The sequence below is a fragment of the Rathayibacter sp. PhB179 genome, from assembly GCF_004345345.1.
Lineage (GTDB): Bacteria > Actinomycetota > Actinomycetes > Actinomycetales > Microbacteriaceae > Rathayibacter > Rathayibacter festucae.
On the sequence record NZ_SLVD01000007.1, the window covers coordinates 56,959 to 170,715 of the forward strand.

The window sequence follows — 113,757 nt, forward strand, 5'->3', positions numbered from 1 at the left end:
CGCGCTCTGCTGGCCGGGCGGCCGAGTCTCCACGCAGACCCTGCCGCGCGCCTCCGCCCGCGCGCTCGGCGTGGACACCTCGCTCGGGCAGCTGATCGAGCTCGGCCGCGCGGAGCTGGAAGCCTCCGCCGACGCGCTCGGCGAGGCTCCCGCGGCCGACGCGACCGCCGCGATCCTCTTCACCTCCGGATCGACCGGACCCGCGAAGGGCGTCGTCTATACGCACCGCCAGCTCGCCGGCGTCCGCGACGCCCTGGCCCGCCAGTACGGCATCGGACCGGGGACCGGACTCGTCGCCGGCTTCGCGCCGTTCGCCCTCCTCGGCCCGGCGCTCGGCACCCGCTCCGCGACGCCGGACATGGACGTCACCTCGCCGCGGACGCTCACCGCGCGGGCAGTGGCCGCCGCGGCGTCGCGCGTCGACGCCACCGTCCTCTTCCTCTCGCCCGCCGCGCTCGCCAACGTGGTCGCCACCGCGGGCGACCTCGACGCCGACGACCACCGCGCGCTCGCCGGCGTCCGCACCTTCCTCTCGGCCGGCGCGCCCGTCGCCGAGGGCCTGCTGGCGCAGGCGCAGGCGCTGATGCCGAACGCCTCGGCCCGCACGCCCTACGGGATGACGGAGGGCCTGCTGCTGACCGACGCGTCGCTCGAGGGCATCCGCGCGGCCGCCGCCGACGACGATCCGCGCGGGGGAGTCTGCGTCGGGGTCCCGGCCGCGGGTGTCCGCCTCCGGATCGCGCCGCTCGACGACGACGGACAGGCGGCCGCCGAGCCGGCCGAGCTCGTCGGTGTCACCGGCGAGATCGTCGTCTCCGCCGGGCACGTCGAGGACCACTACGAGCGGCTCTGGCTGACCGACCGCGCCGCGCGCCGCGGCGCCGTCCCGGGCGAGCGCTGGCACCGCACGGGCGACGTCGGGCGGATCGACGCCGACGGCCGGCTCTGGGTCGAGGGCCGGCTGCCGCACGTGATCGTCACGGCCGACGGCGTCGTCACGCCCGTCGGGCCGGAGCAGCGGATCGAGGCGCGCGTCGCCGCCGTCTCCCGCGCCGCGATCGTCGGCGTCGGGCCCCGCGGAGTCGCGCAGCTCGTCGCCGTCGTCGAGCGGCACGAGGGTGCCCGCCGCACGCAGCTCGCGTCCGAGGAGCTCGCCGCCGAGGTCCGCGCGGCCGTCGGCGCACCGGTCGCAGCCGTGCTCGTCGTGCCGGCGCTGCCCACCGACATCCGGCACAACTCCAAGATCGACCGGGCCGCGCTCGCGCGCTGGGCGGAATCGATCCTCGCCGGCGGCCGGATGGTCGCGCCGTGAGGGTCCTCGTCACCGGCGCCAGCGGGCTGCTCGGCGGCGCCGTCGCGGCGGGGCTCGTCGCGGAGGGGCACGAGGTCCGCACGTTCCAGCGCCGTCCCTCGGGAGTGAGCGGGGTGGAGGACGTCCGCGGCTCGCTGGCCGACGCGGGCGCCGTCGAAGCCGCGGTCGAGGGCTGCGAGGGCGTGGTGCACCTCGCGGCGAAGGTCTCGCTCGCCGGGGATCCCGCCGACTTCGTCCGGGTGAACGTCGACGGCACGCGGGGGCTGCTGACTGCCGCCGCGCAGGCGGGTGTCCAGAGCTTCGTCCAGGTGTCGTCGCCGTCCGTCGCGCACTCCGGCGCCTCGATCATCGGCGATGGCGCCGAGCCCGCCGATCCCGAGCGCGCCCGCGGCGACTACGCCCGCACGAAGGCGCGGGCCGAGCTGCTCGCGCTGGCGGCGGACGCGCCGGGCCTCGCCGTGGTCGCGGTCCGCCCGCACCTGGTCTGGGGGCCGGGCGACACGCAGCTCGTGGCCCGCATCGTCGAGCGCGCCCGCACGGGCCGGCTGCCGCTGCTCGGCGACGGCCAGGCGCTCATCGACTCCACCTACATCGACAACGCCGCCTCGGCGATCGTCGCCGCCCTCGGCCGGGCGGAGGCGGTGCACGGCCGGGCGTACGTGGTCACCAACGGCGAGCCGCGGCCGGTGGCCGAGCTGCTCGCCGGGATCTGCCGCGCCGCCGGCGTGCAGCCGCCGAGCTGGTCGGTGCCCGCGGGCGTCGCGCGCGCCGCCGGCTCGCTCGTCGAGCGCGTCTGGGCGGTGCGCCCGGGGGAGGACGAGCCGCCGATGACCCGCTTCCTCGCCGAGCAGCTCTCGACCGCGCACTGGTTCGACCAGCGCGCGACCCGCGCCGACCTGCACTGGACGCCCGCGGTGACCCTCGACGAGGGCCTCGCCCGCCTGGCCGCCTCCTACCGCTGACACGCCGAACGCCCCCCGCGCGAGTGCGCGAGGGGCGTCCATCGGAATGCGGTGGCCTTCTCCCTGCTGATCGAGTAGCCCGCGCAGCGGGCGTATCGAGATCCACCACCGCTAGAAGTCGAGTCTGCAGACCCGCCCTTCTGACAACGCCGGGTCTCGATACGCCCCTGCGGGGCTGCTCGACCACCATGAGGCGGGACTGCTCGATCAGCATGAGGCAGGGCCGCTCGACCGGCACGCCGGCGGCCGAGCCTCGTCAGTCCGCGAGGATCAGGTACAGCGCGCGGCGGGTCTCGTCGAGCTTCGCGGAGGCGGCGGCGCGCTGCGCCTCCGAGGCCCCGCGGAACTGCTGAACGACGCCCATCAGCTTGCCGATGTTCTCGACGAACTCGCGGTCCGCGTCGCTCGCTCCGGGAGTGGCCTCCCAGGCGGCGGCGAGCTCGTCGGCGTGCTCGCGCACGTAGGTGCCGCCCGCGTCGGTGAGCTGGTACTCGGTGCCGCGGCCCTCGCCGACGGCCGTGATGAGGCCCTCGTCGACGAGCTGCTGGAGCGTGGGGTAGACCGAGCCGGGGCTGGGGCGCCACGAGCCGTTGGTCTTCTCGGCGATCGCCTTGATCAGGCCGTAGCCGTTCGAGGACTTCTCGGCGAGGAGGGAGAGCAGGGCGGCGCGGACGTCACCGCGACGAGCCCGGCCTCCGCCGCGGCCGAAGCCGGGGCCGCCGAAGCCGGGGCCGAAGCCGCCGAAGCCCGGGCCGAAGCCGAAGCCGGGACCGAAGCCGCGGCCGTGTCCGCCGGGGCCGCGGCGCTCGCGGCGGCCGGGCTGGTCGTGGCCGCCGTGGCCGTGGCCGTGGTCGTGGTCGCCGTGCGAGCGGTCGAAGCGGTCGCTGTGGTCGTGGAAGGAGTTCCTGGTGTTCATGGTGTCTCTTCTCGTGTCAGGGGATTCCTCTCGAAATCCGTCTCGCCCGTCGGAGCGAGTGCTCACGATCTGTCGGCGATGTAGTAACGATATATCGGCGACTGTCACTCGTCAAGCACGAGTTTCGAACTACGCTCGAGGGACCCCCACCGGAAGGCCCCTCCGCATGCCGCTGTCCGCCGCCGCGCTCGCCGCGATCCTCGACGAGTCGCTCCTCACCGGCGCCGTCCTCACCGGCCGCGCGAGCAACCTCGGCAACCTCCGCCGCCTGGCCGCCCGCGAGCCCGCCCACCTCTACGGTGTCGACGTCGCCGAGCACTGGGACGTCGAGAGCCTGCTCGCCCTGATGGGGGAGCGGGTCGGCATCAGCACCGACCCCGCGTTCGAGCACGGCCAGGACCGCATCGACGCCGCCCTCACCGTCGCCGCGCTCGACGCCTATCGCGACCGCTTCGCCCGCGCCGTCCGCGAGGGCGCGCTGATCCTCTTCGCCACCGCGCACCCCGCGACCCTGCTGGACGTCTACCGCCGGCTCGCCGCGGCCGCGACGGCGGCGGGCGCCCGCGTGATCGACGTGAACGCCCTCCCGTTCGCCCGCCCCGACGGCATCCGGGTCAGCTTGGCCGACGAGCACCAGCGGCTCTGGTGCACGGGCGGCGTCACCTGCGCCTACCGCGGCGGCAGCCTCCAGCACACCCACTCGGCCGAGCCGATGAACGCCCTCCTCGACGAGCTCGAGGCGCTCGGCATCCGCCCCGACCTCGTCGTCGCCGACCACGGCTGGGCGGGCGCCTCCGGGCGGCGCGGCCTCCCGACGATCGCGATCGCCGACTGCAACGACCCCGCCGTCTTCGTCGCCGAGGCGCAGGGCTCGATCGAGGTGGTCGTCCCGATCGACGACGGCCTCGCCGTGCACCTCTACGAGCCGGTGATCGCCTACCTCCTGGACGGCCTCGACGCCACCTCCGAGCCCGCTCGGACCTCCGGCTCGTAGACTCGTCCAATGCTCGTCGGGATCCTGTGATCCGGCGAGCCGTGCGCGTTCCCGCGAGCCCGAGGTCAGCCCTCGCCACCACTTCCCAGACGGAGCATCCGTGACCCAGCCCCAGGACGGCCTCCTCCCGCGCTTCGCCGTCGGCGTCGACATCGGCGGCACCTCGATCAAGGCCTCCCTCGTCGACGTGACCACCGGCGAGCGCGCCGCCCGCCGCTTCGCCGTCGCGAACCCCGTCGGCAAGGAGCCCGAGGACTTCGCCGCGGCCATCGCCGGCATCGTCCGCGACGTCTCGCCGATCGCCGGCACGCCCGTCGGCGTCGGCTTCCCCGGCATCGTCCGCGGCGGCATCGTGCGGCAGACCACCCACGTCTCGCAGCGCTGGGTCGGGATCGACGCGCAGGCCCTGCTGTCCGAGGCGACCGGTGTCGACGTCGTCGTCGTCAACGACGCGGACGCCGCAGGGGTCGCCGAGCGCGAGTTCGGCGCGATGCGCGACCGCGAGGGCCTCTGCCTGCTCACCACGCTCGGCACCGGGATCGGCACCGCGCTGGTCTACGAGGGCGAGGTCATCCCCAACTCCGAGCTCGGCCACGTGCACATCGACGGCCCCGACTTCGAGCCGCGCGTCGGCTTCTCCGCTGTCCGCCGCGAGGGCATCACCCTCGAGGAGTGGGCGGGCCGCCTCAACGTCTACTACCGGCACCTCGAGATGCTGCTCTCACCGCAGCTGTTCGTGATCGGCGGAGCGGCCGCGCACGTCTTCGACGAGTTCGCCCGCTTCCTCGACCTCGGCACCGAGATCGTCTCCGCCCGCTTCGGCAACGACGCCGGCTTCACCGGCGCCGCCATGGTCGCCGTCTCGCCCGACCGCCTCGCCCCCTGGTACCGCTCCACCCGCGGCGCCCACTTCGACCCGGGCACCCCGGCCATCGCCGACTGACCGCCTGCGGAGGAGCCGCGCAGCGGCGCCCCTATGGTGGTCGAGTAGCCGCATCGCGGCGTATCGAGACCCGCGCACCGGACGACGGTGGATCTCGATACGCCCTCTGCGAGGGCTGCTCGATCCGCGTGTCGGCGTCAGCGTGTTCGCAGCAGCCCGCGGTAGAGCGCGTCCAGGCGCGCCGCCGCGGCCGCCCAGGTGTGGGCCGCCGCCCACTGCACGCCGCCGCGGCCGAGACGCGCGCGCTCGGCGTCGTCGGCGAGCAGCCGGCGGATCTCCGCCGCCCACACCGCCGGGTCGCCGGAGTCGATGAGCACGCCGCTCTCGCCGTCGCGCACCGCGTCGACCAGCCCGGTCGTCCGCCGCGCGAGCACCGGCGTCGCACTCGCCGCCGCCTCGAGCGCGATCAGCCCGAACGTCTCCGCCGCCGACGGCACCAGCGCGAGCCGCGCCCCGCGCAGCAGCGCCGCCGCCGTCTCCCGGTCTGCCACGCCCTCGAAGCGCACCCACTCGTCCACGCCGAGCTCCTGCGCCGCCGCGCGCACCTCCTCCAGGTACCCCTCGCGTCCCGGCGCCGGCCCGCCCGCCAGCCGCAGCAGCGGCCGCTCGCCGACCGGGATGCGCGCCAGCGCCTGCACCGCCAGCAGCTGCCCCTTCAGCGGCTGCACCCGGCCGAGCAGCACGATCTCCCGCGCGCGCTCGCCGGCCCCCGGCGAGAACTGGGCATCGACCCCCGGCGGCACGACCAGCACGCGCGCCGGATCCACCCCGTAGCCGTCCACGACGTCCGACCGCTCCGACGCCCCCGCGACCACCACCGCGTCCGCCGAGCTCAGCACCGAGCGCTCGGCGCGGATCCGCTCCTCCGGCTCCCGCACGTCGCCCGGCACCAGCCGCACGTTCTTCGCCAGCGAGTTCGAGTGCATCGAGTGCACGTGCGGAGCGCCGGTCAGCGCCCCCGCCAGCCCCGACACCCAGTAGTGCGAGTGCACGACGTCCGCACCCTCGGCGGCCTCGGCGAACGCCGGCGCGGAGGCGGCCAGCGCGTACTTGTCGGCCGCCTCGACCGGCACGCCGACGACCGAGACCCCCGGCGCGAGCCGCCGCACGCCCTCGCCGCGGGTGAGCACGGTGACCTCCCAGCCGAGCGCCGCGAGCTCGGGCAGCACCCCGGCAAGGTACACGTTCATCCCGCCGGCGTCGCCGGTCGAGGGCTGCTCGAGGGGCGAGGTGTGCGCCGAGACGATCGACAGGCGGGGCATCCGTCCATCGTAGGAGCGGGCGCGGAGGGCGCGGATCCCGCCCCGCGGCTCCCGGCGCCTCCGGAATCGGGTTGAATGGACGGATGCGCTCCGGTCGGTGCGCGGAGAGCGTGAGGTCCATGGCCCGCCAGAGTCCCCCCGAAGAGGTGCTGCCCCCCTCGGCCGCGCCCGGGGCCGAGGGCCGCGAACCCTTCAGCGAGCAGGACATCCGGGGACTCGTCGGCACCGCCGCCCTCGACAAGGGCGTCGCCTACGCCGACGAGGGCCGCGTCGCCGAGCTGCAGTGGTTCGGCGGGCGCACCCGGCTCTTCGGCCAGGTCCGCGGCTCCGGCCGCTCGCCCTACGCCGTGAGCGTGCAGCTGCGCGACGAGGGCGACCACTCGATCCTCCTCGGCGGCGCCTGCAGCTGCCCGGTCAAGCACGAGTGCAAGCACGTCGCCGCCGTCCTGATCGAGGCGCTGCGCCGCGAGCGCGAGGGCGCCCTGAGCGGCCCGTTCCCCGGCGAGGCCGCCGTCGACGCGGTCCCGGAGTGGCGCAGCGCCCTGGCGCCGCTGCTCGCGGGCGCCGAGCGCTCGCACTCCGGCATCCCGCTCGGCCTCCAGTTCGAGCTCCTCCCCGGCGAGCCCGTGCGCCGCCCGCCCGGCCGCTACAACAGCTACCGTCCGCCGCCCGAGCCGCGCCCGCGCCTCGGCGTCCGCCCGGTCCGGATGGGCGACCGCGACCGCTGGGTGCGCACCGGCACCAGCTGGCGCGACCTCGGCTACCTGCACTACAGCCACGATTACGACGAGCGCCAGATCGACGTCGTCCGCGAGATGCAGGGCCTGCTCTCCGGGCACAGCGCCTCCAGCTACTACTCGCCCGACACCTGGCTCTACCTCGACCAGTGCCGGAGCGAGGCGATCTGGGCGGCCCTGCACGGCGCCGTCCGCGCCGGCATCGGCCTGGTCATGGGCGATCGCGACCAGACCCCGCTGAAGATCCTCGACACCACCGCGACGGCGTCCATCGACGTCACCCGCACCCCGGCCGGCCTCGAGCTGCGCTCGCTCGTCGCGATCGGCGACCACCCGGCGCCCGAGCACTTCGGCTTCATCGGCGACCCCGCCGTCGGCCTCTACACCTGGGACGAGGGCGACGAGCTGCGCGGCAAGGCCGTCACGCTCGTGCCGTTCGCGGCGCCGCTGGTCTCCTCCGCGCGCACGTTCCTCTGGAGCAACGAGCCGATCCGCATCCCGGAGCAGGAGGAGTCGGCGTTCCTCACCGAGCACTACCAGCGCCTGCACCGCCTCTTCGACATCGTCTCGCGCGACGGCTCCTTCGAGGCACCGCCCGTCCCCGAGCCGCGGCTCGGCCTCACCCTCGAGCACACCGAGGGCGCGGGACTCCGTGGCTCCTGGTGGTGGCGCTACGGCATCGAGGGCGGCCGCGGCACCGAGGCCGAGCGCCTCCCGCTGCGCCTGGACGACGAGTCCGGCTACCGCGACGCCGAGGCCGAGCAGCGGATCCTCGACTCGCTCGGCGGCGCCGGCATCGACCCGGAGTCGACCCCCGCCCTGGTCTCCCCGTCGAGCCGCCGCCTCCGCCCCACCTTCGACCTGCGCGGCATGCAGACCGTCGGCTTCCTCACCGGCGAGGTCGAGCGCCTGCGCGAGCTCGGCACCGTCGAGATCGAGGAGATCGGCCAGCGCGTCGAGTACCGCGAGGCGGAGACCGCCCCGGTCGTCGCCGTGCAGACGGTCGCCCAGCCGGACAGCCGCGACTGGTTCAACCTCGAGATCTCGGTCACGGTCAACGACCAGGCGGTCCCACTCGCCGAGATCTTCCTCGCCCTGGCCCGCGGCGACGAGTACATGGTGCTGCCGAGCGGCGTCTACTTCGCGCTGGACGACGAGCGCTTCGGCCGCCTCCGCGAGCTGATCGCCGAGGCGCGCGAGCTCTCGGACGACCCGAGTGAGACGCTGCGGATCAGCCGCTTCCAGTCCTCGCTCTGGGACGAGCTGGTCGAGCTCGGCGTCGTCGAGGCGCAGGCCGCGGCCTGGCGCCGCTCGGTCGAGGGCCTCTCCGGCTTCACCGCGACCGGCGCCCTCGAGTCGCGCGCCCTGCCCGAGGGCTTCGCCGTCGAGCTGCGGCCGTACCAGCAGCTCGGCTACGACTGGCTGTCCTTCCTCTACGACAACCAGCTCGGCGGCGTCCTCGCCGACGACATGGGCCTCGGCAAGACCGTGCAGTCGCTCGCGCTGGTCACCCGGGTGATGCAGGAGCAGCGCGCGGCCGCCGCGAGCGCCGGCACCTCGCCCCGCCCGTTCCTCGTCGTCGCCCCGACGAGCGTCGTGCCCAACTGGGTCGGCGAGGCCAAGCGCTTCGCCCCCGACCTGCGCGTGGTCGGCATCGACGAGACCTCGAAGAAGAAGCGCAAGGCGCTGTCGACGATGATCGGCGAGGCCGAGCTGGTCGTCACCTCCTACGCCCTCTTCCGCCTCGACTACGAGTCCTACGCCGGGATCCAGTGGTCCGGCTTCCTGCTCGACGAGGCGCAGTTCGTCAAGAACCGCCAGTCGGCCACCCACCAGCTCGCCCGGCGCCTCGACGTGCCGTTCAAGCTCGCCATCACGGGCACGCCGATGGAGAACAACGTGATGGAGCTCTGGTCGCTGCTGTCGATCGTCGCTCCGGGCCTCTTCCCCTCGCCGGCCGGCTTCGCCGAGTACTACCAGAAGCCGATCGAGCGCGACGCCGACACCGAGCGGCTCAGCCAGCTGCGCCGCCGCATCCGCCCGCTGATGCTCCGCCGCACCAAGGAGCTCGTCGCCACGGAGCTGCCGCCCAAGCAGGAGCAGACCATCGAGGTCGAGCTCGGCACCCGCCAGCGCAAGGTCTACGACACCTACCTCGCCCGCGAGCGGCAGCGGGTGCTCGGCCTGATCGGCGACTTCGAGAAGAACCGCTTCGCGATCTTCCGCGCCCTCACTGTGCTCCGCCAGGTCGCGCTCGACGCGGCCCTGGTCGACGAGGCGCACGCCACGGTGCCGTCGACCAAGCTCGACCTGCTCGACGAGCTCCTCGCCGACGCGCTCGCCGAGGGGCACCGGGTGCTGGTCTTCAGCCAGTTCACCCGCTTCCTCGGCCGGGTGCGCGGCCGGCTCGACGCGGCCGGCGTCGAGTACGCCTACCTCGACGGCGCGACCAAGAAGCGCGACGAGGTGATCGACCGCTTCCGCTCCGGCGAGGCGGGCGTCTTCCTCATCTCGCTGAAGGCGGGCGGCTTCGGTCTCAACCTCACCGAGGCCGACTACTGCATCCTGCTCGACCCGTGGTGGAACCCGGCGACGGAGTCGCAGGCCGTCGACCGCGCGCACCGCATCGGCCAGACCCGCTCGGTGATGGTCTACCGGCTCGTCGCGAAGGACACCATCGAGGAGAAGGTGATGGCGCTCAAGGAGGCGAAGGCCGCCCTGTTCGCGGCCGTCATGTCCGACGACGGCGCGGCGGCGACCGGCGGCATCACCGCGGAGGACGTGCGCGAGCTGCTCGGCTGAGCGGCCCGGGTCGGTGCGGGTCCGGTCAGCAGGCCGGGTCCGCGAGCGCCTTCACGAACGCCCCGGTCTGGTAGACGTACTCGTAGGCCCAGTCGCCGAGCGTGTACGGCTCGCCGGAGGACACCATCGACAGCTCGCCGTCGAAGCAGCGGCCGAGCAGCAGGCGCGCCCGGGCGATGTGGGGGGTCTGCGTGATGACGACGACGCTGTCCCAGTGGTCCGCCCGCGCGTCGTCGGCCAGGGCGCGCGCCTCGCCCTGGGTGGTCCCGGGCTCGGCGGTGAAGCAGATCACGTCCATGTCCGGCTCGTCGCAGGCCACGACGTCGTTCTCGCCCGGAGCCGCGGCCAGATCCGAGGCCCAGACCGAGATCACCAGGGTGTCGGCCACTCCCGCCTCGACGAGGTCGCGGCCGAGCTCGGTGCGCGCGCGGGTGGGCGGCCCGAGGACGAGCACCGCGTCGGCGTGCTCCGGCACCGGATCGATCGCGGGCAGCACGTAGACGGGGATCCCGGCGCCGACCACCAGCACGAGCGCGGCGAGGGCGCCGACGCCGAGGCGCCGTGCCAGCCGTCCTGCCCTGTGCATGCGTCTCCTCGCGAACCCCGGCGGTCACCGTACCCCAGGGAGGTGACACGAGTGTTTCGGCGGATCGGGACTCCGGCGTCACGGGGACCGCGTCCCGCTGCGCCCGCAAGCCCCCGATCGCAGCCGGCAGTGCGCGGACCGAACTCTGACATCCTGTGTCTTCGGAGCACGGGACGGTGACTCCTGGCGCTCCCGCGACGCCGTGGCGGCCGCTCCTCCTCGACAGAAGGACAGGCGATGGCTGAACCGACACTGGTGGACGTCGCGCGCATCGCGGGGGTGTCCCGCGCGACCGCCGCGCGCGTGCTCGCGGGCCGGACCAACGTCGACGCCGGCATGACCGCCGCCGTGGAGCGCGCCGCGAAGCAGCTGGGCTATGAGGCGAACGGCGCCGCGCGCATGCTGCGCGGGGGACGCGCGGGCTCGATCGCGCTGATCGTCGCCTTCGAGGATCTCGACCGCCTGCCCGGGACGATCCTCACGGCGGTCCTGAAGGGCGCCGCGGCGAGCCTGCACGCGCAGGGGGTCCAGCCGGTCCTGCTGCCCGCGGACTACGACGACAGGGGCCGCGTCGCCCGGCTTCTCCGCACGCGCGCGGTCGACGGGGCCATCGTGATCCTGCAGAACGAGATGACCCAGGTGACCCAGGAGCTGGCCGACTCTCCCGCGCCGATCGCCTGGGTGGGACGGCCGCGGGTCGCCCTCGCGGACGACGCGCTCGTGATCGATGCGGACAACTACGGGGGAGGGAGGCTCGCCGCACGAGTGCTGGCCGAGTCCGGCCGTCGGCGACTCGGCATCATCACGGGCCCCCACGACATGAAGCCCGCCCGTGAGCGGCTGCGCGGCTGGCGCGACGAGCTGGAGCACCTGGGCATCGACTACGCGCCCCTCGCGCACGGTGCGTTCACGGTCGAGAGCGGCGTGACCGCGATGGTGCGCCTCCTGCAGCGCTACCCCGATCTCGACGGGATCTTCGCCTCCTCCGACCTGATGGCGCACGGCGCGATCCACGTCCTCCGGGCCGCGGGGCGGCGCGTGCCGACGGACGTCTCGGTCGTGGGCTTCGACGACGTCGTCATCGCGACCACGACGGACCCGCCGATCACGACGATCCGCCAGCCCCTCGCGGAGATGGGCCGCATCGCCGCCGAGACCGTCGTCGCCGTCCTGCAGGGACGCGAGGTCGACCGGCAGCGGATCCTGCCCGTGAGCCTCGTCCAGCGGGAATCCGCCTAGAGCGGAGGGCGTCCTCGGGCAGCGCGGCTCTCAGGGTCGCCACCCGCTCAGTCCGCGACCAGCGACCGCAGCTCCCGCACTCCCGCGACCACATCGGCCCCGACGCGCCCCGCCTGCACCGCCGCGCGCAGCGGCAGCGTCCGATGCGGCCGCAGCAGTCGCCGTGCTGCCGTGCAGGGCAGCGCGTAGAGCGCGACGACGCCCGCGTCGATCCCGTCGAGTCCGCCGTCGTCGCGGCCGAAGACCAGCTCGCGTCCCTCGCGGGCCAGCTCCTCGGGCAGCGCCGCCTCGCCGACCGGCAGCCGCACGGCGGCGAGCACGGCGGCGGCGACGATCCGGCGGCGCAGCGGCCGGCCGATCGTGTCCGCCGCGAGCTCGCCGAAGAAGTCGGCGTGCCGCTCGAGGATCGCGGCGACGGTCTCGGCGAGGCGCTCCATCTCGGGGTGCAGCGACAGCCGCGCGAGGCGGCGGTAGGCGTGCAGGGCGATCTGCGCGTCGACCGCCAGCGCGAGGGCGATGGGCCCTGCGAGCAGCCGGGACGAGCGGTCGCGCAGCACCCGGCTCCTGACCACGGGCTCGGCCGGGCCGGTCTCGACGCCGCGGATCCGCGGCGAGGCCGCCAGCACCTCGCCGAGCGCATCGGCGATCCGGTGCCGCTCGGCGGCCCAGGTCGTCGCGAACGACCGCACCCGCGGATCGGGGTGCGCCCGCGCAAGCGGCAGCACCCGCACGACGGCCGCGTGCTCGAGAGCGCGGAGGTAGGCGGACGCGACGATCGCCTCGCGATCCAGCGGCGCCTCCTCGAACTCGCGGATCGAGAAGTGGTCGCGGAGGCTGCCGTGCGCGCTGCGACGGTAGCTCTCCACGTCGAACGGTTCCGCGATGCCCATGCTCCACCCGCCTTCGCTTCGACCGTACCGCCATCCTGGGCCCGGAACCTGAACGGCGGAAGGTCCGCCGCTGCCAGACTGGAGCCCGCGCGCCGCCCGGCCGCGGGACGGGGCGGAGATGGGGTCTCGCGGGTCCGCGGTCGCCGCGATCCTCCTCGCCGCGGTCTGCTTCGGCACCACCGGCACTGCGCAGTCGCTCGGCGCCGAGGGCGTCGATCCGCTGCTGCTCGGCGCCGCCCGGATCGTGCTCGGCGGGGCGCTGCTGGCCGTCCTGCTCGGCGTCGAGACGGCGCGCGCTCCCCGCCGCGCCGCCCGGAGGCCGCGCGTCTCGACGGTGCTGCTCGTCCTCCTCGGTGCGGCCGGCGTCGCCGCGTACCAGCCCGCCTTCTTCACCGGCACCGCCGAGAACGGCGTCGCGGTCGGCACGATCGTCGCGCTCGGCTCCGCCCCCGCCTTCACCGGACTGCTCGAGTGGCTCCTGCTGCGCTCCGCCCCGAGCCCGCGCTGGTTCGTCTCGACGGCGCTCGCCGCGGTCGGCGTCGTGCTGCTCGCCGGCCTGCTGACCGGTGGCGCCGCGGGCGGAGTCTCCGTGCTCGGTCTCGCCGGCTCGGCCGGGGCCGGCGCCGCCTACGCGCTCTACGCCGTCTGCGGCAAGCTGCTGCTCGAGCGCGGCTTCAGCCCGGCCGCCGCGATGGGCGCCCAGTTCGGCACCGCCGCGCTGCTCGCGCTGCCGGTCCTGCTGGCCGGCGACCCCGGACGCCTCGCCGGCTCCCTCCCCGCCGTGCTCTGGCTCGGCGTGGTGACCGTCGCGGTCGCCTACACCTTCTTCGCGCGGGGCTTGCGCCTCCTGCCCGCCGCCACGGTCTCGACGCTCACCCTCGTCGAGCCCGCGACGGCGACCCTCCTCGGCGTCGCCCTGCTCGGCGAGCGGCTGACGCCCGACGCGGTCGCCGGCATCGTCGTGCTCGTGCTCGCCGTGCTGCTCCTGGCTCTGCCCCCGCGCCGGGGGAGGGCGCGCCGCAGGAGGCCCGAGGTCGTCGCCCCTGAGGCGCCGTCGAGCCTCGCGGAGTAGCCTCTGCCCTGCCGCGGCGCCCGAGCGCCTCACCGATCGACGACGAGGGGGCGGATCCGATGACCAACCCCTGGCTCGCCCTGCCCGGCAGCGGTCGCCGCCGCCCGCTGGTCGAGGCGTCCTGGGAGCGCGCGCGCCGCCACCGCCTCGACCCCGAGCGCCTCACCGCCCCGCTGTCCTTCTCGAGCGACGAGCTGCGCGACTACCGGATGGGCCACCCGCTCGCCTCGGTGCTGCCCGTCATCCGGCGCCTCCTCGTCCGCGACGCCGACGAGGACAGCGGCGTGCTCGTCGCGGTCGGCGACGCCCTGGGGCGGCTGCTCTGGATCGACGGCGACCAGGCGCTGAAGAGCTCCGCCGAGCGGATGCTCTTCGTCGAGGGCGCGGCCTGGGCCGAGCCCGACGTCGGCACCTCCGCCCCCGGCACCGCCCTCGTCCTCGACCACGGCGTGCAGATCCACGGCGCCGAGCACTTCGCCTCCCTCGTCCACCCGTGGAGCTGCACCGCGGTGCCGATCCACGACCCCGAGACCCACGAGATCCTCGGGGTGATCGACATCACCGGCGGCGCCGAGGTCGTCGCCCCGCAGACCCTCCCGCTGATGGAGGCGACCGCGGCGGCCGTCGAGAGCCAGCTGATGGTGCAGCGGCTGCAGCGCCCGCGCCGCGCGCAACCCCGCCGCTCGCCACCTCGGCCCGCGGCGGCCCGCGCGCCGAGCCTGCGCGTCCTCGGCCGCGAGACCGGCGTCGTCAGCGCCGACGGCGTCGAGCTCGAGCTCTCCACCCGGCACGCCGAGATCCTCACCCTCCTCGCCTGGCACCGAGCGGGACTGTCCGCCGAGGCGCTCGCCCAGCTGCTCTACGGGCGGGAGGACGCGGTGGTCACCGTGCGCGCCGAGATGGTGCGCCTGCGCCGGATCCTCGAGCCGCGCCTCCCGAGGCTGGTGCCGCTCTCGCGCCCGTACCGCCTGGCCAGTCCGGTCGACCTCGACGCGCGCCAGGTCGTCGGCCTGCTCGATCGCGGCGCGCACCGGCTCGCCCTCGACGCCTACGCCGGCGCCCCGCTGCCCGGCTCCGAGGCCCCGGGCATCCGCGCGATCGCCGACGAGCTGCGCGCCCGCGTCCGTGCCACCGTGCTCACCAGCGCTGCCGCCGAGACGCTGCTCGCCTACGCGCACGGGCCCGACGGCCACGACGACGCGGAGGTCTGGGCCGAGCTGCTGCGGATCCTGCCGCGCCGCTCGCCCCGCCGCGCCGGCATCGTCGCGCACCTCGAGGAGCTCGAGGCCGAGCAGCGCTGACCCGCGCTCGGCCGCCGCCTCCGTCGCCGCGCGGCCGTGCAACGGCGTGCAACCTCCCGCGACGTACGGTCGGACCGAGCGCGACACCCCGCACTCACCCGACAACGACGTCGATGGAGGTCCACATGACGCTGTACGCCGACCCGGTAGCCGACCAGGCACCGAAGGAACCGGAGTCCACGGTCTACGCCAACCCGGGCACGGAGGGATCCGTCGCCTCGTTCCGCTCCCGGTACGACCACTTCATCGGAGGCGAGTACGTCGCCCCCGCGAAGGGCCAGTACTTCGAGAACATCACCCCGATCACCGGGAAGCCCTTCTGCGAGATCGCCCGCGGCACCGCCGAGGACATCGACCGCGCGGTCGAGGCCGGCTGGAAGGCGTTCCCGAGCTGGGGCAAGACCAGCCCCGCCGAGCGCGCGAACGTCCTGCTGCGCATCGCCGACCGGATGGAGGCGAACCTCGAGCTGCTCGCGGTCGCCGAGACCTGGGAGAACGGCAAGCCGGTGCGCGAGACCCTCGCCGCCGACATCCCCCTCGCGATCGACCACTTCCGCTACTTCGCCGGCGCCCTGCGCGCCCAGGAGGGCGGCGTCTCCGAGATCGACCACGACACCATCGCGTACCACTTCCACGAGCCGCTCGGCGTGGTCGGCCAGATCATCCCCTGGAACTTCCCGATCCTGATGGCCGTATGGAAGCTCGCTCCGGCGCTCGCCGCCGGCAACTGCATCGTGCTCAAGCCGGCCGAGCAGACCCCCGCGTCGATCCACGTCCTGATGGACCTGATCCACGACCTGCTGCCCGCCGGCGTCCTCAACATCGTCAACGGCTTCGGGATCGAGGCCGGCGCCCCGCTCGCCTCGCACCCGCGGATCCGCAAGATCGCCTTCACCGGCGAGACGACCACCGGCCGCCTGATCATGCAGTACGCGAGCGAGAACCTCATCCCGGTCACCCTCGAGCTCGGCGGCAAGAGCCCCAACGTGTTCTTCGCCGACGTGGCCGCCGAGCGCGACTCCTTCTACGAGAAGGCGCTCGAGGGCTTCTCGTTCTTCGCCCTCAACCAGGGCGAGGTCTGCACCTGCCCCTCCCGCGCCCTCGTGCAGAAGTCCATCTACGACGACTTCGTCGGCGACGGACTCGAGCGCGTCGGCCGGATCAAGCAGGGCAACCCGCTCGACGTCTCGACGATGATCGGTGCCCAGGCCTCCAACGACCAGCTGGAGAAGATCCTCTCCTACATGGACATCGGCAAGCAGGAGGGCGCGAAGCTGCTCATCGGCGGCGACCGCGCCGACCTCGGCGGCGAGCTCAGCGGCGGCTACTACGTCAACCCGACGGTCTTCGAGGGGCGCAACTCCATGCGCATCTTCCAGGAGGAGATCTTCGGCCCCGTCCTCGCCCTCACCTCGTTCGAGGACTTCGACGACGGCATCGCCATCGCCAACGACACCCTCTACGGCCTCGGCGCCGGAGTCTGGAGCCGCAACGGCGCCCAGCTCTACCGCGCCGGCCGCGCCATCGAGGCCGGCCGCGTCTGGTCGAACACCTACCACCAGTACCCCGCCCACGCGGCCTTCGGCGGCTACAAGCAGTCCGGCATCGGCCGCGAGAACCACAAGATGATGCTCGACCACTACCAGCAGACGAAGAACCTCCTCGTCAGCTACGCGGAAGGGCCCATGGGCTTTTTTTGAGCCGTCTTGCGGCGATTCCTCGCTCCGCTCGTCATCACCGCCGCGGTCGGCTTTCCGGGGTGGTCGCGCTGAGTGGAGCGGGGAGCGTCGCGCTCCGCGAATCCGCTGGCACGCGCCGTGCTCTCCTGCGGCGATTCCTCGCTCCGCTCGTCATCACCGCCGCGGTCGGCTGACCGAGGTGGTTGCGCTGAGTGGAGCGGGGAGCGTCGCGCTCCGCGAATCCGCTGGCACGCGGATTCGCGCTCCGCGCTCTCCCTTGCCGGAAATGCTGGTCGAGTAGCCCGCGCAGCGGGCGTATCGAGACCCACGTGACCAGAAGGTGCGGGAGCTCGGCCTCCTCGCTCCGCTTCGCACCCAGGATCCGCGTCGCGCTTCCCGCGGTTGCGGGCCCTTCCATGCTGGTCGAGTAGCCCGCGCAGCGGGCGTATCGAGACCCACCCCGCCAGACACCACCACCGAGAGGACACCGCCCATGGACAGCACGCGAGTCGACGTGACCGAGGCGGCAGCCGGCATGCTGCGGAGGATGAGCGAGCTGCACGGCCCGCTGATGTTCCACCAGTCCGGCGGGTGCTGCGACGGCAGCTCGCCGATGTGCTTCCCGGTCGGGATGTTCCGCACGGGGGCGTCCGACGTGCTCGTCGAGACGCTGCACGTGGACGGCCTCGAGCCGATCGAGTTCTACATGTCGCGGACGCAGTTCGAGTACTGGAAGCACACCCACCTCACCGTCGACCTGGTCGACGGGCGGGGGAGCGGCTTCAGCGTCGAGGCGCCCGAGGGCAAGCGCTTCATGATCCGCAGCCGCCTCCTCACCGACGCCGAGCTGGTCGAGTTCGGCCTCCTGCCGGCCGCCGCCGTCCAGCTCTGACCCTTCCCGGTCGCGCGGAATCACTCGACTCGGGAATATACCCCCCGGGGGTATGTTGCACCACGGTGACCGACCACGAGGGAGCACCGATGACCGACGCCGCGCACGATTACAGCACGCACACGTCCTCCGCCACGACGTCCTGGCGGACCGCCGCGACGGCCACCCTGCACTGTCTCACCGGCTGCGCCATCGGCGAGGTCCTCGGCATGGTGCTCGGCACCGCACTCGGGCTGCACACCCTCGGCACCGTCGTCCTCTCCATCGTGCTCGCCTTCGCCTTCGGCTACGCCCTGACGATGCGCGGCGTGCTCCGCGCGGGGGTCTCCTGGCGCGCCGCCGTCGGCATCGCCCTCGCGGCGGACACCGTCTCGATCGCGGTGATGGAGGTCATCGACAACACGGCGATGCTGGCGATCCCCGGCGCGATGGACGCGGGTCTCGCGACGGGGCTCTTCTGGGGCTCCCTCGCCGGCTCGCTCGTCCTGGCCTTCGTGGTCACCACCCCGGTCAACCGCTGGCTGATCGGCCGCGGCAGGGGCCACGCGGTCGTGCACCGCTTCCACCACTGACGGCGGAACGCGCTGGGGCTCAGACCGACGGCTGCGGCGGGCTCGTCGCGGTCGAGCCGGTGCTGATCCGCACGCCGATCTCCGTGCCGCGGATCACCGAGGTCCCCGCCGAGGGATCCGTCCCGGCGACCTGGCCCTCGGGCACCGACGAGTCGACCTGGCTCATCCCGCCGACGACGAACCCCGCGGCCTTGAGCGCGCTGACGGCCGCGTCGACGCTCTTCCCGGTCACGTCCGGGATCGTCACCATCGGCGCCTTCACCAGCGACTGGTCGGGCTTCGCGAAGGCGGAGCCGCCGTACTCGCGGTCGAAGGCCGTCATCACCGGGTTCCAGATCCGGTGCCGCGCGAGGATCGCCGAGCCGCTGTCGAAGTCGATCGAGTCGAGCGCCATCCGCTTGCCGGCGTCGTTCAGCGCCGAGATGCTGCCGACCCAGACTGCGAGGGCGACCTCGGAGGAGGCGCCGAGCGTCCAGCCGTCGGCCGCGCCGTCGGTGGTGCCGGTCTTGGTGATGTGCTCGATGCCGTCGCCGGGGCTCGCCGCCTGACCGGTGCCCTGCGAGGTGACCTCGAGCAGCGCGTACTGCGTGGCGCGGGCGACGGCCGTCGTCGTCGACTGCGTGCAGGTCGAGGCGGGCGCCTCGATGTCCTGCCCCTCGGGCCCGACGATCGAGTCGATGGCCACCGCGCTGCAGGTCCGGCCGTCGTTCGCGACGCCCGCGTAGGCGACCGCCATGGTCAGCGGGGCGATCTCGTTCGTGCCGAGCACCGTCGCCGGGGATTCGAGCAGCGGGGTCGCATCCGCGCGATGCACGCCGAAGGCCTCCGCGGTCTTGCGGATGTCGCAGAGGTCGAGCAGGTGTGCCATGCCGATGAAGCCGGTGTTGATGGAGTCGATCGTGGACTCCAGTGCGTTCAGCGAGGCAGGGAAGATCTGCCCGCCGTTGTTGTTCGGATTGAACACCCCGTAGTCCTGCGGGCCCTCGCAGCTGTCCTGGAAGCCGGTCCAGTTCTTGTTCTTCGCGTCGAACTGCTCGAGCAGGGTGTGGCCGTCCTGCAGCCACTCCATCAGCGTGAAGACCTTGTAGGTGGAGCCCGGCTGGAAGCCGTTGCCGCCCCCGTAGGCCGCGTCGACCGAGAGGTTGATCGCGGAGTACTCGGCGCCGTCGGCCGAGGCGATCTGCTCCGGGTCCTGGCTGTACTTCTTGTTCTGCACCATGCTCAGGATCCGCCCGGTCCCGGTCTCCACGCCGACGGCCGCGGCCCCGACGTCGAAGCGCGGGTCGGTCGCGGGCACCTGGTCGGTCATGACCTGCGCCGAGGTGTCCTGCATGGCGAGGTCGATCGTCGTGTAGACCTTGAGCCCGCCGCGCTTGAGCGCCGCGTAGCGCTCGTCGGCGGTGGCGCCGAGGGCCGGGTCGTTGCGCAGCACGTGCGAGACGTAGTCGCAGAAGTAGGCGGCGCTGCCCGCGGTCTGGCAGCCGGTCGACGGGGGAGTGATGACCGGCTCGATCGGCGCGGCCTTCGCGGCGTCGCGGGTCGCGGCGTCGATCTTCCCGTACTCGAGCATCCGGTCGAGGATGTAGTCGCGCCGGCTCGTGGTCAGCGCGTAGCCGTTCGCCTCGCCGTTGTCGGGGTCGTCGGGGCGGTCGAAGCGGAACTTCTCCGGGTTGTTGACGATCGCCAGCAGCGCGGCCGACTGCCCGACCGAGAGGTCGGCCGCATCGATGCCGTAGTAGTACTCGGCCGCGGCCTCGATGCCGTAGACGGTGCCGCCGAAGAGGGCGATGTTGAGGTAGCCGAGGAGGATCTCGTCCTTCGAGTACTCCTTCTCCACCCCGATCGCGAGACGCATCTCCTTGAGCTTGCGCTCGGGAGTGGTCGCGGTCGCCTCCGCGTAGGCCGCGGCGCGCTCGGTCTCGTCGCTGATCGACTCGGCCTTCTGCACGAGGACGTTCTTGACGTACTGCTGCGTGATCGACGAGCCGCCCTGCGGCGCCGCGTCGAGGAGGTAGGTGCTGGCGACGGCGCGCAGGGTGCCCTGCAGGTCGATGCCGCCGTGCTCGTAGTAGCGCGGGTCCTCGCTCGAGACGAGGGCGTCGAAGACCGGCGCCGCGATCTGGTCGGCGGCGACCTCGATGCGGTTCTGGTCGTAGAAGGAGGCGAGGAGCGTCGGGTCCTCGGGGTCGCCCGCGTAGACGTCCGTCTTCTGCATCAGCTCGCCGACCTCGAGGTAGCTCGGCAGCGACTGGAACGCCGAGATCGTCCCCGAGGTGGCCGCCCCGGTGAGCGCGACCGCCGGCGCCACGACGATCGTCGCGAGCAGCCCGGCCAGCACGCTGACGATCACGAATCCGAACAGCGCGCCGAGGGCCCCGTGGACGGTGCGACGGGGCTGGAAGACGGGAACGTTCGGACGCTTCAGGATGGATCCTCTCGGTGCACCAGCACCCTAGGCGACGCTCCCGGCATCCCCGCCCAGGCGCGCCCGCGCATCACACGCAACAGCTACTCCGGGCCGGCTGATCAGTCGCACGACGTCCTGGTTCCTCCGCGCGAGGACCACAGGACCGTGAAGTGGTGCGGGCTCGTGAAGTCACCCGGGGTGTCCTGTGTGAAGACCAGGTTGCCGTCGTCCTGCATGGTCAGAGTCTTGCCCTTTTCAGTGCTGCAGGAGCGCCGTGGATTCGACGACCAGAGGACGACTGAATTGCGGTAGATGACGATGTTGCTGTCTCCCTGGAACTTGATGTTCGTCGCTCCACGCCCGGCCGTACCGCTCGACCAGATCGCATTGTCACCGTCGTAGACCACCCAGTTGCCGTCGGCTTGGAAGGTCGAGCGGTACCGTCCGTTGAGCGAGCGCGAATCAATCTTCGAGTAGCCCGGCGGGTAGGAGCAGGACGAGTCCGACCACCAGAATGCATTCTCCGGTCCGACGCACGATTCGTTTTGATATCTGTAGGACGTCTCGTTGCCGAACTGATCGGTGGCCTGCGCGGCCGGCGCGACGACCGTAGCCGTCAGGATCGACGAGGCCACCGCGACCGCGGCCAGCGATCTCCGCCAGGGCCGTCGGCCGCTCGCCGTCGCGGTGAGTGCGTCACTCCGACTTTTTGTTCCGCGTCTCTCGGTCCACTGCATGGCTGACTCCTTCGTCACCGGGTACGGCGGCGATCGTCGTCCCCAGCGGAGACGCTAGTCAGGCCGAGTCACTCGACTCATCGATGGCACGAGACGCACGCTGGGATGGCGCGCGCCGTCAGGCGCGGCCTGCTCACCGGCGTCCCTAATCGAGCAGGTCTCCATTGCGATCGGCGATGTCGTTGACGTTCTTCGGCGCCTCGCCGGTGCTGACCTGCAGCGGGATGACGGCTCCGCGGAGAACCGTCTCGTCCGCGCTGGGCGTGGTCGAGACGACGGAGCCCGCGGGGATGCTCGCCACTTGGACGGGCTCGCTCTTGCCCACGGTGAAGCCCGCGGCGGTGAGCGTGGCGGTGGCCGCAGCGACCGTCAGTCCGGTCACATCCGGCACCTCGGTGAGCGTGGCGGTGCGCGGAGAGGACGCGAGCATCGAGGCGGGCGGGGCGATGAAGTCGTCACCGCCGTACTTCTGATCGAGCGCCGTCATGATCGGCTTCCAGATCGCGTGACGCGCGTCAGCGGCACGGATCGTCCCCTCCTCGCCGGTGAGCCGCGTGGTGCGGAGGTTCTGCTTCGAACCGTCGTCGAAGCCCTTGATGCTGCCGACCCAGACAGCGAGTGACGCGGAGCGGCTGGCGCCGGCGGTCCAGACGTCCGCCGCCTCATCGGTCGTGCCCGTCTTGCCGATGTGCTCGATGCCGTCGCGCGGGTCCGAGGCGGTGGCGGTACCCGACGTGATGACGCGCTGCATCGCGTACTGCATGCCCCGCGCGACCTCGGGGGTGACGGAGGGCGCGCAGGATGAGGCGGGCGGCGCGACCGCCGCACCGGTGCTGTCCGTGATCCGGTCGATGACGATCGTGTCGCACGTCGCCCCATCGTTCGCGATGCCGGCATAGGCGTTGGCGAGGGTGAGCGGCGCGATCGGGTTGGTGCCGAGAACTGAAGCAGGTCTGCTCTCCAGCTCCTTGGCGTCGGCGCGGTGGATGCCGAACGACTCCGCCGTGGTGCGGATGTCGCAGACGTCGAGCTGATTGGCCATGCCCATGAAGCCGGTGTTGATCGAGTTCGCCGTGGCCTGGACCGCAGTCATGGAGGAGGCGTCCTCGGAGGAGTTGTCGTTCTTCGGAGTGAACCGCTCGGTGAAGAGCCCATCATTCGCGACATTGCACTTCTGCGGGTACGAGCGGAACCCCGAGGTCGGCGACGGGAACGACTCGTTGAGCGTGTGCCCCGCCTGCAGCCACTGCGCGAGGGTGAAGACCTTGTACGTCGAGCCGGTCTGCACGCCGGAGGTGCCGCCCATCCCGACGTCGACGTTGAGGTTGATCGCGCTGAAGCCGGGGTTGGCGGCGAGGAACTCCTCGTCCTGGCTGTACTTCGTGTTCTGCACCATCGACAGCACGCGGCCGGTGCCGGCCTCGACCGACGCGGCGGTCGCGCCGACCTGGAAGCGGGGGTCGTAGGACGGGATGTAGGCGTTGATCGCCGCCTGCGAGACCTGCTGGATGTCGAGGTCGAGCGTCGTGACGATGTCGAAGCCGCCCTGGCGGATCCGCTGGTAGCGCTCGTCGTCGTCGGCGCCGAACGCCTCGTCGTTGCGCAGCACGTTCAGCACGTACTCGCAGAAGTACGCCGCGTTGCCCGCGGTGGCGCAGCCGGTGGAGGGCTCGGTGATGTTCGGCGTGATCGGCTCGGCGATCGCCGCGTCGTAGACCTCCTGGCTGATCTTCGAGTACTTCAGCTCCTCGGCCAGGATGTAGTCGCGACGCTCCTTGGTCGCGGCGTAGCCGTTCGCGGCGCCGTTCGCCTCGTCCGTCGGGTCGTCGAAGCGGAACTTCGACGGGTTGTTGACGATCGCCAGAAGCGACGCCGCCTGCGAGGTCGAGAGCTGACTGGCGGGGATGCCGTAGTAGTAGTTGGCCGCGGCCTCGATGCCGTAGACCGTGCCGCCGAAGAGCGCGATGTTGAGGTAGCCGAGCAGGATGTCGTCCTTCGACGTCTCCTTCTCGAGGCCGATCGCGAGGCGCATCTCCTTGAGCTTGCGCTCGGGGGTCGGGTCGGTGGCGAGCTTGTAGGCGGCGTCGCGCTCCGCCTCGTCGGTGATCGACTCGGCCTTCTGCACGAGGACGTTCTTGACGTACTGCTGCGTGATCGACGAGCCGCCCTGCAGGTCGTCGCCGGTCAGCGTGACCGCGAGCGCGCGGAGCGTGCCCTGCAGGTCGATGCCGCCGTGCTCGTAGAAGCGCGGGTCCTCACCGGCGACCGCGGCGTCCTTGGCGGTCTGCGCGACCTCGTCCCAGCCGACCTCGACGCGGTTCTGGTTGTAGACGGAGGCGAGGAGGGTGGTGCCGTCGCCCGCGTAGATGTTGGTGCGCTGCATCAGCTGGCCGGCGTCGAGGTAGCCGGGCAGGTTCTGGAACATGCCGATGGTGTTGCTGGTCGCGAGGCCCGTCAGCGCGAGCGCCGGAGTGACGCCGACGGTGATCAGCACGCCCGCCACGGCACTCATCCCGATGAAGCCCAGCACTGCCCGCAACGACATCCCGAGCGGTCGAGCGGAGCTGCGGGATGCGGTGGGGAGAGCCATGGAGCGGGAGGTCCTTCCGGCGCGGTGGTGCCGCGCGAATGCAGGGTGGCGGGTCGTCGCGCCGGTCGTGCGAATCCCCTCGGTCATGGTACGCGACGCGCCCGGGAGGAGGGGGTCCTCCGAGAGGACGAGATGCACCTGTGACGAGGCGTCCGCGACCTCGGAATCGGACGGCGACCCGGAGGTGGGAATCCGGCGCGCATGACCGTCGGAAGGCGCCCCCGGGCACGCCGCTTCCGTATCGTGGAGGGTGCGTCCCCGCGAGGGGAGCGTCGGCATCACCGCACCACCAGTCGCCCCGGGGCCCCGGGGCGGTCGGCCCCGGCAGAAAGCACACACCATGGCACGCATCCACGACGACGTGACGCAGCTCGTCGGCAGGACCCCGCTCGTCCGCATCAACCGCCTCGACGGAGCGGACAGCGCCGTCGTCCTGGCCAAGCTCGAGTTCTACAACCCCGCGAACAGCGTAAAGGACCGCATCGGCGTCGCGATCGTCGACGCCGCCGAGGCGTCGGGGGAGCTGCCGCCCGGTGGCACGATCGTCGAGGGCACGAGCGGCAACACCGGCATCGCGCTGGCCATGGTCGGCGCGGCCCGCGGCTACAAGGTGATCCTGACGATGCCCGAGACGATGTCGACCGAGCGCCGGGTCCTGCTGCGCGCCTACGGCGCCGAGATCGTGCTGACCCCCGGCTCCGAGGGCATGCGCGGCGCGGTCGAGAGGGCGCAGGCCATCGTCGCCGAGACCCCGGGCGCCGTGCTCGCCCGTCAGTTCGAGAACGCCGCCAACCCCGAGGTGCACCGCCGCACGACGGCAGAGGAGATCTGGGAGGACACCGACGGCGAGGTCGACGTCTTCGTCGCCGGCATCGGCACGGGCGGCACCATCACCGGCGTCGGCCAGGTCCTCAAGGAGCGCAAGCCCGGCGTGCAGATCATCGGCGTCGAGCCGATCGACTCGCCGCTCCTCACGCAGGGCACGGCCGGCCCGCACAAGATCCAGGGGATCGGCGCCAACTTCGTGCCCGCCAACCTCGACCGCGACGTCTACGACGAGATCATCGACGTCACCCTCGACGACTCGGTCCGCGTGGCACGCGCGATGGCGGCGCAGGAGGGCATCCTCGGCGGCATCTCCTCCGGCTCGATCATGTGGGCGGCCCTCGAGGTCGCGAAGCGCCCCGAGAACGCGGGCAGGACGATCGTCGCGATCGTCTGCGACTTCGGCGAGCGGTACATCTCGACGGTCCTCTACGAGGACCTCCGCAGCTGAGCACCGCCGGACCCCGTCGCGGCGCGGCCGGACGACCCACCGCCCTCGCACGCCTCCGCGAGGACGTGGCGACCGCGCGCCTGCGCGATCCTGCGGCCCGCAGCGCGGCGGAGGTGGTGCTCGCCTACCCGGGGCTGCACGCGGTCTGGGTGCACCGCCTCGCCCACCGGTGGTGGCGGCGCGGCGCGCGCCTGCCGGCCCGGCTGCTCGCGCAGGCGGCCCGCGCGGCGACCGGAGTGGAGATCCACCCCGGCGCGACGATCGGCCGCCGGCTCTTCATCGACCACGGCATGGGCGTCGTGATCGGCGAGACGGCGCGGATCGGCGACGACTGCATGCTCTACCACTCCGTCACACTGGGCGGGAAGTCGGCGAAGCGCGAGCGGCGCCACCCGACGCTCGGCGACCGCGTGGTCGTCGGCGCGGGGGCCGTGATCCTCGGGCCGATCGTGCTCGGCTCGGACGTGAGCGTCGGCGCGAACGCGGTAGTGGTGAAGGACGCCCCGGACGGGGCCGTGCTGGTCGGGATCCCCGCCCGCGACCTGCGCGCGCTGGGCCGCGCCGACGACGCGCTCGCGGACCCGGCCTTCTGGATCGACCCCGCCATGTACATCTAGGGCCGAGCGGTCGAAGGCCGGCCCGTTCACGGCCGAGGCGGGGTCTCAGTCGTCGTCGTCGCGGCGCGAGATGTCGCGCTTCGCGCTCTTGATCACCGCGAACGCGTCCAGGGCGTGCACCCGCGTCTCCTTGAGGTCGAGGATCGGCGCGGGGTAGCCGTCCGCCTCCGGCGTCAGCGTGTCGCCGAGCGTCCACGGCTCGTGGATCACGGTGCGGTCGAGCTCGGCCAGCTCCGGGACGTACTCGCGCAGGTAGCCGCCCTCCGGGTCGAACTTCTTCGACTGCGTGACGGGGTTGAACACGCGGAAGAACGGCGACGCGTCGGCGCCGGACCCCGCGACCCACTGCCAGTTGGCGGCGTTGCTCGCCGGGTCGGCGTCCACGAGCGTGTCCCAGAACCAGTCCTCGCCCACCCGCCAGTCGACCAGCAGGTTCTTGATCAGGAACGACGCGGTGACCATCCGGACGCGGTTGTGCATGTAGCCGGTCTTCCAGAGCTCGCGCATCCCCGCGTCGACGAGCGGGAAGCCGGTGCGGCCCTGGTGCCAGGCATCGATCTTGTCCTCGCCCGGGTGGCCCCAGGGGAAGGAGTCGAAGCGGGAGTCGAAGTTGGCGGTCGCGAGGTCGGGCCAGTGGAAGAGCAGGTGGTAGCAGAACTCGCGCCAGAGCACCTCGGCGAGGAAGCGGTCGCTGCCCTCACCGCGGTGCTGCCCCTTCGCGTGCGCCTCCTCGAGCGCATGCCAGACCTGGAACGGGCTGATCTCGCCCCAGCGCAGGTGCGGCGACAGGTTCGAGGTGGCATCGCGCGCCGGCAGGTTCCGGTCGTCGGCGTAGTCGTCGAGCTGCTCCGCGAGGAACGCACGCAGCCGCTTCGCCGCCGCCTTCTCGCCCGGCACCCAGCGCTCGCGGAGCCCGCCCGCCCAGTCGGGGCTGGTCGGCAGCAGCTGCCAGTCGTCGAGGTCGTCGGACGCCGCCTTCGTCTCGATCCCGTCGATCTCGCGCGGCCGCGGCACGGGAGCGCGCGGGGTGTCCCGGTTGCGGCAGGCGCGCGCGAACGGCGTGTAGACGGAGTAGGGGGTGCCGCCGCCGGTCTGCACGGTCCACGGCTCGAAGAGCAGCGAGCCCTGGTGGCTCTCCGCCTCGACGTCCCGGTCGCGCAGCGCCTCCTTGATCGCGGCGTCGACGGTCCGCTCCGCCTTGCCGTAGCGGCGGTTCCAGTGCACCGCGCCCGCGCCCAGCTCCTCGGCGAGCTGCAGGACGACGGCCTCGGCCGGTCCGCGGCGCAGGATCAGGGACGCTCCGGCCTCGTCGAGGTCGCTCGCGAGCGCGAGCAGGCTCCCGTGCAGCCACCAGCGGGCCGCGCCGCCGAGCGGTCGGATGCCGTCGGACTCCTCGTCGAGCACGTAGCAGACGGCGACGGGGCCGCCGCGGTCGATCGCGGCCCGGAGTGCCGGATTGTCGGCGAGACGCAGGTCGTCGCGGAGCCAGACGAGGGTGGGGGAGGAGCTGCTCATGGTCCCTCCATGATCCGCGAGCGCGGCGCCCCTGCGAAGTGCTGGCCGCGCGGCGGCGGGGCGTGCTAGCGGAGGGCGGGGTCGCTCAGGCCGAGGCGACGCGCTCGCGCAGCTTGTCGCAGAGGGCGGTCAGCTGGTCGAGCTCGTCGTCGTCGAGGGCCGCTCCGACGTGGTCCGAGATCGTCTGCATGTGCGTCATCGCCACCCGCCGGAAGAGCGCGTAGCCGTCGTCCGTGATCTGGATGACCGTGCCGCGGGCGTCGGTCGGGTCCTCGCTCTTGGTCACGCAGCCGCGTGCGACCAGGCGGTCGATCAGGCGGCTGACGCTCGGCTGCGTCAGGAGGACGTGCTTGTTCAGGTCCCGGAGCCGGGCCCGGCGCTCGGGCTGCAGCGTGAGGTTGAAGAGGACGTCGTACTCGTTGAGCGAGATCTCCTTCGACGGGAAGTCGGTGCTCAGCGCCCGCATCACGTGCACCTGCGCTCGGAACAGCGACTCCCACGCGGCGACCGCACGTCTCGAGCTCACGCATCCTCCTTGTGTTCCGTTCAGGATACGGCGTCTCGACAGCCCTGCGGCGCCCGGGGCGCGGGGTCGTCCGGAGGGTGTCGCGCGGAGGCGGAGCTCAGTCCGGGAACGACAGAAGGCCGGCCGCTGAGGCGAGCGGCCGGCCTTCATTCCCTTGCACCAAGAGTGTCCTGCAATCACTTCTTGCGCTTCCCGCCACAGCAAACGGTCGACGCACTTGAACTATATAACGGATCGATAACGCCGCAAGGTCCGATTTCCTGAAGTTTCCCTGTGACCCCGCGTCGCCCCGGAGGCCGGGTCTCGATACGCCGCGTCCCGCGCCTACTCGACCAGCATGATGGCGCGGCCTCCGTCGACCGAGCGCGGGACCCGCAGGCACGCGGAGCGCTGCCGCTTGCAGACGCGCGAAGCGCCGCTGTCCCTTTCATGCTGATCGAGTAGCCCGCTCCGCGGGCGTATCGAGATCCACGCTCCGTACGGGGGCGGGTCTCGATACGCCGCGTCCCGCGGCTACTCGACCAGCATGAGCTGCCGCCGACCCCTCGTCCGACTCGGGCCGAACGACCAGCGGCCGCCCGCGAGGCGTCAGGTGGAAAACGCGTGTCAGCGTTTTCCACGAGCCGTACGCAGGACGCTGTATGGAACGCGGCCACCCGCGGAGCCGACCGCGGCGGAGCGAGCGCTCGCGCTCGCGCAGCAATCGAGCACTGAGGAGTGGGCGCGAGCGCCCACTCCTCAGAACAGATCGGGGCTAGGGGTGGACGCGTAGCGGATGGCGACGTCCGCGTGGCGGTCGAAGCGGTAGCCGACGCCGCGGACGGTGCGGACGATGTCCTCGTAGCGGCCGAGCTTGGCGCGGAGGCGGCGGACGTGCACGTCGATGGTGCGCTCGTTCGGGGCGTCGTCGTCGGCGGCTCCCCAGAGCGAGGAGATCAGCTCGGCGCGCTCGATGGTGCGGCCCTCGCGGAGGACGAGGTACTGCAGCAGCTCGAACTCCTTGTAGGTGAGGGCGGTGGTCTCGTCGTCCAGGATGACGCGCTTGCGCGAGATGTCGATGACGACGCCGCCGGGAGCCCGGTCGAGGTCGGGCTCGGTCTCGGAGCGGCGGCGGGCGACGGCGGCCGGGTCCTGGAGGGCGAGGCGGACGACGTCGACGTCGCGGCCGCCGGCGCCCTGCGGGGCGAGGGCGACGGAGGCGTAGGTCTCGGCGTCGGGAGCGAACTCGGCGGTGACGCGCTTGAGCTCCTCGACCAGGCGGCCGAGGTCGATGCCGGCGGCGCGGGCCTTGGCCTCGTCGATGCCGACGTAGAGGGCGAAGCCGCGGGCCTCGGTGCCCTGCGGCACGGCGCGGAGCCGGGGAGCGGCGGGCGCCGCCTCGGGGGCGGCCTGCAGGCGGGGGGCGGCGACGGGAGCGGAGACGGGACGGGCGTGGAGGAGGGACATGACGAATCCTTGGGCTGGTCGGATCCGGGACGAGTGTCGGGGAGCGGATCCGGGTGTGCGCGCGAGAGCCGGTGCACGAGGTGCGGGCCGGCAGGAGCGGATGCGGGGCATCCAGGGGTTCACCGAGCCTGCGACGCCCGGCCGATCAGAGGATCGGCTCGATCGGGGGCGGAGGCTGTGCGGAGAACCGGCGAGGGTGATTCCTCAGGCGCACATTCGACAGCGCAGGACGAGGCCGCCGGCCATCATCATGCCGGCATCCCCGATGGCCTCAAGGGAGGTCAGGGCGTGCGCGTTGTCAGTCATGGTCGAAAGTAAAGCGGATGGTGGCGGACCCCGTCAACAGATCCGCGCACACTGGCGCGCACACTGGCGCGCTCCGGGCGCCGCGGCGGGCGCCCGGAGCGGCTCAGCCGGCGAGCCCGTAGAGGCGGTCGCCCGCGTCGCCGAGGCCGGGGACGATGTAGCCCAGCTCGTTGAGCTTCTCGTCGAGCGAGCCGAGGACGATGGTCACGTCCTTGCCGACGAACGCCTTCTCCACGGCCGCGAGGCCCTCGGGGGCGGCGAGCAGGCAGACGGCGGTGACGTCCTCGGCGCCACGGTCGAAGAGGAACTGGATGGCCGCGATCAGCGAGCCGCCGGTGGCGAGCATCGGGTCGAGCACGAAGCACTGGCGGTTGGACAGGTCGTCGGGCAGGCGCTCGGCGTAGGTGGTCGGCTCGAGGGTCTCCTCGTTGCGTGCCATGCCCAGGAAGCCCACCTCGGCGGTGGGGATGAGCTTGACCATGCCCTCGAGCATCCCGAGGCCCGCGCGCAGGATCGGCACGACCAGCGGCTGCGGGTCGCTCAGCGCGAGACCGGTGGTCGTGGTGACCGGCGTCTCGATGGTGACGGTGCGGGTGCGGACGCCGCGGGTCGCCTCGTAAGCGAGCAGGGTCATCAGCTCCTCGGCGAGCTGCCGGAAGGTGGGGGAGGGGGTGCGCTTGTCGCGCAGCACGGTGAGCTTGTGCGTGATCAGCGGGTGGTCGGCTACATGGACGCGCATAAGCTCAATCTACTTGCCGGTCGGAGTCGGCCGGAGCCGGACGAGGGGGCGCGATGCGCGAGAGCGACCTCCCCCTCCCTCCCGACGCGGACGCCTGGATGCGGCTCGCGCTCGACGAGGCCCGCCGGGCCGCCGAGTGGGGCGACGTGCCGGTCGGTGCGGTGGTCGTGGACGCCGAGGGCGCGGTGATCGGGCGCGGCCGGAACGAGCGCGAGCTGCGCACGGATCCGACGGCGCACGCCGAGGTGGTCGCACTGCGGGAGGCCGCGGCGGCCCGCGGAGACTGGCAGCTCGCGGGCTGCACCCTCGTGGTCACGCTCGAGCCGTGCGCGATGTGCGCCGGCGCGATCCTCGCCTCCCGGCTCGAGCGCGTCGTCTTCGGGGCGTGGGACGAGAAGGCGGGCGCGGCCGGCTCGGTGCACGACCTCCTCCGCGATCGACGGCTGCACCACGTGGTCGAGGTGTACCCGGGGCTGCGCGCCGACGAGGGCGCCCGGCTGCTGCTCGACTTCTTCGCGGCGAAGCGCTGAGCGGGCCGGAGCGCGGTCAGCCCTGCGCGCCGACCCACTCGGTCAGCGCCGCCTCCGTCGCCGTCCGCATCCGCTCGAAGCGGCCCTCGCGCACGTCGTCCTCGAGCTGCTCGTGCCCGTAGCCCGCTCCCGCGGCGTACTCGGCGTCGCCCTCGAGCCAGCGCGCGGCCAGCTCGCCGGTGAGCTCCGGGTGGAACTGCACGCCGAGCAGCCAGTCGTCGATCGCGAACGCCTCGACGGCATAGGAGGGCGAGGAGGCGAGCAGGGTCGTCCCCGTCGGCAGCTCGAAGGTGTCGCTGTGCCACTGCATCACCGGGACGTCGGCGAGGTGGCGCAGCGGCGAGCGGATCCCCGCCTCGGTCGCGACGATGCCGCGGAAGCCGACCTCGCGGGTCGGGCCCGGCCGAACCTCCTCGCCGAGCGCGGCGGCGATCAGCTGCGCGCCGAAGCAGACGCCGAGGGTCGGCCGGCGGTGGTGCAGCCGGTCCTGCAGCAGGGCGATCTCGGGCGAGATGAAGGGGTGCCGGGCGGTCTCGTAGACGCCGGCGCTCGAGCCGAGGGTGACGACGAGATCGGGCGCGAGGATGTCGACCGAGTCGAGGTCGGTGCCGGCGACCGCGTCGACCGCGAAGCCCCGGTCGCGCAGCATCGGCTCGAGGGCGCCGAGTCCGGCGCCGCGCTCGTTGACGATCGCGAGGACCCGGCGCATCAGCCGGCGCTCCCGCTGGTGGCGGCCGGCTCCGCGGGCGGCGTCGCCCCGCGGTCGACGTCGGGTTCGAGGTAGATGACGCGGGCGGCCGGGACCGCGTCGCGGATCCGCTTCTCCGTCGCGTCGATCCCCGCGGCCAGCTCGGCCATGGTCTCGGCGGCGGGGAAGGCGAGCTTGGCGGCGACGAGGATCTCGTCCGGACCGAGGTAGAGGGTCTTCATGTGGATGACGCGCTCGACGTCCGGACCGGCCTCGATGGCCGCGCGGATCGCCGCGGCGTCGGCCGGGGTCGCGCCCTCGCCGACCAGCAGGCTCTTGGTCTCGACGCCGAGGACGATCGCGACGACGACCAGCAGGGTGCCGATCATGATGGTGCCGATCGCGTCGAAGACCGTGTTCCCGGTGATCACCGAGAGGCCGACGCCGAGCAGCGCGAAGACGAGACCGGTGAGCGCGGCGACGTCCTCGAGCAGCACGACCGGCAGTTCCGGCGCCTTCGCCCGGCGGATGAACTGCAGCCAGGACTGCTGCCCGCGGACCTTGTTCGACTCCTTGACCCCGGTGCGCAGCGAGTAGCCCTCGAGGCAGATCGAGACGACGAGGACCAGGATCGGCAGCCAGGCGTTCTCGAGCTCGTGCGGCTCGGCGATCTTCTCGACACCCTCGTAGATCGAGAAGACACCGCCGACCGAGAAGAGGATGATCGCGACGACGAAGGCGTAGACGTAGCGCTCGCGGCCGTAGCCGAACGGGTGCTCCTCGTCGGCGGCCTTCCGCGACTTGCGGCCGCCGAGCAGCAGCAGCAGCTGATTGCCGGAGTCGGCGAGCGAGTGCACGCCCTCGGCCAGCATCGAGGCCGAGCCGGAGAAGAACCAGGCGACGAGCTTGGTCAGCGCGATGCCGAGGTTCGCGGCCAGCGCCGCGATGATGGCGGAACCGCCTCCGGATGCGCTCACGGGGTCTCCTCGGGGTGACTCGTCGGGGTGCTGGTGCTCGGGGGTGGTCGGCCCATCCTAGGAGGCGGGCGCCGGGCAGCAGGCTCCCGCGGTCGACCGAGTCGTGCCCCTTGCGCGGAGATCGCCTTCGTACGATGGGCGGATGACCGACGCACCCGTGCAGCTCCCGTCCATCGCCGTCCTCGGGCTCGGCTCGATGGGGGGCGCGATCCTCAGCGGACTGCTCGCCCCCGACGTGGAGGTGCAGGGCGGTGTCCGCGTGACCAACCGCGACGCGGAGAAGGCGGCGCGCTGGAGCGGCCACCCGGTGGTGACCGCGTTCGCGACCGCCGACGACCCGGAGGCGAACCGGCGCGCGGTCGACGGCGCCGCCGTGGTGCTGGTGGCCGTGAAGCCGCACATGGTGCCCGCGCTGCTCGACGAGATCGCCGACGCGCTCGCCCCCGGGACGATCGTGGTCAGCGTCGCGGCGGGAGTGACCGTCGCGACGTTCGAGGCGCACCTGCCCGCCTCGGTGGCCGTGCTCCGCTCGATGCCGAACACCCCGGCCGTCGTGGGCCGTGCGGTCACCGGCCTGAGCGCCGGCACCCGCTCGAGCGAGGACGACCTGGCGCTGGTGCGCCGGCTGTTCGAGACCGTCGGCGAGGTGGTGGAGGTGCCGGAGTCGCAGCTCGACGCGCTCTCGACGATCTCGGGATCGGGGCCGGCCTACGTCTTCCTCCTGGTCGAGGAGCTGACCGCCGCGGCGCTCGCCAAGGGCTTCACGCCCGAGCAGGCCGCGACCATGGTGACCGGCACCTTCCGCGGCGCCGCCGAGCTGCTCGTGCACTCCGGCGAGGAGCCGGCCGAGCTGCGCCGCCGGGTCACCAGCCCGAACGGCACGACCGAGCGCGCGATCGCCGTGCTGCAGGAGGCCGACCTCGCCGCCCTCTTCACCCGCGCCACCGACGCGGCCCTGGCCCGCGCCCGCGAGCTCGCCGCCTCCTGACGCCCCCCGCTCCTCCGCGAGATGCCACTTATGAGCCCGACACGCCGTGACGGGAGCTCATAAGTGGCATCTCGCGGAGGGGGTCAGGAGCCGAGGGCCGCGAAGCGCTCGATGTCGGTGGGGGTGCCGCTGACGACGATGAGGTCGTGGTTGGAGACGACGGTCTGCTCGGTCGCGTAGGTGAAGGGCTTGCCTGGGCTCTTCACGCCGACGACGGTGACGCGGTGCTTGCGGCGCACGCCCGACTCGGTGAGGGTCAGGCCGCGGATCGGCTTCGGCGGGTACATCTTGGCCAGCACGAAGTCGTCGTCGAACTCGATGAAGTCGAGCATCCGGCCCGAGACCAGGTGCGCGACGCGCTCGCCCGCCTCGGCCTCAGGGTAGATCACGTGGTTCGCGCCGATCCGCTCGAGGATCTTGCCGTGCGAGCGCGAGATCGCCTTGGCCCAGATCTGCGGGATCTTGAGGTCGACGAGGTTCGCGGTGATCAGCACCGACGCCTCGATCGAGGAGCCGACGGCGACGACGGCGACCTGGAAGTCCTGCGCGCCGATCTGGGCGAGGGCGTCGAGCGAGCGGGCATCGGCCTGGACCGCGTGGGTGACCCGCTCCGACCACTTCTGCACGAGCCCGGCGTCGGCGTCGATCGCGAGCACCTCGCGGTCGAGCCGGTCGAGCTGGCCGGCCGTCGCGGCGCCGAAGCGACCGAGGCCGATCACCAGCACCGGGGCGTCGTACCTGATGCGGTCAACCAACGATGGGCCTCTCTTCCGGTCGTCTGAACAACTGCCTGCGCTGGCTCGCGGCGAGCGCGGCAGCGAGAGTCACGGTACCAACGCGGCCCATGAACATCGTCAGCGCCAGCACGTAGACGCCGGAGGTCGGCAGCTCGGCGGTGAGCCCCGTCGACAGACCGGAGGTCGCGAACGCCGAGATCACGTCGAAGAGCACATGGTCGAGCGGCGCCTTGGTGATGTGCAGGATCAGGACCGACGAGACGGCGACGGTGGTGGCTCCCCAGAGCACGACGGAGACCGCGAGGCGCAGCACGTCGTTGGGGATCCGGCGGCCGAACGCCTCCATGTCGTTGTTGCCGCGCGCCTCGGCGAACGCCGCGAGGAAGAGGATCGCGAGCGTCGTCACCTTGATGCCGCCCGCGGTCGAGGCGGAGCCGCCGCCGATGAACATCAGCATGTCCGTGACGAGCAGGCTGGAGCCGTTGAGATCGGGGATCGAGATGGTCGAGAACCCGCCCGAGCGCGTCATGGTCGACAGGAAGAAGGACTGGAAGACGGTGTCGCCGGCGTCGAGGGTGCCGAAGGTCGTCGGATTGTCGAACTCGAGCACGATGTAGAGCACCGCTCCCGCGACGAGCAGGATCAGCGAGGTGACCAGCGTGAGCTTCACGTGCACCGACCACTTGCGCGGGCGCCGCCAGCCGCGCGAGAAGGCGTAGATCACCGGGAAGCCGATCGAGCCGAGGAAGACGCCGATCATCAGGATGCCGAGGAACCAGTAGTCGTCCTCGAACGGCGTCAGGCCGGCGGCGTTGGGCGCGAAGCCGGTGTTCGTGAAGGCCATCGCGGAGTAGTAGAAGGAGTGCCAGATCGCCTCGCCGATCGGGATCCCGTCGATCAGCATCCGCGGGAAGAGGAGCAGGGCGACCACGATCTCGATCACCGCCGCGCTGATGGCGACCGTCGCGAGCAGACCGCCGATCTCGCCGAGCCGCACGGCCTGGCCCTCGGCGACGGGACCGGAGTGGATGCGGAGCGGGTTCGAGTCGCTCGCGGCCATCAGCTTCGCGCGGAGCCCGAGGCGGCGCGAGATGGCGAGACCCATGATCGACGCGAGCGTCAGCACGCCGAGGGCGCCGATGTTCACGCCGATGAAGACGATCGAGTGCCCGAACGCGGACCAGTGCGTGGCCATGTCGACCGTGGCGAGGCCGGTGACGCAGATCACCGACATCGCAGTGAAGAAGGCGTCGTGCAGCGGAGTGACGGTGCCGGTCGTGCTCGACACCGGCAGCGAGAAGAGCAGGGTGAAGACGAGGATCAGGCCCGAGAAGATCATGATCGCGAAGCGCGACGGCGAGCGGCCGGCGAAGTCGTCGACGAGGTCGCGGGCCCGGGCGAAGCTCGACCACGGCGAGGCCGGCGAGACGCCCACGGGGCTGCGGAACTGCTGCCGAACCACCACGGCGGGCCCTCCACTCGATCGCGGCCATGCTACCCGCTCGCCGGTCAGCGCCCGGGGCGCCGGGACGCCATGCGCCGCGGGGCATACGCACGGGCGACACCCCGCCCGCGGCGGAGGGCGCTGACTACCCTGGGGGGATGGCTGACATCTTCGCGGTGATCGCGGACGGCACCCGCCGCGACATCCTCTCGCTCCTCCTGGAGCAGCGGGTCGAGGGTTCCGGGGGCGCCGGCGGCATGAGCGTCTCGCGCATCGTGGCGAAGCTCGAGCTCAGCCAGCCGACGGTGTCCAAGCACCTCAAGGTGCTGCGCGAGGCGGGGCTCGTCACCGTCCGCGAGAGCGGGCAGCACCGCATCTACGCACTGCAGTACGGGCCGCTCGTCGCCGTCGAGGACTGGCTGCTGCCGTTCGGCGCGGCGGACGAGGCCGACGAGGGCGCCGCCGTGCTCGACGCGGCCGCCGCCGCCCGGGCCGAGTCGCTCGGGCGGGCGCTCGCGGAGCGCACCCACCAGGTGACCGCGGTCGTGCAGGACATCCAGCGCGGCGTGAGCGAGGGAGCGACGAAGGTCGCGGGGGCGCTGCGCATCCGGAAGTGAGGCCGCGTCGGTCGCCGCCAGGGGTGGTGCGACGGCGCGGATTCTCGTCGGTGTCCGCGTCGTGTAAGCTCGCGGGAGCCAGTTTTTCGTAAGCGGCCGTCCGTCGGGCGGTCGACCCCCTGAACGTTGTGAGGTCTTCGTGGGTTCTGTCATCAAGAAGCGTCGCAAGCGTATGGCGAAGAAGAAGCACCGCAAGCTGCTTCGCAAGACTCGTCACCAGCGTCGCAACAAGAAGTAGGCTCGCGCCTCTTCACCCTTCGAGCGTCCGCCCCTCTGGGGTCGGGCGCTCGTCTGCGTCTCCGGGGTCGATCCGTCCCGGGTTCCGCGCGGTGGCCGCGGCTACAGTGGTCACGTGGATGTGGCACTGACTCTCGTGGGCAAGCCCGGCTGCCACCTCTGCGACGACGCCCGCGCCGTCGTCCAGCAGGTCCTCGCTGAGCTCGCGGACGTGCCCGGCGCTCCGAGCGTCTCGCTCGCCGAGGCCTCGATCCTCGACGACGCGGAGCTGCACGAGCGTTTCGTCGAGGAGATCCCGGTCGTCCTCCTCGACGGGCGCGTGCACACCTACTGGCGCGTCGAGCCGGATCGCCTGCGCCGAGCACTGCTCGAGCGCGCCTGACGGCAGCGCGCTGGCGGGACTCCGCCGTGATGCGAATGTTGTAGAAGGCCCCTCGGATGGGGGACCGGAGTGCCTGCGAGTGCTCGCGGTTCGCGCATAGTCTCTTCACGGGGAGGCTCGCTCCCCACGTTCGGGGTGCGTTCGGCGTCTCGCGGGGGAGGAACTTCCATGACTCGACAGCGTCTGCTGAAGCAGCGTCGCCGCTCCACGGCCTCCGCGCTCGCGCTCGCCCTGCTGATCGCCGGGCTGGCGCTGCCCGCGTCGGCGCAGGCCGAGAACCTCCCCGACCCGTCGACGAGTGTCGGCACGGCTCCGGAGGAGCCCGTGGTGGTGGTACCGGGCGAGCCCGTCGAGACGACGCCGTCCGAGGAGCCCGCGCCTCCGCCTCCGCCTGCGCCCGAGGAGCCCGTCGGTGAGCCGTCGACGACGCCTGTGGAGCCGGCACCCGAGCCGGAGGAGCCGACAACACCCGTCGAGGGCATTCCCCCGTCGGAGCCCTCCCCCCCGACCGTTCCGGGTACCGGCAACGAGAACCCTGGTACGGGCACGACTCCCGGGACGGGTACCGGTCCCAGCACGGGCACGAACCCCGGAACGGGCACCAGCCCTGGAACGGGCGCGAACCCGGGGACTGGCACGAATCCCGGGACGGGCACGAACCCGGGGACCGGCACCAATCCTGGGAACGGTTCGGGCACGGGCGGCAACCCTGCGCCCGGCTCCGGCTCGAACTCCGGCTCGACCGGTGGCGGCACGGGCGGCGGCAGCACCGGCGGCTCGAACTCCGGCTCGACCGGCGGCGGCAGCACCGGCGGCACCGCGACCACCGAGGCCGGCGCGACGCCACCCCGCGCCTCCGCGCCCGGCCGGACCCTGCTCTCGACCTCCGCGGGCGACCCCGCCGCGGCGCCTGTCCCCGGCACCGAGACCGCCGGCGGTCCCGCCGTGTCGGTCTACCTGACCCGCGACGCCGGCGTCGACCCCGGCGCGCTCACCGTCGACCTGGCCCGCTTCTACGGAGTCGGCGTCGCCTACGCCGGATTCCAGCGCGAGGAGAACGCCACTGCGACGCTCAAGGCGCCGGCCGGTACCGAGACTCCGCTGACCGTCGAGAACCGCCAGGACGGCGAGACGACCAGCACCGGATCGGCCACCGTGCCGACCGCCGCGCTCCTCTCGATCGGCACCTACACGGTCACCGTCACCGGCGACCGCGGCTCGTCGGCGACCACGACGTTCGCTCTGATCGCCTCCTCCGCTCCCGGGATCCTCGTCGAGCCGCGCGAGGCCTCCAGCTCCGAGGCGGCCATGCCGCGCGGCGCGGTCTGGGGCTTCGGCCCGGTCGAGAGCGTCACCGTCGGCGCGTACACGACCGCCGGCGTCCAGGCGGACCTCGCGGCGGGCGACCTCGCGGTCCGCGTCGACGCGCTCGGCTGGTCCGACCTCGACCTCGGTGAGGCCGTCGTCGCGGAGCCCACGGCCGAGGTCTACTGCATCGTCGCGGTCGGCTCGGTCAGCAAGCGCACCGCCGCGGTCACGGTCGCCTATCCGGCGGAGGGCTCGACCGCGACGGCTCCCGACGCCGCGCAGGTCTGCGGCATCGCGATCACCTCCGCCAAGGCCGGCGCCGTGCCGCCCGCGGCCGCCAGCACCGGCGGCCTCTCGGCCGGGGTCGGCCTCACCATCGGCGCCGGTGTGCTCGTCGCACTGCTGATCGCCGGACTCGTGACGGCCGTCGTCCTGCGCCGTCGCCGCGAGAACGACGACCTGCTCATCGGCGGACCGCTCCCGCACCCGACGGAGCAGTGAGGCGCGCCTCCGCTGCACCGGGGAGCCGGGTGACGACCGCGGGATCCCGGTCCGCGACGACAGCCTGATCGCTGCGCCGCGCCCACGCTCTTCGCGCTGGGAGCGGCCTGGTCGGCGGAGGGGGGCCGAGCGGCCCCGGACGGACCGGTCGAGGTCCAGCGGCGCAGGTCCGATCAGCGCTCCACGGCCCAGGCGCCGGGAAGGGTCCCGACCACTCGGGGAGGGTTCGGGTCGCCCCGAGTGGTCGTCTGCGCCGACCAGGCAGTCCCCAGTGTCCGGAGTCGGGCCCGCGCGCCGCAAGCGCCGCTTGCGGACATGTCCGGAAGAGGGCGTCGGGGGATGCGCGCCCCCGTCCTGGTCGAGCAGCCCCGCAGGGCCTGCGCCCTCATGTCGGTCGAGCATCGCAGCGGCGCATGCGCCCCCCATGTTGGTCGAGTAGCCCCGCAGGGGCGTATCGAGACCCGCCGTCCTCAGCACGGCTGGTCTGCAGACCCGGGTGCTGACGGTGGTGGATCTCGATACGCCCGCTGCGCGGGCTACTCGATCAGCATGGTGAGTGCGCCGGCATCGGCGGGGGCGAGGCGCGCGCCTCGAAGGAGCGCGGCGCAGCCGTCCTTCATGCTGGTCGAGTAGCCCGGAGGGCGTATCGAGACCCGCTGTCCGTCAGGCGGCGGCGGTGAAGCGGAGCAGGATCGTGCGGGCCTCCGGGCGCAGCTGGAAGTCGGGCCAGACGTCCGGGCCGCAGGCGCGCGAGCCGAGGCCGTGCTGGGCGGCGTCGATCGTGAGCACCGAGCGGGTGGACGCGGGCAGCTCGTGCGGGTGGCCCGCCGCCGTCAGCTCGTGCGCGGTGTGGCGCGCGAGCGTGAATCCGGGCAGCCGGCCGTGCAGGTCGGCTGCCGCCTCGATGCGCAGGCGAGCGGACCCGCCCTCGCTGAGGACCAGCTCCCGCACGGCGCTGCGGTGACCGTTCTCCTGCGGGCGCGCGTACTCCGTCTTGAGCTCGTCGATGCCGGCCGAGAAGCGGCCGACCCTGGTCGCGCGCATGCTGTCGGGATACGACTCCCGCGGTCCGGTGCCGAACCACTCCGCGCCGTCGACCGACGCCGGGAGGTCGAGTCGGATGCCCAGCCGCGGCCAGACCGAGCCCCAGCCGCGGGTCGGCACCAGGTCGACCCGGAGGACGACCGCGTCGCCGTCGAGGCTCCAGTGCTCCTCGACGAGGAGCGCCGCGTCGAGGTCGGCGGCGGACCAGCGGGTGCGCCGGCGGACCCCCGACGAGGTGTCGACCGACTCGACCCGGCCCACCAGCCGGTCCAGTCCCGCCTCGCGCCAGCGCGACGCGGAGGACGGCGCGGGCACGCCGTTGCCGTTGCCGGCGCGGGGGTCGCCCTCGGTGTACCCGGGGAAGCCGTCGCCCTCGTCGTTGTCGGTCGGCGCACGCCAGAGCTCGGCGCGCGGTCCGTCGACCGCCAGCCCGGCCAGAGCGGTGAGCCGGCCGTTCCGGAAGCTCGCGAGCCCCAGATCGCCCTCGACGGACGCGCCGCCGCGGGGCGAGCGGGCCCAGGCGGGCATCGGTGCGAGCGCGGAGAGACGGCGCTGACCGGTGGAGATCACGTGCCCCTCCTCGGCCCAGACGGTGCTCGACGCGAGCGCCGCGTCGACGGTCAGCCACGCCTCGCCGCCGGTCGGCACGTCGAAGGAGGGCAGCGCGAGCCGAGCGGAGTCGCCGGCCGCGATCGCGGGAGCGTCGAGCACGCCCTCCGCGGTGACCCTGCCGTCGAGCTCCACCCGCCACGCGAAGCGCAGGTCGGCGGTCGAGGCGTCGTGCCGGCGGTTCTCGACCAGCACGGCGTCCGCCTCGACCGTGACGCGCACCGGCGCCACGATCTGCTTCCACTCGAACAGCCCGGGGCTCGGCGTGCCGTCGGAGAGGACCATGCCGTCCATCACGAAGTTGCCGTCGTGCACGACCTCGCCGAAGTCGCCGCCGTAGGCGTAGTACTCGACGCCCTCGGCCGTGCGGGCGCGCAGACCGTGGTCGCGCCACTCCCAGACGAAGCCGCCGTGCAGCCGCGGGTAGCGGTCGACGAGGTCCTCGTACTGGTCGATCGCTCCGGGCCCGTTGCCCATCGCGTGCACGTACTCGCAGAGCAGGAACGGCTTCGAGCGCTGGCGCGCCGACTCGCCCGCGGAGCAGCCGAGCAGCGGCGTCCGCGAGTCGTCGCGTCCGATCTGCTCGGTCTCGGGGATCGACGAGTACATCCGCGAGTAGACGTCGGTGTAGGCGCCGGTGTAGTCGCCTTCGTAGTGCACGGGGCGCTCGGGGTCGCGGCCGTGCACCCAGGACGACATGGCGGCGAGGTTCGCGCCGGTGCCGGCCTCATTGCCGAGCGACCAGATCACGATGCTCGGGTGGTTCTTGTCGCGCTCGACGGTGCGCTCGATCCGGTCGAGGTACGCCTCGCGCCAGGCCGGGTCGTCGCTGGGGTTGCCCTTCCAGCCGTAGCGCTCGAAGCCGTGGGTCTCGAGGTCGCACTCGAGGATCACCCAGAAGCCGAGCTCGTCGGCGAGGTCGAGCAGGCGCGGGTGCGGCGGGTAGTGGCTGGTGCGGATCGCGTTGACGTTGAACCGCTTCATCATCGCGAGGTCCGCTCGGGCGAAGTCCTCGTCGAAGGCGCGGCCGCGGTCGGGGTGCGTCTCGTGGCGGTTGACGCCGTGGAAGACGACGCGCTCGCCGTTGACCAGGAAGCGGTCGCCGCGGATCTCGATGGTGCGGAAGCCCAGGCGGAGCGAGACCGTCTCGCCCGAGGAGGCGACCTCGGCCTCGTAGAGCCGGGGTGCCTCCGCCGACCACGGCTCGACGGCCGGCACCTCGATCGGAGCGACGTCCGCGGCGCTCGCCCAGACCGTCTCGATCCCGAGCTCGGGGACGCGGAGGGTGACCGGGAAGGCCGCGTCGTCCGCCGTCAGCTCGGTCTCGATCCGGCCCGCGCCGGCGGCGAAGGAGGCGCGCACGAAGACGTCCTCGACGCCGCCGACCGGGCGGGCGATCAGGTGCACCGAGCGGAAGATCCCCGGCAGCCACCACTGGTCCTGGTCCTCGACGTAGCTCGCGGCGGACCACTGGTGCACGCGGACGACGACGAGGTTCTCGCCGGGCCGCACCGCCTCGGTGACGTCGAACTCCTGCGCGAGCCGGCTGCCCGAGCCGATGCCGATCTCGACGCCGTTGACCCAGACGCGGTAGCGCGACTCGACCCCGTCGAAGCGGAGCACGACCGCCTCGGCGCCGGCGAACGACTCCGGCAGCTCGAAGCTGCGGCGGTGGTCGCCGGTCGGGTTCTCGTCCGGGACGAACGGCGGCTCGGTCGGGAAGGGGAACTGCACGTTCGTGTAGGCGGGGAGTCCGTAGCGCCCGTCGCCCTGGAGGACCCAGTGCGACGGGACGGGCAGCACGTCCCAGCCGGAGTCGTCGAAGGACTCCGCCCCGACGTCGTCCACCCCCTCGCCCTCGGGCAGCGCGTCGGCGCCGCCGGGCGTTCCCGGCGCGGCGGGCAGCAGGCGGAAGCGCCAGTCCCCGTCGAGCGAGAGCGTCGGCGCGTCGGTGTGCAGCCACGAGCGGGCGGCGCGGCGGCGGCCGGAGCCGGGGCCGGTGTCGGCGAGGTAGTGGGGGGACGTCGGGGCGAGGGTCACTTGACGGATCCTTCGGTCAGGCCGCCGCGCCAGAAGCGCTGCAGCACGATCATGGCGATGGCGAGCGGGATGATCGACAGCAGGACGCCGCCGGTCGTGAGCTCGTAGAACTCGGGCAGCCGGTCCACCTGGCTGAGCCAGTTGTTCAGGCCGAGGGTGATCGGGAAGAGCTCGGTGTCCGAGAGCATCACGAGCGGCAGGAAGTAGTTGTTCCAGATCCCGACCAGCTGGAAGAGGAACACGGTGACCAGCGCCGGAGTGAGGATCCGCAGCCCGAGGGTGTGGAAGATCCGCAGCTCGCTCGCACCGTCGATCCTGGCGGCCTCGATGATGGCCGTGTCGACCGTCGCCTGCGCGTAGATCCGGCAGAGGAACAGGCCGAACGGCGAGACCAGCGAGGGGATCAGCACGCTCCAATAGGTGTTCGCGATGCCCATCTGGCTGAAGAGCAGGAACAGCGGGAGCGCGGTGGCGGTCCCGGGGACGAGGACGCCCGCGAGGATCGTGCCGAAGACGAGCTTGCTGCCCCTGAACTCGTACTTCGCCAGCGCGTAGCCGCCCGCGGCCGCGAGGTAGGTCGCGAGCAGCGCACCGACGCCGGCGTAAAGGACGGAGTTGAGGAACCAGCGGACGAAGATGCCGCCGTCGTAGGTCAGCACCTGGCCCAGGTTGTCCCAGAGCGCGAAGGTCGGCGCGAACCAGAAGCCGTAGGTGGCGAAGAGGTCGCCGGTGGTCTTCGTCGCGGCGACGACGACCCAGTAGACCGGGATCAGGAAGTAGATCGCGACGACGACGAGGATCGCGGTGACGATGATCGTCGAGGCGCGGTTGCGCCCGGCCGAGCGGTCGGGGCCGCGGCCGGCCTTCGCGGGCCGTTCAGCGGTGACGATGCCGGTGGTCGTGGGCGCATCGGCGGTGGCGCGCTCCGTCGTGCTCATGAGGACTTCCTGTTCGAGATCGAGAGGAACGTGAAGGAGAGGGCGAACGCGACGAGCGCGATCAGCACGGCCTGCGCGGCGGCGACGTTGTAGTCGTTGTAGGCGAAGGCGGTGGTGTACGCGCTGAGGTTCGGCGTGTACTGGCTGTCGATCGCGGGTGCGACCGTCTTCAGCACCTGCGCCTCGGCGAACAGCTGGAGCGTGCCGATGATCGAGAAGATCGTCGTGAGCACGAGGGCCGGGCGGATCAGCGGCAGCTGGATGCTGCGCGCGACCCGCCAGGTGGAGGCTCCGTCGACCTTCGCGGCCTCGTAGAGCTCGACCGGGATCGACTTCAGCTGAGCGACGATGATCAGCATGTTGTAGCCGGTGTAGCTCCAGAGCGAGATGTTCGCGATCGACCAGAGCACCGAGTTCGCGCCGAGGAAGTCGGGGTCGAGGCCGACCACGTTCGCGGCATCGATGATCGGGCTGAGCCCGGGCACGTAGAGGAAGGACCACAGGATCGTCGCGATGACGCCCGGGACGCCGTAGGGCAGGAAGTACGCGGCGCGGAAGAAGCCGGGGAAGCGCGCGGACGCGGACTCGAGCATCAGCGCGAGCACCGTGCACAGCGCGATCATGATCGGCACCTGCACGATGCCGAAGAGGAACATCCGGCCGATCGAGGCGATGAAGTTGCCGTCGGCGAGGGCCTGCGCGTAGTTGTCGAAGCCGGCGAAGCCGCTGGTCACGCCCGCCTCGCCGAAGAGGCCCGAGCGGGTCACCTTCGTGAAGCTCGAGCCGATGGCGACGACGATCGGGATGATGAAGGTGAGGACGAAGAGCGCCAGGAACGGCGCCAGCAGGATCCACGGGGCGCGGGTGACGGAGCGGCTCCGCTTCGAGGCGCCGGGCGCCTTCGAGGTGGCGGCGACCGCGGCGGCGGCGGGGGAGGTCGTGGTGGTCATGCGGAGGCCTTCCTGATGCTGAGGCCCTTGTTCTGGAAGACCGTGATGATCTGCTGCTCCGCCTGTGCGACGGCGTCGACGAGCGAGAGCCCGGACGCCTTCTTGCGGAAGCCGTCGCTGAGGATGTTGAACGACTGCTGGGTCACCGGCCACCAGGACCAGTCCGGGTTCTGCTCCGTCGCGGCGGGGACGAAGACGTCCTCGTTGTAGTTCTGGCCGCTGAAGAAGTCGCTCGGGCCCTTCCGGACCGAGCCGATCTCGCCGACCGCCGGGGACCAGCCGATGCCGCTGTTGGCGATCATCGCGTCGATGCCCTCCTGCGTGGTGGTCATCCAGACGGCGAACTCGAGCGCCTCCTTGGGGTGCTTGCTGTTCGCGAAGACCGCGGCCGTCGAGCCGCCGAGGAAGCTCGAGCCGTAGCCCGTGCCCTCCCAGACCGGCATCGGCGCCGCGCGCCACTTGCCGGCGCCGCCGCTGACGCCCTCGATCAGGGCGTCGCCCCAGCTCGCGGTCGTGCAGGAGGCGATCCCGCCGTTCGCGGCGGCCGCGAACCAGGCGGGGGAGTAGGCGCCGTAGCCGACCTCGACCAGGTCCTGGTCGATCGCGGAGTCGAAGAAGGCGGCGACCTTCGTGGTGGCCTCGTCGGTCATGTCGATGACCCAGCCGTCCTCCTCCGCCGTCAGCCACTGCGCGCCGGCCTGCGTCGCGAAGGCGGCGAAGACGGAGGCGTCGGCGAGCGGGAAGCAGTCGATGTAGGAGTCGACGCCGCGCAGCTCGGTCGCGACCGCGGCCCAGTCGTCCCAGGTGGTGGGCGTCTCGGCGCCGACGCTGTCGAAGATCTCCGGCTGGTAGAACAGCGCCATCGGACCGCTGTCCTGCGGGATCCCGTAGACGCCGCCGGTGTAGCTGACCTGGCCCCAGAGCGTGGGGTCGTAGCGGTCGGCGTAGTCCTCGGCGCCGTAGCGGTTGAGGTCGACGAGGCCGTTCACGAGCAGGAACTCGGGGAGCGAGCGCATCTCGACCTGGCCGAGGTCGGGACCGCCGCCGGCCGCGAGGGCCGAGTAGAGCTTCTGATAGCCGCCGGCGTTGCCGCCGGGGATCCAGACCGCGTCGACCTGGACCTCGGGGTGCGAGGCGTTCCAGACGTCGCAGACCTTCTGCAGGTCCTTGAGCCAGGCCCAGTACTGGAGCCGGATCGGCCCGTCGGCCGCCGGGATCGCCGCGCCGGCGTTGACCGAGACGGTGCCGGGCGTGGAGCAGGCGGTGAGGCCGCCGAGTGCCGCGGTGCCGAGGCCCGCGGCGAGCAGCTGTCGCCGGGTGAACGGATGCATGTGTCCCTCACTTCATCGTGGTGGAGTCCGGGACCAGTCCGCCCGGCTGATCCGGACGCTATCACAATTTCGAGTGCGTACTCGAAATTGGTGGACGTCACCGCTCGGTCGCTCCGAGCGCGCGCTACGCTGGGCGATCGACCGGCTGCGCAGCCGGCACTTCGAGGGCGAGGAGCGGCTGATGGCGGAGGCGGGCACCACCCGGAGCGCGCGCCGCGGCCCCTATGCGAAGTCGGCCGAGCGGCGGCGCGCGATCATCGAGGCGGCGCACGCGGTCTTCGCCGCCCGCGGCTACGCCCGCGGCTCGCTGCAGGACGTCGCCGACCGGGTCGGGCTCAGCCAGACGAGCCTGCTGCACTACTTCCCGTCGAAGACCGATCTGCTCCTGGCCGTGCTGCAGCACCGAGACCGGATCACCGGCGACGGCTCGACACCCGCCGATCCCGAGGAGGGGCTCGTCGAGGGCATCGTCCGCCAGACCCGCTACAACGAGAGGGCGCCCGGGGTGATCGAGCTCTACGCGGTGCTCTGCGGCGAGTCGACGACCGACGAGCACCCGGGGCGGGACTTCTTCGCGTCGCGCTTCCAGCGGCTGCGCGCGGACTACGCCGGCCAGCTCCGGGAGCTGCGCGCCGCGGGCCGGCTGCGCGAGGGCGCGGATCCGGACCGGGTGGCCGCCTCGATCATCGCGCTCTGGGACGGCATCCAGCTGCAGTGGCTGCTGGAGAACGACGCGGTCGACATGGTGGCCTGCCTGACCGACTACCTCGACCTGATGATCCTGCCCGCGCCGTAGGCTCCGGGCATGACACTCACGCAAGGCTCCGGCTGGCTCTGGTTCGCTCTCGCCATCGTCACGGCCGGCCTCGCCGAGCAGAAGGGCCGCTCGCGCTGGCGCTGGTTCGTGCTCGGGCTGCTGCTCGGCCCGATCGCGACGGCGCTCGTCGTGCTCTGGGCGCGACCGGAGGCCGGGGTGGCGACCGACGTGCGCTGGAACTTCGCGATCGGCGCCGGCGTCGCCGCGGTGGCGCTCGCGCTCGTCGCGGTCACGTCGGCGCTCTGGCTGCTGCTCGTCCCCGCGGCGGTCGCGGCGCTCGTCGCCGGCCTGCTCGCCTGGCTCAGCCGCCGCGTCCCGTACGAGCGCCTGCCCCGCTGACGAGCGGATCTCGATACGCCCGCTCCGCGGGCTACTCGATCAGCATGAAACGGACGCATGCGCACCTTTTTGCTGGTCGAGTAGCCGCGCAGCGGCGTATCGAGACCCGCCGTCGTGCAAGCGGGTGGATCTCGATACGCCCTCTGCGAGGGCTACTCGATCAGCAGGGGGCGAGACCCCGGCGCCTACGGCAGCAGGCGCGTCGGGCCTCGGAAGAGGTAGGTGACCTCGCGAAGGTTCGCCTGGCCGAGCATCAGCATGATCACGCGGGAGAGGCCCATGCCGAAGCCGCCGTGCGGGGGGACGCCGTAGCGGAAGAAGTCGAGGTAGAACTCGAGCTCCTCCGGCTCCAGGCCCTTCTCGCGCGCCTGCTCGACGAGGACGTCGACGCGGTGCTCGCGCTGCGCTCCGGTGGAGATCTCGACGCCGTTGTAGATGAGGTCGTAGCTGTTGGTGATCGTCCCGTCGCCCTCGCGGCGCATGTGGTAGAACGGCCGGATGCTCGAGGCGTAGTCGGTCAGGAAGACGAAGTCGTGGCCGAACTCCTCCTGCACGTAGGCCGCGATGCGGCGCTCGCCCTCGGGGTCCATGTCGTCGTCGGCGCGGGGCACCTCGTAGCCGCGCTCGGCGACGATCCGCTTGGCCTCGGCGAGCGGGATGCGCGGGAACGGCGTGGTCGGCACGCGCAGGTCGATGTCGAAGAGCGCCTTGATCGCCTCGCCGTGCTTCTCGACGACCGCGGTGAGGCCGGCGACGATGAGCTGCTCGTGCAGCTCCATCACGTCCTCGTGCGAGTCGATCCAGGAGACCTCGGCGTCGACGCTGGTGAACTCGGTCGCGTGCCGGGAGGTGAAGCTCGGGTCGGCGCGGAACGCGGGCCCGACCTCGAACACCTTGCCGAAGCCGGCCGGCTGCGCCATCTGCTTGAAGAACTGCGGGCTCTGCGCGAGGTAGGCCTTGGTCTCGAAGTACTCGACCTCGAAGAGCTCGGCGCGCGACTCGGAGGCGCTCGCCATCAGCTTCGGGGTGTGGATCTCGATGAAGTCGTGCTCGATCCAGTACGTGCGCAGCGCGTGCTCGAACGTGGTCTGCACCCGGGCGATCAGGTTCTGCTCGGGGCGGCGCAGGTCGAGGAAGCGCCAGTCCATCCGCTTGTCGATGCCGGAGTCGGCCGCGATCGGCGCCTCGGGGATCGACGCGCTGACGATGTCGAGCGACTCGAGCTTGACCTCGAGGCCGCCGAGCTTGACGCGCTCGTCGTGCTTGAGCTGACCGGTCACGCTGACGAACGAGCCCTGCGCGAGCCCGGAGATCGCCTCGGTGATCGCGAGCTTCGCGGCGGAGGCGTCGTCGCCCTCGACGGCCTCGCGGACGGCCGGGTTCACCAGCTGCACGGCGCCGGACTCGTCGCGGAGGACGACGAACTGCACCTTCTTCTGATCGCGCACGGTCTCGACCCAGCCGGCGACGCGCACCGGCCCGTCCTCGAGCGCGGCGAGCTTGCTGACGGTGGTTCGGGGGAGGCGGGTCTCGTCGGTCACGGTAGGGGAGTCTACCCGCGGGGTCCGCTGAGGGGTCAGCGCAGCACGCCCAGGCGGCGGGCCGCCGAGACGGCGGCGGTGCGGGAGGCGACGCCGAGCTTCGCGAACACGTGCGCGAGGTGCGACTTGACCGTGGTCTCCGTCACGAACAGCCGGGCGGCGACCTCGGTGTTGCTGAGGCCCTGGGCGACGAGGGCGAGCACCTCGGTCTCGCGGGCGCTGAGCCGCGGGGCGGGGGAGCGGAGGCGCTCGAACAGCCGTGCGGCGACGGCGGGGGCGAGCGCGCTCTCGCCGGCGGCGGCCGCGCGGATCGCCGCGAGCAGCTCCTCCGGCGGCGCGTCCTTGAGCAGGTAGCCGCTCGCGCCGGCCTCCACCGCGCCCAGGATGTCCGCGTCGGTGTCGTAGGTTGTGAGGACGAGGACGGAGGGCGGCTCGGCGGAGGAGCGCAGCGCCCGCGTCGCGTCGACGCCGGTCTCCCGGTCGGCGCCGAAGCGCAGGTCCATCAGCACCACGTCCGGGTGCAGGTGGGCGGCGGCGTCGATCGCCTCCGCGGGGGAGCCGGCCTCGCCGACCACGGTCAGTCCGTCCTCCGCGCCTATCAGCGCGCGCAGCCCGGCGCGGACGATGGGGTGGTCGTCGACGAGGAGCACGCGGATCACGCGGCGCCCCCCGCGGGGAGCTCGGCGCGGACCGTCGTCCCGGCCGGCGAGGAGTCGACGTCCAGCCGCCCGCCGAGCTGCTCGGCCCGCTCGCGCATCGCCCGCAGGCCGAAGGAGTCCGGCCGGGCCGAGGGAGTGTCCGCCTCGGGATCGAAGCCGGTCCCGTCGTCCGCGATCTCGAGGTGGGCGGTGCGCCCGTCGCTGCGGAGCGTCAGCGCGACCGTGCTCGCTCCCGAGTGCTGCAGCGCGTTCGCGACCGCGCCCTGGGCGAGCCGGAGCAGCGCCGTCTGCGTCTGCATCGGCAGCGCGCGGCCGTCCTCGGCGTCGACCGTCACGACGACTCCCGAGCGCTCCCAGTGCGTGGCGGCCAGTCGCCGCAGCGCTCCGTCGATGCTCTCGCTGTCGAGGGCGGGCGGGGAGAGCTCGCGGATGAAGCGCCGGGTCTCGTCCAGATCCGCCGCGGCGGTCTCCCGGGCGAGGCGGACGTGCTCGATCCCCGGCCGCCCCGGGTCCGCGCGCTCGGCCGCGTGCAGCAGCATCTGGATGCTGGAGAGACCCTGCGCGACGGTGTCGTGGATCTCGCGGGCCAGCCGCGAGCGCTCCTCGGCGACGGCGGCCGCGCGCTCGCTCGCGCCGAGCCGGTCGCGGGTGGCGAGCAGCTCGGCGAGCAGCTCCTCCCGCTCGCGCGCCTCCCGGGCGAGGGCGCGCGCGGCGAGGCCGATCAGGATCGCGATCCCGGCGGCGATCACCGGCCCGACGACCCCGCCGATGCTCCACCGGCCGTCCCAGCCGAGGGCCGCGACGGCGATGCCGGTGAGGCCGAGCACCGCGGCGATCGCCGCCCGCGGGGGCAGTACGTGCATCGCCAGGAAGAACAGCGGGAACGCGAGGTAGGCGGCGTCGGACTCGAGCAGGACGAGCGCGGCCCAGGCGAGGGTCACTCCCGCGAGCCACAGCAGCCCGCGGCGCCGCGAGCGGGCCGTCCAGCGCGGCCCGGCGAGGTACGCGCCGAGCAGGAGGAGGCAGAGCAGGAGCACCGCCGGAGTGCGCGGGCCGGGCTCGACGAGCGTGCGCACGGCGACGAGGGCGAGCAGGCCGCCGACCAGGAGGTGCAGTCCCGCGCGCAGTCCCGTCAGGACGGGGGCGAGCGGAGTGTGCGGCACGGGGGAACGCTACGCACCGCGGGGCTGCCTGTCATCGTGCGAAAGGAGGAGGCGGCCGACCCTCGAAGAGTGGGCGGCGGCCCCGGCCGACCGCACGATGCGCCGGATCCGCGCCGCTTCCAGGCTGGAGGGGCCGCCGATCCCCGCGGCATCGACTCCCTGGAGGTCCCCGTGTTCGTCGCCTGGCGCGAGCTGCGTTCCGCACGCGGCCGATTCCTGCTCATCGGCGCGGTGGTCGCGCTGCTCACCCTCCTGGTCGGGTTCCTCTCCGGCCTGACCGGAGGTCTGGCCCTGCAGAACGTCTCGGCGGTGCTCAGCGTCCCCGCCGACCGCCTGGTCTTCTCGGCCGGTGACGACGCGCCCTCGTTCGCCGACTCCTCGGTCACCGCGCAGCAGGAGGCGGAGTGGGCGGCGCTGCCGGGCGTCGCGTCCGTCGAGCCGCTCGGCGTGCTGCAGGCCCGGGCGGAGGCGGGCGGAGCGCGCGTCGCGGTCGCCGTCCTCGGCGTCGACGCGGCGCTCGGGGCTCCCGCCGACCCGGGCGGCATCGCCCTCTCGGCCCCGGCGGCGAGAGCGCTCGGCGTCGGAGTCGGCGACACCGTGCGCCTCGCGGGCACCTCCGCCGTCGTCTCCTCGATCGGCGGCGACGACTGGTACAGCCACACCCCCGTCGTCCGCCTCCCGCTCGCCGCCTGGCAGGCGCTCGCGGCCTCGCTCGGCACGCCGGCCGACGCGACCGTCCTCGCGGTGCGCGGCTCGCCGGACTGGGCGGCGGGGGAGGCGGCGACCGGCACGGTCTCGCGCGCTCCGCTCGCCGCGCTCACCGCGATCGGGTCGTTCCGGTCCGAGATCGGCTCGCTGCTGCTGATGGTCGCGATGCTCTTCGGGATCGCCGCGCTGGTCGTCGGCGCGTTCTTCACGGTCTGGACGATGCAGCGCTCCGGCGACATCGCCGTGCTGAAGGCCCTCGGAGCGTCGACGCGCTCGCTGCTCCGGGACTCCCTCGGCCAGGCTCTCGTCGTGCTGATCGCCGGGACGGGGGCGGGGCTGCTCGCCGTGGTCGGGCTCGGGAGCCTGGCCGGCTCCGCCCTGCCCTTCCTGCTCAGTCCCGTGACCACGCTGGCTCCGGCCGCGCTGATGATCGCGCTGGGGCTGCTCGGCGCCGCCGCGGCCCTGCGCGCCGTCGTCTCCACCGACCCCCTCACCGCACTCGGGAGCGCACGATGATCGAACTGCACGACGCCACCCTCACCTTCGACGACGGCGGCTCGCGCCTCACCGCGGTCGACCGGGCCGACCTCGAGTGCCGGCCGGGGACCACGACCGGGCTGACCGGCCCGAGCGGCTCCGGCAAGTCCAGCCTGCTCGCCCTGGCGGCGACGCTGATCCGCCCGGACTCCGGCCGCGTGCTGATCGACGGCGACGACGTGTCGCGCCTGTCCCGGGCGGGGGCGGCCCGGCTGCGCCGCTCCCGGATCGGCATCGTCTTCCAGCAGGCCAACCTGCTGCCCGCGCTGACGGCCCGCGAGCAGCTGCTGGTGATGGACCGGCTCGGCGACCGGCGGCGCTCCTCGGCGTCGGCGCGGGCGGACGAGCTGCTCGCGGAGGTCGGTCTCGCGGACCGCGCCCACGCCCGCCCGGCGCAGCTCTCGGGCGGTCAGCGGCAGCGGGTGAACATCGCCCGCGCGCTGATGAACGCGCCGTCGGTCCTGCTGGTCGACGAGCCGACGAGCGCCCTGGACACCGAGCGCGGCGCGGCGATCATCGACCTGATCGTCCGCCTCACCCGCGAGCGCGGCACGGCGACGCTCCTGGTGACGCACGAGGAGGCGCACCTCCCGCGGCTGGACCGCGTCGCGACGATGCGGGACGGCCGGCTGTCGGCCGGCGAGCCGAGCGCCGCGGTGCCGGCCGGTCGGCGGTCAGCGGAGCGGTAGCGTCGCCCGCTCGTCGAGACGACGCGCAAGGGGGCCGGCTCCTGATCCGCAGCCGCCGGAGATCGACCGTCCTGTCCGGCGCGAAGGCGAGCAGCATCTGCCGCTTTCCGCTGAGATTCTTCGCCTTTCACGAATTCACGAATGACGTGAGTGAGAAGGCGGGCGAGAAAGGATGTCCGAAAGGTCCCGTAAAATCGGCAGATGATCACACCGGGCCTGTCGCGATCCCCGAGTGGGAGGATAGCGCTCGCCTCTCTCTGCTCGCGAGTACTCGGTTTCGTGCGACTCTCCCTTCTCATCTCCGCCGTCGGGGGGACCAGCAGTGCCGTCGGCGGTCAGGTCTTCGAAGTCGCGAACTCGGCGCCCACTTATCTGTACGGACTCATCGCCGGCGGAGTCCTCGGTGCCGTGTTGATTCCGAAGATCGTGCATGCGCGAATGAGTGGATCGGAGGGAGTCGCTCTTCTCGAGCGCATGCTCACGGTCTGCCTGCTGGGCGCCGCGGTGGTGACCGTCGCCCTCACCTTCGCGGCGCCCCTCGTCGTCTCGCTCTATGCGAGCCGCTGGTCGGAGAGCTGGTCCGGACTCGCCACTCAGATGGCGTACTGGTGTCTACCGCAGGTGTTCTTCTACGTCGTCTTCGCGGTGGGGGCCCAGTTGCTCAATGCTTCCGAGAAGTACGGTCCCGCCGCGTGGGCGCCGGGAGCTGCGAATCTCGTCTCCATTCTCGGTATCGCGACTTTCATGGTGGCTTACCCGGAGGCTGCGGAGAAGCCGGTCGCCGAATGGACGTCCGGCATGGTCGCCCTCCTCTGCGGCACGGCTACCGCGTCGATCGCGGTGCAGGGGCTGATCACTGTCCTGTTCCTCCGCTCGACGGGATACACGTTCCGGCTGCGTCTGGGGTTCGGTGGGCTCGCGTCCGTCTCCCGAGACGCGTCGTGGGTCTTCGGCGGAGTCCTGGCGGCTGAAGCCGCCTACATCGTCGTCTCGAACGTCGCGACCGCGGCCGGGGAGTCCCTGAACGAGCGGGGAGTCGACGGCGCCAGCCTCAACTCCTACTCGAGCGCTCTGCTGCTCTTCCTGCTGCCGCACGGCATCGTGGTCGCGTCGGTGGCTACCGCGATGTTCACTCCGCTCAGCACGGCTGTCCGCGACGGCGACCTTTCTTCCGCTGTCGGGAATCTTCGGCGGACGGAGGACGTCGTTCTTCTGCTCACGTCTCTCTCGACGGTTCTGTATCTCGGTGCCGCGCCGCTCCTGACGGACGTGCTCTGGGGAACGCCGCTCATCGGTGAGGTCCTGCAGATCCTCGCCGTCGGACTGATCGGCTTCAGCCTCACTTACGTCCTGAATCGAGCGATGTTCGCTCTCGGACGAGCTCGGGACTCGCTAGTCACCCAGTGCGTCTCATCGGGTTGCGTCGCCCTCGCGGCCGGCCTCGGTGGATCGTTGCTCGAGCCCGCGCTCGTGATCCCTGCGATCGCTGCTGCGACGTCCGTCGGATCTCTCGCGTCCTGGGGTGTGGCGCACCGCCTCGTCCGGCGGCGTCTCAGAACACTCGCCGGCGGCGCGTCCGGCCTCCTCGACCACCGGTCAGGCAGGCGACGTTGGGCGCCCTTCGCGGCGTTGTCGGGGAGTGGGAGCCTGGCGCTGCTGATCGATTCGACGGTCAGCTCTCCGGGATACCTGGTCGCCGAGGTGGGCCTCCTCACCGGAACGGTGCTCGTCATCGCCGGCGCCTACTGTCTCGTCCACCGTCTCGTCGGACAGATCTGGCCGTGGGCAGCTCTGCGCGAGCACTGACGAGGAAGCGAACCACGGCGCCGACAAGGCGCTTCGTCCTCGGCCTGCGTCGATCAGTGAATGTCGCAGCGAGGACGGGCGCATTCTCGTCGAGTCGCGTCAGGTAGGGGCGCGGGGGAGGCGGCCCCCGTCTCGGTCACGTCCGACGAGTGGTCAGCGTCCGGTGCCCGAGTTCCAGAGGGCAACCGTTGAGCCACCGGATCCGGCATAGATGACGAGGTTGCCGTCGGCCTGCATCACCATCCTGTGATGAGGACGTAGCGGACTGGTGTTCGAAGCCCAGTCGACACCACCGACCGTGGTGACCCCGGGCCCTCCATCGTACGACGGTCGATAGTTGTTCCTGTAGATGACGGCGTTTCCGTCCTCCTGCATGTTGAGACCAGTCGGGTGCAGGAGCAGGTCCAGGCCGCCTCGATCCGTTTTCGTCGCCCAGATCGGCCTGTCCCCGCGGTAGATGACGAAGTTCTGATCGGATTGGAACTCAGCACGGTAGTCACCGGATCGGAGGCAGAAATCACCGCGACCGAAGTAGTACCCGGATGCCTGGAAATAGTACGTCGATCTACCGCAGTCTGCGGCGCTCGAAAGTGGTGCGACTGCCGTCGCGCCGATGCAGAGGCAGACTGCTGCGACTGATGCCGCGGTTCTCGACAGCCTTCTCGTGAAATTCATTTCTTCTCCCTAGTGATGTCCTTATCTCTTCGAGGCGAGCGCCAGCAACCGGCTGCGAGCGCCATTCTTCAAGGCGGAGCGGCCTCGGCGGAACCGTGGGGTTCCAGCCCGTCTAGAACGACATTAACTCTGAGATTATGAAATCCCTCATAAGGGGGACAGTGTGTGAATAAACGACGTTTCACGCCATTTCACGCGCAGGCGCGAAATGCGTCTAGTGGTGGTCTTCGTGTTGCTATCTTCATTGTTGAGATCGGTCTGAAGAACGTGTGTCGCTGCTCGAGGTCAGCGTTTTCACCCCTCCGCCTGGGGTCCCTAAGGGAAGGCATTGTGGTGTCGAAGATTCTCGGGCTGAAGTGCGGGGTCGGAGTTCGGCGAACGGCCGTCCCGGTTCGGCGAAACCCTCTCTGCTGGAGGCGGAGTGGCTGCCCGCCGGGCGAACGGCAGCGTCGCCGCGGAGGTGCGGGGTGCTGGAATCCCTCTGCGGCTCGCTGACACTCCGCGGCAGACTTGACGCGCGGCCCGAGAAGCATCGGCGGACGGTCGCCCCGAGGAGACCCGCATGAGCACCGCACTGATCACCGGAGCGTCCACGGGCATCGGCGCCGCGTTCGCGCGCGCCTTCGCCCGCCGGGGCTTCGACCTCGTCCTCGTCGCGCGCGACCGGGGCCGGCTCGAGGAGGCGGCCGCCGCCTTCCGCGCGCTCGGCGCCCCGCGCGTCGAGGTGCTGCCCGCCGACCTCTCCGACCGCGACGACGTCGAGCGGGTGCGCGTCCGGCTCGTCGACCCCGAGCGGCCCGTCCGGGTGCTGGTCAACAACGCCGGCTTCGGGATCGACGGCAGCTTCGCCGAGCCCGACGTCGCGGCGCAGGACGAGGCGTTCGAGGTGATGGTCCGCTCCGTGTCAGTGCTCTCCGGCGCCGCGGCGCAGGCGATGGTCGGCCGCAGGCGCGGGGCGATCCTCACCGTGTCGAGCGTCGCCGGCTTCGTGAACCTCGGGCCGTACTCGGCGATCAAGGCCTGGGCGACGGCCTTCACCCAGTCGCTGGCGGTCGAGCTGCGCGGTACGGGCGTGCGGGCCGCGGCGCTCTGCCCGGGCTGGGTGCGCACCGAGTTCCACGAGCGCGCGGCGATGGACACCGCCTCGATCCCCTCCTTCCTCTGGCTCGACGCGGACGCGGTGGTCGAGGAGTTCCTGCGCGACGTGGCGCGCGGCTCGGTCGTCTCGATCCCCTCCTGGAGGTTCGGCGTGCCGATCAGCGTGGTGCGCCACCTGCCCGGCTCCCTGGTCCGCCGGCTCTCCGCGGCGGTGAGCGCGCGGCGTTGACCGCCCGCCGCAGCCGGGCACGGCACAGGTGCGGATCGGCCGTCCCTATTCCCGGCGTTCCTCCACGCGGCGTTCCGTACACTTGACGCTCGTGGTTGCCGATCAGATCCATCTCGTGCGGCACGGCGAGGTCTTCAACCCCGACCGGGTCCTCTACGGGCGACTCCCGCACTTCCGGCTCTCGGACCTGGGCAACCGGATGGCGCGCTCCGCCGCCGACGACCTGCTCGAGCGCCGCCGCCCCGTCACGGCGCTGTTCGCCTCGCCGCTGCAGCGCACGCAGGAGTCGGCCCAGCCGATCTCGCAGGCCTTCGAGCTCGAGATCGTCACCGACGAGCGCCTGATCGAGCCGACCAACCGCTTCGAGGGCAAGCGCGTCGCCGCCCGCAACTCGGCGCTCAAGGACCCGCGCAGCTGGCCGCTGCTCCGCAACCCCTTCGAGCCCAGCTGGGGCGAGCCCTACCTCTCCATCTCGGCGCGGATGTACGCGGCGCTCGAGTCCGCCTGGCAGGGCACGGCCTCCGGCGACGCCGCGCTCGTCAGCCACCAGCTGCCGATCTGGACCACCCACCGCGCGATCGCGGGGGAGAAGCTCTTCCACGATCCGCGCAAGCGCCGCTGCGCGCTGTCGAGCATCACCACCTTCGAGCGCCGGGGCGATCGCTTCGTCGAGGTCGGCTACTCCGACCCGGCGGCCGGCCTCCAGGGTCTCGCGACCGACGTCGGAGCCGTCTGATGCGCCGGACCCGCGCGCTCGGCGTGCTCGTGCTCGTCGGCGCCCTCGCGCTGAGCGGCTGCACCCGCGACAAGCTCGCCGAGGACTACCGGCAAGGCACGAACAACGGCTTCATCTCGGGCGACGGCACGATCAAGGAGGTCCCCGTCGACCAGCGGGGCGAGGCGATCGTGTTCACCGGGACCGACGAGGACGGCGCGACCATCGACTCCGCGGATCTCGCCGGCCGCGTCGTGGTGGTCAACTTCTGGTACGCCAGCTGCGCTCCCTGCCGTGCCGAGGCGGCCGATCTCGAGACGGTCAACACCGAGTTCGCCGACCAGGACGTCTCGTTCGTCGGCGTGAACGTGCGCGACCAGGCGCCGACGGCTGCCGCGTTCTCCGCGAACTACGGACTCACCTACCCCTCGATCGTCGACACCGACTCCTCGGTGCAGCTCGCCTTCACCGGCGAGGTGCCGCCGAACGCGGTGCCCACCACGATCGTCCTCGACAAGGAGGGCCGGGTCGCCTCGCGCATCCTCGGCCAGCTGCAGGAGGCGTCGATCCTCTCGACGCTCGTGGGCGACACGCTCGCGGAGTCGGAGTAGCGCGGTGAGCGAGGTCGTCATCAGCGGCCAGCTCCTCCTCGCGGTGCCGATCGCGCTGCTGGCCGGGCTGGTCTCGTTCGCGTCGCCCTGCGTGCTCCCGCTCGTGCCGGGGTACCTCGCCTACGTCGGCGGCTTCACCGACGCCGGCGAGCGCGCCGCCCGGGGCCGCCGCCGGGTCGTGCTCGGCGTGCTGCTGTTCGTGCTCGGCTTCTCGCTGGTCTTCGTGCTCTTCGGCGTCGCCGCCGGCTCCATCGGCTTCTGGCTGCGCGCCTACGCCGACGTCATCACCCGCGTGCTCGGCGTCTTCGTCATCGCGATGGGGCTGGTCTTCATCGGCCAGCTCTCCTTCCTGCAGCGCACCGTCCGGCCCGGCTTCCGCCCGGCGACCGGGTTGATCGGGGCCCCGCTTCTCGGCATCGTCTTCGGTGTCGGCTGGACCCCCTGCCTCGGCCCGACGCTGACCTCGATCCTCGCCCTGAGCTACGGCGCCGGGTCGCCCTGGCGCGGTGCGCTGCTGACGGTCGTCTACTGCCTCGGCCTCGGCATTCCTTTCCTCCTGGTGGCGTTCGGCTTCAGCTGGGTGACCACCACCCTCGCGTTCGTGAAGCGTCACATCCGCGTCATCAACATCGCCGGCGGCGTCGCCCTCGTCCTGATCGGAGTCCTGATGGTCACGGGCCTGTGGAACACCCTCGTCTACGGAGCACTCTTCGAGGTGATCAATGGCTTCCAGCCCGCGCTCTGAGTCCGACTCGAGCACCGAGTCCGACTCGGGCACCGACGCCTCGGCCGGCGCCGACGCGACCCAGCAGAAGGCGGACGCGTCCTTCCGCCCCGCCGACCACTTCGACTCCGACGGCTCGATCACGCAGCCGACCCTCGGCTTCACCGGCTGGGTCCGCTGGATGTGGCGCCAGCTCACCAGCATGCGCACCGCGCTGTTCCTGCTGCTGCTGCTCGCGATCGCGGCGGTGCCGGGCTCGCTCGTGCCGCAGCGCTCCTCCGACCCCAACGGCGTCACCCAGTACTTCGTCGACAACCCGGACCTCGCGCCGCTGCTCGACAAGGTCCAGGCCTTCGACACCTACACCTCGGCGTGGTTCTCGAGCATCTACCTGCTGCTGTTCGTCTCGCTGATCGGCTGCATCATCCCGCGGACGAAGCACCACTTCGAGGCGATGCGCTCCCGCCCGCCGAAGACGCCGGCCCGCCTGCAGCGTCTCGCCGGCTACACCGTCCGCGAGGTCGAGGGAGCGAGCGAGGAGGAGGCGATCGCCTCCGCGCAGGCCGTCCTGCGCCGGGCGGGCTACCGCACCGAGCGCCACGACGACCCGCGCGGCCGCTGGTCGAGTGTCTCCGCCGAGCGCGGCTACCTCCGCGAGACCGGCAACCTCGTCTTCCACTCCGCCCTGGTCGGCATCCTCGTCGCCGTGGGCATCGGCGGCGGCTTCGGCTACAGCGGCCAGCGCGTGCTGGTCGAGGGCTCGCAGGGCTTCGCGAACAACCTGGCCGGCTACGACTCGTTCAACCCGGGGCGCTTCTTCGACAGCGGCCAGCTCGATCCGTACCAGCTGACCCTCGACTCGCTCGACGTGCAGTACGAGGAGCGGAACCAGCAGGCCCTCGGGCAGCCGGTCGACTTCACCGCGCACGTGACGACCACCCAGCGCGGCGGCGACTCCTCCGACGAGACGATCAAGGTCAACGACCCGCTCGCGATCGGCGGCACCAACGTCTACCTGCTCGGCAACGGCTACGCGCCGACGATCACGGTGCGCGACCCCTCCGGCACGGCGATCTTCACCGACTCCGTGCCGTTCCTGCCGCAGGACGCGAACCTCACTTCGGTGGGCGTCGTCAAGGTGACCGACGGCCTCGCCGAGCAGGTGGGGCTCACCGGCTTCTTCTACCCGACGCAGGACGAGCTGCCCTCGGGAGCATCGACCTCGATCTTCCCGGACCTGCAGTACCCGGTGCTCTCGCTCAACGTGTTCGAGGGCGACCTCGGCCTCGACGGCGGCGTCCCGACCTCGGTCTACGTGCTGAACACCGACTCGCTCACCCGCCTCACCGGCGGGAAGACCGGCGTGCCGTCGATCACGCTCAAGCCGGGCGACTCCGCCGACCTGCCGAACGGCCTCGGCACGGTGACCTTCGACAACGTCGGAGCGGACACCTCCGTCGTCGGGACTGACAGCGTCAAGCGCTTCGCCTCGTTCGACATCCACCACGACGCGACCCAGGGCTGGGTGCTGCTCTTCGCGATCCTCGTGCTCGCGGGACTGCTCACCTCGCTGTTCGTGCCGCGGCGCCGGGTGTGGGTGAAGGCGACGAGCGGGGCGGACGGCGGACTGACAATCGAGTACGCCGGGCTCGCCCGCGGCGAGGACCCGCAGCTGACGCGCGCGGTCCGGACGATCGCCGACCGGCACGCTCCGCTCGACCAACCCTGACGACGGCCGGCCCGACGTCGATCTGCTCCGACGTCGGCCGGCCCTGACGCGGCCGGGACCGGACTCCTCGGTGGCCGCGGTCAAGTGATCCAACCTGTGCATGTGTGCAGGGGCGCCTCACGGCGCCGTCGCTTACCCTGGAGGGGTGATCGAGACCCTCTCGCAGTACTCCGTGCTGTGCCTCTACTCCGCCATGGGCATCTACGCCCTGGCCTTCATCTTCTTCGCCATCGACCTGGCCCGGCGCTCGTCGGTCGCCGACGGCGACTCGATCGAGGTCGTCCGCGAGGCCGAGCGGGTCGCCTCCAGCGCCGCCGCCGACCGCGCGGCGAGCGGCAAGGCCACCGTCGCGTCCGGAGCGGCCTCCGTCGGCGGCAACGGGCGCACCGCGACGCTCTCCCGCCTCGGCAGCCGCGTCGAAGACGAGGTGTACAACGCGCCGTCCCGCTCGAAGGCGATGCGGATCGGCTTCTCGCTCACGCTCCTCGCCTTCGTCCTGCACCTCGGCGCGACCGTCCTCCGCGGCATCGCCGCCGGCCGGGTGCCGTGGGCCAACATGTACGAGTTCTCGATCACCGGGACCGTCCTCATCATCGGCGTCTTCCTCGCCGTCCAGCTGCGCTGGGACCTCCGCTTCCTCGGGGCGTTCATCACCGGTCTCGTGCTCGTGCTGCTCGGCGTCGCGACCGTCAACTACTACGTCGCCGTCGTCCCGCTGCCGCCGGCACTCCAGTCCTACTGGCTCGTCATCCACGTGCTCGTCGCGATCCTCGGCACCGCCTTCTTCGCGCTCGGCTTCGCGCTCTCCGTCACGCAGCTGCTCCAGTCGCGGAGGGAGACCAGCGGCGAGAGCGCGCCCTCCGTCCTCCGCTTCCTGCGCACCCTGCCCAGCTCGCTGACGCTCGAGAACCTCGCCTACCGCGTCACGATCATCGGCTTCATCCTCTGGACCTTCACCCTCATCGCCGGCGCCGTCTGGGCCGAGAAGGCGTGGGGCCGCTACTGGGGCTGGGACACCAAGGAGGTCTGGACCTTCATCATCTGGACCATCTACGCCGGCTACATCCACGCCCGCGCCACCCGCGGCTGGCGCGGCACCCCCTCCGCCTGGCTCGCGATCATCGGCTTCTCCGCCGTCATGTTCAACTTCGGCGTCGTCAACGTCTTCTTCAAGGGGCTCCACGCCTACTCCGGCCTCGACACCGGCATGTGATCTGCGGGCGCTGGTGGGCGCGCTCGCGGCGTTGTCGTCGGGGTCCGTAGCTCCCGCTACGCACCCCTCCTCCGCCTTGCGATCACACCCACCAGCACCCGCAGATCAGTACTGACGGGGGTGGGGCCGTCGCTGCGCGACGAGCCTCAGGAGCACGGCCGTCGCTGCGCGACGAGCCTCCGCGGCAGGGCCGTCGCTGCGCGACGAGCCTTTGCGGCGGGGCCGTCGCTGCGCGACGAGCACTCGGGAGCAGGGCCGTCGCTGCGCGACGAGTTTGAGCACGGCCGTCGCTGCGCGACGAGCTGCTCCTGGGGACGGCAGCGCCGCACGCAGGACGGTCGGCGCACTCATGCTGGTCGAGTAGCCCCGCAGGGGCGTATCGAGACCCGACATCGTCAGCTGGGTCGGTCTGCAGACTCGCGTCCTGGCGCTGGTGGATCTCGATACGCGCGCTGTGCGCGCTACTCGATCAGCAGGAAGGTCCGCGGTCCGTGGGATGGTCCGCCTTTTTTGCTGGTCGAGTAGCCCCGCAGAGGCGTAGCGAGACCCACCGTCGTCCGCACGGCAGGCCTGCAGACTCGACCTCGGGTGCTGGTGGATCTCGAGACGCCCGCTGAGTGCGCTACTCGATCGCCATGGAGCGCAGGGCCGGTCAGGCGCCCGTGATCACGTCGATCAGGTGGGGGGCGAACGGCTCCGCGAGGGAGAGGACGAAGCGGGTGCGGGCGCCCTCGGGGTGGACGTCGCGGTAGAGGCCGCGGAGGTCGGGGAGGGTCTGGCCGCGGCCTGGACCGAAGGAGGTGTCGACCTCGACGGGGACGCGCGGGGCCGAGGTGAGCTCCAGGGCGCCGACGGCGATGGCCGCGGCCATCGGGTCGTGCAGCGCGGCGGTCCGGTCGCCGAAGTGGCCGACGTAGAAGTCGAAGTAGAAGTCCAGCGCGTGCCCGATCGCGGACGCCAGCGGATCGGCGGAGCGGATCAGGACGTCGCGCTGCTCCTCGTCGAGCAGGTGCCTCATCGTCACGTCCAGCGGGACGAGCGTGAGGTCCCAGTCCGCGGCGACGACCTCGGCGGCCGCCGCCGGGTCGTGCCAGATGTTCGCCTCGGCGACGGCGGTCACGTTGCCCGGTGCGAGCCCGGCGCCGCCCATCACGGTGACCGAGTGCAGCAGCGACGGCAGCTCCGGGTGCTTGCGCAGCGCCAGCGCCAGGTTCGTCAGCGGGCCGATCGCGACCAGCCGCAGCTCGCCGTCGTGCTCTCGGGCGAGGCGGAGCAGCAGGTCCGCGGGGTCCTCGTCGACCGGCTCCGCGCCGACAGGCAGCAGCACGCCGCCGATGCCGTTCTCACCGTGCACGTGCGGGGACCCGCCGGAGTAGGGCTCCTCGAGGAAGTCGTGCGCGCCGATCGCGACCGGGACGTCGGTCCGGCCGGCGAGGGCGAGCAGGCCGAGGCTGTTCACGGCGGCCTGGCGGGCGTCGGTGTTGCCGCTGACGGTGCTGATGCCGACCAGCTCGGCGAGCGGCGAGCGCAGCAGGTAGGCCAGGGCGAGCGAGTCGTCGATGCCGGTGTCGCAGTCGAGGAAGACGGGGACGGTGGGTGCGGTCACGGGACTCCGATGCTCGAAGGGGGAGGGGTGCGGCGGGCATCGGTGGCCGGAGCAGATCCATTCTGGCCCTCCGGCGGCGCCGCCCCGACCGCGGGTAGCCTGAACCGGTGCCCGCCGTCCGGCCGGTGCCCGAGACGAGGAGGGGCCCGTGCCGCGTCCGTCCCTCGTCGCGACCGTCGCCGACGCGCTGCTCGACGAGATCGTGGCCGGCCGCATCCCGATCGGCTCCGAGCTGCCGAGCGAGGGCGAGCTGGCCCTCGCGCACGACGTGAGCCGGGCGACCATGCGCGAGGCGCTCGGCCGCCTGCAGGGCCTCAACGTCATCGACGCGCGCCGGGGCAAGCGCGGCACGGTGAACCCGGTCGCGCGCTGGAGCGACCTCGAGCCGATCCTGCGGGCGACCGCCTCGGGCGTGGACTCCGCCGCGGCGTCGCTGCACCTGATCGAGGTGCGCGAGATGATCGAGACCGGCGCCTCGGCGCTCGCCGCGGTCCGCCGCTCCGACGCCGACCTCGCCCGGCTGGAGGAGGAGCTCGCGCGGATGACCGCCGCGCACGAGAGCGGCGACCTCGCGGGCTTCGTCGCCGCCGACATCGCCTTCCACGACGTGATCCTCGCCGCGACGGGCAACGTCTTCGTCGCCGCCGTGTTCGCGCCGCTCGCCAAGGTGATGCGGGCGAAGCGCGAGCAGACCTCCGCGCTGGTGCAGATCCAGCGGAACGCCCTGGTCAAGCACCGCGCGGTGCTCGAGGCGATCCGCGCCGCTGACGCGGACGCCTCCCGCGCGGCGATGGCCGACCACATCGCCCAGACGGCGGAGGACCTGCGGCGCTACGTGCTCTCCGGCGACGACTCCTCCGGTCCCGACATCGACTCCGCGCGGGCGGCCCGCGCGTAGCCGAGTGCGGCGACGACGAGCGGCCGCCAGCGCTCCAGCGCCGCGGTGTCGGGAGACTCGCGCGGCACGCTCACCCACTCGCGGAGGGTCCGATTGCCCATCACGACCGGGTCGGCATCGCCGCGCTCGACCAGCTCGAACGTGTCCGGCCGCGTCAGCTTCACGATCAGCCGGTCGTCCGCGCCGAGGAAGCAGACGATCCGCCCGCGGTGCCGGATCGCGGGGGAGCCGAACATCGTCGCGAGGTCGACGTCGTCGAGCGCGGCGTGCTCGATGAGGTCCTCGAGCAGCTGCCGCCGGGCGGGGAGGGGGCTCGTCATGCCCGGAGGCTACTCGCGCAGGCACGCCCACTGCACGGCGATCATGCTGGTCGAGTAGCCCCGGAGGGGCGTGTCGAGACCCGCCCTCCGCCAGCGGGGAAGTCTGCAGACCGGCGTGCTGGCGGAGATGGATCTCGATACGCCCGCTGCGCGGGCTACTCGATCAGCAAGGAGGGCGGCGCTGGGCGGGCAGCTCGATCCGCGGAGACGTTGCCGCTCGAAGCGCGCGACTGCGCCCGATCATGCTGGTCGAGTAGCCCCGGAGGGGCGTGTCGAGACCCGCCCACCGCCAGCAGCGTGGTCTGCAGACCGGCGTGCTGGCGGTGGTGGATCTCGATACGCCCGCTGCGCGGGCTACTCGATCAACAAGGGTGGGCGCGCTGCAGAGGCCGCTCAACCTGCTGCCGTGCGCTCTTCCTTCGAGGCGCGGAGTACTTGTAAGATATCTGATAGCCCAGGACGAAGGAGTACCGGTGATCTCGGAGACGACGCTGCTGCAGCAGTACCCCGCGCAGGTGCCGGTCGAGGCCGCCGCCGTCGCCGCCACGCGGACGGCGCGCACGCCGGTGCTGGTCGTGCTGGACGACGACCCGACCGGCACGCAGTCCGTCGCCGATCTGCCGGTGCTGACCAGCTGGGCGGAGGAGGACCTCCGCTGGGCGCTCGCCACCCGCGCACCGGCCGTCTACGTCCTCAGCAACACCCGGAGCCTCGCGCCCGAGGACGCCGCCGAGCGCAACCGGGAGATCGTCGCGAGCGCGCTCGCCGCCGCCCGCGCCGTCGAGGTCCCGGTCGCCTTCGTCAGCCGCGGCGACTCGACGCTGCGCGGCCACTTCCCGCTCGAGACCGACACCATCACCGCCGCCCTCGACGGCGCGGTCGACGCCGTCCTCCTGGTCCCCGCCTTCCCGGATGCCGGCCGGGTGACGATCGGCGGCGTCCACTACATGCGCGGCACGGACGGGCTCCAGCCGGTCGCCGAGACGGAGTTCGCCCGCGACTCGACCTTCGGCTACGCGCACTCCGACCTGCGCGAGTGGGTGGCGGAGAAGACCGAGGGCCGCTGGCCGGCCGACCGGGTCGTCGCGCTCGGCCTCGACACGATCCGCGCGGGCGCCGACGCGATCGCGGCCGTGCTGGCTCCGCTCCGCGGCGGCGTGCCGGTGGTCGTCGACGCCGTCACCGAGGACGACCTGCGGCTGCTGGCCCTCGGGCTCGCGCAGGTGGAGGAGGCGGGCCTCCGCGTGCTTTACCGGGTCGGCCCGCCGTTCGTCCGGGCGCGCATCGGCCAGGCGGTGCGCCCACCGCTCACCGCGAACGAGGTCTTCCGGAGCGGATCCGACGCGGCCGATCGGTCCCGCGGCGGCCTCGTCGTCGTCGGCTCGCACGTCGGACTCACCTCGCGTCAGCTCGAGCGGCTCGCGGCGACCGGCTCGCTCCGCGCGACCCTCGAGCTCGACGTCGACCGCGCCGTCGACCCCGACCGGGCGCCCGCGCATCTCGCCGAGCTCGTCGAGCAGGCGGTCGCCGCCCTCGCGGACGGCGACATCGCCGTGCACACCAGCCGCTCGCTCCGCCGCACCGACGACCCGCAGGAGAGCCTCGACCTCTCCCGGCGCGTCTCGGCCGCGGTCGTCGCCGTGGTGCAGGGCGTCCTCGCCCGCGTCCGCCCGCGCTTCGTCATCGCGAAGGGCGGCATCACCTCGAGCGACGTCGCCTCGAAGGGCCTCGGCATCCGGCGCGCGATCGTGCGCGGACCGATGCTGCCCGGCCTGGTCTCGCTCTGGGAGCCGGTCGAGGGGCGGGCCGCAGGCATCCCCTACATCGTCTTCGCCGGCAACGTCGGCGACGACGAGTCGCTGGCGCAGGTCGCCGCGACGCTCCGCGCTCCCGCGCTCTGACCGCGCACCCGCATCCGCCCCGATCCCCTGGAGGACCCCGTGACCACGCCCGACACCACCCCCGCCTCCGCCTCGGACTACACCGTCGCCGTCCTCGGCCTCGGCGCCATGGGTCTGCCGATGGCCAGCCGCCTGGCCGGCTCGCTGACCGTGCACGGCTTCGACATCGCCGAGCCGCGCCTCGCGCTGGCCCGCGAGGCCGGCATCACGCCGTTCGACTCGGCCCGCGAGGCGGTGGTCGGCGCCGACGCGACGCTGCTCGCCGTCCGCAACGGCGCCCAGCTGCGCGAGGTGCTCTTCGGCGGCGCCGATTCCGAGGGGATCGCGACCGCGCTGCGCGCCGGCTCCGTCGTGATCATGACCAGCACGGTCGGCATCACCGAGGTGACCGACGTTGCGGCGGCGCTCGCCGAGCACGGGGTCGACCTGGTCGATGCCCCGCTCAGCGGCGGACCGGTGCGCGCGGGGGAGGGCGACCTCCTGATCGTCGTCGGCGCGACCCCCGCCGCCCGCGAGCAGGCCCGTCCCGTGCTGGATCTGCTCGCCTCGACCCTCAGCGTCATCGGCGACCGCCCGGGCGACGGCCAGGCCTTCAAGACCGTTAACCAGCTGCTCTGCGGCGTGCACATCGCCGCCGGGGCGGAGGCGCTCGCGCTGGCCGCGAAGCTCGGCCTCGACCCGGCGGCCACGCTCGAGACGCTCTCCGCCGGAGCGGCCGGCTCGTTCATGCTCGGCAACCGCGGGCCGCGGATGCTGCAGGCCGGCGAGGACGGCGGGGCCGAGGTGCTGAGCCGGCTCGACATCTTCGTCAAGGACCTCGGCATCGTCACCATGGCGGCGCGCGGCGCGGGGCTCGCCACGCCGGTCGCCGCGGCGGCCGAGCAGCTCTTCCTGCTCGGTGCGGCCCAGGGACTCGCGTCGGCGGACGACTCGGCGATCATCTCGGTGCTCGCGCCGCCCGCCTGAACGGAGGCGGGCCCTGAGAGCCTCAGCGGCTCAGAGCAGCGCCCACGTCTCGCGGAGGCGGTCGCGCCACCAGGCCAGCCGCTCCGGCGAGACCGCGTTGCGCAGCAGCAGCGCCTCCGACACCTCGACCCGCTCGACGGGGATCGCCCCGTCGACGGGCCGCAGCGGCCGCTCGGTCACGTCGGCGGCGAGCAGCGAGGCCGTGCCGAGCCCGCAGTCGTAGGGCAGCTCGGGCAGCGCCGCGGCGAGCGCCGCTCCCATCGCCAGCCCGACCGAGCTGTCGAGGGCGCTGGAGACCACCGCGGGCAGTCCCGCCTCGGCGACGATGTCGAGAGCCCGCCGCACCCCGCCGAGCGGCTGAGCCTTGACCACGAGCAGGTCGGCGGCACCGGCGCGCGCGACGGCGAGCGGATCCGCGGCCTTGCGCACGCTCTCGTCGGCGGCGACCGGGATGCCCATCCACTTCACCCGGCGGCGCAGATCGGCGAGCTCGTCGACGCTCGCGCACGGCTGCTCGACGTACTCGAGGTCGGCGGACGCGAGCGCGTGCACCGCGTGCTCCGCCTCGTCGACGTTCCAGCCGCCGTTCGCGTCCACGCGGATGCGGCCCTCGGGCCCGAGCACCCGGCGCACCTCTGCGACCCGTGCGACGTCGTCGGCCAGGGTCTGCCCGCGCTCCGCGACCTTCACCTTGGCGGTGCGGCAGCCGTGGTAGCCGGCGAGGACGGCGGCGACGTCGCCGGCGTCCACTGCCGGTACGGTCGCATTCACCGGGATGCGGTCGCGCAGCGGCGCGGGCTGCTCGCTCCAGCCGTAGTCGAGGGCGGCGCGCAGCCAGGCGGCCGACTCCGCGGGACCGTACTCGAGGAACGGCGAGAACTCGGTCCAGCCCTCCGGCCCGCGGACCAGGGCGATCTCGCGGTGGTCCACCCCGCGGAAGCGCGTGCGCAGCGGCAGCGCGACGACGCGCAGTCCGGCGTCGACCTCCTCGAGGGCGGGCAGAGCGGCGGGGAGGGGAGCGGGCACGACATCGTCCATCCCGCCATCATCCTCCGCCGGGGGAGCGGGCCGGGACGGGCGGCGCTCATCCCGCGTCGTCGAAGACCGCGGGCAGTCCGCCCTCGCCGCCCGCGCTGCTGAGCACGCGGCCGGTCGCGGCGTCGATCGTCAGCACGAGGTGGTCGAGCGTCAGCTCGATCACGCCGAAGGGCGCCGGGATCTCGCCGGTGTAGCCGACGAGCCAGAGCTCGTCGTCGGGGGAGAGTCCGGGAGGTGCGGCGACCTGCTGGCCCGAGGCCCGCAGCGAGCCGCTCTCGCCGTAGACGGAGTCGGCGCTGACGCGGACGGCGCGCTCGCTGCCCGCGTCGACGCCGGGACCCTCGAGCGGGCGCACCACGGCGATGGCGGCCTCTGCGGAGTCGATCGGCGTGCCCGCCGGCGCGGGCGGTGCGTCGGCGGCCGGCGTGCTCCAGATCTCGACGCCGTCGGAGATCGGCGCCTCCGCGGATGCCTCGGCATTCGGACCGGACCCGGCCGCGGCGCCCGCCTGCGGAGTCGTCTCCGCGACGGCGACCGTCTGCACCGTGGCCTCCGCCTCCCGAGCGCCGCCCGCTCCCGCGACCGACGCGAGCGCCGTCATCGCTCCCACGGCGATCACGCCGACCACCACTCCGAAGCCCGCTTCGATCCGGTTCACGACGCCTCCCACCGCGGTCGGTCGTCTCCGGCGCGCGGGGCCAGAGTGGCACACCGAGCGCCGCCTGCCCAGGGGGTCTCGGAGCGCGGGCGGGCCGCCGCGCCCGTGCGAGACTGGCGTCGACGACGCTCGACCCCGGAGGGACGCGATGAGCCAGGTACCCGTGAGCCCGCCCCCGATGCCCCCCGCCACCCCGCCCGGCCTCCCCGGAGCGCCCCGGCCGCTCGGCACCGGCGGCTGGATCGCCCTGGGCGCGAGCATCGTCGTCGGCGTCGTCTACACCGGCGTGCTCGGCACGCTGCTCGCTCTCGGCATCGGCACCGCGATCGACGCGACCGCCGACGCCCTGCCGACCGCGGCGCCCGGCTTCACCGACGAGCCGTTCGGCGAGGCGACCGAGGGACCGGACGCCGGCGACCCGACGGACCCGCTCTACGACTACCCGGGCTACCAGGACGGCGACGCCGCGATCGTGCTCGCGCAGCCCTCGGCCGAGGCCGCGATCGCGCAGTCCGAGGCGGCCGTCGCGGCGATCGAGTCGACCGTCCTCGACGGCTGGACCTCGGCCGACGACGAGTACTACGAGCGCTCGGAGAACGGCTACGGCGGCCCGTCCCTCCTCTACGACTACATCTCGGCCACGAGCTACGCCGACGCCGACCTCGGCTCCGCCGACGCCAAGCAGGCGGTCGTCGACGTGTTCACGGCCGCGGTCGCGCCGCTGGGCTTCGACGCCGTCGACGTCGCCGACACCCCGGCGGAGTGGTCGGAGGTCGGCTACGAGTACGAGGGCGACCTGAGCGACGAGGAGGCGGGCGCCGCGCTCTGGGTCGTCACCGCCTACTCCACGGTGGAGGACGTGCCCGCGATCGAGATCGGCCTCGTCGATCTCGGCGCCGACAGCACCGGAGAGGTCGAGCGGATGCTCGACGACGTCGGGCTGACGCCGCCGGACAGCGGTGCGTTCCTCGCCGGCTACGCCAACGCGATCCTCGAGGAGGGCGACCGCGCCGAGTTCACCGAGCGGATGCAGGCCTACGGCGGAGTCGCGGCGACCTGATCCGCGTCGGTACCGGGATCGCAGTGGCCCCGCAAGCCCGAGCCGATCGTCCGCGTGCCGCCTAGCGTGAGGGCATGGCCCAACCCCGAGCGACCAGACCCCTGCGCGACTACGCGGCGATCGGCGACGGTCGCACCGTCGCGCTGATCGCGAGCGACGGGAGCGTCGACTGGCTGCCCGTCCCCGACCTCGGCTCGACCCCCGCGTTCGCCGCGCTGATCGACGCGAGGACCGGCGGCTGCATCGAGCTGTCCCCGGAGGAGCCCGCGGAGACGACCCGCCGCTACCTGGGCGACACGAACGTGCTCGAGACCACCTTCACCACCGAGTCCGGCACCGTGACGGTGACCGACGCGCTGGTGACGGGCATCGCCGGGCGCCTGCCGTGGGCCGAGCTGGCGCGCCGGGTCGAGTGCACCGACGGCGAGGTCCGGATGCGCTGGGTCGTCCGCCCCGGCACCGGTCTCGGCACCTTCTCCCCGTGGATCCAGAACGCGGACGGCCGCTCGCTGATCCGGGCCGGTGACATCACGATCGGCGTCACCGGGAAGGACCACGGACCGGTCGACGAGTCGGCGCCCTCCGGTGCCGGCGACGAGCTGGCGGGCGGCTTCGTCGCGACCGCGGGCGGCGAGCGGCACGTCCTGGTCGTCTCGGCGACGCACGACGAGCCCCTGCACTTCCCGGTCGCGGTGAACGTCGACCGCGGGATCGACCGCACTCTCGCCAGCTGGCAGTCCTGGTCCGACGAGTTCTCCTACGACGGGCCCTGGGCCGGAGCGGTGCAGCGCAGCGCGCTCGCGCTGAAGCTGCTGATCTACTCGCCCACCGGCGCGATCGCGGCCGCCGCCACCACCTCGCTCCCGGAGTCGCCCAACGGCGGCAAGAACTGGGACTACCGCTTCGCGTGGGTGCGCGACGCCGCGTACACGGCGCACGCGCTGGTGCGCTTCGGCCTGCGCGAGGAGACGCATGCGGCGCTCTCCTGGCTCCTGCGCACGATCAAGGAGCACGGCCCGGATCTGCACATCTTCTACGGCCTCGACGGCTCGCTGCCGACCGAGCAGACCGTCTACGACGTCCCCGGCTACGCGGGCATCGGCCCGGTCCTCGCCGGCAACGGCGCGCAGAGCCAGCTCCAGCTCGGCGTCTTCGGCGACCTCTTCGACATCTGCCGCATCTACGTCGACGAGGGCAACGTCCTCGACATCGAGACCGGCCGGCTGCTCGCGCGGATCGCGGACACCACCTGCGACCTCTGGCGCAACCGCGACGCCGGGATGTGGGAGCTCGAGGAGGAGCAGCACTACACCTCCTCGAAGATGGGCTGCTGGCAGGCGCTCGACGCCGCCGTGCACCTCGCCGAGCTCGGGCAGGTGGCGGGCAGCCCGGACCGCTGGCGCTTCGAGCGCGACCGCATCCGCGACTGGATCGAGGAGAACTGCTGGTCCGAGGAGCTCGGCTCGTACGTGATGTACCCGGGCACCGAGGAGCTGGACGCCTCCGTCCTGCTGCACGCGCCGAGCGGCTACGAGCGCGGTGAGCGGATGGTCTCGACCATCGACGCGCTGGTGAAGGAGCTGGGCCGCGGCGCCCTGCTGTTCCGCTACTCCGGCATGGAGGCCGAGGAGCACCCGTTCGTCGCCTGCTCGTTCTGGCTCGCCGGTGCGCTCGCCTGCGTCGGCCGGCACGACGAGGCGATCGCGCTGATGGACGAGCTGGTCGAGACGGTGCCGAACGACGTCGGCATCATGTCCGAGATGGTGGCCGTCGACGACCTCGCGTTCTGGGGCAACCTGCCGCAGGGGCTCAGTCATCTCGCGCTGATCAACGCCGCGATCACGATCGAGGAGCTGGCGCCGGAGAAGGTCGGCGAGCGCTGACGGCGGCGTCCGGGCCCCCGACGATCGGCGCGGCGCACCGCTAGACCCGGCGACGGGTTCGCGCAACCCGGTTGAGGGGCTCCCGCCGCGGCGCGTAGACCGGACTCATCACCCCGGACCGTCCTGCGCGGCGTGCCCGGGAGCAGCAGGAAGGAAGAGCAGATGGATCTCGGCATCTCCGGGCGCACCGCCCTCGTCACCGGCGGCGACTCCGGCATCGGCTGGCACACCGCCCAGCTCCTGCTCGCGGAGGGCGTCACCGTCGTCCTGAGCGACAAGGACCAGGGGAAGCTCGACGAGGCGGCCGCCCGCCTCGGCGCCGCGGACGGGACGCTGCACGCCTTCGCCGCCGACGTCACCAGCGTCTCCGAGCTCGCCGCCCTGCACGAGCGCACGGCCGAGGCCGTCGGCGAGATCGACATCCTCGTGCAGTGCGCGGGCGTCACCGGCGCCCAGGGCCTCTTCCACGAGATCGACGACGAGGGCTGGACCAGCACGCTCGAGACCGACCTGCTCGGCCCCGTCCGGCTCGTCCGCGAGTTCCTGCCCGACCTGCGCTCCGGAGGCTGGGGCCGCCTCGTGCTCACCGCCTCCGAGGACGCGATGCAGCCCTACGACGACGAGCTGCCCTACTGCGCGGCGAAGGCCGGCGTGCTGGCGCTCGCCAAGGGCCTCTCCCGCTCCTACGCCCTCGAGGGCCTGCTCGTGAACGCGGTGTCGCCGGCCTTCATCCACACGCCGATGACCGACGCGATGATGGACAAGCGCGCCGACGAGAACGGCACCTCGAAGGAGGAGGCCATCTCGTCCTTCCTCGACGAGGAGCGGCCCTACATGGAGCTGAAGCGACGGGGCCGGCCCGAGGAGGTCGCCGCGGTCATCGCGTTCCTCTGCTCGGAGCGCGCCTCGTTCGTCAACGGCTCGAACTACCGCGTCGACTCGGGCTCGGTCGCGACGATCTAGACCCGGGTACCCGGCCCCCGCAGTCCCGGCGCCATCCAGGTCGCGCACTCCGCGCGTCCGGGCGACGTCCAGCCGAAAGAGTCACAATCGAAGTCGGGTTTTCCGCATCCCGGCACTGTCAGAGAAAGGAACGGTCCATGACCACCACCCTCGAACGCCACGTCGAAGCCCCCGCGGGCTCCGGAGCGAAGACCAGCCGCCGCCAGAACGCCGAGAAGGGCTTCAAGGCCTCCAAGGAGCTGCTCGACAGCCTCCAGATCGTCCTCGTCGACCTGATCGAGCTCCACGTCCAGGGCAAGCAGGCGCACTGGAACGTCGTCGGCAAGAACTTCCGCGACCTCCACCTCCAGCTCGACGAGATCATCGAGGCCGCGCGCGAGTTCAGCGACGACATCGCCGAGCGCATGCGCGCGCTGCACGGCATCCCGGACGGCCGCAGCGACACCGTCGCGGCGACCACGACGCTCCCGGAGTACCCGCACGGCGAGATCGACACCGCCGAGACCGTCGACCTCATCACCGTCCGCCTCGAGAACACCGCCGCCACCATGCGCGAGGTGCACGACCAGGTGGACGACGAGGACCCGACGAGCGCCGACCTCCTGCACGCGATCATCCAGAGCCTCGAGCAGTACGCCTGGATGGTGTCGGCCGAGAACCGCACCACCTCCGCCGCGAAGTAGCACCACCGCACCACCCGTCGAGGGACCCCGCCTGCGCTGGGTCCCTCTTCGCGTCCCCGGGGTCGGCGCCGACGGAGGAGCCCGCGGAGCGGGCGCACTTCATGCTGATCGAGCAGCCCGCCTAGCGGGCGCACTTCATGCTGATCGAGCAGCCGGCGCAGCGGGCGCACTTCATGCTGATCGAGTAGCCCGCGCAGCGGGCGTATCGAGATCCCCGCCATCCGCAGTCCTGGTGCCGTCGGTCTCGATACGCCCTGCGGGCTACTCGACCAGCATGCGGAGGCGGCCTCGCGCAACCGGCTCGATCCCGCCCCCAGCCCCCGACAGTAGGGTCGAGGCCATGAGCACGCAGGTTTCCGAGCTGTTCGACGCGCGCCGCTGGGCGCCGGTCGACGGGTTCGACGGTCTCGAGGACATCACCTACCACCACGACCGCTCCGGCCGCATCGCCCGGGTCGCGTTCGACCGGCCGGAGGTGCGCAACGCCTTCCGCCCGCGCACGGTCGACGAGCTGTTCCGCGCACTCGAGGACGCGCGGACGAACCCGCGCATCGGCGTCGTCATCCTGACCGGCAACGGCCCCAGCCCGCGCGACGGCGGCTGGGCGTTCTGCTCGGGCGGCGACCAGCGCATCCGCGGCCGCGACGGCTACCGCTACTCGGACGGCGAGACCGCCGAGGGCATCGACTCGGCGCGCAACGGCCGCCTGCACATCCTCGAGGTGCAGCGGCTGATCCGCTTCATGCCCAAGGTCGTCATCGCCGCCGTCCCCGGCTGGGCGGCCGGCGGCGGGCACTCGCTGCACGTGGTCTGCGACCTGACGATCGCCTCCGAGGAGCACGGCCGCTTCAAGCAGACCGACGCCGACGTCGGCTCGTTCGACGCCGGCTACGGCTCCGCCTACTTCGCCCGCCAGATCGGCCAGAAGAACGCCCGCGAGGTGTTCTTCCTCGCCCGCGAGTACTCCGCGCAGCGCGCGTACGAGATGGGTGCCGTGAACGCCGTCGTCCCGCACGCCGAGCTCGAGGCGACCGCCCTCGAGTGGGCCGAGACGATCCTGACCAAGTCGCCCACCGCGATCCGGATGCTGAAGTACGCCTTCAACGCGGTCGACGACGGACTGGTCGGCCAGCAGCTCTTCGCCGGTGAGACCACCCGCCTCGCCTACGGCACCGACGAGGCCGTCGAGGGGCGCGACTCCTTCCTCGAGAAGCGCGCGCCCGACTGGTCGCCCTTCCCGTGGCAGTTCTGACGGTGGCGGCGGGGGCCGGGGCGGCGCGATCCGGGGCGGCGCGGCGATGACCCGCCCGCTCGCCTCCGTCGATCCGGCGCCGGAGAAGGTGCTCATCGCCCTGCGCGCGGCGCTCGACGGCAGCGGTCCCGCGGTGCGGATCGCGGCCCCGGGGGCGGAGAGCTCCGAGGCGGACGCGGTCGTCCCGCAGCGCGTCGCCGTCGTCGTCGAGACCTCCGGCTCGTCCGGCCCGCCCAAGCGCGTCGCGCTCGCCACCTCTGCGCTGCTGACCAGCGCCTCCGCCACCCTCGCCGAGCTCGGCGGCCCCGGCCGCTGGCTGCTCTGCCTGCCGACGCACTACGTGGCGGGAGTGCAGGTGCTGGTCCGCTCGCTGACCGCCGACGCCGACCCGGTCGTGCTGCCGGCCGGCGGCTTCGACGCCGCCGCCTTCCTCGCCCTCGCCCGGACGATGCCCGCGGGGGAGCGGCGCTACTCGTCACTCGTCCCGGTGCAGCTCGCCCGGCTGCTCGACCTCGCGGAGAGCGTGCCCGCCGAGGCCGCGGTCCTCGCCTCCTTCGACGCGCTGCTGATCGGCGGCCAGTCGACCCCGCAGACGCTGCGCGACCGCGCCGCCGCGCTCGGCGTGCGGATCCGGCTCACCTACGGCTCGAGCGAGACCGCCGGCGGCTGCGTCTACGACGGCGTCCCCCTGCGCGACGTGCGGATGCGCGTCGTCGACGGCCAGGTCCTGCTCGGCGGCCCGACCCTCGCGGAGGGCTACCTGGACGCGGACGGCGGCCTCGACGCGGAGCGCAGCGCCACCGCCTTCGTCTCGCTCGACGGCGAGCGCTGGTACCGCACCGGGGACGCCGGTGTCGTCGAGGACGGCCGCCTGAGCGTCACCGGCCGCCTCGACCGCGTGATCGTCTCGGGCGGGGAGAAGGTCTCGCTGGACGCGGTCGAGCGAGTGCTGCGCGACGGACTCCTGCCCGACGCGGTCGTGGTGCGCCGCTCGGACGCGCAGTGGGGCGAGGTGCCGGTCGTCGCGACGACCGCGCCGGACGCAGACCTGGCGCGGGTGCGCTCCGAGGTGGTCGAGCGGCTCGGCCGAGCGGCCGGCCCGGCGGCGGTCCTGGCCCTCGCGGAGATCCCGCTGCTCGCCTCGGGGAAGCCCGACCGCCGCACCCTCGAGAGCCTCGCCGCGGACGGAGCGGTCTGACCACGGGCCCGGACGGGGGCGGAGAACGACGCGTCGCCCGGCGGCCGACGGCCCGGGACGGGCAGGGACCACTCGGTAGGATTCCCTCCGTGTCGAGTTCGAGTCGCAAGAAGAAGCCGTCGGCGAAGCCCCGGAGCGGTCGCCCCGGCGGCGACCCACGCCGCGTCGTCGTGCAGCCCGCCGGCCCGCGCGAGTGGATCGCCGGAGCCCGGCTGCGGACCCTCCCGCTCGCGATCGCCCCCGTCCTGATCGGCACCGGAGCGACGCAGGTCACGGACGAGGGCTGGCACTGGGTGCGCGCCCTGCTCTGCCTCGTCGTCTCGCTCGCCCTGCAGATCGGTGTCAACTACGCCAACGACTACTCCGACGGCATCCGCGGCACGGACGCGAACCGCGTCGGCCCCTCGCGGCTCACCGGGTCGGGTGCCGCCAAGCCGCGCGCGGTGCTCACGGTCGCGCTGGTCTTCTTCGGGATCGCGGGCGTCGCGGGCCTCGTGCTGACGGTCCTGTCCGGCTTCTGGTGGTTCCTGATCATCGGCGCCGCCGCGATCGCCGCCGCCTGGTTCTACACCGGTGGCCGGCGCCCCTACGGCTACCTCGGCCTCGGCGAGCTCTTCGTCTTCGTCTTCTTCGGACTCGTCGCCACCGTCGGCACGACGTTCGTGCAGATCGGCCGCGCGAACCAGGAGTCCTGGCTCGGCGCCGTCGCCGCGGGCCTGTTCGCCTGCGCCGTGCTGATGGTCAACAACATCCGCGACATCCCGACGGACCGGCTCTCCGGCAAGCGGACCCTCGCGGTCGTCGTCGGCCCGACCATCGCGCGGGCGATGTACAGCGCCTTCGTGCTGGTGCCGTTCGGGATCGCGGTCGTGCTGGCGCTGTTCTACCCGCTCGCCTGGCTGACGCTCTTCGTCCTGCTGGCGGTCCTGCCGGCCATCCTGATCACCCTGACCGCGCGCACGGCCAAGGAGCTCATCCTTGCCCTGCAGCTCACCAGCCTCAGCGGCCTCGCCTACGCCGCGATCCTCGGCGCGGCCCTCGCCTTCTGACCCACCCCGCATGCGCGTCGCGCGCATCCATCGCTGGTCGAGTAGCCCCAGAGGGGCGTATCGAGACCCACCGTCACCGAGTCGCTGAGTCTGAGACCACCGTGCCGACGACGGTGGATCTCGATACGCGCGCTCCGCGCGCTACTCGATCAGCGAAGGTCGCCCGCTGCGCGAGCGACGAATCTCTTCATGCTGGTCGAGCAGCCCCGGAGGGGCGTATCGAGACCCACTCTCACCGAGAGGCGGGGTGAGCAGGCCGATCTCGCCGCGGGGTCAGGCGCTCGGGCGGCCGTCGCGGGCCGCGTCGACCGCGGCGTCCTCGATGTCGTCGTCGGTGGGCGTGCGCGGGACGTCCTTGCGGCGCTCGTAAATGGCCTCGGCGATCCGCTCGCGGGGCTTGCGCAGCACGATGTAGGAGAGCGACATGCTCGCGATGGCGGCGACGAAGCCGGCCGTCACCGCCGCCGTCAGCTCGGAGTCGACGAAGGAGCGCGCCGGCAGGTACACCAGCACGAAGACGCCGGCGAACATGGCCAGACGCAGGAGCGAGTAGACGACGACCGCGCGGCTCAGTTTCACCGGGCAAGTGTACGTCGGCCCCAGCATGCGCGTCCGTGAGCACCCCGGGAGCTCCCTGTCCAGCATCCGTGCGCCCGGTTCCTTCGAGGACCCCGGACGTACACTGGACACCATGATCCGCCTGTTCATCGGCCTGCTCGTGGCCCTCGCCGTCTTCACGGTCTACACCGTGATCGACGTCGCCCTGAGCAATCGCCACTCGGTGCGCGCGATCCCCAAGTGGTCGTGGGTCCTCGTGGTCCTCCTGCTGCCGATCATCGGCGCGGGCCTCTGGTTCTGGATCGGCCGCCCTCGCAAGCAGCGCTCCGAGGGCCGCCGTTTCACGGCTCCGGACGACGACCCCGACTTCCTCGGCACCCTCCGCCGCGAGCGCGACCCGGAGAAGGAGCGCGAGCAGGCCGAGCGCATCGCCCAGCTCGAGCGCGACCTCGCCGATCTCGACGACTCCGGCGAGTCGGACGGCACCGGCCGTCGGGATGCCTGACGCGGCTCCGGTCGCCCCCTCCACCCGTTTCGCGGTCGACCTCCTCACCCGCTTCGTCGCGCTCGGCGTCCGCGACGTCGTCGTCTCACCCGGCTCCCGCTCCCAGGCACTCGCGCTCGTCGCGGCCGAGCTCGAGACCCGCGGCCGCATCCGGCTGCACGTCCGGATCGACGAGCGCTCCGCCGGATTCCTCGCCCTCGGCCTCGCGCTCGAGACCGGTTCGCCCGCCGTCCTGATCACGACCTCCGGCACCGCGACCGCCAACCTGCACCCCGCCGTGCTCGAGGCCGACGCGTCCGACGTGCCGTTGATCGTGCTCACGGCCGATCGACCCGGCGAGCTGCGCGGCATCCGCTCCAACCAGACCACCGACCAGGTCGAGCTGTTCGGCCGCGCCGTCCGCCTCTTCGAGGACGTCGCGGCCCCCGACGCGCAGACGCCGGCGGAGTCGGCCTGCGCCCTCGCCGACCGCGCGCACGCCGCGGCGCTCCGCCCGGGCGGCCCCGTGCACCTCAACCTGGCCTTCCGCGACCCGCTGTCCTCGCGCCTGCCCGCCTTCGACGTGCCCGAGCCCGGATCCGCCGCACCGGCCCCGGACGAGGCCGCGGTCGCCCCGGAGACGATCGCCGCCGGCCCGCTCGAGCCCCTCACCGTCGTCATCGCCGGCGACAAGGCCGGGGCCGAGGCCGAGGCGCTCGCCCGCGCCGGCGACTGGCCGCTGCTCGCCGAGGTCTCCTCCGGGGCCCGCTTCGGTCCGCAGCTCGTCGTCGCCTGGCGACGCCTCCTCTCCGAGCCCGGGTTCGGCGGCCGCGTCCGCCGGGCGATCGTCCTCGGCCACCCGACCCTCTCCCGCGAGGTCCCGGAGCTGCTGCGCCGCGAGGACGTCGAGGTCATCGTCGTGGACCGCGGTCGCCGCGAGTTCTACAACCCCGGCCGCCGTGCCCGGAGCGTCCGCGCTCTCGCCGTCGTCCGTCCCGAGGACTCGCCGCGACCCGAGCGGTCGGAGCGCGCCTGGGCCGGCTCCTGGGTGTCGGCGAGCCGCGCGCTCGTGGCCGACGCCGACCCCGACGCGATCCCCGAGGCGCCCGACGGCGGCTCGATGTCGATCGAGGACCGCCGGGGCTACGCCCGGAACGCCCTGACCGCCATCCGCGCGCCGCTCACCCGCGAGTTCGTGGTCGCCGCCGTCTGGCGCGTCACCTGGCCGCACGACCGCCTGCTCTTCGGCGCCTCGCGCCTCATCCGCGTCGCGGACGGCTCGCTGCCCGGCAAGCGGATCACCGTGCACTCCAACCGCGGGCTCGCCGGCATCGACGGCACGGTCTCGACGGCGATCGGCATCGCCGTCGCCTCGCAGTCCGCCGATGCGGGCTCGGGCGGCGCCACCCGCGTCGTCCTCGGCGACCTCACGCTCCTGCACGAGGCGGGCGGACTGCTGCTCGCCCCGGGCGAGCGCCGCCCGCGCGTGCAGCTCGTCGTCGTGAACGACGGCGGCGGCACCATCTTCGACGGCCTCGAGGTCGCCACCAGCTCGGCTCCCGACGCCTTCGACCGCGTGCAGTTCACGCCGCAGACCGTCGACATCGCGTCCCTGGCGACGGCCTACGGCTGGTCGCACCGCCTCGTCGCCACCCGCGGCGAGCTGGAGCAGGCGCTCACCTCGCCGGGCGAGGGCCCGGGCATCGTCGAGATCGCGCTCGAGCGCTGATCTCCCGCCCCGGCGGCCGCGGCCGTCAGCTCAGGGCGTCGAGGATCGGGCGGAACTTCATGCCCGTCTCCGCGAGCTCGGTGGCGGGGTCGCTGTCCGCGACGATGCCCGCACCGGCCCACGCGGTGACCGCGCCGTCGGGGGAGACCTGCGCGCTGCGCAGCCCCACGGCCCACTCGCCGTCGCCGTTGCCGTCGATCCAGCCCACCGGACCGGCGTAGCGGCCGCGGTCGAACGGCTCGAGCTCCTCCAGCAGGGCGAGCGCGCGGTCGGTCGGCGTGCCGGCGACGGCGGCGGTCGGGTGCAGGGCGTCGACCAGGTCGAGCGCGGTCGAGGCGTCGTCGAGCGTCCCGCGGACGTCGGTCGCGAGGTGCCACAGATTCGGCAGCTTCAGAGCGAAGGGCTCCGGAGTGGTCGTGAGCGCGCCGGTGTGCGGCCGCAGCTCGCGCAGCAGGCTGGCGATGGCGAACGCGTGCTCGGAGCGGTCCTTCGGGCTCGCCAGGAGGGCGCGCACGATCGCGGCGTCCTCCTCCGCGTCGCCGCCGCGCGCGCTGGTGCCGGCGAGGACGCGCGCGGTGATCGCGCCGTGGTCGACCCCGACGAGCGTCTCGGGACTGGCACCGAGGAAGCCGTCGACCGCGAAGGTCCAGCAGTCCGGGTAGCCGTTCGCGAGATCACGGAGCAGCCGACGGCGGTCGGCGTCCCGGGGGAGCCGTCCCTGCAGGTCGCGCGCGAGGACGACCTTCTCGAGGGCGCCCGAGCGGATCGAGCCGACGGCCGACGCGACCGCGGCGCGATACGCGTCCGGCGTCATCGCACCGGGGAGGAGGGGGAGGCGGAACTCGTCGCCGAAGGGCAGCGGAGCGGGGACCGCCGTCGAGCCGGCCGTCTCGTCGGCCGTCCCGATGCGGGTCAGCCACGACCGCCCGCCCCGCGAGCCGATGACCACGCGGGGGACGATCAGGACGCTCGTCGCGCTCGACCGGCTGGAGAAGGCGAAGGCCCCGAAGGCCACCAGTCCCGTGCCCGGGACGCCGAGCGGATCAGCGACGACGGCCGCAGCCGACAGTTCGCGCCACGCTGCGGAGGCCTCGCGGATGCGATCCGGGCCGGAGAACTCCAGCCGCAGCGCCTCGCCGAGCCCGGCCAGTCCTGCGCCGCCGCGCTGCCAGAGCAGCGGCTGCCGCGGATCGACGCGGGTGATCAGCTCGTGCGGGCCGTCGAGCGGTGTCGTCTCGGCATGGAGGGGAGGAGCTCCGGCCCCGGTCGATGTCACTGCTCCACAGTACGCCCGCCGCAGAAAGCGAGACGTTGTGCGCCGGGACCACCCTCGCCCGGGGGTCCGCTGCTACGGTTTCCTCGTCCGGGGCCGCCGCAGCTAGGCGGAGCAAGGCGGCCCCGGCACCTCCGCCCCGTCCCGCTCCCTCCGCGCGGCTCCGCCGGTCCGGCGCCGGTCGCCTGAGCGGATGTGCAAGGGCAGTGGATGCACAGCCGCCACTCCGCTCCTCGCCCTAGACTCGTTGATCGTGACAAAGGCAGACCTCACCAAGCGGCCCGACGAGGTCGCTGCCATGTTCGACACGGTGGCGCCCGCCTACGACCTGACGAACACCGTCCTGTCCGTCGGCAACGACCATCTCTGGCGGATCGCCACGACCCGCGCCGTCAACCCGGCGCCGGGCGAGCGCATCCTCGACGTCGCGGCCGGCACCGGCACCTCGAGCGCCTCGCTGGCGCGCTCCGGAGCGCAGGTCGTCGCCGCCGACTTCTCCCGCGGGATGATCTCGGTCGGCCGCCGCCGGCACGCCGAGAACGAGCTCATCGAGTTCGTCCTGGCCGACGCGATGAAGCTCCCCTTCGAGGACGACTCCTTCGACGCCGTCACCATCTCCTTCGGCCTGCGCAACGTCTCCGAGCCGCGGACGGCGCTCGCCGAGTTCTTCCGCGTCGTCAAGCCCGGCGGCCGCGTCGTGATCTGCGAGTTCTCGACCCCGCCGCTCAAGCCGCTCGCCGCCGCCTACGACTTCTACCTGACGAAGGTCATGCCCGTGATCGTCGGCCTCGCCTCCTCCAACGACCCGGCCTACGACTACCTCGGCGACTCCATCCGCGCCTGGCCCGAGCAGAAGGTCGTCGCGGGCTGGCTCCGCGCCGCCGGCTTCGAGCGCGTCGCCTACCGCGACCTCACCGCCGGGATCGTGGCCCTGCACCGCGGGATCAAGCCGATCGCGGCGACCTGATGCGCGCCCAGGGGCCTGCCGGGCCGAGACGTTAGGGTTTGAGTGTGAACGCCAGTGCGCCCGTCGCCCGCCGCAGTCCGTCTCTGACGGCGCAGCTCGGCCTCTCCGAGCGCATCTTCTCGACCGCTCCGGACCGCGCTCTCGCGCGCGCGATCGACGACGGGCTCGAGCGGGTCGAGGCCGGCATGGTCCAGCAGCTGTCCTTCGCGGACGCCGTCGCCGACGTCTCGACGCGCTACCTGCTCGAGGCCGGCGGCAAGCGGGTGCGGCCGATGCTCACCCTGCTCACCGCGCAGCTCGGCCGGGGCAACACCCCCGAGGTGCTCAGCGCCGCGCAGGCCATCGAGATCACGCACCTCGGCTCGCTTTACCACGACGACGTCATGGACGAGGCGGAGAAGCGCCGCGGCGTGCCCTCGGCGCAGACCGTCTGGGGCAACAATGTCGCGATCCTCACCGGCGACCTGCTCTTCGCCCGGGCGAACCAGCTGATGACCGAGCTCGGCGAGCGCGCGATCCGGCTGCAGACCGACACCTTCGAGCGCCTCGTGCTGGGCCAGCTGCACGAGACGGTCGGCCCGAGCGCCGGCGAGGACCCGGTCGAGCACTACCTCGGCGTCCTGGCCGACAAGACCGGCTCGCTGATCGCCGCCGCCGCGCGCACCGGCGTCGTCTTCTCCGAGGCGCCCGCGCCCTTCGAGGAGGCGGTGCGCGTCTTCGGCGAGAAGATCGGCGTCGCCTTCCAGATCGTCGACGACGTGATCGACCTCTCGCCGCAGCCGGAGGAGACCGGCAAGAACCCGGGCACCGACATCCGCGCCGGTGTCTCGACGCTGCCGATCCTGCGTCTGCGCGAGCGCGCCGTCGCCGACCGTGACGCGGCCGTGCTGCTCGCCCGGATCGAGAGCTACGTCAGCCGCACGAACGACGCGATCGCGCACACCGACGAGCAGAGCGCCGACATCTCCGACGCCATCGCGCAGCTGCGCGACCACCCCGTGACGGCGCAGACCCTCGCCGAGGCCCACGCCTGGGCCGATGAGGCCGTCGACGCCCTCGCCCCGCTGCCCGACGGGCCGGTCCGCAAGGCGCTCACGCGCTTCGCCGACACGGTCGTCGACCGCAACGGCTGACCGAATCGTCGCGGCGCGCATTCGAGCGCCGCAGGAATGAGTCCGGAGACGCGCCTCGGCGCCCCGGCAGGAGGAATGCAATGACCAAGCTCAGGCTGGCCATCGTCGGCGCGGGTCCCGCGGGCATATACGCCGCCGACCTCATGATCAAGGCCGAGAAGAAGTACGACGTCTCGATCGATCTGTTCGAGCACCTGCCGGCGCCCTACGGACTCGTCCGCTACGGCGTCGCGCCCGACCACCCGCGGATCAAGGGCATCATCACCGCGCTCCGCGAGGTGCTCGACCGCGGCGACATCCGCATCTTCGGCAACGTGCACTTCGGCACCGACATCACGCTCGAGGACCTCAAGCGGCACTACAACGCCGTGATCTTCTCGACCGGCGCCATCCGCGACGCCCCGCTCTACGTCCCCGGCGTCGAACTGGAGGGCTCCTACGGCGCCGCCGACTTCGTCAGCTGGTTCGACGGGCACCCCGACGTCCCGCGCACCTGGCCGCTCGAGGCCTCCTCCGTCGCCGTGATCGGCAACGGCAACGTCGCGCTCGACGTCTCGCGGATGCTCGCGAAGCACGCCGAGGACCTGCTGCCCACGGAGGTGCCGCCGAACGTCTACGACGCGCTGGCCGCCTCGCCCGTCACCGACGTGCACGTCTTCGGCCGCCGCGGACCGGCGCAGGTCAAGTTCACCCCGCTCGAGCTGCGCGAGCTCGGCGAGCTGCGCGACGTCGACATGATCGTCGCCGACGAGGACTTCGTGCTCGACGCCGCCTCGCAGGCCGCCATCGAGACGAACAAGCAGGTCATGGTGATCAACCGGGTGCTGAACCAGTGGCGCACCCGTGAGGTCGGCTCCGCCTCGCGCCGCCTGCACCTGCACTTCTGGGCCAAGCCGCTCGAGCTCGTCGACGACGGCACCGGCCGCGTCTCGGCCATCCGCTACGAGCGCACCGAGCCGGACGGCGAGGGCGGCACCCGCGGCACCGGCGAGATCCGCGAGATCGCGGTCCAGGCCGTCTACCGCGCCGTCGGCTACTTCGGCTCCCCGCTCGACGGCCTGCCGTTCGACGAGATGCGCGGCGTCATCCCGAACCGCGAGGGCCAGGTGCTGGACGACAACGACGAGCCGGTGCACGGCGTCTACGCCACCGGCTGGATCAAGCGCGGACCGGTCGGCCTGATCGGGCACACCAAGTCGGACGCGATGGAGACCGTCGGGCACGTGCTCAACGACCAGGCGTCCTGGTGGACCCCGGCGCACCCCGAGGAGTCGGCGGTCGTCGCCCTGCTCGAGGAGCGCGGCGTCGCCTACACCGACCTCGACGGCTGGCACCGCCTCGACGAGCACGAGCAGGCGCTCGGTGCTCCGCAGGGCCGCGTGCGCGTGAAGGTCGTCCCGCGCGAGGACATGATCTCGATCTCGCGCGGCGAGACCGTCTCGAGCTGAGGCGCGTCCTTCGGAAGGGCCCTCGGAGCGATCCGGGGGCCCTTCCGTGCGTCCGCCGCGCGCCAGGACGCCGAGCATCCCCGCGGCGGACTCCCGGGGATCGCTACCGTCCCTGGGATGAGCACACGAGCAGCGGTGAACGGTCGGACGCGTCGAGCGAGGACGACGGGCGTCGCCGTCGTTCTGACACTTCTCGCCGGTCTGCTGGCACCGCCGGCGCAGGCGATGACGCCGCCTCCTCCGCCCGGTGCGAGCGCGCCGACCCACCACGTGGACGTCCGCAGTCCGGGCGCCGACGGCCTGACCCTGCACCAGCCGGAGTCGCACTTCGCCTATCGCGTCGTCCGCGTCGCGCCGGGCATCGGGGTCACGAACACGATCCCGTCGTCGCGGGCGAACGGACTCGACCCCGATGGATCGGTGCTGACGGACGATCGCTTCCAGGCGCTGGTGGATCGGGTCTCGGGAGTCCTCGACCGGATCCGGGCGACTCCGACGGGCGCAGCGGAGCTCAAGGCGATCCCGCACCTCGTCGGCCCGGGCGCGAAGGACGTCTGGACGGTCGCGGGGACGGACGGCTCCGCAGCCGTGAGGTCCGACGTGCAGATCGTGTTCGCGGAGCGCTCGTCCGGCGCGGTCGGAGACACGACGGCGACGAGCTTCGGCCGGGACATCGAGGGGGTGGGCAGCCTGGTCAACCTGAGTCCGGACCTCTGGGGGGACGGGGACTCGACGTGGTCGATGTGGTTCGACCCCGCGTCCGGGGCGGGTCGGCTGCTGAGCGCCGAGACGGCCGTGCACCACGAGCTCATGCACGCGGTCACGGCGGCGGGCGGCGCCGAGCCGACGGGGGACGCCTGGGTCGTCACGCCCGAGTGGACGACGTGGCCACTGACCGGTCCCGCGGACGGTGAGGGCGAGATCCAGGAGAAGCTGACCGAGCTGTTCGCGCACGGGGGGCCGCGCGGGCTGACCGAGGCACGGACGGTCCTGACGTCGCCGGGCCCGAACGGGGAAGCGCCGGTGTTCACGGCCGAGGAGTTCCCCTCGATCAGCGTGGACCCGTGGTTCCTGCGAGCTCAGAATCACGCGACGGACAGGTCCGTCGCCGCCGATACCCCAGCGGGGCAGCGCGAGGGCTGGCTCCGCACCGCAGCGGCCCGGTTGAGCATGGCGCTGCATCCGCCGACCGAGGTCACCTTCGCGCGCGAGCGGGGCGTCGTGACGCGCCCCGAGTACAACCCGAGCACCCTCACCATCGGAGGGGAGTACCTCACGACGCTCGACGTCGTCGTCCCTCGCGGATTCGACGACTGGGAGGCGTCCGACCTGCGGGGGCGCACCGATGTCGTGCCGGCGAAGGGGACGTGGGAGGCGCCGCAGCCGCTGGATTCGTCGTCCACATCGCCGGAGGGGTCGCGGAGCCGGTCCTCTTCCTCCGCCGGGTCCGAGGACCGACCCGGGACGGGCTCGGGGGAGTCGTGCCTCACCTGCGCGGTCACGGCGCGCAGGCCGTCGACAGCGGAGCGGGCGGCAGCGGTCGAGGCGCGGGTGGCGGCGGAGGTGAGGTCGGCGTTCGAGGGTCCGCGGGCGGTGCAGCGGCGGGTGCTGGCGGATCCGGTGGGGGATGCGATCCGGCAGGTGCACGGGCCGGGGCTGGCGTCGGGGGTGTGGGCGCGGTATCCGAAGGTCGTGTCGGGGTTGGAGCGGGCGTCGTTCCGGTTCCTGGCGGGGTCGGACTCGCTGAGCGCGGCGGGCATCGGGCTGGATGTCCTCGGATTGATGCAGGGGGATGTGAGTGCGCTGTCGATCACGAACACGACGGCGGACATCGTGACGACGATCGCGCCGATGCTGGGGTCGCGGATCGCGACGACCGTCGGTGGTGCGGGGGCGGTGGTCGGGTTCATCACGTCGACGATCGCGTTCAGTCAGGGTGGCAGTGAGACGGATTACATCTTCTCGATGGCGGGGATTCTCACGGCTGCGATGCCGGAGCTGGCGCCGCTGATGATCCTGTACACGGCGGCGTCGATCTGGTCGCGCACCTCGCCCGTGGAGGGGGCGATGGATGCGGGGCAGCAGATGGCGATCGCTTTCAAGGACTGGGCGCTGCCGTCGTTGGAGAAGCAGGCGGGTGCGATGGCCGACGCGATGCGCGATGCGGTCTCGGACCGGATGGAGGAGGCCCGCTACCGGGCCGACTATCTGCAGACGAAGGTGGATCTGGAGCAGTTGAGCGCGGGCGAGGACCTGACGACCGGGGGTGGTCCGGGGGACGGTCAGGAGCAGAAGCGTCTGATCCGGGAGGCGACGGATCAGGAGCTCGCCCGGATCGCTGAGGCGGGGGTGCTGAGTCTGGATCAGGGGCTGGATGCTCTGCTGGACGTGTACAACAACGGCGCCGTGTTCACGGAGTTCCGCAAGAAGTGGGCGGACACGATGAACGAGAACGGGGGCGTGTCGATCAACGGGTTCAAGCACCACGTGGACCTCGACGCCCTGCCCACGACCAACCCGACGCCGGTGCACGTGGACGAGTTCACGACTCCGCTGGGATCGATCCGGACGACGATGCAGAGCCGGTACCGGCACGCGCTCGACGACCTGCCGTTGTGGGCGCCGTCGAAGAACGCCTTCACGACGCCGATGGTGACCGAGGAGAAGGTGCTCGCCACGGTCGAGAAGGTGCAGCGCGACTGGGGCTTCACCGCGCCCGCGCCCGCAGCGACCGTCGACTCGGTGACCTCGTTCACCGGCACGGGAACACCGGGCTCGTTCGTACAGATCTGGAACCCGAACACGCACGCCCTCGTCTGCGGGGCGACGAAGGTCAACACCGTCGGCCTGTGGGTCTGCCGCAACGCGAACGGCTTCCAGGAGCCCGGCACGACCTCGACGTACGAGCTCTACTCCTCGACTTCGGACACCGCCGGATTCGCGAGCACCGGCAAGACCGTCACCGTCACGACCACCGGGAAGGCGAAGGCCAAGCCGGTCGTCGAGTGGGGGCCCGACCTCCGCGTCGAGGGGCGCACCGTGATCGGCACCGTCACGGCGGGCGCGGTCGTGCAGCTGCAGACCATGCCCCAGGACAGCATCGACGCCGACAAGAACGGACTCCCTGTTTCCGATCCGGTCACCGCGGCGGACGGGCACTTCACCCTGACCGCGCGACCGGATGCGCCCGGTGGCAGCACCCGTCTCGTCGCCACGTTCAAGGACCACACGATCGCCGAGCGCATCGTCCTGGACGGCGGACCGACCGTCCCGGCCCGGATCCCGGAGAGCGTCGAGGGCTCGCCGATCCGCATCCTCCACCTCACCGCGACCGGCATCGAGGGCGTCGTCCCCGCCGGTCAGAGCGTCCAGCTCCGCCTCGGCGAGGACCCAGCGCTGCCCCCGGTCGCGACCGACGTGACCGGCGCCTTCCGCGTCACCTTCGACCGGCCGATGCCGAATCCGCAGACCATCACCCTGCGCAGCTGGCCCACGGACAAGCCCTGGCAGCAGAGCACCCGCACTGTCGTGTGGGCCGGCCACGACCAGTGAGCACCAGACCGCGGTGCTGAGGGGGCCCTTCCGGACCGGTCGCCCTCGGCGACTCCCGGACGTCGGAGGCCTCCTCTAGGCTTCGGGCACCGCTGACGGACGGAGACCCGATGACGATGCCCGACCTGCCCGCGACGAGTCCCGGCAGCAGCCCGCACGACGTCATCCGGGTGCGCGGAGCCCGGCAGAACAACCTGCGCGGCGTCGACGTCGACATCCCGAAGCGCCGGATCACGGTGTTCACCGGCGTCTCGGGCTCCGGCAAGTCGTCGCTGGTCTTCGGGACGATCGCGGCCGAGTCGCAGCGGCTGATCAACGAGACCTACTCGGCGTTCCTGCAGCAGTTCATGGGCTCGCCGGCCCGGCCGGACGTCGAGTCGCTCGACGGGCTGTCGGCGACGATCGTCGTCGATCAGGAGCGGATGGGCGCGAACGGCCGCTCCACCGTCGGCACCGCGACCGACGCGTACACGATGCTCCGCATCCTCTTCAGCCGGATCGGCGACCCGCACGTGGGCACCAGCGGGGCGTTCTCGTTCAACCTGCCCGAGGGCATGTGCCCGCGCTGCGAGGGCACCGGCCGCGTCTCCGACATCGACCTCGACGCGCTGCTCGACCGCTCGAAGTCGCTCGAGGGCGGTGCGCTCGACGCGATCCCGAACTTCGTCGTCGGCGGCTGGTACTGGAAGAGCCTCGCCGAGTCGGGGCTCTATCCCGCCGACGTGCCGATCGCCGACTTCACGCCGCAGCAGCTCGAGGACTTCCTGTACAAGCCGGCCGTCAAGATGCCGATCGCCGGCATCAACATGACCTACGAGGGCCTCGTGGTCAAGGTGACCCGCCTGTACCTCGCGAAGGAGGCGGCTCAGCCGCACATCCGCGCCTTCGCCGAGCGGGTGGCCGCCTTCGGCCCCTGCCCGGAGTGCGGGGGAGCGCGGCTCACCCGCGCGGCCCTGGGTTCGCTGATCGAAGGTCGGAACATCGCCGAGTGCTCGTCGATGCAGGCGACCGATCTCGCGGAGTGGCTGCGCGGGGTGCCCGACCCCTCCGTCGCGCCGATCGTCGAGGCGCTGCTGGGCACGCTGGACGCGCTCGTGCAGGTCGGGCTCGGCTACCTCTCGCTCGACCGCGAGTCCGGGACGCTCTCCGGCGGCGAGGCGCAGCGGGTGAAGATGGTGCGGCATCTGGGGTCGAGCCTCACCGACATCACCTACGTCTTCGACGAGCCGACCGCCGGGCTGCACCCGCACGACGTCTCGCGGGTGATCGAGCTGCTGCGGCGGCTCCGCGACAAGGGCAACACCGTGCTCGTCGTCGAGCACAAGCCGGAGATCATCGCGGTCGCCGACCACGTCATCGACCTCGGGCCGCGGGCCGGCTCGCACGGCGGCGAGATCCGCTTCGAGGGCTCGGTCGAGGCGCTGCGCGGATCCGACACCCTCACCGGGCGCCACCTCGACCACCGGGTGCCGCTCAAGAGCGAAGTGCGGCGGCCCATGGGCTTCGCCGAGATCCGCGGCGCGTCCACGCACAACCTGCGCGGCGTCGACATCGACGTGCCGCTCGGCGTGCTGACGGTCGTCACGGGCGTCGCCGGGTCGGGCAAGTCCTCGCTGATCCACGGCTCGCTGGCGAAGCGGCCGGGGGTGATCGTCGCCGACCAGTCGCCGATCCGCGGCTCGCGGCGCAGCAACCCCGCCACCTACACCGGCGTGCTCGATGCGATCCGCACCGCCTTCGCGAAGGAGAACGGCGTCAAGGCGGCGCTCTTCAGCGCCAACTCCGCGGGTGCCTGTCCGGTCTGCAAGGGCGCGGGGCTGATCTTCACCGAACTCGGCCCGGCGGCGACCGTCTCGTCGATCTGCGAGGAGTGCGAGGGCAAGCGGTTCACCGCGGAGGTGCTCGAGTACCGGCTGCGCGGGAAGAACATCCACGAGGTGCTCTCGATGCCGATCGTCGAGGCGGCCGAGTTCTTCGGCTCCGGGCCGGCGCACACGATCCTGGCCCGCCTCGTGGACGTGGGGCTCGGCTATCTCACCCTCGGGCAGCCGCTGAACACGCTGTCCGGCGGCGAGCGGCAGCGGCTGAAGCTCGCGATCAACATGGCCTCGAAGGGCTCGGTCTACATCCTCGACGAGCCGACGACCGGCCTGCACCTGGCCGACGTCGACAACCTGCTCGGCCTGCTCGACCGCCTCGTCGACTCCGGCTCCTCGGTGATCGTGATCGAGCACCACCAGGCGCTGATGGCGCACGCCGACTGGATCATCGACGTCGGCCCGGGCGCGGGGCACGACGGCGGGTCGATCGTCTTCGAGGGGACGCCGGCCGACCTCGTCGCCGGTGCGCAGACCCGCACCGCCGACGCGCTGCGGGCCTACACGGCCTGACCGCGAGAAGGTCGTCCTGCGGCGAGGGGACGTCCACGCTGATCGAGCAGCCCGCGAAGCGGGCGCATCGAGATCCTCCATCGTCAGAGCAGGAGGCTGCAGACCTGCCGTGCTGAGGACCGCGGGTCTCGATACGCCCCTGCGGGGCTACTCGACCAGCATGGGTCGCGCTCACTCCGGGGCTGCTCGGTCAGCGCGAGAAGGGGCCGCTCAGGGCCGCCCACTGCAGCAGCATGATCGTCTTCGCGTCGATGATCTGGACGCCGATCTGCGCGAGGGCCTCGTCGAAGGACAGCTCGACGAGCTCGGTGTCCTCACCCTCGTCCGCGAGCCCGGCGTAGACGCCGTCGCTCGAGCCGGCGCGGTAGGGACCGGCGTAGAAGTGCAGCATCTCGGTGATCGAGCCGGGGCTCATGTACGCGTCGAAGACGTGCTCGAGCCGGCCGACCTCGAGGCCGGTCTCCTCGGACGCCTCGCGGCGCGCGCCCTCCTCCGGACCGTCCTCGTCGAGCAGACCCGCCGGCACCTCGAGCAGCATGCCGTCGAGGTTGCCGTTGACGTAGGTGGGGTAGCGGAACTGCCGCACGAGCACGACGGAGCGCGCCTCGAGGTCGTAGAGCAGCACAGCCGCGCCGTTGCCGCGGTCGTAGGTCTCGCGGTGCTCGGTGGTCCAGCGGCCGTCGCGGCGCCGGTACTCGAACTCGGTGGTGCGCAGGACGTACCAGTGGCTGGAGAGGAGGGTCACCGACTTCACGACCACGTCGGGGTTGCCGGTCAGGTCGTAGCCCTCGCGGTCGAGGCCGGTGCGGCCCCGAGCGTCGGGGGCGTCGATGCCGCGGCGGGTCTGCGTGCTCTCGGAGTGCGACATCCCTCAGCGGAAGTTGACGAACTGGAGGTCGAGGTCGAGGTCGGCCCCGCGCAGCAGCGCCATCGTCGCCTGGAGGTCGTCGCGGCTCTTGGACGAGACGCGGAGCTCGTCGCCCTGGATCTGCGACTTGACCGACTTGGGGGCCTCGTCGCGGATCAGCTTGTTGATCTTCTTCGCCTGCTCCTGGTCGATGCCGTCCTTGAGCGTCGACTCGATGCGGTACTCCTTGCCCGAGGCGAAGGGCTCGCCGGAGTCGAGGCTCTTGAGGCTGATGCCGCGCTTGATCAGCTTGGTCTGGAAGACGTCGAGGATGGCGTTCGCCCGCTCCTCGGTGTTCGCCTTGATCAGGATCTTCTCGCCGCTCCACGCGATCGAGGCGCCGACGTTCTTGAAGTCGTAGCGCTGCTCGACCTCCTTGTGGGCCTGGTTGAGGGCGTTGTCCGCCTCCATCTTGTCGACCTTGCTGACGACGTCGAACGTTGAATCTGCCATGCCTCCGAGCTTAGCTTTCGCGCCTCCGCCGGGCCGTTCCGGAGGCGCGCCTGGTACGAAGGGACGGTGCGCCGCCTCCCCGCCCTGCTGATCCTGCCGCTCGTCGGCCTCGTGCTCGTCGGCTGCACCCGCCCCGCGGAGCCCGCGGTGGAGTACGAGGACGGAGTCGTGACGGTGCCGCCGGCGGCTACCGCTCCCGCCGCGGCCGACCCGGCGCTGCTGGAGGACCCCGAGGAGACGGCGGCGACTCCGGTGCGACAGCTCACGAGCGGGGACTGGCTGGCCGGCACCGCCGAGGGCAGCGGCATCCCGGTGCGCGCGCTCACGGCCTACGCGGGCGCGGCGCTGCTTACCTCCTCCGTCGACCCCGGCTGCGGCCTCGACTGGGCGACACTCGCCGGCATCGGCTACGTCGAGAGCCGGCACGGCACGATCTTCGGCGGCGAGCTCGGCGAGGACGGCCGCCCGACCGAGCCGATCTACGGACCCTCGCTGGACGGCACGCGGTTCGACCGCGTCGAGGACAACGACGGCGGCGCGCTCGACGGCGACCCCGAGACGGACCGCGCGATGGGCCCGCTGCAGATCATCCCCGCCACCTGGATGCGCTGGGCATCGAGCGGCTGGGACCCGCAGAACGTCGACCAGCAGGCGGTCACCGCGGCGCGCTACCTCTGCCAGGCGGGCGGCGACCTCACCACGCAGTCCGGCTGGCGCGACGCGATCGCGGCCTACAACCCGGCGACGAGCTACGCGGGCAAGGTCGCCGAGGCGGCGTCCCGCTACGCCGCGGCGGCGGGCTGAGGCCGATTTCCGATCCGGGGAGCGCGTGGGTATCCTTGTCCAGCGCCTTCGGTCGAGAGCTTGACTCCCGGTCGGGTGCGCGACGGCGAGTTACCCTAGCGGCCAAAGGGATCTGACTGTAAATCAGACGGCGTAGCCTTCGGGGGTTCGAATCCCTCACTCGCCACAGCACTGCGACCGAAGCCCCGCACGCGCCTCCACGAGGCGGGTGGCGGGGCTTCCTCCGTCTCCCGATCTTTCTGGAGCGTGGGTCTCGATACGCCCCTCCGGGGCTACTCGACCGGCATGCAGCTGCTGCGGCACTCAGAACTCATGCTGATCGAGTGGCCCGCACAGCGGGCGTATCGAGATCCACCAGCGTCAGAAGACGAGTCTGCAGACCCGCCCTGATGATGACGTCGGGTCTCGATCCGCCCCTGGGGGGCTGCTCGACCGGCATGGACGGGGTCGTGTACGCGCCCTCGTGAGCGCCAAGAGGATCACGACCGCACCAGGTCCGGCGTCAGTCGAAGTGCAGGGCGGGGTTGAGGATCTGCCGGCCCCAGAGACGATCGCGATCGCGAGCGGAGAGTCCCGCCTCGGTGACGGCGTCGTGCCAGCCGTCGTGGACGGTCGCGACGACGTCCTCCGTGATGCGGCGTCCCTGCTTCGTGCTCAGCCCGTACGTTCCGCTCTGCTGGACCAGGAGCGGCAGGGAGGACCGGCGCTCTCCCCGGCGGCCGAACGCCATGGCCTGGGAGGCGCTCTCGCCCGAGCGCGGGCCGGGGGTGAGGTCGAACGCGGGTGTCAGCCGGAGGGAGGCGCCGTCCCAGAACGCAGCATGATTGCGAGCGTGGTCGTCGCTGTTGCTGATGGCCATGTTGAAGGCGATCCGGCGGAAGAGCTCCTCACCTGCGGCCGCGTCGCCGTACTGCCGGAGGACGTCGAGGATCGACGGGTAGGAGACGTAGCGAGCCGTCATCTCGCTCTCGCCCGCCAGGGTCAGTCCGCTGACAACGTGCCGACGGGTGCCTTCCGGGCCCCGGTCGAACCTCTCGAGCAGGAGGACGTCCTTCCCGCCCGCGGTGACGACCTCCCACGTCGGCACGTCGATGCTCGCCCGGGCCGCGAGTGCGAGCATGGTCGCCTCCGCACGGACGTAGGAGAACAGGCGGTCGGTCGAGGAGGCGAACTTCGCGAGGATGCGACGCCCGTCCTCGCTGATCAGCGTCGCCTTGGGCCGCGCGCCGCCGATGGAGGTGCCGTGCTCGAGCGCCGCCTCGAGCTCCGGGGTCAGGCGCACGCCGGCTTCCAGGGCCTCTGCGGCTCGTCGCAGCTCTTCGAGCGTCGCCGAGTCGGATCGGGAGACGTAGTCCGTGGGCGACTCCTGGAAGTCGAGGGCGCCGAAGCGATCCGAGCCGGAGCGGAGCAGGTAGTCGATCTCGCCGAGATCGTCGTCCTCGCCGAGGCCTAGTCCGTAGCGGATGACGCCGCGGCCCCATCCGTCGGGCGCGCCGTCGCGGAGCGCGCCGGCGATGACCAGACCGTCTCTCGGCGGCTGGGCGCCACGGGTCAGAGGAAGCTCGGGCGCGAGGGCGATCGCCCCCGGCCGCTCCAGGTAGCTCCGTGCGTAGGCGAAGCGGGTGGCCGCGCCGTCCGCTTCCACGACTCCGGCGACGACGGGCACCCCGGCGCCGGGAAGCCAGGTCCAGACGTAGGCGTGCTCAGAAGTCGTCATCGACGACCGCCGCGCCTCGTCGGACTCGCGAGGGGAGCAGGGCGAGCCGCTCCTCCCCGCGGTGCCGCAGTCGAGCCATCTCGACCGGGTCCTCGATGCCGAACGGCGCGCTGCCCGTGAGGACGAGCAGCTCCAGCACCGTCGCGAACGCGGTGCCCGGCGCACCGGATTCGGCGGCGAGGACGGTGCGCTCGGAGACGCCGGCACGGCCTGCGAGTTCGCCCGCCGACCAGCCGCGGTCGCCGCGCCCGGTGCGGATCAGCTGACCGGTGACGCGGAGGGCGTCATCGACCACTGGACGCGGCTGAAGGATGCGCTTGACCATCGGACCTCCATGAACGCTGTCTCAGGGTAGTTGGGACATCATTTATGGGGTCGATCCTAGCGCGCACGGCGTTTCGTCATCCGGAGGACCATCAGCGAGTCGCCGCGAGGAACTGCTCGAGGGACAGCGGGGCGCGGCCCGTCAGGCGCTCGACGTCGCCGGAGACGTGCTGCATCTCGCCGGCGGCGACGGCGGTGTAGGTGCTGATCCAGGCGTCGAGCTGCCAGTCGGGGGCGTTCCAGCGGCGGCGGGAGGCGCGCGCCTCCTCGAGTGTCTCGTCGACGAAGACCGCGGGGTGGCCGGCGGCGGTGAGGACGGCCGCGATCTCGTCGAAGGTGAGGGCCTCGGGACCGGTCAGCTCGTAGGTCGCGCCGCGGTGCTCCTCGGGGGCGCGCAGGATCGCGGCGGCGGCGCGGGCGACGTCCTCGCGGGCGACGATCGCCGCGCGGCCGGTGCCGGCCGGGCCGCGGATCGCGCCGTCGTCGCCGAGCATCGCGGGGACGAAGTCCAGATAGAGGTTGTCACGGAGGAAGGTCCACGACATCCCGGAGGCGCGGATCGCCTCCTCCGTCGCGGCGTGGTCGCGCGCGAGCGTGAAGGTCGCGGTGGGGGAGGCGCCGGCGAAGGACGTGTAGACGACGTGCTCGACGCCCGCGGCGGCGGCGGCCGCGACCATCGAGAGGTGCTCGGCGAGCCGGTCCTCGTTCTCGGCCGCGGACACCATCAGCAGGAGGCGGACGCCGTCGAGCGCATCGCCCGGATCGGTGAAGGACGAGCGGACGGCCGTCGCCCCCGGCAGCTCGGGCGCACGCGAGGGGTCGCGGGCGAGGAGGCGGAGGGGGAGGCCGGCGTCGGCGAGCAGGCGCGCGACGCGGCCGCCCACCGCCCCGGTGGCTCCGGTCACTGCGATCGGGGGCTGAGGGGTCACGGCGGCGCTCATGCCCCCATGATCCTCCGCGGGCCCGGTCGCCGTCTGCCCCGCCTGCGTCCGTCCCCGCCGGACCGGCCGGTCCCTAGGCTGGACGCATGAGCGCCCACGCCTCCCTCCTCGCCATCGCCCGCTCGATCGCCGTCGAGGCGGCGCACCTCGCCCGGCAGCGCCGCCAGGACGGGGTCGAGATCGCCGCCTCGAAGTCGTCGCCGGAGGACGTGGTCACGGCCGCCGACCGCGAGGTCGAGCAGCTGATCCGCCGCCGGCTCGCCGAGGCACGCCCGGACGACGGCTTCCTCGGCGAGGAGTCGGGCGCGGGCGGCGGGACGAGCGGGCTCACCTGGGTCGTCGATCCGATCGACGGCACGGTCAACTACCTCTACGGCATCCCCTCCTACGCGGTCAGCATCGCGGTCGTCGAGGGCGAGCCGGAGCCCGAGACCTGGACCGCGCTCGCCGGGGCGGTCGTCAACGGCGCCACCGGCGAGGTCTACACCGCGAGCCGGGGCGGCGGGGCCGAGCGCGACGGGGCCGCGCTGCACGTCACTCCGCCCGCCTCGCTCTCGCTGGCGCTGGTCGGCACGGGATTCGGCTACGACGCCGCGCGCCGGATGCGCCAGGGCGCGGTCGTGCAGGAGCTGCTCGGCTCGGTGCGGGACATCCGCCGCATCGGCTCGGCGGCGCTGGACCTCTGCGCGGTCGCCTCGGGGTCGCTGAACGCGTACTACGAGCGCGGGCTGAACCCGTGGGACCTCGCGGCGGGCGCCCTCGTCGCGGAGGAGGCCGGGGCCGTCGTCGCGGGCTTCGACGGCCGCCCGGCGGGCAACGGCCTGCTGATCGCGGCCCCGGAGCCGATCTTCAGCGAGCTCGAGGCTCTGCTGCGGCGGCTGCGCGCCGACGAGGTCTGATCGGGGACCGGTTCCGCGCGAAGTCGGTGCATGCGCGCGCATGATCGCGCAGGATCCGAGCGCCGAGCGCGGATCCGGCGACGAGGATCCGGCCTCTCGACGACCCGCTCTGGCCGGATCGGGAGTCCGTGGTTATCCTTTATGAATTCGTGACATTCGCACAGGATGCGGTCGCGGATCCCCGAGAAGCGCTTCGACTCCCTGGCGGAGTGCCGCTCGTCCCCCGCCCCCGACGGAAGATCCGGATTTCGTGAGCCCCGATTCGCCCTTGCCCGCTGCCCCCGCATCGACCCCTGGCGAATCCCTCCCACCCCTCACCCGTCGCGAGCTGCGCGAGCGCGAGCGCGCCGAGGCCCTCGCTGCCGACGTCCAGGCCGAGGGAGTGGCGGTCGGCCCGGCCGAGCTCCGCGACGCCGAGCTGCGGGTCGCCTCCGTCCGCTCCGCGCCGCCGGCGCCCGTCTCCGCACCCCGCGTCGCGCCGCTGCGACCCGTGCGGTCGAGCCGCCGGATCGGCGGGCTCGTCGCGCTGTCGTTCGTCGCCGCGATGGTGGCGGCGACCTCGCTGCCCGCCACGTCGCTCCTCACCGCGGAGGAGGTGCAGGCGCAGAACCTCGTCGTCGCGCCCGGCGGCACCGTCGACCGCGGCGCGCAGTCCTTCACGACCGGCGAGGTCAGCGCCGAGACCGTCGCGCGCGACGGCTTCGGCGTGCAGGAGCGCAAGACGCAGACCGACGTGTCCGCGATCGTCCGCACCTCCGACGCCGGCTTCACCAACGACCCGAACGCCTCGATCCAGTGGCCCTTCGCGGTCGGTGTGCCGGTGGGAGACCGCTTCGGCTACCGCAACTGCGCGGGCTGCTCGGTCAATCACGGCGGCACCGACTTCAACCCGGGCAACGGCTCGCCGATCCAGGCGATCGCCGACGGCGTGGTCCGCACGGTGATCGACGGCGAGGGCTCGCTGGGCGTGCACGTCATCGTCGACCACGAGATCGACGGGCAGCTCGTCTCCAGCGTCTACGCGCACATGCAGCACGGCTCCGCGGCGGTGAACGAGGGCGACCCGGTCAAGGTCGGCCAGCTGCTCGGCCTCGTCGGCACGACCGGCATGTCGACCGGGCCGCACCTGCACTTCGAGATCCGCCTCGACGGCGTGACCAAGGTCGACTCCTACCTCTGGCTGAAGGCGAACGCCGGGCGCTGAGCCGCCGCGGGCCCGGCCGCTCCCGTTCGATCTGCAGGCGATCCGGGCGCGACCGCCCGTTCCGCCGCGAGTCCGCGGTCCGCGGACGGCGGATCACCTGCAGATCGAACTCTGGGACGTCAGTCTTGGCGCAGCCAGACCGTCGTGTCGCCCGGCAGTGCCGGCTCGTGCAGCTCCTCGGAGGAGAGCACGACCGTGCCGACCGGCAGCTCGACCAGCGATGAGCCGGTGTTCGCGATGACGGTGACGCCGCCGTTCCGGAACGCCACGACCTCCTCCGGGTAGCCCTCGAGCCACTCGATCGCGCCCGAACCGAGGTCCTCCGCGCGGCGCACCGCGAGGAGCGCCCGGTAGAGCTCGAGGGTCGACCCCTCGACGCCGGTCTGGCGGTCGCGCGCGAACGGCGCCCAGTCGCCGGGCTGGGGGAGCCAGGAGTCGCCGGAGTCGTTGAAGCCGTAGGCGGGCGCGTCCGCCTCCCAGGGCAGCGGCACGCGGCAGCCGTCGCGGCCGTAGCGCTCGCCGCCGGTGCGGAACCAGGTCGGGTCCTGGCGCGCCGCGTCGGGCAGGTCGATCGCCTCGGGCAGGCCGAGCTCCTCACCCTGGTAGACGTAGGCGGAGCCGGGCAGCGCGAGCATCAGGGCGGTCGCGGCCCGCGCGCGGCGGAGGCCGAGCACCGGGTCGGGCAGGCCCGGGGTGCGCGGGCCGATGCCGTAGCCCTGCGGGTTGTCGGTGGTGAGGGCGAGGCGGCTCGCGTGGCGCACCACGTCGTGGTTCGAGAGCACCCAGGTGGACGGCGCGCCGACCGCGGCGAACGAGCTCAGCGAGGAGTCGATGATGTCGCGCAGCGCGGGTCCGCCCCACGGCGTCTCGAGGTAGGCGAAGTTGAAGGCCTGGTGCATCTCGTCGGGGCGCACCCAGCGGGCGAGCTTCGAGAGCGGCTGCACCCACGCCTCCGCGCAGAGCACGCGGTCGGCCGGGTACTCGGCGAGCAGCGCATGCCAGTCGCGGTAGATCTCGTGCACGCCGTCCTGCGCCCAGTAGGGAGCGGTGACGGGCTCGGCGTCGTCGCCGGGCGCCACGCCGCCCATCGAGCCGCTGTCCGCGGGCGGGGTGTAGTCGGGCAGGCCCTCGGCCTTGATCATCCCGTGCGCCACGTCGACGCGGAAGCCGTCGACGCCGCGGTCCAGCCAGAAGCGCAGGACCTCGCGGAAGCGCTCGCGCACCCACTCGTTCGTCCAGTCGAAGTCGGGCTGCGAGGTGTCGAAGAGGTGCAGGTACCACTGGCCGAGGGTGCCGTCGGGTTCGGTGACCCGGGTCCAGGCGGGGCCGCCGAAGACCGACTCCCAGTTGTTCGGCGGCAGCTCGCCGGCGGCGCCGCGGCCGTCGCGGAAGAGGTAGCGGGCGCGCTCGTCGCTGCCGGCGGGAGCGGCCAGGGCGGCCTGGAACCAGCGGTGCGCGCTCGAGGAGTGGTTGGGGACGAGGTCGACGATCACGCGGATCCCGAGCGCGTGGGCACGGGCGAGCATCGCGTCGAAGTCGGCCAGCGTGCCGAAGAGCGGGTCGACGTCGCAGTAGTCGGCGACGTCGTAGCCGGCGTCCTTCTGCGGGGAGGTCATGAACGGCGAGAGCCAGATCGCGTCGATGCCGAGCTCGGCCAGGCTGTCCAGGCGCGAGGTGATGCCGGGGAGGTCGCCGATCCCGTCGCCGTCGGCGTCCGCGAAGGAGCGCGGGTAGATCTGGTAGATGACCGCGGTGCGCCACCATTCCGCACCGGGCCGGCCGGCCACCTCCGGGAACGAGACGGGGGAGCTCCCGGGAGCAGGGGAGTTCTCGGGCGCGCCGGAGAGAGCGGAGTCCAGGGTCATGGCATCAAGGGTAGCGGGCGCCCCGGAAGCGCCCGGCCCGGCGGAGGCAGCGCCCGGCCCGGCGGAGGCGCCGCCTGGCCTAGGGTCGACGGGTGAGCGAAGAGACCCCGGAAGCCGCCCGCGCCCGACGCCGGAGGGCCCTGCTCTGGGTGGTGCCGCTGCTCGTGCTGCTGATCGGCGGGCTGTTCGCGGTGACGCTCGCCGTCGGCGGCTACGCGCTGCGGACGATGACCGGCGGCTAGGCGGTCGCGGCCGGGCCGTCCTCGTCCTCGGGCTGCGGCGCGCTCGAGCGCTCGGCGGCCTCCTCGGAGGCGTGCGCCGTCTCCGGACCCGTCGCCCGCGAGGCGTCGTCCGCGCGCTGCACGGCGTCGGCGAGCTCGTCCGAGACGAGGAACCCGGTGGAGACGGCCTCGGCCCGGTAGGCCGCGCGGCCGACCATGTGCGCCGAGATCGGCACGGTCAGCAGCTGGAAGCCGATCACCAGGACGACGGTGCCCGCGGCGGCGAAGCCGGGGTTCCGGATCGCGACGGCGAGCATCACGCAGATGATGCCGAGCACCTGGGGCTTCGTGCCCGCGTGCATCCGCGAGAGCAGATCGCCGAAGCGGAGCAGACCGATCGCGGCGACCAGAGAGAGCAGGGCGCCGACGGTGACGAGCACGGCGGTGACGACGTCGAAGAAGACGTCCATGTCAGTCCTCCTCGCGGTTGGCCATGAACTTGGCGACGCTGATCGAGCCGAACACCGCGAACAGCGCGAGCCCGAGCGCGACCGGCAGCGTCGTCGCGTGGTGGTTGATGGCCATCTCGGCGCCGAGGCCGCAGAGGATCGTCGCCACCAGCACGTCGGCGGCGACCACGCGGTCCAGCACCGACGGGCCGATCAGGATGCGCACGAGCGAGAGCAGGGCGGCCGCTCCGAAGATCGGGACCAGGATCCAGACGAGCCACTCGATCATCGGAGCACCCCCGCGTTCTCGCCGAGCGGCTCGCTGACCCGGGCGACGTCCTCGCGCGAGCCGATCGCCCGGACGATGCGCGCCTCGGTGCGCAGGACCGTGCGGCGGACCTCGTCGATCCGGTGGCCCTCGTCGTGGGTGACGCCGAGGACGTGCAGGTACAGCACGTTCAGCTGGGGGTCGACGTCGATCACGAGCGAGCCGGGGACGAGCGAGACGGCCTCGGTCGTCCAGACCAGCATCCCCTCGGAGCGGCTGCGCAGGTGCACGGCCACGATCGCGTTGTGCACCGGGACCGGCAGGGTGAGGATCTGGTACGAGACGCGGACGGACGCGACCGCGATGTCCAGCGCCAAGCGCAGCAGGAAGACCACCAGGTGCCAGGGGTTCACCCGGTTGGAGAACTCCACCGGCGGCAGGTAGAAGACGCGCGTGATGATCAGCGCGATCAGGAAGCCCGAGGCGATCGAGAGCACCGACACGTCGTCCCAGAGCAGCACCCAGATGCCGACGAGCGTCACGAACATCGCGAACCGGTTCCAGAAGTCGACGCGGCGGCGGGGGCTCATCGGGGGCCCTCCTCTCCGAAGGACGAGTCGCGGTAGACCGTGGCGATGTAGGTGGACGGGTCGGCGACCGCGGCGGCGGCCTGCTCGCTGGCGTCGTAGAGCGGGCCGGCGGCGATCGTCAGGCCCACGCCGAAGACGACCATGCCGGCGGTCGCGAGGACCATCATCGGGGGGGAGTGCCGGGTGCGGACCGTGCCGGTGTCGTGCGGGTCCTCCTGCAGCTGGTCGATCAGCGGGGACTCGTAGCCGGGCACCTCCTCCTGGCGGCGCCAGAACGCCATGTTCCAGACGCGGGCGACCGCGTAGAGGGTGAGCAGCGAGGTGACGGCGCCCGCGGCGATGACCGCCCAGATCAGCCAGGACGGCTGGTCGGCGGCGGACTCGGTGCCGGCCACGAAGAGGCCGACCTTGCCGAGGAAGCCGGTGAACGGCGGGATGCCGCCGAGGTTCATGGCGGGGATGAAGTAGAGCAGTGCGAGCAGCGGCGAGGCCTTCAGCAGCCCGCCGAGCCGGAGGATCGAGGTGGTGCCGCCGACGCGCTCGATCAGCCCGGTCGCGAGGAACAGTGTGGTCTGCACGGTGATGTGGTGGATCACGTAGAAGATCGTCGCGGCGTAGCCCGCCTCCGTGCCGATCGCGATGCCGAAGACCATGTAGCCGATGTGCGACACCAGGGTGAAGGAGAGCATCCGCTTGATGTCCGCCTGCGCGACGGCGCCGAGGATGCCGACCACCAGCGTCAGCAGCGCGACCACCATCAGCACTTCCGTGAGCCTACCGCCCGGGAAGAGCAGCGTCTCGGTGCGGATCAGCGCGTAGACGCCGACCTTGGTGAGCAGGCCGGCGAAGACGGCCGTGACCGGCGCCGGAGCGGTGGGGTAGGAGTCCGGCAGCCAGAACGACAGCGGGAAGACCGCGGCCTTGATCCCGAAGCCGAGCAGCAGCACCACGTGCAGCACGAGCTGGACGTCGGCGGGCAGCTCGGCGATGCGGATCGACAGCTGCGCCATGTTGACGGTGCCGGTGGCGCCGTAGAGCAGGCCGATCGCGGAGAGGAAGAACACGCTCGAGACCAGGCTGACGACCACGTAGGTCGTGCCCGCCCGGATCCGCGGCGCGGTGCCGCCGAGGGTGATCAGCACGTAGCTCGCCGCGAGCAGGATCTCGAAGCCGACGTAGAGGTTGAAGAGGTCGCCCGCGACGAAGGCGTTGAGGATGCCGGCCGAGAGGATCAGGTAGGTCGGGTGGAAGATCGTGACCGGCGTCTCGCGGTTGCCGTCGACCAGGCCCTGGCCGACCGAGAACAGCAGGACGCCGAGCAGCGTGACCGAGGTGATCACCAGCATCAGGGCGGCGAGCGGATCGACGACCAGCACGATGCCCCACGGCGGCTCCCAGCCGCCGACGTAGACGGCGCTGCCGCCCTCCTGGCCGGTGAGGACCAGGACGAGCAGCACGGAGGAGATCACGAGGACCGCGGACAGCGTGACGATGTTGACCGTGATCTGCGCGCGCCGGTGGCGGCCGAGCACGAGGGCGACGGCGGCTCCCAGCAGGGGGAGGGTGACGACGAGGGGGATCAGCACGTTCATCGGTCCTCCTTCCTGTCGTCGGTCATGGCGCTCTCGGCATGCTTGGCGGCGGTGCCCTCGTCGCTCGATTCGAGCAGGACGTCCAGGGCCCGGTCGTCCGCGGTGGTCTGCGCCGAGATGCCGGCCGCGTCCGCGCGGACGGAGGCGTCGGTCTCGTCGTCCTCGACCTGGTCGGCGTTGGCGAGGCGCCAGCGCCGGTAGATCATCGCGAGGAGGAAGGCGGACACCCCGAAGGTGATCACGATCGCCGTCAGGATCAGGGCCTGCGGCAGCGGGTCGGCCATCTCCTCGGCGATCTGCTCGTAGGAGCGGCCGTCGTCGGTGACGAACGGCGCGACGCCCGAGCGGCCCGCCATCAGCAGGATCAGGATGTTCGTCGCGTTGCCGACCAGGAGGAAGCCGATCAGGATCCGGGTGAGGCTGCGCTCGAGCATCTGGTAGACGCCCGCGGCGTACAGCACCGCCATCACGACGACGAGGACGAGGGTGATGCTCATGCGTCGTCCCCCCTGCCCGGTCCGCCGACGACGGTGGAGCCGGTCGGCAGCTTCGTCTCGAGGCCGTCGACGGTGCCGGCGCCGGGGCCGGGGGTGCTGTCGGTCGAGTGGGTGACGCCGTCGCCGGACGGGTCGCCCTGCTCGGCCTCCTCGCCGTGGCGGTCGACCTCGCCGCCGAGGCTGCGGAGGATGTCGAGGGTCAGGCCGATCACGATCAGGTACACGCCGATGTCGAAGAGGGTGGAGGTGCCCAGGTGCAGCTCGCCGAGGACCGGCAGGTAGAGGTCGAGCCAGCTCGACTCGAGCACCTCGAGGCCGAAGGCGAGCGAGGAGACGGCGGTGCCGACCGCGAAGAGCAGGCCGAGGCCGAGGACCTTGCCCGCGTCGATCGGCGCGGCCTCGCCGAGCTCGAACCGGCCGCCGGCCAGGTAGCGCGCGACGAGGGCGAGACCGGCGAGCAGGCCGCCCGCGAAGCCTCCGCCCGGGGTGTTGTGACCGGTGAAGAGCAGGTAGACGGAGACGATCATCGCGGGGTGGAAGAGCAGGCGCACCAGCACCTCGAGCACGATCGAGCGGTTCTCGGGGCGGAGCGTGCGGCCGGCGACCAGCCAGGAGCCGCGGTCGCCGGTCTTCTCCGCGTCGGCCGAGGGGGCGGTGAGGTCGGTCGCGCGCTCCTCGCGGTCGGCCGCGCTCTGGTGCTCGAGGCGCGGAGCGCCGCCGGCTCGGCTGGAGAGGAAGATCAGGCTCGCGACGCCGGTCGCCACGACGACGAGCACCGAGATCTCGCCCATGGTGTCCCAGGCGCGGATGTCGACGAGGAGGACGTTGACGATGTTGCGTCCCTTGCCCTCCTCGTAGGCCAGGCGGGGGAGGTCGACGGAGATCGGCGTGGCAGTCCGGGCGCCGAGGGCGATCGTGGCGGCGAGGGCCATCACGGCGCCGACCGCGATGCCGATGACGGCGCGGAGGCGCTTGCGCATCGGCTGGTGCTTCTGCGCGATCCGGGTGGGGAGCCGGCGCAGCACGAGGACGAAGACGACCAGGGTGATCGTCTCGATCAGCGCCTGGGTGAGCGCGAGGTCCGGGGCGCCCTGGATGGCGAAGAGGGCGACCATCCCGTAGCCGGTCGCGCCGGCGAGCAGCACGGCGGCGACGCGGTTGCGCGCGACGGCGCAGAGGATCGCGGCGAGGATCATCACGGCCGCGACGGCGAGCTGGCCGGGGGAGTCCCAGAAGACGAGGTCGCCGGGCCAGGTGCGGTTGAGCGCGGCGGCACCGCCGACTCCGAGGACGAAGACCGCGAAGATCACCGTGAGGTAGCGGGGGAGCGAGCCGCGCTGGACGAACTCGGTGACGGTGCTCGCCACGCGGTCGAGCCAGCGGACGGTGGCCCAGTAGCCCTCGGCGGAGTCGATGGTGTTCGGGACCTTGGACTGGATCCGCGCGACCGCGATCCGCTTGGCGAAGAGCAGCAGGCCGATCGCGATGACGATCGCGCTGAGCGCGAGGGCGGGCTCGAAGCCGTGCCAGAGCGCGAGGTGGTAGCCGCCGTGGTCGGACTCCTCGGCCGCCGCGGCGAGCCGCGGGTCGGCGTCGGGGGCACCGTAGGGGAGTGTGTCGGCGTAGACCGCGACCAGCGGGTCGAGGAGGGAGGCGCCGATGCCGCCGACGACGCTCGCGACGGCGAGGACGACGGTCGGGGCGGTGAAGGTCCACGGCTCCGCGTGCAGGTGGGTGTCCTCGAGGCCCTTCTTGCGGGCGAAGGCGCCCCAGAAGAAGCGCGCCGAGTAGGCGACGGTGAGGATCGAGCCGATGACCAGGCCGATCAGTGCGACCCAGGCCCAGAACGAGCCCTGCTCGATCGCGGACAGCAGGCTGGTGAAGACCGCCTCCTTCGCGACGAAGCCGAGCAGGGGCGGGATGCCGGCCATCGAGAGCACGCCGAGCAGCGCGGCGCCGGCGAGCACCGGGGCCTGGCGGCCGAGACCGCTGAGCTTGCGCAGGTCGCGGGTGCCGGCCCGGTGGTCGACGATGCCGACGGCGAGGAACAGCAGCGCCTTGAACAGCGCGTGCCCGATCAGCAGGGTGAGGCCGGCGAGGGCCGCGTCGCGCGAGCCGAAGCCGACCGCGACGGTCAGGAAGCCGAGCTGGCTGACGGTGCCGTAGGCGAGGACGAGCTTGAGGTCGTACTGCCGGAGCGAGCGCCAGCCGCCGACGAGCATTGTCCAGACGCCGACGCTGACGATCACGGGCAGCCACACGGCGTCGTCGGCGAAGCCCGGGGCGAGGCGGGCGACCAGGTAGATGCCGGCCTTCACCATCGCGGCGGCGTGCAGGTAGGCGCTGACCGGGGTCGGTGCGGCCATGGCGGCAGGCAGCCAGAAGTGGAAGGGGACCAGCGCCGACTTGGAGAAGGCACCGAGCAGGACGAGGACGAGGGCGACGGAGACGATCGGCCCGGACGGGGCCGCGGCGACGATGCCCGCGAGGCTCGAGGTGCCCGACTCGACGATGAGGATGATCACGCCGACGAGCATCGCCAGGCCGCCGAGGGTGGTGACCAGGAGGGCCTGGAGGCCGGCTCCGCGGCTCTCCTTGCGACCGCTGTAGTGCCCGATCAGCAGGTAGGAGAGGACGCTCGTCGCCTCCCAGAAGACGAAGAGGATGATCACGTCGTCGGCGGTGACGAGCCCGTACATCACGCCGGCGAAGGCGAAGAGCAGGGCGGCGAACCGGCCGAGCGACGGCTCGTCGCGCTTGAAGTAGCTGCCGCAGTAGGCGAGGACGAGGGCGCCGACGCCGCTGACGACGAGCGCGAGGACGATCGAGAGCGCGTCCAGCCGGAAGGAGAGCGAGATGTCGAGGGAGGGGATCCACGGGATCTCCTCGCGCAGCTCTCCGCCGGCGAGGACGGTCGGCAGCGAGGCGGCGGTCGAGACGAAGGTCGCGGCCGGCACGAGGGCGAGGGCGTAGAAGACCTTCGGACCGAAGCGGTCGACGATCCACGGCGTGATCACCGCGAGGGCGAACGTGATCGCGAGGGTGAGGAGCATCACACAGTCCTCCCCGGTTCCACTCAGCACAGTTGTCCAGACAAGGATAAGGGAGGCCGGGCGGCGGGAACCTGAGTGCGGACGGGCTTGACGACCGCCGTTCCCTTACCGTGGTGCGCATGGCCCGCTCACCGCTCCCCGCCCAGACCTGCCGGATCCGCGTGCTCGACGTCGCGAGCGGCGAGGTCACCACGGTCTTCTCCTCCGACTCGCTCCTCGTGGAGGCACCGAACTGGTCGCCGGACGGGTCGTTCCTGGTGGTCAACGGGGACGGCGGGCTGTTCCGGCTGCCGCTGGGGGACGCACCGGTCGGTCCCGCCGGGCTCGAAGCCGTTCCGCTCGACGGGGTGCCGGACGAGCTGAACAACGACCACGTTCTCGCTCCCGGTGGCGGCACCGCCTACGTCTCGGCCCGCGACGGCCACCTCTACGCGGTGGCGCTGGACGGCTCGGCGCGCGCCCGGCGGATCACCTCCGCCGGGCCCGGTCCGCGCTTCAAGCACTACCTGCACGGCGTCTCGCCCGACGGCCGGCTGTTCGCGCTGATCGGCGGCGGCGAGGACGCCACCGGCCGCTGGGTCACCAACGTCTACACGATGCCGGCGGAGGGCGGGCCGCTCACCGCGCTCACCGCCGACGAGCACCCGGACGACGGCGTCGACTTCTCCGCCGACGGCGAGTGGCTGCACTTCAACTCCGAGCGCGAGGGCGGCGTCGCCCAGCTGTTCCGGATGCGGCGGGACGGCTCCGGGATCGAGCGGCTCGTGGTGTCGGACACGGTCGACTGGTTCCCGCACGAGTCGCCGGACGGCGCGCACCTGCTGTACCTCGCCTACCCCGAAGGGACGGCCGGGCACCCGGAGAACCTGCCGGTCGAGCTGCGGCTGATCGCGCTCGAGGGGCGCGCGGCCGGCGACACCTCGCCGGGCCGGGTGGTGCAGTCGCTCTTCGGCGGCCAGGGCACGATCAACGTCGCCGGCTGGTCGCCGGACGGGGCGCGCTTCGCCTACGCGGACTACCCGCTCGGCGGCTGACACCCGCCGCCCTGCGAGGGTGCGCGAGGCCCGCCCCACCTCCGGCTCGCGGAACCCCCTCCGGCTCGCGAGAACCGGCCGTTCCGGCGTGCCGGAGTCGGTTCCGCGTGCCGGAGGGTCCGCCGCTGCGCACCTCCGGCTCGTGGAACGTGCCCGGGCTCGCGAGAACCTGCTGTTCCGGCGTGCCGAAGGAGGTTCCGCGTGCCGGAGGTACTGCTCGGCGCCGGGTGGCTGAGTGCTTGCTCCGCATGCGCGGCGGGGGATCGGCAGTGCGGCCCGCGGCGAGTTGAATCGGGGGATGACGATCGACAGCGCAGCTCCGTCCCACGACTCCCTCACCCGCACGCCCCTGGGCGACTCCGGCATCGAGGTCTTCCCGCTCTCCCTCGGCGGCAACGTCTTCGGCTGGACCGCCGGGAAGCAGACCTCCTTCGACGTCCTCGACGGCTACGTCGCCGCGGGCGGCGACTTCATCGACACCGCCGACTCCTACTCCGCCTGGGTGCCCGGCAACCACGGTGGTGAGTCCGAGACGATCATCGGCGAGTGGCTCTCGCGCCGGTCGGGCTCCCGCGACGACGTCGTGATCGCGACCAAGGTCAGCAGGCACCCCGAGTTCCTCGGCCTCGCGCCCGACAACGTCCGCAAGGCCGCCCGCGCCTCGCTCCAGCGCCTGCGCACCGACCGGATCGACCTCTACTACGCGCACTTCGACGACGACGCCGTCCCGCTCGAGGACATCGCCCGGGTGTTCTCCGAGCTCGTCGACGAGGGCCTCGTCCGCGCGATCGGAGTCTCGAACTTCAGCGCCGACCGCATCGCCGAGTGGCTGCGCCTCGCGAAGGAGGAGGGCCTGCACGCGCCGGTCGCCGTGCAGCCTCACTACAACCTCGTCGAGCGCGGCATCGAGGCGGACGTCCTGCCGCTCGCCCGCGAGGCCGGGCTCGCCGTCGTCCCGTACTACGCGCTCGCGTCCGGCTTCCTGACGGGCAAGTACCGCGACGGCTCGACGCCCGACAGCCCGCGCGCCTCGGGTGCCGCGCAGTACCTCGACGCCCGCGGGCGCCGCGTGCTGGCCGCCCTCGACGCGGCAGCGGCCGCCCACGACGCCGAGGTCGCGACCGTCGCCCTCGCCTGGCTCCGCTCGCAGGACGGCGTCGCCGCGCCGATCGCGAGCGCCCGCGTCATGGAGCAGCTGCCCGCCCTCGTCGCCTCCGCGACGCTCGAGCTGACGGCGGAGGAGCTGGCCGCACTCGACACGGCGAGCCGCTCGTAGGCGGGTCTCGATACGCCGCTGCGCGGCTGCTCGACCGGCATGAGGCCCCGCTGCGCGGCTGCTCCGCCCGCGCCTTCATGTTGATCGAGTAGCCCGCGAAGCGGGCTTATCGAGATCCACCCCGCCCGGACCACCCCCTCCACCCCGCGGTCAACACGGCCCCGTGGAGGTGCTATCGTCTAACGGTGCCAAATCGCGGGCACGCCCCGAGAGGGGCAGTCAGACCCGCAGGTGCGCCCCCTTAGCTCATTGGTAGAGCACTTCCTTGGTAAGGAAGAGGTAGTGGGTCCGATTCCCACAGGGGGCTCCGTTCCCGGCAGGCCAGCCTCCGGAAACGTGCGGCGGGGTAGCTCAGGTGGTTAGAGCACACGGCTCATAATCGTGGTGTCGCGGGTTCAAGTCCCGCTCCCGCTACATCGAGAAGGCCCCGGTTCGCACGTCGAGCCGGGGCCTTCGTCGTCCCCGCTGCACCCCCTCCGCGAGATGCCACTTGTGCACGCGACACGCCGTGAAAGGCGTGCACAAGTGGCATCTCGCGGAGACGACCGGTCGTCAGAGCGTCGAGATCGTGCGGTTCTCGATCCGGAGGACGCCGTCGCACTCGGCGAGGAAGTCCGCCTCGCCGTGCATCGTCACCAGGACGGTGACACCCTGGGCCACCCGTTCGCGGAGGACGTCCTTGACGACCGCGACGCTCTCCGTGTCGAGCGCGGTGAACGGCTCGTCGAGGAGGAGCACCTTCGGGTCCTCCATCAGAGCCTGCGCGAGAGACAGCTTCTGCTTCATCCCCGAGGAGAAGGTGCGGACCGCTGAGCGCCCCGCGCTCTGCAGACGTACCGAGGCGAGCGTCGCGCGGATCTCCTCGATCCCGATGCGCCTGCGGATCGCGGCCAGTCGCAAGAGGTTCTGCTCCGCGGAGAGGCCCGCGATGTAGGCGGGGCCGTCGATCGTGATCCCGAAGCCGTCCGGGAACGTCCGCCCTTCCGGCGAGATCGAAGGGTCGACGCTGATGCTGCCCGAGTCCGGCCTGAGGAAGCCGCAGAGCAGTCGCAGCAGGACCGACTTCCCGGAGCCGTTCGGACCGAGGAGGGCGTAGAGCCCGCCTCGGCGCAGCTCGAACGCGACCTCGCTGTAGAGCAGATTCCCGCGGATGCTCTTGGACACACCCTCGACCGTGATGGCGTTCGTCATGAGCGACCTCTTTCTGTTCTTGGATGCCTCTCGACCAGTCGAGACGCGATGACTGCTGCGATGAGGACGATGCAGGCGCTCCCCAGCGCCAGCGCCGTCCCGTGGAGGACGCTCGGCCAGCCCCCCGCGCTCCTCCACAGACCCGCGATGCCGAGCGGGTTGCCCTCGAGGAGCTCGCTCGGCAGGAAGGCCAATCCGGCCGAGAAGGCCGCGGGGGCCGCGCCCGATCCGGCGAGCGGCGCGAAGGCGGAGGCGGCGACCGCGACCAGTGTCAGCTGCAGCGTTCCGTTCACCAGGAGCTGATAGCCCACCACCGGGTCGACGAAGGACGCGAGCTCGCCGGGGGCGCCCCGCAGGAGCGCCTCGGCACCGGCCAGAGCGCCGACGAGCGCGCTCACTCCGAGTGCACGGGCGAGGAGCCCTGCGCCGAGTCGCCGATTCCGAGCGCCGCTCGATCCGAACCGGATCAGCTCGCAGCGGAGGATCGGGCGCCGGGGATCGAGCTCGCTGAGCTGCCAGGTCATCGCGAAGCCCGTGACGACGAGGACGGAGAGCAGGGTGGGTGCGAGAGCGCCCACTGGGCCCGCGAAGAGAGGACCGAGGACTCTTCCCTCGACCCCGGGTGCCGGATTCCCCTCGGAGACCGACTGGAGCCCCGTCGGCCCGAGCGCGGCCGTGCCGAGGAGGAGGACGTACGCCGCCCATCCGGCACCCCAGGACCGCGCCGCTCCGGACAGCCGGCGATCCTGGACCCGGACGGCGCCGAGGAGGACGACCTCGATCGAGAGGAGGACGACGACGGCGGCCAGCATGCCGAACGGCCGCCCGAGGTGGAGCGAGGAACTGGAGAGGAACGCCGAGCTGACGGCGGAGTCCCTCGGGAGTCCCCCCGCCGCCGAGACGGCGAACCAGCCGAGCAGCACCGTCGCCGCCGGCCCGACGAGGACACTCCCGCCTGAGAGTACCCAGCAGGCGGAGAGGAGGGACCCGATCGTCGCGAGGAAGAGCAGGAGGAGCGGGAGCTGGAGCAGCACTCCGACGGGCGGGGGCAGCGCAACGTCCGAGAGCAGCGCACTCACCGATCCGGGCACGCGCGCGACGTCGTTCACCAGCCCGAGGGAGCACACCCAGCACGTCGTCAGCACACCGAACAGGACGACCGCAGCACTCGCCGCGTCGCTGCGCAGGAGGACGAGGAGCACGTTCTTGAGGGATCCTGCCCGAATGCACACGGTTTCCGGAGGGAGGGACCTCGACGCCAGGAAGAGGGCGATGCACCACGGCGCTCCCAGTCCGTAGCAGACGAAGAGCGGGTCGTTCACGACTTCGACCGCCACGTCGACGAATCCGAACGAGGAACCCGACGCGGTCCAGAGCATCCGCTGGTGGATCGAGTACGCGGCGGCAGCCGCGAGCGCCCAGCCGGCGAGCAGCAGGCGGACACGGCGGGAGAGCGAGGCGATCATGTCAGCGCCGGGAGTCGCTGGGCTCTGCCGAGGACCCGCCGTGCGGCGAGAACCGTCGCGGCTCCAGCGACCGCGAGCGGCAGGACCATGATGCCGATCGGTGCCTGATCGAGACCGAACGGGAAGGCTCCGTACATGAATCCGAGAAGTGGATGGTCGACCAGAGCGACAGCCATCGTCTCGACGAAGAAGATCACTGCGGGCAGCACCATCGCCAGCCCCAGGTTCTTCAGTGCGACCAGTGCGAGCACCCCGGCCACCGCCGTGATCGCGCCCCAGGCACCCAGCACCGAGGAGTAGCAGATCAGGTACACCGGCCACCCGAAGGCGAGCAGCTGCGAGTAGTTCACGCGCTCCAGGGCGTTCCGTTCCACCTCGTCCGGTGCGAGTCCGTACACGACCGGATCGATGAAGGGCGCACCCAGCTCCGGCCAGATCCCGAAGGCGATCAGTCCGGGAAGGAGTGCGGCGACGAAGCCGAGCACGAATCCTCCGAGGGCGACGCTCATCATCCGGGTCGCCAGGTAGGACCGGAGATCCGTCCGCGCGCGGACGAGGACGACGAACCTGTTCCTGATCTCGGCAGCGGTGCCGCTGCAGCAGGCCGTCGTGATGAAGACGGGGAAGAGAATGATCATCGGGGAGATCATGAACTGGGAGTAGACGTCCAGCTCATCGCGGTAGACACCGCCGCCCACCTCCGCCAGCCCGAGAGCCGTCGGACCGAGGACGAGGATCGCACCGAGGAGCGCCTGCGGCCAGCGCAACGACGACCGCAGATCGGTGAGGACCAGTGCGAAGCGCGACGGCACGGTCGTGTCGATGGTCGGGTTCCGGCTCTACCAGGCCTGCCACTGACCGCGCACGTGCACCTGATAGATGGTGAAAGGGGTCGTTCTAAGCGCGGACGTGAGAGTCTCGGTACCCGCCGCATAACTGTTCGGGAGCCCGTGGACGATGTTGTCGTCGGTGATCGAGAATATCTTCGTGCCTTTGTCGCAGTTGACGAGCGCCTGGCACATCTGCGCGTCCATCTTGTAGTCGCTGCCGATCTCCCGGAGCTGGATGGTGCCGTTGCGATTCGACTCGTACTTCGTCTGGTAAGTGGTCGACGTCGGCGACTGGAACCCGCCGGCGTTCTTGTCGAAGCTGTCAGCGAAGACGTTCGCCTGCGCCGTCGCCGCCATTCCGACGCTCAGCAGGACTGCTCCTGCGATGGAAGCGATTCGTGTCGATCTCTTCATGGCCGTCCCTCGATCCGTCGGTCGGACCCAGCGCCGCGACCACATCTATATGACCGCTAAGCGAGGAAATATCACATACCCCTCTTCGAGGGTCAGACGAGCGACGGTGTACCGGCCTGTGCTCAGCACGGCTGACCTGTCGGCCTCTGGCGACGACCGCTCCGCCCGCCGACCCTCTACGGCGCGCCCGCTTCGTCCCTGCTGCGCGGGCTGCACCCCCTCCGCGAGATGCCACTTGTGCACGCGACACGCCGTGAAAGGCGTGCACAAGTGGCATCTCGCGGAGCTCATCGTCGGCGCGCTCTCGGATGCTCGAGGAGCGACTGGGTAAGGTAAGCCTCACCAAACCCGGCGGTGCGTCCGCCCGCAGCACGGAGGCTCCGCATGGCCCGCTCGTCCGCCCCGACGCGCCCCACCGATCCGCAGGTCGTCACCGTCGAGGTCGTCCGCACCGCGCGCGTGACGCCGGGGATGCAGCGCGTCACCTTCGGCGGGCCCGGGGTCGCGCTGCTGCATCCGCTCGGCCACGACCAGTGGTTCCGCCTCTTCCTGCCGCGGCCCGGGCAGGAGGCGCTGCGGCTGCCGACCCGCTCGAGCGCGCTCTGGTACGCGCAATACCTCGCGATGCCGAAGGCGCAGCGGCCGGTGGTCCGCAACTACACCGTGCGCCGCTACCGGGCCGAGGGTGCCGACGGCGGACCCGAGATCGACGTCGACTTCGTCGTGCACGGCGAGCCGGGGGAAGCGGGGCCCGCCGTGACCTTCGCCCTCACCGCCGCGGTCGGCGACCGGGTCGGCATCCTCGACCAGGGGCTCGGCTACCGCCGGGCCGACGGCTCCGACTGGTGCCTGCTCGTCGCCGACGAGACGGGTCTGCCGGCGGTCGCGGGCATCCTCGCCTCGCTGCCCGAGGACCGCGCCGCTCACGTCTTCCTCGAGCTGCCCTCCGAGGCGGACCGCCAGCCCGTCGTCGCCTCCGACGCCGTCACCCTGCACTGGCTGCCCCGTGCCGACGCGCACGCCCGCCCCGGCGAGCACGCGCTCGCCGTCCTCCGCGACGCGACCCTGCCCGCGGGTCGCCCCTCCGTCTTCGCCATCGGTGAGTCCTCCCTCGCCACCGGCGCCCGCCGCCACCTCGTCGCCGATCGCGCCGTCGACAAGCGCGCCATCACCTTCATCGGCTACTGGCGCCACGGCGTCGCCGCCCCCTGACCGGCGCCCCCGCGAGATGCCACGTGTGCACGCGACACGCCGTGAAAGGCGTGCACAAGTGGCATCTCGCGGAGAAGCGTCAGACCTCGCAGCCGGCGAAGAGGACGTCGGGGGAGGAGACGAGGTCGTCGAGGGTCAGCAGGCGGGTCAGGTCGTGGCCGGCGGCCAGGGCGTTCGCGCGCTCGAGATCGGTCTGCGGGGCGAGGCGGCCCTCCATCACGCCGCCGAGGGCGCGGACGGCGCAGGCGGCGACGACGCCCTCGGGCGTGCCGCCGATGCCGAGCACGAGGTCGACGCTGCCGTCCGGGTCCGCCGCCTCGATCGCGACCGAGACGTCGCCCTCGCCGCGCAGCGACAGCGCGACGCCGGCCTCCCGGAGGGCCGCGATCAGTCCGGCGTGCCGCGGCTTGTCCAGCACGGCGACCACCAGCTCGGAGACCGGCTTGCGAAGGGCGTCGGCCAGCCGCCGCGCGTTCTCGGCGGGCGGCAGATCCAGCCCGACGACTCCCGCCCCCGCGCCGGAGCAGACCAGCTTGTCCGTGTAGAACACGTCGCGCGGGTCGAGCATCGTGCCGCGCGGGGCGAGCGCGATGACGCAGACCGAGCCGGGGATCCCCTCCGCCGCCAGCCGCGTGCCGTCGAGCGGGTC

General features: G+C 72.4%; 100 protein-coding genes and 3 tRNA genes (2 of these 103 cut by a window edge). 57 read left to right on the top strand and 46 right to left on the bottom strand.

All coding sequences use genetic code 11. The features are described 5' to 3' along the window. Positions 1–1,312 carry the 3' portion of an alpha/beta fold hydrolase gene (locus EDF43_RS14710; protein WP_243646328.1) on the top strand. Its footprint begins 1,385 nt before the window's first position, so the window shows 1,312 of its 2,697 coding nt (coding positions 1,386–2,697); its start codon lies off the left edge, out of view; its stop codon occupies positions 1,310–1,312. Continuing rightward, the gene (locus tag EDF43_RS14715; RefSeq protein WP_132437497.1) at positions 1,309–2,274 is read left to right on the top strand and encodes an NAD-dependent epimerase/dehydratase family protein; all 966 of its coding nucleotides are present in this window, start codon (positions 1,309–1,311) and stop codon (positions 2,272–2,274) included. The genes EDF43_RS14710 and EDF43_RS14715 overlap by 4 nt, the downstream gene beginning before the upstream one ends. 256 nt (positions 2,275–2,530) lie before the next feature. On the opposite strand, the gene EDF43_RS14720 is transcribed toward EDF43_RS14715, so the two are convergent. Beyond that, on the bottom strand, positions 2,531–3,190 hold the full coding sequence (locus tag EDF43_RS14720; protein WP_132437498.1) for a PadR family transcriptional regulator: 660 nt from the start codon (positions 3,188–3,190) through the stop codon (positions 2,531–2,533). Between the two features lie 166 nt (positions 3,191–3,356). Here EDF43_RS14720 and EDF43_RS14725 point away from each other — a divergent pair, with 166 nt between their 5' ends. Together EDF43_RS14725 and EDF43_RS14730 are read left to right on the top strand one after the other, a co-directional pair. Beyond that, a complete protein-coding gene (locus tag EDF43_RS14725) occupies positions 3,357–4,184 on the top strand; it encodes a phosphatase (RefSeq protein WP_132437499.1) in 828 nt (275 codons plus the stop codon). Positions 4,185–4,284: 100 nt separating this feature from the next. Then, the gene (locus EDF43_RS14730) at positions 4,285–5,127 is read left to right on the top strand and encodes an ROK family protein (protein WP_123446641.1); all 843 of its coding nucleotides are present in this window, start codon (positions 4,285–4,287) and stop codon (positions 5,125–5,127) included. A gap of 137 nt (positions 5,128–5,264) precedes the next feature. Here EDF43_RS14730 and EDF43_RS14735 read toward each other — a convergent pair whose 3' ends face one another. Then, positions 5,265–6,389 (bottom strand): glycosyltransferase, encoded by a 1,125-nt coding sequence (locus EDF43_RS14735; RefSeq protein WP_132437500.1) that lies wholly within the window; start codon positions 6,387–6,389, stop codon positions 5,265–5,267. Between the two features lie 119 nt (positions 6,390–6,508). Between EDF43_RS14735 and EDF43_RS14740 the strand changes: the two genes are divergently transcribed. Beyond that, positions 6,509–9,928: a DEAD/DEAH box helicase gene (locus EDF43_RS14740; RefSeq protein WP_165909130.1), complete on the top strand. Its 3,420-nt coding sequence runs from the start codon at positions 6,509–6,511 to the stop codon at positions 9,926–9,928. A 25-nt stretch (positions 9,929–9,953) separates the two neighbouring features. Here the strand turns inward: EDF43_RS14740 and EDF43_RS14745 are convergent, their stop codons facing one another. Continuing rightward, on the bottom strand, positions 9,954–10,514 hold the full coding sequence (locus EDF43_RS14745) for a hypothetical protein (protein ID WP_132437502.1): 561 nt from the start codon (positions 10,512–10,514) through the stop codon (positions 9,954–9,956). Between the two features lie 237 nt (positions 10,515–10,751). On the opposite strand from EDF43_RS14745, the gene EDF43_RS14750 reads away from it, so the two are divergent. Further along, positions 10,752–11,753 (top strand): LacI family DNA-binding transcriptional regulator, encoded by a 1,002-nt coding sequence (locus EDF43_RS14750; RefSeq protein WP_127887452.1) that lies wholly within the window; start codon positions 10,752–10,754, stop codon positions 11,751–11,753. Positions 11,754–11,800: 47 nt separating this feature from the next. On the opposite strand, the gene EDF43_RS14755 is transcribed toward EDF43_RS14750, so the two are convergent. Then, entirely contained in the window at positions 11,801–12,643 is an 843-nt protein-coding gene (locus tag EDF43_RS14755) for a ferritin-like domain-containing protein (protein ID WP_132437503.1), read from the bottom strand. A 118-nt stretch (positions 12,644–12,761) separates the two neighbouring features. Here EDF43_RS14755 and EDF43_RS14760 point away from each other — a divergent pair, with 118 nt between their 5' ends. From EDF43_RS14760 to EDF43_RS14780, 5 genes are all read left to right on the top strand, one after another. Then, positions 12,762–13,715, top strand: coding sequence for an EamA family transporter (locus EDF43_RS14760; RefSeq protein ID WP_132437504.1), 954 nt, complete (start codon positions 12,762–12,764; stop codon positions 13,713–13,715). 59 nt (positions 13,716–13,774) lie between these two features. After that, positions 13,775–15,016 (top strand): helix-turn-helix domain-containing protein, encoded by a 1,242-nt coding sequence (locus tag EDF43_RS14765; RefSeq protein ID WP_132437505.1) that lies wholly within the window; start codon positions 13,775–13,777, stop codon positions 15,014–15,016. 125 nt (positions 15,017–15,141) lie between these two features. Continuing rightward, entirely contained in the window at positions 15,142–16,716 is a 1,575-nt protein-coding gene (locus EDF43_RS14770) for an aldehyde dehydrogenase family protein (RefSeq protein WP_123705621.1), read from the top strand. Between the two features lie 472 nt (positions 16,717–17,188). Further along, the gene (locus tag EDF43_RS14775; RefSeq protein ID WP_132437506.1) at positions 17,189–17,587 is read left to right on the top strand and encodes a DUF779 domain-containing protein; all 399 of its coding nucleotides are present in this window, start codon (positions 17,189–17,191) and stop codon (positions 17,585–17,587) included. Between the two features lie 89 nt (positions 17,588–17,676). Continuing rightward, a complete protein-coding gene (locus tag EDF43_RS14780; protein ID WP_132437507.1) occupies positions 17,677–18,159 on the top strand; it encodes a DUF4396 domain-containing protein in 483 nt (160 codons plus the stop codon). Positions 18,160–18,178: 19 nt separating this feature from the next. On the opposite strand, the gene EDF43_RS14785 is transcribed toward EDF43_RS14780, so the two are convergent. From EDF43_RS14785 to EDF43_RS14795, 3 genes are all read right to left on the bottom strand, one after another. Beyond that, complete coding sequence (locus EDF43_RS14785; protein WP_132437508.1) at positions 18,179–20,509, bottom strand: penicillin-binding protein; 2,331 nt, start codon at positions 20,507–20,509, stop codon at positions 18,179–18,181. A gap of 176 nt (positions 20,510–20,685) precedes the next feature. Next, complete coding sequence (locus EDF43_RS14790) at positions 20,686–21,303, bottom strand: hypothetical protein (RefSeq protein WP_132437509.1); 618 nt, start codon at positions 21,301–21,303, stop codon at positions 20,686–20,688. 145 nt (positions 21,304–21,448) lie between these two features. Further along, entirely contained in the window at positions 21,449–23,893 is a 2,445-nt protein-coding gene (locus tag EDF43_RS14795; protein WP_165909131.1) for a transglycosylase domain-containing protein, read from the bottom strand. Between the two features lie 340 nt (positions 23,894–24,233). On the opposite strand from EDF43_RS14795, the gene cysK reads away from it, so the two are divergent. Continuing rightward, positions 24,234–25,169: a cysteine synthase A gene (cysK, locus tag EDF43_RS14800; protein WP_123736823.1), complete on the top strand. Its 936-nt coding sequence runs from the start codon at positions 24,234–24,236 to the stop codon at positions 25,167–25,169. Positions 25,170–25,234: 65 nt separating this feature from the next. Next, positions 25,235–25,786 carry a serine O-acetyltransferase EpsC gene (gene epsC / locus EDF43_RS14805; protein ID WP_347812544.1) on the top strand — a complete coding sequence of 184 codons (552 nt, stop codon included), beginning with the start codon at positions 25,235–25,237 and terminating at the stop codon, positions 25,784–25,786. A 45-nt stretch (positions 25,787–25,831) separates the two neighbouring features. On the opposite strand, the gene EDF43_RS14810 is transcribed toward epsC, so the two are convergent. The 4 genes from EDF43_RS14810 to upp form a co-directional block, all read right to left on the bottom strand. Then, the gene (locus EDF43_RS14810) at positions 25,832–27,301 is read right to left on the bottom strand and encodes a deoxyribodipyrimidine photo-lyase (RefSeq protein WP_132437511.1); all 1,470 of its coding nucleotides are present in this window, start codon (positions 27,299–27,301) and stop codon (positions 25,832–25,834) included. Between the two features lie 85 nt (positions 27,302–27,386). Further along, positions 27,387–27,767 carry a MarR family winged helix-turn-helix transcriptional regulator gene (locus EDF43_RS22365; protein ID WP_243646341.1) on the bottom strand — a complete coding sequence of 127 codons (381 nt, stop codon included), beginning with the start codon at positions 27,765–27,767 and terminating at the stop codon, positions 27,387–27,389. A gap of 798 nt (positions 27,768–28,565) precedes the next feature. After that, on the bottom strand, positions 28,566–29,273 hold the full coding sequence (locus tag EDF43_RS14820) for a winged helix-turn-helix domain-containing protein (protein WP_132437513.1): 708 nt from the start codon (positions 29,271–29,273) through the stop codon (positions 28,566–28,568). Between the two features lie 409 nt (positions 29,274–29,682). Further along, positions 29,683–30,318, bottom strand: a complete 636-nt coding sequence (gene upp, locus EDF43_RS14825) for a uracil phosphoribosyltransferase (RefSeq protein ID WP_123446624.1) — start codon at positions 30,316–30,318, stop codon at positions 29,683–29,685. 53 nt (positions 30,319–30,371) lie between these two features. On the opposite strand from upp, the gene tadA reads away from it, so the two are divergent. Continuing rightward, entirely contained in the window at positions 30,372–30,848 is a 477-nt protein-coding gene (tadA, locus tag EDF43_RS14830) for a tRNA adenosine(34) deaminase TadA (protein WP_243646329.1), read from the top strand. 16 nt (positions 30,849–30,864) lie between these two features. On the opposite strand, the gene EDF43_RS14835 is transcribed toward tadA, so the two are convergent. Both EDF43_RS14835 and EDF43_RS14840 read right to left on the bottom strand, forming a co-directional pair. Continuing rightward, positions 30,865–31,557 carry a gamma-glutamyl-gamma-aminobutyrate hydrolase family protein gene (locus EDF43_RS14835; protein ID WP_132437514.1) on the bottom strand — a complete coding sequence of 231 codons (693 nt, stop codon included), beginning with the start codon at positions 31,555–31,557 and terminating at the stop codon, positions 30,865–30,867. Next, positions 31,557–32,513, bottom strand: coding sequence for a cation diffusion facilitator family transporter (locus EDF43_RS14840; RefSeq protein ID WP_132437515.1), 957 nt, complete (start codon positions 32,511–32,513; stop codon positions 31,557–31,559). The genes EDF43_RS14835 and EDF43_RS14840 overlap by 1 nt, the downstream gene beginning before the upstream one ends. A 142-nt stretch (positions 32,514–32,655) precedes the next feature. On the opposite strand from EDF43_RS14840, the gene proC reads away from it, so the two are divergent. Then, positions 32,656–33,501: a pyrroline-5-carboxylate reductase gene (proC, locus tag EDF43_RS14845; protein WP_132437516.1), complete on the top strand. Its 846-nt coding sequence runs from the start codon at positions 32,656–32,658 to the stop codon at positions 33,499–33,501. 83 nt (positions 33,502–33,584) lie between these two features. Here proC and EDF43_RS14850 read toward each other — a convergent pair whose 3' ends face one another. Further along, positions 33,585–34,256, bottom strand: coding sequence for a TrkA family potassium uptake protein (locus EDF43_RS14850; protein ID WP_123446620.1), 672 nt, complete (start codon positions 34,254–34,256; stop codon positions 33,585–33,587). Beyond that, positions 34,249–35,580: a potassium transporter TrkG gene (locus EDF43_RS14855; protein ID WP_243587915.1), complete on the bottom strand. Its 1,332-nt coding sequence runs from the start codon at positions 35,578–35,580 to the stop codon at positions 34,249–34,251. The genes EDF43_RS14850 and EDF43_RS14855 overlap by 8 nt, the downstream gene beginning before the upstream one ends. Before the next feature lie 260 nt (positions 35,581–35,840). On the opposite strand from EDF43_RS14855, the gene EDF43_RS14860 reads away from it, so the two are divergent. The 4 genes from EDF43_RS14860 (at position 35,841) to EDF43_RS22170 (ending at position 38,727) form a co-directional block, all read left to right on the top strand. Continuing rightward, on the top strand, positions 35,841–36,299 hold the full coding sequence (locus EDF43_RS14860; protein ID WP_123736765.1) for a metalloregulator ArsR/SmtB family transcription factor: 459 nt from the start codon (positions 35,841–35,843) through the stop codon (positions 36,297–36,299). A 139-nt stretch (positions 36,300–36,438) separates the two neighbouring features. Continuing rightward, positions 36,439–36,537 (top strand): AURKAIP1/COX24 domain-containing protein, encoded by a 99-nt coding sequence (locus EDF43_RS14865; protein ID WP_003792170.1) that lies wholly within the window; start codon positions 36,439–36,441, stop codon positions 36,535–36,537. 114 nt (positions 36,538–36,651) lie between these two features. Beyond that, the gene (locus tag EDF43_RS14870; RefSeq protein WP_123736766.1) at positions 36,652–36,918 is read left to right on the top strand and encodes a glutaredoxin family protein; all 267 of its coding nucleotides are present in this window, start codon (positions 36,652–36,654) and stop codon (positions 36,916–36,918) included. A gap of 168 nt (positions 36,919–37,086) precedes the next feature. Next, positions 37,087–38,727, top strand: coding sequence for a hypothetical protein (locus tag EDF43_RS22170; protein WP_207901783.1), 1,641 nt, complete (start codon positions 37,087–37,089; stop codon positions 38,725–38,727). A 663-nt stretch (positions 38,728–39,390) separates the two neighbouring features. On the opposite strand, the gene EDF43_RS14880 is transcribed toward EDF43_RS22170, so the two are convergent. Genes EDF43_RS14880 through EDF43_RS14895 form a run of 4 tightly spaced genes read right to left on the bottom strand, consistent with a single transcriptional unit; the run spans position 39,391 to position 45,639 of the window. Further along, positions 39,391–42,420 (bottom strand): glycoside hydrolase family 2 TIM barrel-domain containing protein, encoded by a 3,030-nt coding sequence (locus tag EDF43_RS14880; protein WP_132437517.1) that lies wholly within the window; start codon positions 42,418–42,420, stop codon positions 39,391–39,393. Then, the gene (locus EDF43_RS14885) at positions 42,417–43,358 is read right to left on the bottom strand and encodes a carbohydrate ABC transporter permease (RefSeq protein ID WP_132437518.1); all 942 of its coding nucleotides are present in this window, start codon (positions 43,356–43,358) and stop codon (positions 42,417–42,419) included. The genes EDF43_RS14880 and EDF43_RS14885 overlap by 4 nt, the downstream gene beginning before the upstream one ends. After that, positions 43,355–44,308 carry a sugar ABC transporter permease gene (locus EDF43_RS14890; RefSeq protein ID WP_123732826.1) on the bottom strand — a complete coding sequence of 318 codons (954 nt, stop codon included), beginning with the start codon at positions 44,306–44,308 and terminating at the stop codon, positions 43,355–43,357. Before EDF43_RS14890 ends, EDF43_RS14885 begins: the two co-directional genes overlap by 4 nt. Further along, positions 44,305–45,639, bottom strand: a complete 1,335-nt coding sequence (locus EDF43_RS14895) for an extracellular solute-binding protein (protein WP_132437519.1) — start codon at positions 45,637–45,639, stop codon at positions 44,305–44,307. The genes EDF43_RS14890 and EDF43_RS14895 overlap by 4 nt, the downstream gene beginning before the upstream one ends. A gap of 73 nt (positions 45,640–45,712) precedes the next feature. Between EDF43_RS14895 and EDF43_RS14900 the strand changes: the two genes are divergently transcribed. Both EDF43_RS14900 and EDF43_RS14905 read left to right on the top strand, forming a co-directional pair. Further along, positions 45,713–46,435 carry a TetR/AcrR family transcriptional regulator gene (locus EDF43_RS14900; RefSeq protein ID WP_243646330.1) on the top strand — a complete coding sequence of 241 codons (723 nt, stop codon included), beginning with the start codon at positions 45,713–45,715 and terminating at the stop codon, positions 46,433–46,435. 9 nt (positions 46,436–46,444) lie between these two features. After that, positions 46,445–46,795, top strand: a complete 351-nt coding sequence (locus EDF43_RS14905) for a hypothetical protein (protein ID WP_123446611.1) — start codon at positions 46,445–46,447, stop codon at positions 46,793–46,795. A 185-nt stretch (positions 46,796–46,980) separates the two neighbouring features. Here EDF43_RS14905 and aspS read toward each other — a convergent pair whose 3' ends face one another. The 3 genes from aspS to EDF43_RS14920 are packed head-to-tail and all read right to left on the bottom strand — an operon-like array spanning position 46,981 to position 50,158. Beyond that, positions 46,981–48,336 carry an aspartate--tRNA(Asn) ligase gene (gene aspS / locus EDF43_RS14910; protein ID WP_243646331.1) on the bottom strand — a complete coding sequence of 452 codons (1,356 nt, stop codon included), beginning with the start codon at positions 48,334–48,336 and terminating at the stop codon, positions 46,981–46,983. A gap of 35 nt (positions 48,337–48,371) precedes the next feature. Then, on the bottom strand, positions 48,372–48,995 hold the full coding sequence (locus tag EDF43_RS14915; RefSeq protein WP_123736772.1) for a response regulator transcription factor: 624 nt from the start codon (positions 48,993–48,995) through the stop codon (positions 48,372–48,374). Then, a complete protein-coding gene (locus EDF43_RS14920; RefSeq protein ID WP_132437520.1) occupies positions 48,992–50,158 on the bottom strand; it encodes a sensor histidine kinase in 1,167 nt (388 codons plus the stop codon). Before EDF43_RS14920 ends, EDF43_RS14915 begins: the two co-directional genes overlap by 4 nt. A gap of 171 nt (positions 50,159–50,329) precedes the next feature. Between EDF43_RS14920 and EDF43_RS14925 the strand changes: the two genes are divergently transcribed. From EDF43_RS14925 to EDF43_RS14935, 3 genes are all read left to right on the top strand, one after another. Continuing rightward, positions 50,330–51,382 carry an ABC transporter permease gene (locus EDF43_RS14925; protein WP_132437634.1) on the top strand — a complete coding sequence of 351 codons (1,053 nt, stop codon included), beginning with the start codon at positions 50,330–50,332 and terminating at the stop codon, positions 51,380–51,382. Beyond that, a complete protein-coding gene (locus EDF43_RS14930) occupies positions 51,379–52,092 on the top strand; it encodes an ABC transporter ATP-binding protein (RefSeq protein WP_132437521.1) in 714 nt (237 codons plus the stop codon). Before EDF43_RS14925 ends, EDF43_RS14930 begins: the two co-directional genes overlap by 4 nt. 201 nt (positions 52,093–52,293) lie before the next feature. Continuing rightward, entirely contained in the window at positions 52,294–53,898 is a 1,605-nt protein-coding gene (locus EDF43_RS14935) for a lipid II flippase MurJ (protein WP_132437522.1), read from the top strand. 153 nt (positions 53,899–54,051) lie between these two features. Here EDF43_RS14935 and EDF43_RS14940 read toward each other — a convergent pair whose 3' ends face one another. Beyond that, positions 54,052–54,573 (bottom strand): hypothetical protein, encoded by a 522-nt coding sequence (locus tag EDF43_RS14940; protein ID WP_123736777.1) that lies wholly within the window; start codon positions 54,571–54,573, stop codon positions 54,052–54,054. 562 nt (positions 54,574–55,135) lie between these two features. On the opposite strand from EDF43_RS14940, the gene EDF43_RS14945 reads away from it, so the two are divergent. The 6 genes from EDF43_RS14945 to ccsB all read left to right on the top strand — a co-directional run bounded on the left by EDF43_RS14945 (position 55,136) and on the right by ccsB (position 60,892). Then, on the top strand, positions 55,136–55,900 hold the full coding sequence (locus tag EDF43_RS14945; protein ID WP_132437523.1) for an SDR family NAD(P)-dependent oxidoreductase: 765 nt from the start codon (positions 55,136–55,138) through the stop codon (positions 55,898–55,900). Positions 55,901–55,991: 91 nt separating this feature from the next. Next, positions 55,992–56,636, top strand: a complete 645-nt coding sequence (locus EDF43_RS14950) for a histidine phosphatase family protein (RefSeq protein WP_123736779.1) — start codon at positions 55,992–55,994, stop codon at positions 56,634–56,636. After that, the gene (locus EDF43_RS14955) at positions 56,636–57,226 is read left to right on the top strand and encodes a TlpA disulfide reductase family protein (protein ID WP_132437524.1); all 591 of its coding nucleotides are present in this window, start codon (positions 56,636–56,638) and stop codon (positions 57,224–57,226) included. The genes EDF43_RS14950 and EDF43_RS14955 overlap by 1 nt, the downstream gene beginning before the upstream one ends. A gap of 4 nt (positions 57,227–57,230) precedes the next feature. Then, positions 57,231–57,971 carry a cytochrome c biogenesis protein CcdA gene (locus EDF43_RS14960; RefSeq protein ID WP_132437525.1) on the top strand — a complete coding sequence of 247 codons (741 nt, stop codon included), beginning with the start codon at positions 57,231–57,233 and terminating at the stop codon, positions 57,969–57,971. Beyond that, a complete protein-coding gene (locus tag EDF43_RS14965) occupies positions 57,949–59,679 on the top strand; it encodes a cytochrome c biogenesis protein ResB (RefSeq protein WP_132437526.1) in 1,731 nt (576 codons plus the stop codon). Before EDF43_RS14960 ends, EDF43_RS14965 begins: the two co-directional genes overlap by 23 nt. Before the next feature lie 193 nt (positions 59,680–59,872). Next, the gene (gene ccsB, locus EDF43_RS14970) at positions 59,873–60,892 is read left to right on the top strand and encodes a c-type cytochrome biogenesis protein CcsB (protein ID WP_132437635.1); all 1,020 of its coding nucleotides are present in this window, start codon (positions 59,873–59,875) and stop codon (positions 60,890–60,892) included. 652 nt (positions 60,893–61,544) lie between these two features. Here ccsB and EDF43_RS14975 read toward each other — a convergent pair. Continuing rightward, the gene (locus tag EDF43_RS14975; protein ID WP_132437527.1) at positions 61,545–62,498 is read right to left on the bottom strand and encodes a nucleoside hydrolase; all 954 of its coding nucleotides are present in this window, start codon (positions 62,496–62,498) and stop codon (positions 61,545–61,547) included. Positions 62,499–62,646: 148 nt separating this feature from the next. Here EDF43_RS14975 and EDF43_RS14980 point away from each other — a divergent pair, with 148 nt between their 5' ends. Continuing rightward, the gene (locus tag EDF43_RS14980) at positions 62,647–63,396 is read left to right on the top strand and encodes an FCD domain-containing protein (RefSeq protein WP_132437528.1); all 750 of its coding nucleotides are present in this window, start codon (positions 62,647–62,649) and stop codon (positions 63,394–63,396) included. Here EDF43_RS14980 and EDF43_RS14985 read toward each other — a convergent pair. Further along, entirely contained in the window at positions 63,330–63,716 is a 387-nt protein-coding gene (locus tag EDF43_RS14985; protein WP_132437529.1) for a hypothetical protein, read from the bottom strand. The genes EDF43_RS14980 and EDF43_RS14985 overlap by 67 nt on opposite strands. Positions 63,717–64,189: 473 nt before the next feature. On the opposite strand from EDF43_RS14985, the gene EDF43_RS14990 reads away from it, so the two are divergent. Beyond that, entirely contained in the window at positions 64,190–65,617 is a 1,428-nt protein-coding gene (locus EDF43_RS14990; RefSeq protein WP_132437530.1) for a four-carbon acid sugar kinase family protein, read from the top strand. Positions 65,618–65,656: 39 nt separating this feature from the next. Next, on the top strand, positions 65,657–66,583 hold the full coding sequence (locus EDF43_RS14995) for an NAD(P)-dependent oxidoreductase (RefSeq protein ID WP_279389007.1): 927 nt from the start codon (positions 65,657–65,659) through the stop codon (positions 66,581–66,583). Between the two features lie 30 nt (positions 66,584–66,613). Here EDF43_RS14995 and EDF43_RS15000 read toward each other — a convergent pair whose 3' ends face one another. Together EDF43_RS15000 and EDF43_RS15005 are read right to left on the bottom strand one after the other, a co-directional pair. Further along, the gene (locus tag EDF43_RS15000; protein WP_132437531.1) at positions 66,614–67,621 is read right to left on the bottom strand and encodes an o-succinylbenzoate synthase; all 1,008 of its coding nucleotides are present in this window, start codon (positions 67,619–67,621) and stop codon (positions 66,614–66,616) included. Between the two features lie 46 nt (positions 67,622–67,667). After that, a complete protein-coding gene (locus tag EDF43_RS15005; protein WP_132437532.1) occupies positions 67,668–68,279 on the bottom strand; it encodes a hypothetical protein in 612 nt (203 codons plus the stop codon). Positions 68,280–68,457: 178 nt separating this feature from the next. Between EDF43_RS15005 and EDF43_RS15010 the strand changes: the two genes are divergently transcribed. From EDF43_RS15010 to EDF43_RS15040, 7 genes are all read left to right on the top strand, one after another. Then, positions 68,458–69,339: a hypothetical protein gene (locus EDF43_RS15010; RefSeq protein WP_132437533.1), complete on the top strand. Its 882-nt coding sequence runs from the start codon at positions 68,458–68,460 to the stop codon at positions 69,337–69,339. 74 nt (positions 69,340–69,413) lie between these two features. After that, entirely contained in the window at positions 69,414–71,222 is a 1,809-nt protein-coding gene (locus EDF43_RS15015; RefSeq protein WP_132437534.1) for a glycoside hydrolase family 15 protein, read from the top strand. A gap of 162 nt (positions 71,223–71,384) precedes the next feature. Further along, complete coding sequence (locus EDF43_RS15020) at positions 71,385–72,185, top strand: SDR family oxidoreductase (RefSeq protein ID WP_132437535.1); 801 nt, start codon at positions 71,385–71,387, stop codon at positions 72,183–72,185. Between the two features lie 137 nt (positions 72,186–72,322). Further along, entirely contained in the window at positions 72,323–72,868 is a 546-nt protein-coding gene (locus tag EDF43_RS15025) for a DNA starvation/stationary phase protection protein (protein WP_123732843.1), read from the top strand. A 340-nt stretch (positions 72,869–73,208) separates the two neighbouring features. After that, positions 73,209–74,120, top strand: a complete 912-nt coding sequence (locus EDF43_RS15030) for a 1,4-dihydroxy-2-naphthoyl-CoA synthase (protein WP_123447867.1) — start codon at positions 73,209–73,211, stop codon at positions 74,118–74,120. A gap of 46 nt (positions 74,121–74,166) precedes the next feature. Continuing rightward, entirely contained in the window at positions 74,167–75,318 is a 1,152-nt protein-coding gene (locus EDF43_RS15035) for an AMP-binding protein (RefSeq protein WP_132437536.1), read from the top strand. A 170-nt stretch (positions 75,319–75,488) separates the two neighbouring features. Beyond that, entirely contained in the window at positions 75,489–76,367 is an 879-nt protein-coding gene (locus EDF43_RS15040; RefSeq protein WP_123447880.1) for a 1,4-dihydroxy-2-naphthoate polyprenyltransferase, read from the top strand. A gap of 273 nt (positions 76,368–76,640) precedes the next feature. Here EDF43_RS15040 and EDF43_RS15045 read toward each other — a convergent pair whose 3' ends face one another. Next, entirely contained in the window at positions 76,641–76,946 is a 306-nt protein-coding gene (locus tag EDF43_RS15045) for a DUF4229 domain-containing protein (RefSeq protein ID WP_165909132.1), read from the bottom strand. 112 nt (positions 76,947–77,058) lie between these two features. Between EDF43_RS15045 and EDF43_RS15050 the strand changes: the two genes are divergently transcribed. After that, on the top strand, positions 77,059–77,430 hold the full coding sequence (locus EDF43_RS15050) for a PLD nuclease N-terminal domain-containing protein (protein WP_123447864.1): 372 nt from the start codon (positions 77,059–77,061) through the stop codon (positions 77,428–77,430). Next, complete coding sequence (menD, locus tag EDF43_RS15055) at positions 77,423–79,138, top strand: 2-succinyl-5-enolpyruvyl-6-hydroxy-3-cyclohexene-1-carboxylic-acid synthase (RefSeq protein WP_132437538.1); 1,716 nt, start codon at positions 77,423–77,425, stop codon at positions 79,136–79,138. The genes EDF43_RS15050 and menD overlap by 8 nt, the downstream gene beginning before the upstream one ends. Before the next feature lie 25 nt (positions 79,139–79,163). Here the strand turns inward: menD and EDF43_RS15060 are convergent, their stop codons facing one another. Then, positions 79,164–80,414, bottom strand: a complete 1,251-nt coding sequence (locus EDF43_RS15060) for an isochorismate synthase (RefSeq protein WP_132437539.1) — start codon at positions 80,412–80,414, stop codon at positions 79,164–79,166. Positions 80,415–80,664: 250 nt separating this feature from the next. On the opposite strand from EDF43_RS15060, the gene ubiE reads away from it, so the two are divergent. The 5 genes from ubiE (at position 80,665) to EDF43_RS15085 (ending at position 89,901) form a co-directional block, all read left to right on the top strand. Beyond that, the gene (ubiE, locus tag EDF43_RS15065) at positions 80,665–81,378 is read left to right on the top strand and encodes a bifunctional demethylmenaquinone methyltransferase/2-methoxy-6-polyprenyl-1,4-benzoquinol methylase UbiE (RefSeq protein WP_243581317.1); all 714 of its coding nucleotides are present in this window, start codon (positions 80,665–80,667) and stop codon (positions 81,376–81,378) included. A gap of 44 nt (positions 81,379–81,422) precedes the next feature. Continuing rightward, complete coding sequence (locus tag EDF43_RS15070) at positions 81,423–82,511, top strand: polyprenyl synthetase family protein (RefSeq protein WP_132437541.1); 1,089 nt, start codon at positions 81,423–81,425, stop codon at positions 82,509–82,511. 80 nt (positions 82,512–82,591) lie between these two features. Next, positions 82,592–83,959, top strand: a complete 1,368-nt coding sequence (locus EDF43_RS15075) for an FAD-dependent oxidoreductase (RefSeq protein ID WP_132437542.1) — start codon at positions 82,592–82,594, stop codon at positions 83,957–83,959. A 117-nt stretch (positions 83,960–84,076) separates the two neighbouring features. Beyond that, positions 84,077–87,511, top strand: a complete 3,435-nt coding sequence (locus EDF43_RS21915; RefSeq protein WP_165909133.1) for a hypothetical protein — start codon at positions 84,077–84,079, stop codon at positions 87,509–87,511. A 110-nt stretch (positions 87,512–87,621) separates the two neighbouring features. After that, on the top strand, positions 87,622–89,901 hold the full coding sequence (locus tag EDF43_RS15085; RefSeq protein ID WP_165909134.1) for an excinuclease ABC subunit UvrA: 2,280 nt from the start codon (positions 87,622–87,624) through the stop codon (positions 89,899–89,901). A gap of 190 nt (positions 89,902–90,091) precedes the next feature. On the opposite strand, the gene EDF43_RS15090 is transcribed toward EDF43_RS15085, so the two are convergent. Together EDF43_RS15090 and EDF43_RS15095 are read right to left on the bottom strand one after the other, a co-directional pair. Then, positions 90,092–90,769: an NUDIX domain-containing protein gene (locus EDF43_RS15090; protein ID WP_132437543.1), complete on the bottom strand. Its 678-nt coding sequence runs from the start codon at positions 90,767–90,769 to the stop codon at positions 90,092–90,094. A 3-nt stretch (positions 90,770–90,772) separates the two neighbouring features. After that, positions 90,773–91,261, bottom strand: a complete 489-nt coding sequence (locus EDF43_RS15095) for a YajQ family cyclic di-GMP-binding protein (protein ID WP_123447856.1) — start codon at positions 91,259–91,261, stop codon at positions 90,773–90,775. A gap of 66 nt (positions 91,262–91,327) precedes the next feature. Here EDF43_RS15095 and EDF43_RS15100 point away from each other — a divergent pair, with 66 nt between their 5' ends. Next, complete coding sequence (locus EDF43_RS15100; protein WP_132437544.1) at positions 91,328–92,065, top strand: hypothetical protein; 738 nt, start codon at positions 91,328–91,330, stop codon at positions 92,063–92,065. Positions 92,066–92,149: 84 nt separating this feature from the next. Next, positions 92,150–92,231, top strand: a tRNA-Tyr gene (locus EDF43_RS15105). A gap of 336 nt (positions 92,232–92,567) precedes the next feature. On the opposite strand, the gene EDF43_RS15110 is transcribed toward EDF43_RS15105, so the two are convergent. The 3 genes from EDF43_RS15110 to EDF43_RS15120 form a co-directional block, all read right to left on the bottom strand. Further along, entirely contained in the window at positions 92,568–93,782 is a 1,215-nt protein-coding gene (locus EDF43_RS15110; RefSeq protein ID WP_132437545.1) for a type II toxin-antitoxin system HipA family toxin, read from the bottom strand. Further along, positions 93,769–94,077, bottom strand: coding sequence for a hypothetical protein (locus tag EDF43_RS15115; protein WP_207901785.1), 309 nt, complete (start codon positions 94,075–94,077; stop codon positions 93,769–93,771). Before EDF43_RS15115 ends, EDF43_RS15110 begins: the two co-directional genes overlap by 14 nt. Before the next feature lie 121 nt (positions 94,078–94,198). Further along, on the bottom strand, positions 94,199–95,047 hold the full coding sequence (locus tag EDF43_RS15120) for an SDR family oxidoreductase (RefSeq protein ID WP_132437547.1): 849 nt from the start codon (positions 95,045–95,047) through the stop codon (positions 94,199–94,201). A gap of 86 nt (positions 95,048–95,133) precedes the next feature. Here EDF43_RS15120 and EDF43_RS15125 point away from each other — a divergent pair, with 86 nt between their 5' ends. Further along, complete coding sequence (locus EDF43_RS15125) at positions 95,134–95,946, top strand: inositol monophosphatase family protein (RefSeq protein WP_132437548.1); 813 nt, start codon at positions 95,134–95,136, stop codon at positions 95,944–95,946. Between the two features lie 250 nt (positions 95,947–96,196). Next, on the top strand, positions 96,197–97,150 hold the full coding sequence (locus EDF43_RS15130) for a M23 family metallopeptidase (protein WP_165932478.1): 954 nt from the start codon (positions 96,197–96,199) through the stop codon (positions 97,148–97,150). A 119-nt stretch (positions 97,151–97,269) separates the two neighbouring features. Here EDF43_RS15130 and EDF43_RS15135 read toward each other — a convergent pair whose 3' ends face one another. Beyond that, on the bottom strand, positions 97,270–99,015 hold the full coding sequence (locus EDF43_RS15135; RefSeq protein WP_132437550.1) for an alpha-amylase family glycosyl hydrolase: 1,746 nt from the start codon (positions 99,013–99,015) through the stop codon (positions 97,270–97,272). Between the two features lie 92 nt (positions 99,016–99,107). On the opposite strand from EDF43_RS15135, the gene EDF43_RS21920 reads away from it, so the two are divergent. Further along, the gene (locus EDF43_RS21920; protein WP_159422145.1) at positions 99,108–99,257 is read left to right on the top strand and encodes a hypothetical protein; all 150 of its coding nucleotides are present in this window, start codon (positions 99,108–99,110) and stop codon (positions 99,255–99,257) included. On the opposite strand, the gene mnhG is transcribed toward EDF43_RS21920, so the two are convergent. From mnhG to EDF43_RS15165, 6 genes are read right to left on the bottom strand one after another with little or no spacing between them, the layout of a single operon-like run. Continuing rightward, positions 99,254–99,706 carry a monovalent cation/H(+) antiporter subunit G gene (mnhG, locus tag EDF43_RS15140; protein WP_123705325.1) on the bottom strand — a complete coding sequence of 151 codons (453 nt, stop codon included), beginning with the start codon at positions 99,704–99,706 and terminating at the stop codon, positions 99,254–99,256. The two genes, EDF43_RS21920 and mnhG, sit on opposite strands and share 4 nt — an antisense overlap. A gap of 1 nt (position 99,707) precedes the next feature. Further along, a complete protein-coding gene (locus EDF43_RS15145; RefSeq protein ID WP_123447850.1) occupies positions 99,708–99,974 on the bottom strand; it encodes a monovalent cation/H+ antiporter complex subunit F in 267 nt (88 codons plus the stop codon). Further along, positions 99,971–100,543 (bottom strand): Na+/H+ antiporter subunit E, encoded by a 573-nt coding sequence (locus EDF43_RS15150; RefSeq protein ID WP_132437551.1) that lies wholly within the window; start codon positions 100,541–100,543, stop codon positions 99,971–99,973. The genes EDF43_RS15145 and EDF43_RS15150 overlap by 4 nt, the downstream gene beginning before the upstream one ends. Beyond that, on the bottom strand, positions 100,540–102,135 hold the full coding sequence (locus tag EDF43_RS15155; RefSeq protein WP_123447848.1) for a Na+/H+ antiporter subunit D: 1,596 nt from the start codon (positions 102,133–102,135) through the stop codon (positions 100,540–100,542). Before EDF43_RS15155 ends, EDF43_RS15150 begins: the two co-directional genes overlap by 4 nt. Continuing rightward, entirely contained in the window at positions 102,132–102,632 is a 501-nt protein-coding gene (locus EDF43_RS15160) for a Na(+)/H(+) antiporter subunit C (protein WP_123737411.1), read from the bottom strand. The genes EDF43_RS15155 and EDF43_RS15160 overlap by 4 nt, the downstream gene beginning before the upstream one ends. Further along, positions 102,629–105,685 carry a Na+/H+ antiporter subunit A gene (locus EDF43_RS15165; protein ID WP_132437552.1) on the bottom strand — a complete coding sequence of 1,019 codons (3,057 nt, stop codon included), beginning with the start codon at positions 105,683–105,685 and terminating at the stop codon, positions 102,629–102,631. The genes EDF43_RS15160 and EDF43_RS15165 overlap by 4 nt, the downstream gene beginning before the upstream one ends. A 119-nt stretch (positions 105,686–105,804) precedes the next feature. Between EDF43_RS15165 and EDF43_RS15170 the strand changes: the two genes are divergently transcribed. The 4 genes from EDF43_RS15170 to EDF43_RS15185 all read left to right on the top strand — a co-directional run bounded on the left by EDF43_RS15170 (position 105,805) and on the right by EDF43_RS15185 (position 108,409). Then, complete coding sequence (locus EDF43_RS15170) at positions 105,805–106,719, top strand: PD40 domain-containing protein (protein WP_132437553.1); 915 nt, start codon at positions 105,805–105,807, stop codon at positions 106,717–106,719. Positions 106,720–107,017: 298 nt separating this feature from the next. After that, entirely contained in the window at positions 107,018–107,995 is a 978-nt protein-coding gene (locus EDF43_RS15175) for an aldo/keto reductase (protein ID WP_132437554.1), read from the top strand. Between the two features lie 235 nt (positions 107,996–108,230). After that, positions 108,231–108,302: transfer RNA gene (locus EDF43_RS15180), tRNA-Thr, on the top strand. A 33-nt stretch (positions 108,303–108,335) separates the two neighbouring features. Next, positions 108,336–108,409 (top strand) — tRNA-Met (locus EDF43_RS15185). 138 nt (positions 108,410–108,547) lie between these two features. On the opposite strand, the gene EDF43_RS21925 is transcribed toward EDF43_RS15185, so the two are convergent. From EDF43_RS21925 to EDF43_RS15205, 4 genes are read right to left on the bottom strand one after another with little or no spacing between them, the layout of a single operon-like run. Further along, positions 108,548–109,186 carry an ABC transporter ATP-binding protein gene (locus tag EDF43_RS21925; RefSeq protein WP_165909135.1) on the bottom strand — a complete coding sequence of 213 codons (639 nt, stop codon included), beginning with the start codon at positions 109,184–109,186 and terminating at the stop codon, positions 108,548–108,550. Beyond that, on the bottom strand, positions 109,183–110,652 hold the full coding sequence (locus tag EDF43_RS21930) for a hypothetical protein (protein ID WP_165909136.1): 1,470 nt from the start codon (positions 110,650–110,652) through the stop codon (positions 109,183–109,185). The genes EDF43_RS21925 and EDF43_RS21930 overlap by 4 nt, the downstream gene beginning before the upstream one ends. Further along, entirely contained in the window at positions 110,649–111,464 is an 816-nt protein-coding gene (locus EDF43_RS15200; protein ID WP_132437557.1) for a hypothetical protein, read from the bottom strand. The genes EDF43_RS21930 and EDF43_RS15200 overlap by 4 nt, the downstream gene beginning before the upstream one ends. Positions 111,465–111,491: 27 nt before the next feature. Then, entirely contained in the window at positions 111,492–111,896 is a 405-nt protein-coding gene (locus EDF43_RS15205; protein ID WP_132437558.1) for a hypothetical protein, read from the bottom strand. A 384-nt stretch (positions 111,897–112,280) separates the two neighbouring features. Here EDF43_RS15205 and EDF43_RS15210 point away from each other — a divergent pair, with 384 nt between their 5' ends. Beyond that, complete coding sequence (locus EDF43_RS15210) at positions 112,281–113,108, top strand: siderophore-interacting protein (protein ID WP_132437559.1); 828 nt, start codon at positions 112,281–112,283, stop codon at positions 113,106–113,108. A 79-nt stretch (positions 113,109–113,187) separates the two neighbouring features. On the opposite strand, the gene EDF43_RS15215 is transcribed toward EDF43_RS15210, so the two are convergent. Continuing rightward, a protein-coding gene (locus tag EDF43_RS15215; protein ID WP_132437560.1) for a fructose-bisphosphatase class II crosses the window boundary here: on the bottom strand, positions 113,188–113,757 show its 3' portion. Its footprint extends 285 nt past the window's final position; only the last 570 of its 855 coding nucleotides appear in the window; its start codon lies beyond the right edge, outside the window; the stop codon is at positions 113,188–113,190.

Bases quoted from the DNA above. Each gene is read 5' to 3' on its own strand.
- EDF43_RS14720 (WP_132437498.1), bottom strand. From the start codon at position 3,190: ATGAACACCAGGAACTCCTTCCACGACCACAGCGACCGCTTCGACCGC.
- EDF43_RS14725 (WP_132437499.1), top strand. From the start codon at position 3,357: ATGCCGCTGTCCGCCGCCGCGCTCGCCGCGATCCTCGACGAGTCGCTC.
- EDF43_RS14735 (WP_132437500.1), bottom strand. From the start codon at position 6,389: ATGCCCCGCCTGTCGATCGTCTCGGCGCACACCTCGCCCCTCGAGCAG.
- EDF43_RS14740 (WP_165909130.1), top strand. From the start codon at position 6,509: ATGGCCCGCCAGAGTCCCCCCGAAGAGGTGCTGCCCCCCTCGGCCGCG.
- EDF43_RS14745 (WP_132437502.1), bottom strand. From the start codon at position 10,514: ATGCACAGGGCAGGACGGCTGGCACGGCGCCTCGGCGTCGGCGCCCTC.
- EDF43_RS14750 (WP_127887452.1), top strand. From the start codon at position 10,752: ATGGCTGAACCGACACTGGTGGACGTCGCGCGCATCGCGGGGGTGTCC.
- EDF43_RS14755 (WP_132437503.1), bottom strand. From the start codon at position 12,643: ATGGGCATCGCGGAACCGTTCGACGTGGAGAGCTACCGTCGCAGCGCG.
- EDF43_RS14760 (WP_132437504.1), top strand. From the start codon at position 12,762: ATGGGGTCTCGCGGGTCCGCGGTCGCCGCGATCCTCCTCGCCGCGGTC.
- EDF43_RS14765 (WP_132437505.1), top strand. From the start codon at position 13,775: ATGACCAACCCCTGGCTCGCCCTGCCCGGCAGCGGTCGCCGCCGCCCG.
- EDF43_RS14770 (WP_123705621.1), top strand. From the start codon at position 15,142: ATGACGCTGTACGCCGACCCGGTAGCCGACCAGGCACCGAAGGAACCG.
- EDF43_RS14775 (WP_132437506.1), top strand. From the start codon at position 17,189: ATGGACAGCACGCGAGTCGACGTGACCGAGGCGGCAGCCGGCATGCTG.
- EDF43_RS14780 (WP_132437507.1), top strand. From the start codon at position 17,677: ATGACCGACGCCGCGCACGATTACAGCACGCACACGTCCTCCGCCACG.
- EDF43_RS14790 (WP_132437509.1), bottom strand. From the start codon at position 21,303: ATGCAGTGGACCGAGAGACGCGGAACAAAAAGTCGGAGTGACGCACTC.
- EDF43_RS14795 (WP_165909131.1), bottom strand. From the start codon at position 23,893: ATGGCTCTCCCCACCGCATCCCGCAGCTCCGCTCGACCGCTCGGGATG.
- cysK (WP_123736823.1), top strand. From the start codon at position 24,234: ATGGCACGCATCCACGACGACGTGACGCAGCTCGTCGGCAGGACCCCG.
- EDF43_RS14810 (WP_132437511.1), bottom strand. From the start codon at position 27,301: ATGAGCAGCTCCTCCCCCACCCTCGTCTGGCTCCGCGACGACCTGCGT.
- EDF43_RS22365 (WP_243646341.1), bottom strand. From the start codon at position 27,767: ATGCGGGCGCTGAGCACCGACTTCCCGTCGAAGGAGATCTCGCTCAAC.
- EDF43_RS14820 (WP_132437513.1), bottom strand. From the start codon at position 29,273: ATGTCCCTCCTCCACGCCCGTCCCGTCTCCGCTCCCGTCGCCGCCCCC.
- upp (WP_123446624.1), bottom strand. From the start codon at position 30,318: ATGCGCGTCCATGTAGCCGACCACCCGCTGATCACGCACAAGCTCACC.
- tadA (WP_243646329.1), top strand. From the start codon at position 30,372: ATGCGCGAGAGCGACCTCCCCCTCCCTCCCGACGCGGACGCCTGGATG.
- EDF43_RS14835 (WP_132437514.1), bottom strand. From the start codon at position 31,557: ATGCGCCGGGTCCTCGCGATCGTCAACGAGCGCGGCGCCGGACTCGGC.
- proC (WP_132437516.1), top strand. From the start codon at position 32,656: ATGACCGACGCACCCGTGCAGCTCCCGTCCATCGCCGTCCTCGGGCTC.
- EDF43_RS14860 (WP_123736765.1), top strand. From the start codon at position 35,841: ATGGCTGACATCTTCGCGGTGATCGCGGACGGCACCCGCCGCGACATC.
- EDF43_RS22170 (WP_207901783.1), top strand. From the start codon at position 37,087: ATGACTCGACAGCGTCTGCTGAAGCAGCGTCGCCGCTCCACGGCCTCC.
- EDF43_RS14885 (WP_132437518.1), bottom strand. From the start codon at position 43,358: ATGAGCACGACGGAGCGCGCCACCGCCGATGCGCCCACGACCACCGGC.
- EDF43_RS14890 (WP_123732826.1), bottom strand. From the start codon at position 44,308: ATGACCACCACGACCTCCCCCGCCGCCGCCGCGGTCGCCGCCACCTCG.
- EDF43_RS14895 (WP_132437519.1), bottom strand. From the start codon at position 45,639: ATGCATCCGTTCACCCGGCGACAGCTGCTCGCCGCGGGCCTCGGCACC.
- EDF43_RS14905 (WP_123446611.1), top strand. From the start codon at position 46,445: ATGACACTCACGCAAGGCTCCGGCTGGCTCTGGTTCGCTCTCGCCATC.
- EDF43_RS14930 (WP_132437521.1), top strand. From the start codon at position 51,379: ATGATCGAACTGCACGACGCCACCCTCACCTTCGACGACGGCGGCTCG.
- EDF43_RS14935 (WP_132437522.1), top strand. From the start codon at position 52,294: ATGATCACACCGGGCCTGTCGCGATCCCCGAGTGGGAGGATAGCGCTC.
- EDF43_RS14940 (WP_123736777.1), bottom strand. From the start codon at position 54,573: ATGAATTTCACGAGAAGGCTGTCGAGAACCGCGGCATCAGTCGCAGCA.
- EDF43_RS14945 (WP_132437523.1), top strand. From the start codon at position 55,136: ATGAGCACCGCACTGATCACCGGAGCGTCCACGGGCATCGGCGCCGCG.
- EDF43_RS14955 (WP_132437524.1), top strand. From the start codon at position 56,636: ATGCGCCGGACCCGCGCGCTCGGCGTGCTCGTGCTCGTCGGCGCCCTC.
- EDF43_RS14965 (WP_132437526.1), top strand. From the start codon at position 57,949: ATGGCTTCCAGCCCGCGCTCTGAGTCCGACTCGAGCACCGAGTCCGAC.
- ccsB (WP_132437635.1), top strand. From the start codon at position 59,873: ATGGGCATCTACGCCCTGGCCTTCATCTTCTTCGCCATCGACCTGGCC.
- EDF43_RS14985 (WP_132437529.1), bottom strand. From the start codon at position 63,716: ATGACGAGCCCCCTCCCCGCCCGGCGGCAGCTGCTCGAGGACCTCATC.
- EDF43_RS15000 (WP_132437531.1), bottom strand. From the start codon at position 67,621: ATGGACGATGTCGTGCCCGCTCCCCTCCCCGCCGCTCTGCCCGCCCTC.
- EDF43_RS15010 (WP_132437533.1), top strand. From the start codon at position 68,458: ATGCCCCCCGCCACCCCGCCCGGCCTCCCCGGAGCGCCCCGGCCGCTC.
- EDF43_RS15015 (WP_132437534.1), top strand. From the start codon at position 69,414: ATGGCCCAACCCCGAGCGACCAGACCCCTGCGCGACTACGCGGCGATC.
- EDF43_RS15020 (WP_132437535.1), top strand. From the start codon at position 71,385: ATGGATCTCGGCATCTCCGGGCGCACCGCCCTCGTCACCGGCGGCGAC.
- EDF43_RS15025 (WP_123732843.1), top strand. From the start codon at position 72,323: ATGACCACCACCCTCGAACGCCACGTCGAAGCCCCCGCGGGCTCCGGA.
- EDF43_RS15030 (WP_123447867.1), top strand. From the start codon at position 73,209: ATGAGCACGCAGGTTTCCGAGCTGTTCGACGCGCGCCGCTGGGCGCCG.
- EDF43_RS15035 (WP_132437536.1), top strand. From the start codon at position 74,167: ATGACCCGCCCGCTCGCCTCCGTCGATCCGGCGCCGGAGAAGGTGCTC.
- EDF43_RS15050 (WP_123447864.1), top strand. From the start codon at position 77,059: ATGATCCGCCTGTTCATCGGCCTGCTCGTGGCCCTCGCCGTCTTCACG.
- menD (WP_132437538.1), top strand. From the start codon at position 77,423: ATGCCTGACGCGGCTCCGGTCGCCCCCTCCACCCGTTTCGCGGTCGAC.
- EDF43_RS15075 (WP_132437542.1), top strand. From the start codon at position 82,592: ATGACCAAGCTCAGGCTGGCCATCGTCGGCGCGGGTCCCGCGGGCATA.
- EDF43_RS21915 (WP_165909133.1), top strand. From the start codon at position 84,077: ATGAGCACACGAGCAGCGGTGAACGGTCGGACGCGTCGAGCGAGGACG.
- EDF43_RS15085 (WP_165909134.1), top strand. From the start codon at position 87,622: ATGACGATGCCCGACCTGCCCGCGACGAGTCCCGGCAGCAGCCCGCAC.
- EDF43_RS15090 (WP_132437543.1), bottom strand. From the start codon at position 90,769: ATGTCGCACTCCGAGAGCACGCAGACCCGCCGCGGCATCGACGCCCCC.
- EDF43_RS15095 (WP_123447856.1), bottom strand. From the start codon at position 91,261: ATGGCAGATTCAACGTTCGACGTCGTCAGCAAGGTCGACAAGATGGAG.
- EDF43_RS15110 (WP_132437545.1), bottom strand. From the start codon at position 93,782: ATGACGACTTCTGAGCACGCCTACGTCTGGACCTGGCTTCCCGGCGCC.
- EDF43_RS15120 (WP_132437547.1), bottom strand. From the start codon at position 95,047: ATGAGCGCCGCCGTGACCCCTCAGCCCCCGATCGCAGTGACCGGAGCC.
- EDF43_RS15125 (WP_132437548.1), top strand. From the start codon at position 95,134: ATGAGCGCCCACGCCTCCCTCCTCGCCATCGCCCGCTCGATCGCCGTC.
- EDF43_RS15135 (WP_132437550.1), bottom strand. From the start codon at position 99,015: ATGACCCTGGACTCCGCTCTCTCCGGCGCGCCCGAGAACTCCCCTGCT.
- mnhG (WP_123705325.1), bottom strand. From the start codon at position 99,706: ATGGACGTCTTCTTCGACGTCGTCACCGCCGTGCTCGTCACCGTCGGC.
- EDF43_RS15145 (WP_123447850.1), bottom strand. From the start codon at position 99,974: ATGATCGAGTGGCTCGTCTGGATCCTGGTCCCGATCTTCGGAGCGGCC.
- EDF43_RS15150 (WP_132437551.1), bottom strand. From the start codon at position 100,543: ATGAGCCCCCGCCGCCGCGTCGACTTCTGGAACCGGTTCGCGATGTTC.
- EDF43_RS15155 (WP_123447848.1), bottom strand. From the start codon at position 102,135: ATGAACGTGCTGATCCCCCTCGTCGTCACCCTCCCCCTGCTGGGAGCC.
- EDF43_RS15160 (WP_123737411.1), bottom strand. From the start codon at position 102,632: ATGAGCATCACCCTCGTCCTCGTCGTCGTGATGGCGGTGCTGTACGCC.
- EDF43_RS15165 (WP_132437552.1), bottom strand. From the start codon at position 105,685: ATGCTCCTCACCCTCGCGATCACGTTCGCCCTCGCGGTGATCACGCCG.
- EDF43_RS15170 (WP_132437553.1), top strand. From the start codon at position 105,805: ATGGCCCGCTCACCGCTCCCCGCCCAGACCTGCCGGATCCGCGTGCTC.
- EDF43_RS15175 (WP_132437554.1), top strand. From the start codon at position 107,018: ATGACGATCGACAGCGCAGCTCCGTCCCACGACTCCCTCACCCGCACG.
- EDF43_RS21925 (WP_165909135.1), bottom strand. From the start codon at position 109,186: ATGACGAACGCCATCACGGTCGAGGGTGTGTCCAAGAGCATCCGCGGG.
- EDF43_RS21930 (WP_165909136.1), bottom strand. From the start codon at position 110,652: ATGATCGCCTCGCTCTCCCGCCGTGTCCGCCTGCTGCTCGCCGGCTGG.
- EDF43_RS15205 (WP_132437558.1), bottom strand. From the start codon at position 111,896: ATGAAGAGATCGACACGAATCGCTTCCATCGCAGGAGCAGTCCTGCTG.
- EDF43_RS15210 (WP_132437559.1), top strand. From the start codon at position 112,281: ATGGCCCGCTCGTCCGCCCCGACGCGCCCCACCGATCCGCAGGTCGTC.